This window comes from Planktothrix sp. PLAVEN19ND (genome assembly GCF_057220675.1).
This window is the reverse complement of sequence record NZ_CM170132.1, coordinates 3,250,247-3,365,589: the sequence shown is the minus strand read 5'-3', so window position 1 is coordinate 3,365,589 and position 115,343 is coordinate 3,250,247. Positions and strand designations below refer to the sequence as shown.

Here is a 115,343-nt window from a genome sequence, read left to right as displayed (position 1 = left end):
AAAGGTAGGACTAGAACGACGGCTTTCTAATTTCGAGAGAAAATCACTAAAATAATATTCTACCCGGGCTAAGTTCATTTCATCTAATAATACCAAAACAATCCGATTATTCATCGCTCGATCATGGTTATATTGATAAATTCCTCGAATCAAATCAGTCGGTTTAAATTTCTTCTCCACATAGTTATAAAACCCTTGCAAATCTTGAGGAGAATCCCATCGAGGTTGAACTGCTAAAGTTAACCGTTGGGCACCGATAAAGTCTGCATATCGTTGGGGAAGTTCGCTTTTTCCAGTTCCACTAATTCCAGCTAAAATCACTAAAGCAGAAATATCTTGCACTTTTAAAGAGGTATGAAACGCATAAACAACCCGCCGAGGAAATGCTAATCCTTTGTTTTTTAAATACTGCATAAACCCATCTAAAAAAACCTTTTCTGGTGGATTCCACTCTGATGAATTCGGTGTCCATAGATGCTCTTGTAGCGATCGCAAGGCAAAATCCGCCGTATTTTCCATGCTGTCTATCTGATTTTTCATCAGATTAATTTCTTCTTGAAGTTCCTCTTTCTCAGCTTTGAGACCTTGAATTTTTCCCAATACAACTGATTGCTGTCCTTCTAACTCCTGTACAATTTGTTCAAGTTCTCGTTTTTTAGATTCTTTTTCTCGGAGTTCAAAACTCAAATTTCTATTTTTTTGTTTATCTCTTTCTATTTGTTGATAATCTAATGTATGATTTTGAATCGCTTGCAGAATTCTTTGTTTCTCTGCTTCTAAACGATCAATTTCAGGAACAAGTTGATTAATTCGGGTTTGAGACTGTTGTTTTTCCAGAGATAAACTATCATAGGTTGCTCTGATTAATTCTAATTCTACGGTTCTTTGTTCCAGGGTTTGAGTGTCTTGTCTTTTCTGGTCAATTTCTGCTATTAATTGTTGCAATTCAACATTTTTTACGATATAATTAGCTTGGGTTTCATTCAGCGATCGCTCAACTTCTTTTAAACTTTGATTTTGAGATTGTAAGGCAGTAATCTCACCCTCTAATTGACTTTTTTCTAGCCTTAACTGACTTAATTGAGTATTTAATTGTTCCAATTCTGATAAATTGGGAGGATTTTGATGCAAGCTATTAACACGATTTTCTAAATCTTGTTTTTCTTGATTTAATCGGGTTAATCTCTCCTGAACTTCCTGTAATTCCGATTGTTTTTGCGTTAACTTCCCTTCAACTTCCCCTAAGTTTGTTTGTTTTTGCTCCAGACTTTCTACCTGATCTTTTAGTCTAATCAATTTAGTCTGAAATTCTTGCCAGTTTTGTTGTGTATCGAGTTGTTTTTCCAGTGCTTGTAAACGAAATTGATACTCTTGGTCTTTCTGTTTACTTAAATCCTGTAAACTGAGTTGATAATCTTTATCTTTTTGGGATTGGGAATCTTGTAGACTCCTTTTATATTCCTGTTCTTTCTGTTTACTAGAAACCGCCGTCCCAACCAACGCCCCGGCGGTACTTCCAAGTAATGGAGTCCCGAGACCACCCCCAGGAAAAACCACCGATGCGGCTGTCCCCATCCCCACACTCAGAGCACCGACTAGCAAGATGTCCTTTGGTAGATTCGCCCAAAAATCCTTTCGCATATTGACTCAACTCCCATTTTAATTATTATATTGCCAGCAATGGCAACAATTACGCAACTCTCTAGGATTTTGGCGCAGGTATTGTTTAAGAAGCCGGATTTTTGCGTTGTATCTCACGCGACAACACACCGCTATATAATAGTATTTGACTTAAAAACATTTCCTACTATCGAGGTTAAGCATGGCAATTTTACAGTTAGAAGACGGAACAACTTACACCGAATTAGATGCAATTCAGCGAGAATTATCCAGTCTGAATATTCAGTTAAACCATTGGTCTGTGGGTACAGAGCCAGAATTAATTAAATTGTTGAATCAACCTGGATTAAACGATAACGAAAAAGCCGAAGTTTTGCAAGGATTAGATCAATATTTTGAAGAATTAAAACAAACAGCAGGTTATCAGTCCCGGGATTTAATTGTCCTTAATCCTGATACCCCTAACCTAGAAACATTATTGGCAAAATTTGAACAATGTCATATTCATACGGATAATGAAGTCCGTTATATTATTGATGGAGAAGGAGTATTTGGTTTTGTTCGTCCCGATGGCAGTCAAGTTGAATTAACCGTTGAAGCTGAAGAATATATTAACGTTCCGGCTCATACAGAACATTGGTTTTATTTAACAGAAACTCGACGAATTAAAGCCGTTCGTTATTTCACCACAACGGAAGGTTGGACTCCCGAATATACCAATACAGAAATTAGAATTTTTTCCAGAAGACCGAAAAAAACCTTGGCTTTGAATTAATTGTTAATGCTTTTATAACACACTAGATCCCCCCTAACCCCCCTTAAAAAAGGGGGAATAGAGTCAATATTTCCCTTATTTATGAGTAAACCTGATTCAAAGTCCCCCTTATTAAGGGGGATTTAGGGGGATCAATCTTGAGGTTAAAACTCATATTTTTTGAGTTGTATTGATCATTATTGCCAGAATAAAAAACCATGACCATTGAAGTTGATTATCGTTTTCCTCCTGATATTGATGCCTTGCGTCAGGCGAAAGTCATTGCTATTGGACAAACTGCTGGAACTTGGGACGAAAGATTTAGCCATCGGGAAGATAATTTGCGATCGCATTTAGCCCAAGTTATTAATATCAAAACCGATGAACAAGGTTATAGTATTGCCACGGTTAAATTTCCAGAAATTAACGTTGAAAATGATATTGCTAGTTTACTAACAATGATTTTTGGCAAATATTCTATGGCCGGAGTTGGTAAAATAGTTGCCGTTAGACTCGATAAAAATTATGGTCGGGTTGCAAAATTTGGCATATCAGGAATTCGCCAACAATTGCAAGTTTTTGATCGTCCCCTAATTATGGCAATCTTCAAACCCGCCCTAGGACTATCCGCCCAGGATCATGCTACAATTTTAAAAGAAGTGGCAACGGCCGGATTAGATATTATTAAAGATGATGAAATTATGGGGGATTTAAACACCGCCCCCACCCTAGAAAGATTAAGAGCTAGTCGTCCAATTTTAGACCAAATTAAACAAGAAACCGGGCGCACAGTTTTGTATGCAGTTAATGTTACGGGAAACGCCCAAACCCTATTAGAAAAAGCCCGAATACTGGTTAAAGAAGGGGCAAATGCCCTATTATTAAATGTTCTCACCTACGGTTTTTCGGTCTTAGAAGCCCTAGCCACCGATCCAGAGGTGAATGTTCCAATTTTCGCCCATCCTGCCTTGGCGGGGGCGTTATGTGCCTCTGGGGATACGGGTTTTTCCTATTCCGTGATTTTGGGAACCTTGATGGCCCATGCCGGGGCGGATGCGGTCTTATATCCCGCCCATTATGGTAGTTTACCCTTTGATCCCGTTGAGGAAAAGCGGATTTGTGAGCAGTTGCGATCGCGGAATGTGTTCCCTGTCCCTTCGGCTGGAATTCACCCCGGAATTGTCCCCCAAGCCCTATCGGACTATGGCAAGGACGTAATTCTGAATGCTGGGACGGGGATTATGGAACATCCAAACGGCCCAGGAGCGGGGGTTAATGCCTTCTTCCAAGCCCTCGACTGGTATCAACGGGGTCTACCCTTTGATGTTAAGGAAATGCCCCCTGGTGCTCTTAAACAGGCGATGGAAAAATGGGGTTGACACTCCCGCGCCGTAAAACGGCGGGGATTCTTAAGAGACGTAAATCCTTAAAGGGTTAGCCAAAAACCCGCTAGACACTCGCTCAAAATCAAGTCTGTGCTTACTTTTAACCAAAATATTGGCACTACCATTAATATCAGCCGAAACCAGATGTCTATCCTTTGTTCTATACAATCCTCTGTTAATCCTTCTACCAGAAAACTTCTGTTTACTGGGATTATCGGCATTGTAAATAGGGATCTCATCTTGATCATAAAAACTAGCTTTAGAGGAGTAAGATTCCTCTTGCTCACCATACTCAATTCCGTATCGACAACACAAAGCTTTAAGTTTTTGTCTCAACTGCCAAAAAGGAATCTGGACAAAGTTTTGATTATTAGAACGTCCGATATTAATCTCTTGCTTGATACCCGGATTGTAACCAACTATCAATTTACCAATTTGATAAGTCAAACAATGGTCGATTATTATTCGAGCCGATTTATTCAAATAATCTCGAATAGAGTCATTCCGCTTTTGATTAAGTCGTGCCTGTTTATTTGTGATCCCTTTTATCCCTTGCTTGTCTTTGGCAGATTGAAGCTGGGCGTTACGCTTGTTATACCAGTGATTAATGCTTTTAAGTCTTTTGCCATCAATCAAAAATTGATGCCCATCAGTGTCAAAACAAGCTGCCAGATTATTAACCCCCAAGTCAATAGCTATCGCTTTTTCGGAATCAACAGATGTTTCGATTTTTTCATCTTCATAAATATACTCAATCTCAAACCATCGAGCCGAGTATTTCGGATGTATTCGTACCTCCTTAATCTTCTTGTCTTTCAGTCTTTCTGGGAGTGGGATTTTCACTTCCCCATATTCCTGTTTAAATTGTTGAGACATGGGGATATTAAACACCCCATTTTTAACTTTAATTCTCGGAATAATCAAAGGGAAATAACCATCTTTGGGCAAGTATTTAGGCAGTTGTGGTTTTTGTTCACAACGTCCTATACTGATGGCTTGAAGAAGTCCCAAGAAAGACCGCATACTTCTATCTACCACCTTCATTGTCTGTTGAGCAATATCGGTATTAAGAAGCCGATAGTTCTCATTAGACTTGCAAATATGGTAGTTAGATTCATAGGTCAGTCGCTTTCTTTGAGTAAAGAAATACTGCCTACATTCATACAACGCCATATTAAAAAGATTCTTGCTCAAACGACACAAAACAGTCAGGGCGTTAAATTCCTGCTGGCTAAGTCGTCTAAGTTGGTTTTTTTGAGTGGCGTACATCTTCTCAGGTGTTTCACTATTCCTCTAGTATATAGCGAAAACCTCTAAATGTAAAGCCGTCCTAAAAGGACGGGGTTTCTACCCAAATTTCCGATGAAAACCGATCTCCGTCAATCTTTAATATATGCGTCTTGCCAATTTCATCAACTGGGTTGGATGGCAGGGACGGCTGGAAATCTTTCGGCTAAAATGCCCGATAATAGTTTTTGGATTACCGCTAGTGGCAAACAAAAAGGCAAATTAGTGACAGAGGATTTTGTGAGAATGTCTCTCACTGGAGAGATATTAGAAAATCCCAATCCGAATAATAAACCCTCGGCAGAAACCAGTATTCATCAAGCTATATATTCTTTGTTTCCCGAGGCAAATGCCTGTTATCATGTTCATTCCGTTGAAGCCAAATTAGTCTCAAACTTTATTAATCATGAACAACTGCTTTTACCACCCATTGAGATGTTAAAAGGCTTGGGAATTTGGCAAGAAAACCCTAAAGTTTATCTACCTGTTTTTGAGAATTATTTAGAAGTGCCTCGCATTGCGGAAGCAATTGTTCAACGGTTTAAACAAACTTCTCCTAATGTTCCGGCGTTGTTAATTAGAAATCATGGGGTAACGGTTTGGGCAGATTCTCCAGAAGCCGCAGAAAACCATATTGAATTAGTAGAATATATTTTCCGTTATATTGTGGCGGCTCGTCAAGCGGGATTGAATTTTCAACATTAATAAGGGGAATAGGGAATGGGGAATGGGGAATGGGTAATAGGGAATGGGTAATAGTTTACCTCCTCTGCCTCCCCTGCTCCCCCTGCTCCCCCTGCTCCCCCTGCTCCCCCTGCCTCCCCTGCTCCCCCTGCTCCCCCTGCTCCCCCTGCCTCCCCTGCTCCCCCTGCTCCCCCTGCTCCCCCTGCTCCCCCTGCTCCCCCTGCCTCCCCTGCTCCCCCTGCTCCCCCTGCTCCCCCTGCCTCCCCTGCCTCCCCTGCCTCCCCTGCCTCCCCTGCCTCCCCTGCTCCCCCTGCCTCCCCCAAATTGACCCAAAACAATCAATCAATATTAATAGTTTGTAACCCCTCATTCACCGTAATTGCAATTTTGCCAACGGTGCGGCCCATCTCACTATAGGTATGGGCTTCGGCTAGATCATTTAAGGGATAAGTTCGATCAATCACCGTTTGAATTTTGCCCGCTTCAATTAAATCTCGCAAGGCGTCTAAATCTCGGCGACTCGGTTGAGCTAAGACTAATTTTGATTTTTTACCCGAAAATAATAAAGTTTGTAATGTCGCTCCCATATTATCAATTGTGGGCAAAGTTGAGATATAAATGCCATCGGATTGTAGAATCTTTTCACAATTAAAAAAGGACTGTTTCCCCACCGCATCAAAAATAATATCGTATTGGATGTCCTGTTGGGTAAAATCTTCCTGAGTGTAATCAATCACCGTATGGGCTCCCAAACGTTTAACAATATCAACATTAGACGTCCCGCAAACCCCCGTAACATCGGCATTCAGGGCCACAGCAATTTGCACTGCAAAGGTTCCCACACCGCCGGACGCCCCGTTAATTAAAACCCTCTGTCCGGGTCGCAATTGACCTAAATCTAATAACCCCTGTAACGCCGTCAATCCCGCTATGGGAACCGACGCAGCCTCCGCATAGGTCATATTTTGAGGTTTATAGGTCAAATTCCCGGCAGGCACAGCCACATACTCGGCATAAGCCCCCCCAAATAACGGGTTAACGAAGCCATAAACCTGATCTCCCACCCGGAGGCGCGTCACCTGGGAGCCGATTTCCACCACTTCCCCGGCTAAATCCGAGCCTAAAACCTTGGGGAAATTGTAGCCCGATACTGGTTGTAATAATCCCTGTCTAATCTTCCAGTCCACGGGATTAATACTACTGGCATGAATTTTGACTAAAACTTGATCGGGTTTAATTGTTGGGGTCGGAATATCTTCATAACGAAGAACATCAGGCGACCCATATTGATGAATAACAATAGCTTTCATAATCAATTAATTAGGGATTAACACCCGTTAGTTTAACACAAAATTATAGAATTGGGGATAAATAGAGTCAGTCTCAATCCGTACTAAAAAATAAGGTTTTTGAAAATAGGGAATGGGCAATAGACCCATAATTGATCAGCGATAACTGATTTAGAATAGTCGTTTTTTGAGTTTTAACTTAACAATATAAGGCAAACTCAAGTAAACAAAAAATAGATTTTTTCTGGAATTAAGCGTTGTAAATCGGATAAATTTTAACTATGATAGAATGGTAGAAAAAAACTTTGACAGATCCTATCAATTCAATTTTTATGGATATTCAGTTAATCAATATTGGTTTTGGTAATATTGTCTCTGCTAATCGAGTGATTGCCATTGTCAGCCCTGAATCAGCCCCGATTAAGCGGATTATTAATGATGCTCGGGAGCGAGGACAGTTAGTCGATGCCACCTACGGACGCCGAACCAGGGCGGTAATTATCACGGATTCTAGCCATGTGATTCTCTCAGCCATTCAGCCGGAAACCGTTGCCCATCGCTTTGTGATGACCAAAGACGGCAATTCCCGCGATGATTAGGGGATTTGTGATTGATTCCCCTTGGTTTCCATCGGCATAGCATGAGAAAATAAAAAGATTCCGATTCAATGCCTTGAATCCATCAGCAGGTTCAAGGGAAAATCAGGGATTCCCCATTACTTTGTTTTCAACCCTCTAACCTGATAAAAATACTATGAAAAAAGGCCGATTAATTGTGATGACAGGCCCTAGCGGGGTCGGAAAAGGAACATTGGTTCGTTCCCTACTCAAAGATCATCCTGAACTCCATTTATCCGTTTCTGTGACCACTCGTTCTCCTCGTCCCGGTGAAATCCATGGACAAGATTACTATTTTGTTGATCGGGTTCATTTTCAAAACATGATCGAAGCAGGAGAGTTATTAGAATGGGCTGAATTTGCGGGGAATTATTATGGAACTCCCTTAATTGCTGTTAAAGAAAAAATTGAGGCGGGAATATCGGTTTTATTAGAGATTGAGTTAGAGGGCGCTCGCCAAATTCGTTCCACCTTTCCTTCGGCTTTACGAATTTTTATTATGCCCCCTTCTATTGATGAATTAGAACGTCGTTTACGCGGTAGAGGTCAGGATTCTGAAGATGCTATTCGACGGCGTTTAATGCGAGCAAAAGCGGAGATCGACGCCGCCAGTGAGTTTGATTTTGAAGTGATTAATGATGATTTAGATTTTGCCTTACGGCGTTTAGAATCCGTGTTATATTCTCCCGTTTAAGCCCCAAAATATGCCCCAGGAAGACCCGCTCAAACCCGATTCTTTAAATGTGATGGCAAAGGATGTCAAGTCGGCTGAATCCTATGCAAATTTAGGGCGTTTGCATGATCAGCATGAACAATGGCAAGCGGCGATCTCTAATTATCGTCAGGCGATCCAATTAAATCCCCATTGTTCTTGGTTTTATCACCATTTAGCGGATGTTTTTTTAAAACAGGAACAATGGCAAGATGCCATCATTAATTATCGTCATGCGATTAAACTTAATCCTAATTTTTCCTGGTCGTATCATAATTTAGGGAATGGTTTATTAAAATTAAAACATTGGGAAGAAGCGGTTCATGTTTATCGGAAAGCTATACAATTAAATCCCCATTTTCATTGGTCTTATTGTAATTTAGCCGATGTTTTATTTCATCAAAAAAAATGGAATTTAGCGATTATTAATTATTGGAAAAGTTTGGTGATTTTGCATCAAACCAATCAGGAACAGGATTTTGTATTAATTGCGACTAAATTGGGAGAAACCCTAGAATATCATTTACCTGAAAAGTTTGATTTAGCGATCGCCCATTATCAAAAAGTAATTCAAAATCAGCAACAGTATCCTGAATATCAAAGTATTGTGCAATTTTTAAGTCAAAATCAAAGCGCGTGGCTGAAAATTGCGGATTTTTTCCAGCAAAAACATCTAATTAATGCCGCTTTAATACTATATCAAATGGCGATACAATTCTATCCTGATCAAATTTTTATCTCGGAAAAGTTTAATACTCTATTGCAGAAAAAAAATGACTTAGAAACATCAATTAATTTACAACATCAAAATATTAATAAAACTTCCCAGAAATGGTCTAAATATGATCAAGGTCTGACAACTGATATCAGTACCAATAATTTTGATATTCCCTTAGCAACCTATCAACAACTCGAACCCTTTATTTTTAGTACCGATATTGATTTTGACTTAGACCAACTCGATCAACTGTTTGAAGCCGTGAATTGGATGACTCGGGATCACAAACACATGAAAATCGCCCTAGAACACAGTTTTTTAGTCGTTACCCTGTGGTTTATTACCCCCACCCAAAAACAATTAATTGGGTTTGCCCGGGCTGTTTCCGATCATGTTTATAACGCGACCCTTTGGGATGTAGTCATCCATCCTAACTTCCAAAGTCAAGGATTAGGAAAGTCCTTAATTCAGTATACCTTAGAACAGCTACAATTGCAAAATATTGAAAATATTACGTTATTTGCTGGGAATAAAGCGGTTAATTTCTATCATAATTTAGGGTTTATTACCGATCCTAACGGGATTAAAGGAATGTTTTGGGTTTCATCTTGATCAAGGGATGCAATAGAAGCTAATGGCTTAACCGCCTTGGTGGTTGCTATACTTTTGAATTAATTGCTCGACCTTTTTCAACTGAAATTGATTCGCAAGTTCTAAGAGTTCTTGAATAAAAGGTTGATAACGGGCATCTTTTTGACTAATCTGTTCTGCCATCAAAACCAGATTTTTAATTTTTCCTCGTTTAGTCAGTTCCAATAAGACTTCTAAGTCCTCAGCCGCCGGAGGAATAATTTCTAAAGTGGATACTGGTACTGTATTTCCTACTTCTTCATAGTTCCAAGTTAGTTGTAAATGCTTGGCTAAGGCATTAAATAAATCCTGAGCATCAACTGGTTTAGTCAGGAAATCATCACCTCCGGCATTGAGGCTCATCTGCTGATCTACTTGGGATACCGAGGCTGATGAAACCACAATTTTCAATGCTTTTAACTGCCGATCACTGCGTAATTGTTTGAGCATTTCAAAGCCATCCATGACGGGCATTGCCAAGTCTGTAATTACTATATCGGGTAAAGTTTCTCGCATTTTATCTAAACCCTCTTGTCCATTTTCAGCTTCAATCAGTACAAAACCCAGGGGTTTCTAATAGATTGACAATCACGGCGCGATTTTCCCAGCGATCATCTACAACTAAAATTAAAATTCTTTCTTTCGCTCCCTGATAGCTGATTATATTACCAGCCCTACTTGTTTGTTCCTCTACCCATTCATTATTTATGGGTAATTCCACTTCAAAAAAGAATTTACTGCCTATTCCTAGTTCGCTCTCGACCTGAATTTTCCCTCCCATTAATTGAACAATTTGCTGACTAATCGCTAGTCCTAAACCTGTACCTTCAGCTTGACGGCTACGTTCTCCTACCTGTGCAAAAGCTTGGAATAGTTTCTGTATATCTTCGTTGCTAATACCAATTCCCGTATCTATGATTGAAAAGCGCAAACGAGTCAAAGAAGGCGGTTTTTGAAGATTATCAAAGAGTTGATTACTATTTGATCCTAATTGTTCGACTTTCAAGGTGACGCTGCCTCGATCGGTAAATTTGATCGCATTACCCAAGAGGTTAATTAATACCTGTCGCAAGCGTTTTTCATCAGCGATAATACCACTGGGCAATTTAGGATCGGGTTGGTAGTGGAAATCAATACCTTTCTGTTGAGCGCGGATTTGAGAAATTTCGACAACACCTTGGACTAGGGAAGGCAAATAAATGGCATTCGGGGTGAGTTCGAGTTTACGCGCTTCAATTTTTGAGATATCGAGAATATCATTAATTAAGGTGAGTAGATGGGAACCGCATTGGTAAATGATGTTAATTCCCTGAAGTTCTTTTTCCGGTATAGCTTTGGAGCGTCCGAGAATTTGAGCGTAACCCAGGATGCCATTTAAGGGAGTTCGCAATTCGTGACTCATGTTAGCCAGAAATTCACTTTTAGCTTGGTTAGCACTCTCCGCTTTTTCCCTAGCTTCAATCGCTTCAAAGGCGGCAATCTGAGATTCAAAGGCGGCAATCTGGGGCAGGCTCGTCCAAGAAGCGATCGCTACTCCCACAAACACCACGATCAGCAACAATACTACAATTAAATTCTCTCCTCGACCAATCGTATGAGTATCCAATAAAGCACGAAATCCCCAACCAATTAGGACTGAACCCGATAAGAGAAAAATTAGGGTGGACACCTGAAACATCAGCGATTCCCTAATAATTTGCTGATCTTTGGGTTGATAAAGCTGATGCCACCAACTGGGGCGAAATATTTTGAAAGGAAGTCGTCGAATCACAATATCGGTTGCCATAACCCCTAGGGGAAATATCAAGCCCAAGAGGAAATTACCCCAGCCCCAAGCAATACCACCTACGCATAAAATCACTACTTCCATTAAGAATAAACCCAAAGACAGATGGGGGAACAGAACATCATCTCTCTTGCGGCGCAACCAGATGGCAAGGTGAAGCAAAATATAGGAACTAAACCAACCCACAGTAGCAATAAAAACAATCTGGGTTAAATTTCCCCAGGCTAAATAGACTAAAGAAATTACAAATAGCCAAACTAATGCTGGGCCAAAAACTCCCCGCCGAGAAACCACCCCAAATACAGGAGCCATGTAGCGGTCTTGTGACAATTGATAGAGAATGCGAGAACAGTTACAAACTGCGGTTGTTAATGGTAACAGAGCGATAGTGGTGAGTAAAAATGTTGCCATCATTGAGGCTCCACTGCCCCAGAATGGTTGGGAAGCGGCAATTAGATGGAGGTAGGGATCGTCCCTATGGTTTGGGTCAAAGGCAAGCTGGATCGCCACCCAAGATGCACCCAGAAAGATCCCGCCTTGCAACCAAGCCGCAATCTTCAGAAATTTCAAAGTTTTGATGGGTTTCGCGGCTATCTGCGACAAAGGAGGAGGCGGTTTCTGAAGAATAGGTGGTATAAGTAGCAATTAAGAACCACTTTGCCCAATCAGTAAAGCCCAAGGGTTTCCAGCTTAACGGGACAATTCCTGGACTAGCTGGGGAAAAAATTAACCAACCCAGCCCCTGCAAGGTAAAAATCACTATAGAGCCAGTAGCTGTTACTACCAGAAAAAGATTGAGAATACTGATGGCGCGAGTGCCGCTAAAGGCGACGATGAAGGGAAGCAAGAGGAGACAGATTTTGAGGAAAGTGGGCGGAATGCTCAAACCGACTACTGTTAAATTGTTTTGAATTAAGTCTGCCAGGACTACAGCACTTATAGCAATAACGCTTGCCCAACCATTCAGGTAGCCAATCGCTGCATATCTGCCTAGGAGGGGATAATGTTTGAGTAAGTTTGTAGTGTAGTTGGGAGTTCCACCCGCTATTTCTAACCGATGGAAACCGAGTTGTTTAACTTGATAGGTGATCAGTATTCCCACTAAAGTTGCGGGTATCCATACCCAGATAGCTGATGCGCCAAGAGCATAGTTCATCGCCGCAAATACCCCAATCCACCCTGGCCATCCTGTTAAACCAAAACCATAGGTTTCTAACGCACTTAAAGTTCTAGGCAATTTATGGGGTGAAAGTGAGAGCATATTTTTTATAATCGAATTGTGTCGGTTAAGAAATAAGACCAGTTAAATTTAGGTAATTTTTCTTATCTTAACTTTTAGATTACCTAAAACTATGACTCACCAGTAATAATAGTCTCTGATTTAGGAAAAGTCAAGGATAATTGCCGAGGAAAAAGTTTATCAATCGTATCAATGATGCTCGACAAAATAGGTTAATAGGACTCAACCAAAGTTCAATTTTAACATCTGCAATTACCGTTTGAAGTTGGATTGATAGGCGTCAGTCACCGAGTAAATACCACAAGTATAAAAGTTTCACTCTAAAACCTACCAAGGTTGGGTAATTTGCTCAACGGTTAAATTAAGATCGAGGAATAATTGAGAAATAATCCTTTGTTGACCTATAAAAATAGTATTCTGATAACTTCCATTCATCAGAAAATTAACAATTACTTGTTCTGTTAAAGGATCAATAATCCAATATTCGGAAATCCCAAACTCCGCATATTCAGTCATCTTTTTAATATAATCTCGGTTTTCGTTATCTTCCCCAGGACTCACAACTTCTACTACTAATAAAGCCGGAACTTCCAGAATGGCTGATTTTTTAAACTGTCGTAACCGTCGCCAGTCTTCTCCTTGAATAATCGCAATATCTGGTTGTCGGGAGCGACTTAATCTAGTTCGTATCCCCACATCTCCCTGTTTGACTTTTAAGTCTAACCCTAGTCTTTTTACCTCAGCTTTGAAAGTATCATAGAGGAATTCAACAATATCAGAATGAATCGGACTTGCAGGTGTCATCGGAATTAACACCCCATCTTCAAGTTCATAACGATTATCTGTTCCGTCATCATAAGTTAAATATTCTTCAAACGTTAATTTTACAGGGGTTTGAGTCATGTCTTACCTCAACTTTGTAATATAATATAATTTTTTAAAATTGAATTAATTTTTAGTAAAGAAGCGCTATGCTGATCTTTATGGCTATTATCTTCTAACAAACAACGTCTTTTTAACGATTGTATCGCCTTTAATATATCTGTGGGTTTATCAGGGATTTCTTGTAAAACCTGCATCAAAGCAACCCCATTTTCTTGTTTGGCTAAATAATTGATCACCTGTTGTTCTGACTCAGTTAATCTACTCCATAAACGACTCAATTGAAATGTGATTTCATTACTTAATACTAAGGAAGGATAAGCTAAAAAATCCGTGACTCGACTAGAAAATAGTTCTTGAATCATCGTAGCTGTCATTTCTAACCATAAAGGATGTCCTTGATATTTTTCAATTAAATCATACCAATTGTCTTGATCTAATAATTCTTTATCTCTGAAAATTTTGGTAGCACAATCTCCCAATCCTGAAAGTTTTAATGATCTAAAAAATTTAAGATGATCGACTGTTAAATATTCGGGTTGTTCGCGGGAAATCAATAAAAAACTACTGGTATGAGACAATTCAGCAATTTGTTTAAATAATAAATAATACCCTTCAAATTCTGGTTTATATTGACCCGCATATTGTCCGGTTTCAAAGAGCATTTGCAGATCATCAATAATAATTAAACAGCGATGTTTTCTAATAAATTTCAGCAATAAATCAACTTGACGATCTAGGGTATTCGGAAAAACAGGAGGAGAAACAATACTTTGCAGTAAATCTGTTAGAAAAACATCTATAGTTGGACAATACTGGAGACTGCGGTAAATAATATATTGAAATTCCGTTGGGATTTCTTCAATGAGTTTGACAGCCAGCGTCGTTTTGCCAATTCCGATCATTCCAACTAAGGTAATGACACGGAGATGGTCTTGAATTAACCATGTTTTTAAAGTATTTAGTTCATCCTCCCGCCCATAAAAATCGGTAATTTCTGGAGTTGCATCTAAGTCTAAATGGTTGTTTTCGGATGGTTTGAATAGAGGACAAGATTTAGGCTCTTTCTTTTGTTTTGAACAAATACTGATTTGATGAAAACTAATAAAATTTCCAGAGGAAACACTGTTATAGATAGTAATTTTTTCTAAAATAGACCGTGCATTTGATTTATTAATATCTTCCCCTAAAGTTTTCGATAAAGTTTGCCATAATTCCGATGCAGTATCTCTAACATGACCTTCACTTAAATGATTTTCTGATGCAATCTCGGTGTATTTATTGCCGTGTAATGTACCTTTAAGGATTGTTTCTTGCAGAAGGTCTAAATGTTCGCCTGTATGGGTGAAAAGCAGTTGATCGGCAAGTTTCAATACTTCTGCAATATCCATAGCGAGGTGAGACTGGTAGTTTTATCTGATCTTATCCGATTTTTCCGATCTTTTTCCGACATTTTAGCAATTTTTTAGGAAAAAGTACCGACACGATCCGACTGACAAAGGGATCAGGCTTGAGTTTTAATCAAGAAATAAGACTTGATGAAATAGGAGAAACTTACAATGGCTGGTTTTGAAATTGTGTCTGAAGTATCTACTAGAGCAACTGATTTCGATGGTACTAGACATTCTGATTGGTCTGATTGGACTTCTACCACCGCTCCTGCTGGTCATGTAATTAATCAAAATGAGGTCAAGGTGGAATGGCTTTCTGATAGCGGGTCAGAAAATAGTTACGACATAATTTATGAAAATTTGGTCGTAATCGTACCAGGAACAGTGATTAAATTACCACAAACAATCAAGGTTCGGACTTATGCACGGAGTCCAAAGGGAATAGGTGGTACTGGTCGAGGTTGGTCAAAAATAAAAGTCACGGGAGAATTTACAAAGTATAAATGAATTGCAATTACTACTGAATATTGATGGCTTGGTGATGCCCAGTTTAGTGACAAGATAAGCTGTTACTGCATCTGAATTATCTATTCTTAAATCCTATAACCTTTGTAGTGCAAGCGTTCTCGCTTGCTAGGGTATATAGTTGATATGCCGAACAGCTTAAAACAACGATGATTAATTGAAGATACAAGGGATTTATCCTTTAATATGGAAGATACAACTATGAAATTTAAACTAATTTCTGCCTTAACCTTTTTTAGTGTATTAGGTTTATGTCAGCAGGTAAAAGCATATAACTTAGAAGCTTGTGCAAGAGATCCCATAACATCTGCACCTCAAGTAATTAATTTACTTGAACCCATTGATCAAAAAATGATTAATTGTATTCCCAATTTAGATTCAATTGCAAGCCAGTGGCAATCCAAAGCAAATAGTATTCGTTCCTCAATCAGTCAGGTAAAAATTGGAAATCAAGGTAACGCGGGTATTGAAAAACTTGAATACAATGTAATAGGTAATACTATTTCTCTTATTGTAAGAGTACAGGCTAAACACACTTGGAGTGTAACAATCGCCGAAGTAAGAGAAAGTATTCCTGTTGATAAATGGCGGTGGGTAGATGTTCCTTATCCCGATGTACGATGGGAAAGACAATGTAGATTTGGCGTTTGTGTAAAAGTACCCGAACCTTTTACTAATCATCGCAAAGAAAAAGTCCCTTATGTAGAAATGGAAATGCGGACTATCACACCAGCAACAACTGTATCTCATACCGCATCAACAACTTGCAAGTATGATTACACATTGAATTTGTCTACATTTGAACAAAAGCCGATATTTAATTGCGGTCAGGGCAGTCTCGGTAATTACCAGATAGATGCAAGTGCAATTACCAAAATTATAGATGGGGAAATGCCCACTTTGGGTAGTTTAATAAGGAGTGTAAGTTTTACACCACCTCTATTTAAAGATGCCAATCGTGATACTTACTATGACGAGAAAAATAGAATGATTGCGAATTATTCCAACTCTATTGTTTACTTTTCTTCGCAATCTTTTGTAGAATGGACTTCGGCTGGAGAGCAGGCAGCAAATATAATTGCCGCAGCGTTTTCCGGTGGTGGATATAGTGCAGAGGTTGTACGCCAGATTCAACAAAGATTGGCCACCGAACTTGGTTTCTTAGGAACATGGGCATCGCAAACTGGAATAAATTTAAGTGTTGAACAGATTTTGTCCATGTTGACAAACGGCGAAGTGATGAATTTTGGCAGTTTTAGGGTTTCCGTAAAAACGGTTAATGTGCCTTATATTTATCAAAAATGTGTAGTTAACCGTGGTGATTGTACTCCCGAAATCAAGTCGCCGCGCTTAGGTTTTGCTATCATTGCAACAAGAACAAATTAAAAACATCATGAGAAAAAAGATTAAACCCTATTTTCTTAGATCAGTATCCTTTGCTATTAATTATTAATGTTTGTTCTTATTGAGATAGGTATTGTTGACAAACTTGACCTATCTTTTTCTATTTACTTAGATATATTCTTACTTTCTTTGTCACCCCTTCAATCTTTTATTCTGCAATTAAAATTTGCTCCACTGTCAAATTAAGTTCTGGGAATAGTTGAGAAATAATTCTTTGTTGACCTATAAAAATAGTATTCTGATAACTTCCATTCATCAGAAAATTAACAATAACTTGCTCCGTTAAAGGATCAATAATCCAATATTCGGAAATCCCAAACTCCGCATATTCAGTCATCTTTTTAATATAATCTCGGTTTTCGTTATCTTCCCCAGGACTCACAAATTCTACTACTAATAAAGCCGGAACTTCCAGAATGGCTGATTTTTTAAACTGTCGTAACCGTCGCCAGTCTTCTCCTTGAATAATAGCAATATCTGGTTGTCGGGAGCGACTTAATCTAGTTCGTATCCCCACATCTCCCTGTTTTACTTTTAAGTCTAAATTCCGTCTTTGAATTTCCTGATAAAAACAGATAAACAAAAACCCGATAATATCAGAATGAATCGGACTCGCAGGTGTCATCGGAATTAACACCCCATCTTCAAGTTCATAACGATTATCTGTTCCGTCATCATAAGTTAAATATTCTTCAAAAGTTAATTTTATAGGGGTTTGAGTCATGTTGTTACCTCAACTTTGTAACATCCCTTTGCTATTTTATTAAGTATAACATTGTTGGACTTAGACTCCCGAGTGCCCAGAATACTAAAGCCCAACAATAAACTATCTTCTGATTAATTTTTTATTCTTCTTTCTCCATAACGCAATAACATATTAATACTCGCCAAACGATTCCCCCAACTAGAGACTTGATAAGGACGTTCTAAGGCTTGTAAACGCATAGATATTTGGAATTGTTTTTGGAAGGTTGTTAACTTTTGTTGAGCTATTTCTAAAGTTTGAGGTGAGGGATTATCCTCTAGTTGTTTTAAGGTTTGTGCTAAATCTTCTGCCTGGGTACTCAAGGCTTTTAGTTCCCCATCTCGAATCCAAAGTTGTTCATTTCCTAACAGGAAACTCCATTCTCTTTTTAAGGCTAAATAGCGATCATGCGCCGCAGCAAAGGGTTGTCGATAGGGAATGGGAGGTTGAGTTTTCGAGGAATTATTTTGAGTTCTATGAAAATAGTTTTGGAGATTATTACCAATACTATCAACAGCAAAAATTGAATATCCACCTGTGGGTAAATCCCGTAAGGATTGTAATTGATCAATCGCTACAATTTCAGGAATATTTAATAACTTAATTGCCGGACTAATTAACGCCGACCCTAACTTTTGTTCCTGGGTTAAGGGCTGAGTAATACGTTGTAAACGGTTGGTATCCATTGCATAGGTCATCGGAACAATTAAATCCACATAACCGTTTTTTGCCCAAACTTCCCATTGTTGTTGAATTTTCATAATCCTTTCCTGTTCAGGATTAGAAAACACCGCAACCGATAAAATAACATTGGGTTTTTGTTGCTTCAAAAATTGCGAAACTTCTGCGACAAAGGATGTCACCTGTTGGGTTTTAAATTGTAGCCATTGATTCCACAATTGATTATTCTTGGGTGTAATATTAACCGGATCAACTCCTGTTAATTGTTGGAATTGTTCCCGTCCGGCTTTCCCATATCCATAGGTGTAACTTCCACTGGGATCTTGGAAAGGATAGCGAATATAATCTAACTGCAATCCATCGACATTATAGGCGGTAATTTCATTAATTAAACGCATTAAATACGCCCTAGCTTCCCGGTTAGCGGGATCGAGATAAACTTTGCGATCGCGGGTATTTCTTAACTCCCCATAATTATTAATATTGATCCAATCAGGATGGGCTTGAATTACCGGACTTAAAAAACTACTGGGCTGTCCTAAAAGTTGATTATGGCGGTCATTTCCCACCGCAAAAACCCAGATCCAAGCGTGTAATTCCATACCCCGTTGGTGAGCTAATTTCACCGCCGCTTCTAAGGGGTTCCAACCCTGTGTTAAAGGGTTTTGTGCGGGCGCAATTCGACTGGGATAAATTGGATAACCCGCATTAATTGTTTCAAAATAAACCGTATTAATTCCCGCCGCCGCTAACCGATCAAACACTTGCGCCAGTCCCGCCTCACTTCTGGCTTTAACAATAGTTCCTCGGTCTAACCAAACCGCCCGAATTTCTGCCCCTAATCGTTCTCCTTCTGTGGGATAATTTTGCCATAATTGTTGACGAATTTCTAACCATTGATGGCGAGCTTCTGCCCAATTTTGTTGAGCGACTAATTGTGGAAAATTCTTAATTAATTCTCTGGCTTTGGTAATAATTTGATCGGATTTTTTGAAATTAGCACTGGCTAGACTTCCCCCGGTTCCTGCGATTAATTGAGTGGATGCGACTTGTAAATTAATCGGAATATTACCTGAATTTGAGGCAATTAAAGCATTTTCAAAACGTCCCAATAAATCTATTAATTCCTGACGCATGGCGATCGCCGTTAATTCCTCAATAGGTTGATTTCCGGGCTGCACTTCTAAACCCGCCGGGGCGATTTGTTCGGAAGGGTCAATAAAACCACTGGGAACCGCCGGAGTATTAGGTAATGTCCGAGTCGCTGTTAAGCTGGGGGCGGGGGGTGGTGTGGTTGAACGGGGGGGGGAAACCGGAGTCAGGGGAACTATTGCAGGTGTAACCGGACGTGGAGATGGGATGGTAGCCATTGGCCGTACCCTGGGCGTCGTAGGTTGGGATAGGGCTGTAGGAGCGGGACGAGTGGCTATTGGGGGCGGTGGGGGAACTGGACGGGGTTCTGCTATAGGGACTGTAGGAGCCGGACGGGTAGATGTTGGGGGCGGTGGTGTAACCGGACGGATGACTGTTGCTGGGGCTGTTGGGGGCGGGACGGTGGCGGTGGCGACGGGAGTTGTTGGGTTTCCAGCCAAACCATGACGACTAAGTGCCGCTTGTAACCAAGCAATATCAACCTCCGCCGAAGATTGATTTCCCCAGCGCCAGCCTAAATAGGTGGCTTTTTGAGTCGTAATCACGGCGGGAGAACTCCCACTAGCTTCCCAAATTCCGGCGGTATAACTTTCTAAGGTAGTGGGAATTAAAACCCCCCCGTCAACGGCGTTAGAATTAGCTTGAATTGGCCCCCAAGTTGTTAGGGAAGCACAGATAGGATCTTGAGTGCGACAGCGATTTTTCGCGATTTGGGGTTTAGCGGGAACTGTCAGGGGAAAAGCCCAATAGGAACCTAAAATTGATCGCAATAATTGACGAACTAAAGGGGTAGATTTTTCTGCGATCGGGCCACTGGCAATCACCTGTCCCCCTTGTTTTGCCCATTCTTGCAGAACCTTAGCTTGTTCGGTTTTAATAACAGTTAGATTAGGTAAAAATAAAATTCCAATTCCCTGAAGATCGGCGAGGCTTTTGATATTGTTTAAATCCAGGGTTTGATAAGGTATTCGACTGGCTTTTAAGCGTTGTTCAATGCTATTCCATTCTGTGGTTTGTTCTGAATCACGGATTACCCCTAATGGGGTATTTATTTGACTTAAGCAAGTTAGGGGAATTGATAATTGTAAAATTGTACTGGCAAGAGTTCCCAGGATAATCTGTTGGAAAAACGTTTGTGATCGCCGTTGAACCATTGGTTTATATTGTTTTTTTAATGATAAAATCAATTTAGGTAAAATACCATAAATAGACAGAACTATCAAGCCCTTTTTTGGAGCTAAACCTTTAATTCTGCCGGATTCTCTGTCTTTCCAACTCCACACCCCTAAAATTGGACGAGGATCATACAAATCTTAACCATTCTACCAGGCATCTGTATTGAAGGGAATTAAACGCCGAACTCTAATTAATTAATAGTTGTGAGGAAGAATATCATTAAGACGATCGCTCTTTTACCTCCCAAAAAAGCGATCGCTCCTAAATATCAGAAAATCAACCTAGAATTGTTTCCGTCTTCGCCCTTGGGCATCTGCTGCTAACATGGCTGCGAACACAGCTTCGGGACTGATTTCACAGGGTTCATTATGGATGGTTTCACCCGTACCACAGGCTCGCTCTGCGGCTAAGAATAGGCGATCAGGGCTGACTCCCTCCAGTCCGATATCGGCTAAAGTCGTAGGCAGTCCGATGGATTCACAAAAACTGAACACCCGATCAATCACTTGACTGGGGCGATCAGTTAAAATCAACATCGCCAAAACCCCAAAAGCCACCTTTTCACCGTGCCAGAATTTCTTGGTTTCTTCCAAAACCGTAAACCCATTATGAATCGCATGGGCCGCGGCGAGTCCGCCACTTTCAAAACCCAACCCACTCAGCAAGGTATTCGCTTCGATAATCCGTTCCAAAGCCGGAGTTACTACCCGTTGTTCACAGGCAATTTTCCCATAAACCCCGTATTCGAGCAAGGTTTCATAGCACAAATGGGCTAAACTAAAGGCGGTCATTGGCCCCATCCGTCCGGTCATATTTTTGGCGCGTTTGATCTGACAGTCTTCGGCTTCAAACCAAGTTGCCAGGGCATCTCCCATCCCCGCCACCAAGAACCGCACCGGAGCTTGGGCAATAATATCGGTATCGACCAAAACTAAATCGGGGTTGCGCGGCAAGACTAGATAACGCTCCCACACCCCTTCCGGGGTATAAATCACAGATAGGGCACTACAGGGGGCATCGGTGGAAGCAATGGTCGGAACAATCGCCACGGGAAGTTTGAGTTGATAGGCGGTCGCTTTAGCCGTGTCGATGGTTTTTCCGCCTCCAATTCCCACAATTAAATCTACTTCTTGAGTTGCACCTAAACTGACCATGTGTTCAATTTCAGGATCGCAACATTCACCTCCAAAACGTTCCAGATAAATCTCTATTTTTCCCTGGGTGAATTCTTCAACCATGGGTTGCAATTTCGGAAAAATAACTGGCCCCATTATTACCAGGGCTTTGCGACCTAAACGACTCAATTCTTCACCCAGGAACCGGATGGCATGACTGCCTTGAACATATCGGGCTGGGAAAATCGCTGTAGTAATCACGGTTTGCTCCTTGTTCAAAATGAACACTCTTACTCACCGCAGAAGTCTGAAGTCTGAAGGAATAACTAATTTTTTTTTAGTTCTAATTCACGTCACTATAGTATTGTATACTATCCCTTTTAAATCAACAATAATTGACAATAATTTGTTACAATTATTTTGCTAATCAAACGTCTTGAGATCAAGCTAATTATCCTTGTTCGTTGTTGGGATGAGTGTCCTGTATTTTTTAGGGGTCTTAACAGTAACAAACAAAATCCCCCAGTTGTTGGGCTTGAATTATGTCTTTTTTGGGGACACTCATTCCAACAACAGGGGGTTTATTTGATATTTGTAAAAAAAGGTGCAAAACTTAATTTTAAAATACCCTAATTACATAAAAAACTCACTCCCATTATTAGGGTAAATTGTATTATTCCCGTTACCACTAAACATCATGGTAGACAAGGCTTTGCTATAGAGGATGTCATTATCTTGAAGACTACTGAGCATAACTTCAGGGCGACTGAGTAATGCTTGATTAGGTGTAATCGAATTAGTAATTAAACTTTGAGCTTTTAGACTAATATTATCAAAGTCAACTTCTGTACCTCTGTTTGTATTTAAGTTCATTAAGCGAATCCCCAGGTTTTCACCGGTCAGGGGATCAGCAGCACCAGTTGTAAAGGAAGGTGATTGAGTCGCAGTCCGTAAGCTGGGATTGCTGATAATACCATCAATTAGCGTAATCCCATCGGTGCTCTGGCTCGGTAAAACTATATAGCCTTCACCGGCTAACAGGGTGAGGGTACTGACTTCATCCCCTTCGACTACATTATCAGGTATCCCAGTTAGGATGAGTTTGGCTTCGGTGACACCTGGGGCAATGGTGAGGCCAGCAGGTCTCTTGGTGACCGGATCCATTTGAGTGGTTAGATTTTCACTCTTAGTGTTGCTGACATCTCCCCCGGCATTATCGCTGTCGAGGGCACTGATATTCAGATTCAGCCCGGTGCTGGGTGCAGGCTGACTGAGTTTGATGGTGAAAGTCCCTACCCCACCATTTTCAGCGATCGCATTTGGACTAGCCGTGACACTCACCACGAGTTTCTCAGTCACTGTAATCGCATCGGTGCTAAAGCCGGGTGCAACGGTATAGCCTGTACCGGGTAACAAGCTGAGGGTACTGACTTCATCCCCTTCGACTACATTATCAGGTATGCCTGTCAGGATGAGTCTGGCTTCGGTGGCACCTGGGACAATGGTGAGGGCAGCAGGTTTCTTGGTGACCGGATCCATTTGAATGCTTAGATTTGTACTCTTTTCATTGGTGACATCTGGCCCGGCATTATCGCTGTCGAGGGCACTGATATTCAGCTTCAGCCCGGTGCTGGGTGCAGGCTCACTGAGTCGGATGATGAAAGCCCCTATCCCACCATTTTCAGAGATGATAGTTCGATTGACTTTGACGCTGACTATGGGATTAGTCGAGGTATCGGCGTTAAGTGGCACGGGATGGCTCATTAATTTTTGCTCTCTAATAATATTGGTTAAGAATTGATAGTACAGAATAACTTTATAAATTTATCTTTTTGTAATATGAATATTTTTCATTATGGATATGTACCGCCTGCATTTATCAAAATAAAATCCGAGTACCTATCAATAAAGAGGGAATATATTATGAGACTACAAACATATTTTAAAGGACGTTTTTTAATAGTAGAATGGGCATAACCCATCCTACTAAGCCCTATGGGTTAACAATTATTCCCCGTGTTGACGATACCACTCAATGGTATTTTTTAACCCTTCCTTAAAGCCAACTTCTGCCACGAACCCGAACTTTTCTTTAGCTCTAGTTGTATCTAAACAGCGCCGAGGTTGACCATTAGGTTTATTGGTTTCCCAAACAATTTCCCCCTGAAATCCCATCAATTCACAAATCGTTTCTACTAAGTCTTTTATTGTGACTTCGTGATTTGTGCCTAAATTCACTGGGTCGGGTTCATTATATAATTGAGTCGCCATCACAATACCCCTGGCCGCATCCGTTGAATAGAGAAACTCCCGGGTAGGACTACCATCTCCCCAAACTGGAAGGGTTTTGTCTCCTCGTTTTTGAGCTTCATAAACCTTGCGAACTAATGCGGGAATAACGTGGGAACTTTTCGGATTAAAATTATCTTCTGGGCCGTATAAATTCACGGGTAACAGATAGATACCATTGAAACCATACTGTTGACGATAGGATTGTAACTGCACCAATAGGGCTTTTTTAGCAATTCCATAGGGGGCGTTAGTTTCTTCGGGATAACCTTCCCAAAGATTGTCTTCTTTGAAAGGAACTGGGGTGAATTTGGGATAGGCGCAAATTGTCCCCACACAGACAAACTTTTTCACTCCTGCTCGATAGGCACTTTCAATTAATTGAACTCCCATCATCAAGTTATCATAAAAAAGTTCGGCGGGTTTGACTAAATTCAAACCAATTCCACCCACATGGGCTGCTAAATGAATCACAATATCTTGACCCTGAACGACTTTTTGACAAGCGTCTAAGGTACAAAGATTATACTCCCGAGAACGGGGAATCATGATGTGATTTGGATCGGCACCGGACTGGAGCAATTGAGCGACCACTTGACGCCCTAAAAAACCTGCCCCTCCTGTTACTAGAATCCGTTTATTTGTCAAATCTAAGGGACTCATAAATTTAGCCTCTACTGTATCCGTAATTAATCAAATTGATGGGTTGCTTCTTGAGTTTCTTCTAAGGCTTTGAGATCGGAATCTACCATTAATTTTACCAATTCTTCAAAGGTGACACTGGGTTCCCAGCCTAATTTTTCTTTGGCTTTAGTGGGGTCACCAATTAAAATATCAACTTCCGCCGGACGCAGATAACGTTGATCAAATTTGACGTAATTTTGCCAATCTAAATTAACATGACCAAAGGCAATATCTAGGAATTCCCGAATCGAATGGGTTTCATTGGTAGCAACCACATAATCATCCGGTTCAGAATGTTGGAGCATCAGCCACATGGCTCGAACATAATCTTTAGCATAGCCCCAATCCCGTTTTGAGTCGAGATTTCCTAAATAGATTTCCTTTTGTTTTCCTTTAACAATTCGAGCCACCGCCCGGGTAATTTTTCGAGTTACAAAAGTGGGGCCACGACGGGGACTTTCATGGTTAAATAAAATCCCATTAGAGGCAAATAAACCATAGGATTCTCGATAGTTTACGGTTTGCCAATGTCCGTAAACCTTAGCGCAGGCGTAGGGACTACGGGGATAAAAGGGTGTGGTTTCTTTTTGGGGAATTTCTAACACTTTCCCAAACATTTCCGAGGAGCCCGCTTGATAGAATCGAACTTCAATTCCGGTACGTTGTTGATAGTCTCGAATCGCTTCTAAGAGACGTAATACCCCCATTCCAACGGCATCAACGGTATATTCTGGGGAGTCAAAACTGACTCGAACATGGGATTGAGCACCCAGATTATAAATTTCTATCGGTTTAACTTCTTCGATAATCCGCCGTAAAGTGGTACCATCGGTTAAATCTCCATAGTGTAGAAATAGCCGAGCTTCAGCATTGTGAGGATCTTTATAAATATGGTCAATGCGGTTGGTATTAAAGCTAGAAGATCGGCGGATAATTCCATGAACTTCATAGCCTTTTTCTAGTAACAATTCACTTAGGTATGAGCCATCTTGACCTGTGATTCCAGTAATTAATGCCCGTTTCCGTTCTGTCATTTAAACTATTCCTTAGAGTTTTGTGGGTTAATATTCCCGAGTTTAATTATACCTAATAACTAATCACCGGGAGTGTGTTAATCTGCACCCTGAAACACATTCAGCAATTTGGGAGTCAACGTGATCTTGTAGACCCTTGAGTTTTAGGATCGTAGCTACAACCAAATTAACCTTAGATCAGGTTTAATTCAAGGTTAGGCTCAATTCCTACTTCTACCCGTTGAGTTTAGAAACCGGAGATCTAAACCTAACTTAAATCTTCCAGTCTACTTATATTAGACTCAAAATAAAACCCCTAAACCCGTCGATTAAAAGAGTTAAGGGGAAAGAGAATCATCTCTGTATGTTTCTGTTTGAACTAATAAGCTCCATTATTTTTAGGAAAAATCACAACCCCAATAGTTTTAACGACAATTCCCAGGTCTGTCCAAAAATTCTTGAAAGTGACATAGTATAAATCCATCTGAACTCGCCGAGGATAGGGAATATCATTGCGTCCCGAAACTTGCCACAATCCAGTAATACCGGGTTTAATCGTTAGGATTTTATCCATGTGACGACCATATTTGTGTAGTTCTTCCACAACCAAAGGTCTAGGGCCGACTACACTCATGTCTCCGATTAAAACATTCCAAAATTGGGGAAATTCATCTAAACTGGTCACCCGCAGAAACCGACCTATCCAAGTAATTCTAGGATCATGTTTGAGCTTGAAATTGTTCTGAAATTCTTCTCGTAAATGGGGAGAAGTTTCCATAATTTGCGTTAACATTTCATCGGCATTACTCACCATCGTTCTGAATTTAATACAGCCGAATAACTTGCGGTTTTTTCCGACGCGCTCCTGTACATAAAAAACTGACCCTGGAGAGCTTAAGGCAATCAGCAGAGCCAAAATTAAGTAGACCGGAGCGAATAAAATCAGAACAGACAGAGAGAAGACAATATCAAACAATCGCTTCCAAAATTCCTCATCTACACGCTGTAGAGAGAGGCGTTCAGGTATTGCTCGATAGGCCAAGGGCAGAACCCCTTGCCTTGTGAACCCACGCCGAAGTCCCTTACCAAAGATGAGTTGGCTATTGGCGGTCATCTTACTCCTTCAATTCACACCACACACAGTCCTGATCATAAAGCCTCAAGACACCCAATATAGGTAATTCGGCTTTAGTTCGTCAAAATTCGGATAGAAAATCGTTCCTCTGAGGACGGGAAAACTCAAGTACAGCAGGGGGAAACGGCTAAATTTGTTACCCACAAATCTAAGTATTCCTGGGTTTTCAAGCCTCTGCAATCGGGAAGGGATTTTTATAAGTCCGAAATTAATTGGCATTTTAGCTGATATTGCCCGATTGAAACTGTTGCCAGCAATGCTCCACGAATCCCCAATAATGTTCTTGGAACTGTTTCGGGCTAAATTGAGTGGCATTTAATCTGGCCATATCGGGATTGAACTGGTCTTGAGACTGCTCAAAGGCTTCTATGGTCTCCACTAAGGCCTCCTCAGTTTGGGCTGAAAATAATAAACCCGTTGCAGAATCTGGATATTGTCGCAGATCTCGCACGGTTTCTAAAGCCCCTCCCCCCCCGTAGGCAATTACCGGAGTCCCACAGGCTTGAGCTTCGACTAAGGCGATACCAAAATCCTCACAGGAGGCATAGACAAAGGCTTTGGCATCCCTCATATACTGGTCTACGACGTCATTTGGTTGCCACCCCAAAACCTGAATATTGGGTTTAGCCATTTCTTGAATAGCATTCAATTCGGCTCCTGTCCCAATAACAATTAATGGGTATCCTAGGCGATTGAAGGCTTGGACAATCAAGGCTATTTTTTTATAACTGACCAAACGGCAAACCGTTAAGTAAAAATCCTGTTTTTGGGGTTGAAACTGAAAGCGTTCTACCTGTACCGGGGGATAAATCACCCTAGCCGGGCGACGATAACAGCGCCAAATTCGTCGGGCTGTATGTTTGGAATTCGCCATGAAATAATCAACCCGGTTCGCCGAGACCACATCCCACTGTCGCAAACGATGCAACAGATAGCGGGTAAACACCCCTTGCAGCCCCTTTCCAGCTAAACTGCTGTTCAGGTAGTCAAAGGTTAAATCCCAGGCGTAGCGCATGGGTGTATGGCAGTAACAGAGGTGCAGTTGATGGGGACTGGTGAGAACTCCTTTAGCCACCGCATGGGAGGAGGAGAGAATCACGTCATACCCTCGGACATCGAGTTGTTCAATGGCCAGAGGCAGTAAGGGCAGATATTTCTGCACCCCAGAGCGGGCTTTGGGGAAATGCTGAAGAAAGGTTGTACCAATGGAGCGTTGATATAAATAGCTATCGGGGTTGGTGGATTCAAAATCAATCAGGGAGTAAACATCCGCCTGAATATGGTTGAGAATTTCCTGAACAACGAGTTCTGAACCTCCCGTCGCCAGGGGTGTTAACCATTCATGAACCATTGCATAGGTTAACGACACAGCAAACATCCGTCCGGTGAGAGTGCAAGAATTAATATCCCACAGCTTGGGAATTAGAGGAACATTACTTCTATAGCGCCACGCACTCTTAGAACACCGGAACACCGGAACAGAAACCGTAAGCAGTGAAAGTTTCAGGACTTAAAAGTTTCCTAACTGTAATGCGTAGCGCTATAACAAAATTTGACTATCTTTGCCCAAATCAGACTATCCTGTTCTACACTATTTGGAATCTCCAGGGTGCAGGGAAAATGTAGAAGACAATATAAATTTACTCCGACTTCGCCCGCAAAGTAATGGGTGTCGGCAAAATAGGAATCTGGCTTCTATGAAGCATTAACCAGAGAATATTGGATTGACACGGCTAAGTTGGTTACGGGTCTATTTTCCCTAACTTACAATTGGCAAAAACCAGTTAATAAATCTTTGATTAAACCCTTAAACCCTTGAATGATGCTAGAAAAAAACTTTTTTCAAGAATCTTTTGCAACTCAAAAAAATCCTATTTTTTCAGATGCTGAAAACTGGAAAAATACAACTTTCAGCCTCAAGGTTTGGCATGAAAAACAGAATAATAAACCTCCGGTTTTTACCGATAGTTTTGAATCCATGATTCCACAACGAGAAATTTTTGAAGCGATCGCAGAATTCACACCCATTCCCATCATAATTAGCCGTCTATCCGATGGTTTAATCTTATATGCTAATTCCTTTTCCAGTGATTTATTTGATTTTCCCCTTGATCAGATCAAAACTATCAAAACCCTAGGATTTTATCCTATTGCTTCAGAGCGACAAAAATTAATTGATAAAATTATCGCAGAAGGCTATATTCATAACCATGAACTGCAAGTTCAAAAAAACAATGGGACTCCCTTTTGGGTGATGGGTTCCTTCCAAATTATACCCTTTCAAGGTGAACAAGCTGTTCTTTCTATTTTCCATGATATTACGGAGCGAAAAAAAACCGAAACCACCCTACAATTAAGTACAGAACGCCTCTATCGTCAAAATGTTGCCCTACGCGATTTAAGTCGAGAACAAACCCGCAATTATGATCATATTGATACAGCGATTCGCCAAATTACTGAAACCGCCGCGAATACTTTAGACGTTGACAGAGTGAGTGTTTGGCTCCATAGTGGCCTGGGTGATTCTCTGTCAGATCAAGAGCAAGTTAATGATTTAAACCCAGGTTATGGGGATGAAATTTGGGTTAAACAAAATGCTTTAGAATGGACTTGTTTAGATTTGTATGAACGTCAAACCCATCACCATTCCCCCGATGAATCATCGATTATTAATCACAACTTTTCCCTGTGTTCAAATCCTTTTAATTTGAAAAAATTCTCATTTTATCCTCTCGATTTATTAACTAAATCTTTATCTGAATCATCCGAATTAATTGATAAAAGTCTCGCCTCTTTTTTTAGTCACTGTTTAGATAGACCCATTTGGTTAAACGGAAAAATTATTGGGTTTATTTGTGTTGAATATCCCATCGAGCAACAAGACTGTAGCCTAGAAGATCGGATATTTATTGATTCCTTAGCAAATTTAGTTGCCCTAGCAATTGAACGATTTGAACGGATTAAAGCTGAAAGATCATTGGCTCAAGTCAAGAATGAGCTAGAAATTAGAGTTAAAAAACGCACGGCAGAATTACAAGAAGCCATCCAACAGTTACGAATGGAAATGGTAGAACGGTTGAAGGTAGAAGGGGTTTTACAAACGGCTTTACATCAAGCTCAAGCGGCTTCCCAAGCTAAAAGTACCTTCTTAGCAAACATGAGTCATGAGTTACGCACTCCTTTACACGCCATTATCGGCTTTAGCGATTTGTTACTCGAAGAAGTAGTAGATCAAAAACTCTATAACCTATTACCCGATGTGGAAAAAATCCATCAGTCCGGCCACCATTTGCTTACCTTAATTAATGACATTCTGGATTTATGTAAAGTTGAAGCCAGACAAATGCCTTTATCTTTAGAAACCTTTGAAGTGGCTAGTTTTGTTCATGATGTGGTAACTTCCTTACAGCCCCTCGCCGAGCAAAATCAAAACACAGTACAAATTTGTTGTAAAAACAATTTGGATATCATGGAAGGAGATATCACTAAAATTCGACAGATTCTTTATAATTTAATCAGTAATGCTCTGAAATTTACCCATCAGGGCAAAGTAACCCTCACCCTGAAGCGAGAACAGAATGAAGATTTAGACTGGATTTGTTTTGAAGTCACGGACACCGGAATTGGTATTTCTCGTGAACAACAAAAAAAATTATTTCAAGCCTTTACCCAAGTTGATAATTCTTTAAGTCGTGAGTATGGCGGCACGGGTTTGGGTTTAGCAATTACCCATCACTATTGCAAAATGCTGGGAGGACAAATCAGCGTTTCTAGCCAACTCGGAGTTGGTTCTAAATTTACAGTTTATCTCCCAACAGCCCCGGTTTAATCTAAACGTTACAAAACACAGAAAACCACAGTAATTCGGTAGTTTTGTTATTTATCTTAATAAAAAGTCGTCCCCCATTTTCATGAGGGCAGGCCGAGAAGGACGAGGTTTTAAACCCATTTTTCTGATAATTCCCACGTTTTCTTCATTTAGTGTTAGTTTAGGGAAAGATAGTATGAATCTTGCGTGCGGATATTCACCCAGGAAAGTTGCCCCGGTCTAGGTCGTGACGCAATTCAGTCTATCTTCCCCATTTAGGGAAAAGCCACCAGCAGTTAATTAAAAATTAATTCAATATGTCCAGATATGACTCTCACTTACAATGTTCGTTCTGCGGTAAATCTCAAGAGCAAGTTCGCAAATTAATTGCAGGCCCTGGTGTTTATATCTGTGATGAATGCGTCGAACTCTGTAACGAGATTTTGGAAGAAGAATTTTCAGATCGAAATTCAGCCTCGGTTTCCGTTGGAGGGCAGCCAGCCCGTTCTGCCAAACAGTCTGCCAATAAAGGATTTTCTCTGACTTCCATTCCTAAACCCATCGAAATTAAAAACTATTTAGATGATCATGTCATCGGTCAAGATGGGGCAAAAAAAGTTCTATCCGTTGCAGTTTATAACCACTATAAACGTCTGAGTGTAGAAAAGTTAAAAGCTTCTGATGCCGAGGCTGATGATGCGATAGAATTACAAAAAGCGAATATTCTCTTGATGGGGCCAACGGGTTGTGGTAAAACCTTACTCGCCCAATCTTTAGCAAAATTATTAGATGTTCCCTTTGCCGTTGCCGATGCCACCACTTTAACCGAAGCCGGTTATGTTGGGGATGATGTGGAAAATATTTTATTGCGGTTATTACAGGTTGCCGATTTTGATATTGAAGCCGCACAACAGGGGATTATTTATATTGATGAAATTGATAAAATAGCGCGTAAAAGTGAAAATACCTCCATCACCCGAGATGTGTCTGGAGAAGGGGTACAACAAGCCCTATTAAAAATGTTAGAAGGCACGGTGGTGAATGTTCCTCCCCAGGGCGGACGCAAGCATCCCTATCAGGATTTTATCCAAATTGATACCAGCAAAATTTTATTTGTCTGTGGCGGGGCTTTCGTGGGTTTAGAAAAACTGATTGAACAACGTTTGGGCAAAAAATCCCTGGGTTTTGTGCAGTCAAGAGAAGATCATAAAACTCCGATTGTTCCCCTCCAGTCCGACGAAGTTTTGTATCATGTTCAACCGGAAGATTTAGTTAAATTTGGATTAATTCCTGAATTTATTGGCCGACTTCCAGTTTTAACTAGGGTTTCTCCTTTGGATGAAGGGGCTTTGATGCAAATTTTAACCGAACCAAGTAATGCTTTGGTTAAACAATATAAAAAGCTATTACGCATGGATAATGTCCGGTTAGAATTTGAACCCGAGGCGTTAAAAGCGATTGCCAAGGAAGCCTTCCGTCGGAAAACCGGGGCGCGAGCTCTACGGGGAATTTTGGAGGAATTAATGTTAGAAGTCATGTATGAAATTCCCTCCAGAAAAGATGTTGTTCACTGTCTGATTACCCAAGAAATGGTAGAAAAACGTTCTACCGCCGAGGTATTATGGCATCCCGCTTGGCATCGACAACATGAGTCGGCATAATTAACCCGCCCCACCGCAAACCCAAAATTCAATTAACCATATTCAATTAACCATTAATTATTGTCGGGGTCGGGGCGGGTTTATAAAGTTTTGGGGTGCTTTTTCTTGGTTGACGCGAACCCGCCCCTACGCGGTATGACGAAATTTTTGTTAATATTAACCCGTAGGGGCGGGTTCCGTAACCATCTTGAATACAAAAAAACAACCTAAATAAACCCGCCCAACCCCAAATCAAAAATTAAATTAAACCAATAATTCCTCTAATTTATGTTGATTCCAAAGGGTCTGATATAGTCCTTTTATTCCTACTAATTCGGTATGGGTTCCAGTTTGAATAATACTCCCTTTTTCCATCACTAAAATCCGATCCGCCATGGCAGCCGCCGACATTTGATGGGAGATAAAAACCACGGTTTTCCGTTGGACTCCGATTTTTAAATTTCGTAAAATTTCCGTGGCAGTTTGATTATCTACACTCGAAAGAGCATCATCTAAAATCAAAATTGGTGCATCTACTAATAGTGCTCTGGCTAAAGCAGTTCGTTGTCGTTGTCCACCGGATAAGGTAATTCCCCTTTCACCCACTAGGGTTTCATATTGTTTAGGAAAATTCAAAATTTCTTCATGAATTTTAGCAATTCTAGCCGCCATTTCTATTTCCGATTGTTCCGTTAGGGGATTACCATAGGCAATATTATTCTGAATACTGGTACTAAATAAAAAGCTCTCTTGAGGAACATAGGCGATCGCACTTCTCAAATCCGATAACTTTAACTGCGTAATATCCTGACCATCCACAAATAATTGATCTATCTTAATATCTAATAACCTAGGAATAGCATTAGCCAAAGTCGATTTTCCAGAACCAATCTGACCAACAATGGCAACGGTTTCCCCTGGTTTAATCGTGAAATTAACATCATTTAGAGCCGGAACTTGGCTTCTGGGGTAGGTATAACTCAGATGAAATGCACTTAACCATCCTTGAATGGGAGTGGGTAAAGGTAAAGGTTCTAAGGTATCTTTGATCCGAGGTTCAACACTTAAAATCCCTTCAATTCTATCAATACTCACTTCTCCCCGTTGATAGGCTGTAATCGTAAATCCTAATAAAGCCGTGGGAAATACTAAACGTTCCACATATAAAATTAAGGCTACAAAATCACCAATACTCAGTTCTCCATTGGCAATAAATTCATCCCCAATTCCCAATAAAATTAAAAAACTTAAACTAGCAATTCCCCCTAAAATGGGAAACAAAAGATTTCGGGTTTTAGCTAAATCTAAATTAGCATAAAATAATTGTTGGTTATTTTCGGCAAAAGCTTGGCGTTCGTTTTCTTCTTGAGCGTAAATCTTGATTAAAGAAATGCCACTCATATCCTCTTGAATCAGATCGCTAATATTCGAGAGTTTTTCCTGAACTGTCATTTGTTGATCTCTGAGTTTCCCACTAAAAACCTGCACTAAAATCAACATGAAGGGATAAACAGAAATAGATAATAAAGTCAAGCGGAAGTTAATTGCTAACATTACTGGCAGGGTTAAACCATAGGCAAAGATGGTATTAGCAATACTGAGAACCGCAAAACCTAATAAACGGCGAATATTATCAACATCACTGGTGGCACGGTTAATTAAATCTCCAATGGTACTTTCGGAGAAATAGGAGGATTCTAGGGTTAATAAATGATTAAAAATCTTTTGTTTTAAATCAAATTCAACCTGACGACCTACCCCAAAAATGATAGTCCGTGAGATCATCCGAATCACCCACATAATTGAGGCTAAAATAAAAATCAAGAATACCTGATTTTGTACCGTATCAAAGTTAATCGCTACTTGCAGTTCATTCACAATATCCCGAATCAAAATCGGAATATAAACCCCCAACGCATTAACCAGAAATAACGCCACAATTCCTAATATTGTAGCTTTTTTATGGGGACGCAGATACTCTATCAGTTTTTGGAATCGAGAAGATTTCATATTTAGGCGAATCAGGTTAACAGAGTGAACTACCCACACTGACTTGGAGTACCAAGTACAGTGTCGGCTTCTGTACTCACAGGGGAATGCCTCAAGACGGACTTGCATCCCCCTTTTGGTCTTACCTCCCCTCCTACAGCAGAGACGGCTGCACCATCCGTCTTTAGCATTTCGACTGCGCTCAATGCAAGCATTCTGATGCCCTCTGCTCTAATATTTATAGCTGCGTTTCCATCTCGGTCATGATCAGTACCACAATTAGGACAAGTCCATTCACGAACATCTAATGGCATTTGACTGACTTGATAGAAACAATTAGAACAGAGTTTGGAACTAGGAAACCATCTATCAATCTCCACTAACTTACCGCCTTTTCTTTCTAGTTTGTAAGCTAGAAAATTAGTGAAAGTTCCCCATCCACAATCAGATATTGCTTTTGCCAAATTGTGATTACGAACCATGCCTTTGACATGAAGATTTTCTACTATGACAGCTTGGCTATCGCTGACCAACTTATGACTAAGTTTGTGTAGAAAATCTTGCCGGGAATTACTCACTCGTTCGTATAAGGAGGCAATAACTTGACGATATTTATTTCTGGATTTACTCCCCTTTTCTTTACGCGCTAATTTTTTCTGTTTGCGTTTGAGATTTTTCTCATGTTTAGCAAGATGTTTGGGATTATCGTATTTAGAAACATTTTCGCCATCAGTGACAACGGCAAAGTGTTTGATTCCTAAGTCAATTTCCCCGTATCTTGATAAACCTGAATCGATTTATTTAAAGCATAATTCCACCACCACCGCGAACATCCAAATGTTTGGGCTAGTAGTGCTTCTTGCAATGCAGTTGGATACAGACGGACTTGTACAGCTTTGTGTGGCACTCAATATCACCTCCTGGTCTGAATATCTTACTATAGCAGTTGCCACATCTATTAGGACATTCTTGAAAGCTAAAAGCTACTTATAGTAAGTATTTACCTATTGCCCATTGCCCATTCCCTATTGCCTCTTGCTATACATAATAAAAAAGATTTGGTCAACTCCGTACCTACGTTGACCCGCCTTTCATCCCACCGCTCACCTGGGTTATTGTAGAGCGGGGGACTTCCCGGCGGTGTTAGTTAAATTAGAGACTGAATTGGATTTACAGTTGACTGAATGTTTTAATCCTGTGCTCGATAGGGAAGGTTTGGGTTAATCAAATAAATACTATAGCTGATTTTGGCAAGAAATCACTTCGTAATTCCCCATTCCCCATTCCCTATTCCCCATTCCCCATTCCCTAAACTTTCCAAATATTTAGAAATAGCCTTATTAAAATCTTCGATCATGATCGGTTTACTCAGATAATCATTCATCCCTATCTCCAAACATCTTTGACGATCGCGCTCTAAAACATTAGCCGTCACCGCAATAATCCAGGGTTGGGTTTGGGCGGATTCACGAATTATTTTTGTTGCGGTTAAACCATCCATTTCTGGCATTTGCATATCCATCAAAATGATATCATAGGATTGTTTTTCTAACATTTCTAATACTTCTAATCCATTGTTAGCAATATCCGCATCATAGTCAAATAATTTCAGAAGTAATAATCCAAATTCTTGATTGATCTGATCATCATCGGCGATCAAAACTTTTAATTGCGATTGATCATAAATTTTTTCGACTTGAGGTAAAGCGGGATTTGTTAGTAAATTAATGTCGCTCTCAGCAGCGAGTTTTAATTGCAGGATAAAATAAAAAGTTGAACCTTGGGTCTGAGGTTGTTCGGGATCTAAGAAAAAATCCGGGGGAGGATTTCCCCCAATCTCACCCTGACTTACCACCCAAATTGTTCCTGCCATTAAATTAACTAAACTCTGACTAATCACTAATCCTAAACCCGTACCGCCATATTTACGATTAATGGAAATATCTCCCTGGGTAAAGGGTTGAAAGAGTTGATTAATTTGATCAGAATTAATCCCAATCCCCTGATCTTGAATCGAGATGATTAATTCATATTTCTGACCAGAAATAGGTTGACCCATTACCCGAATAGAAACACTGCCATGACTAGTAAACTTAACCGCATTTCCTATTAGATTTAATAAAATTTGTCTCAAACGAGAACTATCTCCTAAAAAATAATTAGGAATATCAGAATCAATTAAATAGGTGAGGTCAATTTCTCGTTCTACAACTTCTTTGTGTAAGAGATCACATACCGACTGGAATATAGTTCTTAAAACCAAAGGATTTTCTTCTAGTTCCAAATTCCCCGATTCAATTTTTGAGAAGTTAAGAATATCATTAATAATGGTTAAAAGCAGATTCCCGCTATCTTGAATCATATCGACTAATTTTTTTTGTTCCTGGGAAAGATCGGTCATCAACAAAAGTTGAACGATCCCCACCACACCATTCATCGGGGTACGGATTTCGTGACTCATATTAGCTAGAAAATCACCTTTGGCTTTGGTTCCGGCTTCCGCGCCTTCCTTGGCTTCAGATAGGGCGATTTCTGCTTGTTTGCGATCGCTAATATCCATCATTGTGCCATAGATATCGGTAATCTGATGCTGTTGATTATAACCAGCCTTACCTATAGCATTAATATATCGAATTACCCCATCATTATGACGAATAATTCTGAGATCTAGATCATAACTAATCCCTTGGGTTTTGAGTTGTTCTAAAGACTCTAAAAATTTAGGTTGATCCTGAACATGAATGCGAGTAATTAACTGGGATAATGTGGGTTCTCCTAAATTAAAATCAAAGCCAAGAATCTTAAATAATTCCTTTGAACAGCGCATTTTTTGAGTCTGAAGATTCAATTCCCAATTTCCCATCTGGGAAATACTTTGAGCTTCTTCTAGGCGATCTTTTGCTCTTTTTACCTCTTTCTGAGTCTCTTTTTGTTCGGTAATTTCTGTAATGACTCCTCCGACTCCAGACTGTCCATCTTGTAATAAAGCTGGATAAAAACTACTGACCCAATATCGAGTTTGTGAAAAGACAGGGGTTAGGGTTTGAAATTCGACATTTCTCAGGGTTTCACCCGTTTCTAAGACTTGACGCATCAAGGGTTCATAAATACTTGCCCATTCAGGAAATAACTCTTGCCCGGTTTTGCCAATATGTTCTCCTACGGACAAATGATTAATCTTGGCGAAGTTTTCATTAACTTTAACAAATTTTAGATTTTGATCCAGTAAACATAACCCCACAGGACTATTAATATAAATATTCTCTAACCAATTATTACTAGCTTGGAGTTGATTTTGAATTTTTTTCAACTCATTAATATTAACAAAGGTAACAACTAATCCATTATTGTTATTATTTTCCCCTTTATAGGTGTTCACTCGCATCAACAGTTGTTTTTGAGTCCTTTGGTTGATCACTTCTAATTCTAAGGGAATTTGAGTCACGACAAAATTCGATAAAATTTCAACTAAGTTAGGACAGTCTAAATTATGGGTAAAATGGCTGAGGGGGCGGTTAATATCAGTGGGAAGAATATTAATAATATTACTGGTCGTCGGGGTAAATTTTCTAATATTCAGATCATTATCCAGAAAGATCACCCCGATATCGGTACTGCGAAGTAAATTATCAATATCGCTCGTTAGTTCGGTGAGTTGTTGAATTTTAATCTGATATTCTGAATTAACGGTATAAAGTTCTTCATTTACCGACTGTAATTCTTCATTGGTACTTTGCAATTCTTCATTAGAAGCCAGTAATTCTTCATTGGTAGCCTGTTGTTCTTCATTGGTCGTTTCTAATTCTTCAATAGTCGCTTGTAAATTTTCTCGGGTTTGTTGCAGTTCATATTCTAATTCGGTGATTTGTTTGACGGTTTCAATATCAACCTGAAACTCAATCTGATTAGATTTGTTTTCTACTGTGGTTTTTATCTCCAATAAAACCAATAGAAATTCATTTATGATTGGGTATTTATTGGGAAATGCTATTTTTAAACTGAGGATCTCATTCACCCCATTTCTGAACAAATTAATGCCTGTATACAGAACATTTTGTTGTTCCCGTTTGGCTCGATGGATAGCGGTTTTCAAGGGTAATCGTAAAGGGGTGGGAACCAGTTCCGTAATATCCAATTTAGGCTTGCCTGTGGAGAAGGATAGCAAATCTGCACCATTATGAAAGATATGCAGTAATTGGCAGTCTTGATTAATTAATACACAGGTCAAATGTTGTTCTGTAAAACAAAGATTAAAAACTGAATCTAAAATCCGTTCATACTGAAATAAATTTCGATTAGAGGTGGGTGGTATCGTGACTGGAGCTAATAGGGGTAGCTGGGATACGGGCATTAAACTCAGTTGAATTTCTCGGTGTTTGCGGAAGATTTTCCATCTTTGATCGATATTAATAAATTCTGTTTCGATTTCTCCCAAGGTTTCGGCATTTCCCAAAAATAAAATCCCTTGGGAAGCTAAAGAAAAATGCAGCAAGCGTAATACTTGTTGCTGAAGTAGAGGCTGCATATAAATCAGCACATTTCGGCAACTAATCAAATTCATTTTAGAAAAACCCGCATTTTTAGTTAAATTATGGGGGGCAATAATTAACATCTCGCGTAAATGCCGTTTGACTTGATAACAGCCGGCTTTATAGATAAAGTATTTCTCTAAACGTTCAGGAGTAATATTATTTTTAATGCTTTCGTTATAAGTTCCTTGAGAGGCTACTTCCAGGGCTTTACTATCAATATCGGTGGCAAACATTTTGACGGTGATCTCTTTATTAGCCGCCTGAATTGCTTCATCAATTAATATGGCTAAGGAATAGGCTTCTTCTCCGGTCGCACAGGCGGGAACCCAGACTCGCAATTGTTCCTGGGGTGCTAAGGAGTTGATCAACTCCGGTAAAACCTGCTGTTCTATTAATTCCCAGGCGGGAGGATCTCTAAAGAATTGGGTAACACTAATTAATAAATCTTGACGGAGTAATTTTCTTTCCGTTTCCGATTGATTTAATAAGGTAATATACTGAGTTAAATTTGGGGATTGGGTGACACCACAACGATTCAGAATCCGACGACTGAGGGTGCTAATTTTGTATTGACAAAAATCAATCTTTTCATATTTGGATAAAATCCCCAGGATTTGTTCAAATTGTTCTACGGGAATTAAATCTCCGCCTTTGACTTGAGAAATGGGATAGTTCAGGGAATAGCCCACTAAACTATAAACCGCCTGGGCTAAATCTTGCGGGGATAAAATCCCATCCAAGCAATCACAAGGTATCACACTACTCGGCATACTGGTGAATTGGGCGGTTTCTGGGGATTGAACTAGGGTGATTCCGCCTTTTTGACTAATAGCTTGTAATCCTTCTGTGCCATCGTTTCCCGTTCCCGATAGCAGGATTCCGATCACTTTTTCCCCCCATTCGGTGGCGAGGGATTTGAAGAAAATATTGATCGGATAATTTACCCGCTCAGAAAGATGTTGTTCTAATCGTAAGCAATCTTTTTCGACTGTTAAAGTGTGACGCGGTGGCAATACATAGATATGATTTGGATGTAACTGTACCCCATCTTTTATCGGTTCAACTTGCATTGAGGTGCGTCTTTGAATTAATTCGGGCATCAAACTGGGAAAATCGGGAGAAAGATGTTGTAAAACCACAAAAGCGGCACCGGGATTATTCGGTAAATGGGTAAAAAATTCTTCTAAAGGTTGTAAACCTCCGGCTGACGCACCCATGGCTACCACAAAAAATTTTTCTGGCGTTTCAGGGCTATTATTCTGGGTATTTTGTGTCATATTAAGGAAGGTAATTAAAAGGGATTGGTACAGGAATTAAAATTTTATTTATTAGTCAGATAACTTTCTATGAACACATCAACAAATGGTTTTCAAAAAATAAAATAAAATAAAATAAAATAAAATAAAATAAAATAAAATAAAATAAAATAAAATAAAATAAAATAAAATAAAATAAAATTGTAACTCAAATAAACACTTTTGTCAACAAACTTAATTTTTATTTAATTATTTTTGCCAGAATTTTTTATCCTTAAACAGACTCATAATCTATTATCTCGTGTGTTCCTCATAAATTCCTTGACGGCTCACAGCTTCATCTGATAATAACGGGGTATTTTGCCGATGGCTCATACTCCAATTCTGTAGTTTTTCTATCCAATCTTGGGCAGATTGATGATCTACAGTAATATTAGCTGGAGACATTTCGCCATTAATTTTTACTTTTTTTTGTAATAGTTGGCGTTCTTCTACACTCAAAGTATTAATAATTGTTGCCAAAGATTCTACTAATTGAATATTCATGGTAACTGTTCCTTAATGGTACAAGACTTTAGAGAATATTTTTCAAATCTAATACAAATCCTGGTAAGATATTTTCTCCCGATAAAAATTGGGGAGATAGAATAATTTCTACTGTTTGATTCGGACGATAAATTTCTACACGCTGATGGTGTCTATCAATCAACCATCCTAATTTTGTCCCATTTTCTATATATTCTTGCATTTTCGCTTGTAGCTTTTCTAAGGAATCAGTTTTTGAGCGTAATTCGACGACAAAATCTGGAGATAGGGGAGCAAATTTTTCTTTTTCTGCTGTGGTTAAAACCTCCCATCTTTGGTTACTGACCCAAGCGGCATCGGGGGAGCGATTTGCCCCATTGGGAAGTTTGAAACCCGTTGAGGAATCAAAGGCTAATCCTAAATTATTTTGAGAACTCCAGATTTCTAATTGAGCACTAATTTTGATATTCCGGTTGCCCGTTTCGCTACCTGTAGGTGGCATAACAGTTAAATCTCCCGATGCACTGCGTTCAAATCTCAAATCCCGGTTGTTTTGGCATAGCTGAAAAAACTGGTCATCTGTTAGTTCAATAGTTAACTCAAAGGGTGTAGATAGTGTAGTAGTTTCCATGATTTTATCCTAATTGAGTTGGCTACGGTTCAATTATATCAACATTAGACGGACTACCTATGACCTATTCTAAGATTGACTATCGCCCATTCTCGATCGCTCATTGCTCACTACCTATTGACCATCGTCCATTAATATTTAGCTAACAGAAAAGGTAATCATTAGCAAAATAACAACGAACAAAACTGCTCCCGCCCCTAGAAAAATATATCGTTTTTGTTGTCCAGGTGAGGGATATTCCGAGGGGTAGATATCAGGTTCAACAGCGAAGTTATTGATCAGACCTTCATCATCTTTAGTGTAGCCAGTTCCAGGAACTACATCAGGAGATTGAGGATCATTTGTTGCAATTTCGGCAGGAATGAGTTCGCTACCGTCGCTACGATGCTCTGGGTTAGGGTTAAGGGTTTTCCCTGTTGTTTCGGAGTTGGTCATGTTGCCCTCTTATTAAATTTATATTTACTATTATAACCTATTTAAACAATAATAGGAAATAGGGAATAGGGAATAGGCAATAGGCAATAGGGAATAGGGAATAGGCAATAGGCAATAGGGAATAGGGAATAGGGAATAGGGAATAGGGAATTACGAATTACAAATTACAAATTACGAATAGGTAATGGGTAACACTTCTGGCTGTTTCATGTCAGTATTAAAATGTTACAACCTATTGCCTATTGCCTATTGCCTATTCCCTATTGCCTATTGCCTATTGCCTATTGCCTATTGCCTATTGCCTATTTCCTATTTCCTACTGACATAAAGAGCGATCGCTTTCCTCAACCTCAATATTAGTTCTTAAATAATCCCGCACCCAATTACAAGCATAATTAAGTTGATTAAGAGTGCGAATTTTTTTTAAATTCCAGATAATTAGTGTTTGATCATCCGATCCAGAAACTAAGGAATTCCCATCAGCAGTAAACGCTACACTAAAAACCATCCTTTGGTGTCCGGGTAAAGTCGCCAGTAAGTCTCCGGTAGCACTCCATAACTTCACATTTGTATCAACTCCGGCGGTGGCAATGGTTTGACCATCAGGACTAATGGCGAGGCGGTTAAACCCTTTACCTTCACCGGATATACTTCTAATTAATTTTCCATCCAACTGCCAAAATTTGAGGGTATCATCTCGGCTAGAAGTGACGACAAAATCATTTTGAGGACTAAAAGCGACTCCCCAAACTGAACTATTGTGGGGAAGTGTTGCTACTAATTGACCCTCTCGTGTCCAAATTTTAGCCGTGCGATCGGCACTAGCAGAGGCGATAAATTGTCCATCATTACTAAAGGCTAACTTCCAAATAATTTCATTATGGGCTGGAAAACTGTGCAGCAATTTCCCGTCAAAATTCCAAAGTTTGATGCTTTTATTATCTCCAGAAGCAATCGTTTGATCATCGGGACTGATCGCCAGAGCATTAATCGGATTTTTATGTCCGACCAAGGTTTTTAGAAGTTTGATCTCGGAGGTTTCAGGATTACGGATATCCCAAAGTTGCAGCTTCTGATTTAGGCTACCCGTGACTAATATTTGACTGTCTTGACTAAAAACCACACTCCGAAAAACCGGAGATCCTTGGTCTTTGAGGGTTTGCAAAAGTGTACCATCTGAACGCCATAATTTCAGGGTTTGATCTACACTGGTTGAGGCGATTAATTGACCATCCCGGCTAGTCGCCACGTCCCAAACTGTATTCTGATGTCCGGTGAGAGGTTTTAATAAATTGTTATTGAGATGCCAGAGTTTAATCACGCCCTCATTATTAGCAGAAATTTCGATTAAACCATTTGAACTTATTGCCACATATCCAATAAAACTGCGAAACTGGGTTAATTCTTGAATCAATGTGCCGTCAAATTTCCAAGTTTTAATGATGTTTTCTTCGTCAATAGTGACAATCTGTTTATCCTGACAATAAATCCCAAAAAATGGCCGATCATTGGTAATTGTTTTAACTAAAGTTCCGTCCAGTTTCCAGATTTTAGCGGTGAGATCCTGACTGGCAGAAATCAGTAAATTTTTAGAGGGGCAAAAACTTAAATGCCAGACGTTTTTTTGATGTCCTTCTAGGGTTTTGAGTAATCTACCATCAACGCTCCATAATTTAATAGTATTATCGGCTCCGCCGGAAGCAATCATCTGGCCATCTGGACTAAAAGCCACACTTCTCACAAAATTTTGATGACCAATAAATGTTTTTAAAAGTCGCCCATCTAACGTCCATAATTTAACCTTTGCATCTCCACCAGATGAGGCGATGAGTTGACCATCAGGGCTAAAAGCAACGCCCCAAGCTGGCCCTTGATGGGCTTGAAAACTTCGGATTAATGTACCATCAACCCGCCAAAGTTTGACACTGCCATCTAAACTAGCAGAAACGATCAAATTACTATCAGGATTAAATACAACCCGCCAGACTGCTCCGCTATGTTTTAAGATATGCAGAATGCTGCCATCGGGTTTCCAAATTCTCACGGTTTGATCTTCCCCTCCTGTGGCAATTAACTGAAGATCGGGACTAATAGCAACCGCCATCACACTGCCTTTATGTCCGTTTAAACGGTTAAATTCATAACTGCCATAAACCGCTTGATTTAAAACAGTTTCAACATTTTTAGTGGTTTGGTGATCAACATTCCCTAAACTTTCTAATTTGCGTTTGGCTTTAATGGCGACGATCATGGCGTCTAATTGACGATTGGCACCAAGCAAGCTTTCTGAGGAGGAAGTTAAGGCTTTGATTTCGCTAACTCTGGCTTCTCTGTATTGTTTGAAGGCGAATAATCCTAGGCCGGAAGCAATTAGAAAAGCAATACTCATTGCTCCTAAAAATAATCGTTGTAATTTAGCAGTTTTTTGTTCCTGTAATAATCTTTGTTTTTCCTCGGCTAATTTGGCTTCAATGGCTTTAGCACGTTCAGCTTCTAAAATTAGTTGGACTCCTTTTCTATCCGATTCTACTGAAGCTGCTAAAAATTGATAATCTAAATCGCTTAAACTTTTTCCTTGGAACCAAATTTGAGCATCTTTTAAGGCTTGTCCTCTTAATAACCGTGATTCATCTTTTTGATTTGAAGTGATCCAAGCCTCAAAGGTCTGGGAATAGGGACGAATTTTTGCTAATTGCTGTTGTACCCAAACTAAATTAAAGACTTCTTTATAAATTAGGTTTTTGACCTTTAAAAATCCCTGATCTTTGAGTACCAAACCAGATAATAAAAGCTCTACTTGTTCGGGGCTGTCATCGATCTCTATTTTTATTTCTTGTAGAATAGATTGGTAAATTCCTAACAGGCGTCCGGTGTGCTGAGAGTTGTGCAGTAAGCGATCGCGGATGGTTCTTAAATGTTCGGGTTCGTCCTGGGATTCCCATTTTTCAATGATTTGCGATCGCACGATCTTTTTAATCCATAATATCGGACTATTTTGAGCAATCAGATCATTTTTTAGTTGCCGATTTAACACCAATAATCTTAATAGTTTTTGGGTTAAAAATGGCTGCCCATTTGTCCAGGCTAAGATTTCTCGAAGCATGGCTTCCGGTTGTTCAAAAATTCCAGTTAATCCTTGGACTAAAGGGGCAGCTTCTGTTAAGGTAAATCCGCTTAAATTAATTGCTGTGCCAATATTAAAGGGAGTTCGGTTTTTATCAGCTATTAAATCCGAAGGAGTCGCCACACCAAATAAGGCAAAGGTTAGACGTTTATAGGCGGGATTAATCGCCCGTTGATTATAGCAGGCTCGAATTAGGGCAAAAAAGTCATCCGTGGGAAAGTTTAAACTCAGAATACTATCAATTTCATCAATAAAAATACAGAGATTCTGTTCAGGAAATTGCTGGACTAATAAAATTTCTAAAAATTCACTTAATTTTTGTAATAAAGAAATTCCTTCTTGTTCCTGCCACCAGATCTTTAAATTAAGTTTATCAAAACATCCAAATCCCCGTAATAAATCCATTACTATTCCTTTATACCATTGTAACGGAGTGGTATCTTGGCTACCAATTAGGGTCATATCTATCACTGTACAAGCATATCCTTCCGCTTCGAGTTGGTATTTAGTTCTAACCATTAAGGAAGATTTGCCCATTTGTCGGGAATTAAAAACATAGCAGAATTGTCCCGCTTTTAAGGCATGATAAAGGTGCTGGTCACTACTTCGCATCACATAAGTAGGATCATGATTTTCTAAGCTACCACCAACTTTGTATAAGGTCATAGAAATGGGGAATGGGGAATGGGGAATGGGGAATAGGGAATAGGGAATGGGGAATGGGGAATAGGGAATAGGGAATAGGGAATAGGGAATAGGGAATAGGGAATGGGGATAATACTTCTGGCTGCTTCATATCCGATCCGGTATGATAGATTAACTCCATTTTAGGATTTAAAATGAAAGCACAAGCCTATGATCGGATTAAAACATTAGTGGATATTCCCGCAGATTTTGGAAAATCCCTAATTCCCAAAGGAACAATTGGAACAATAATCGAATGTTATGAACGTCCTAAAGAGGGATATGCGGTTGACCTAACTATTCTTAGTGAAACTGGAGAATCGGGTTTTGAATATGAGAATGTAATTTTGTATCCTGATCAGTTCTCTGTCGTCAATGATACCCCGGAAATGGGGAATTTTATTTCGGTGTTTGGCGATATTAGTTATGAAGTTCCCCAAGTTGGTAATGAACAATCCCATTCTCCAGAAACCCCAGTAGAAAAACCGACTCAGGAGTAGAATCACACTCAAATCACCCTCAGTTAAAATTTTAGCTAAAACTGTCTCAGAATTATGCTACATTTCTCTACGGAGTGTTTAAAATTATTCATTCTGTAGAGAAATCTCAATTTTTATTAAACTTATGAAACGAATACTAAAATACAGTTTTATTCTATTTTTTGTCGGGATAATTTTAGCGATCGCTCCCCCCAGTTTAGGATTATTCAATCCTGGATTTGACCTGAGAATTATCCATAGCAATGATCATCACGCCCACCTAGAACCCATCACCGTTAATGAGACAGAACTAGGAGGCATTGTCCGACGTAAAACCCTAATTGATCGCTTAAAAATCCAAAATCCCCGAGAAACTCTCCTCCTAGATGCCGGAGATATTTTTCAAGGCACTTTATATTTTAACCAATATTTAGGTCAAGCGGATTTACCCTTTTATAATCAGATGAATTATCAGGCGGTTACCCTGGGAAACCATGAATTTGACCGAGGACAAACCGTTTTAGCTAATTTTATTAAAAAAGCTAAGTTTCCTATGCTTTCGGCTAATCTGGAAATCGCACCTAATTCTCCCTTGGCTGGGTTAGTAAAACCTTGGGTGATTCTATCGGTTAAAGGGAAAAAAATCGGGGTATTTGGCTTAACCACAGAAGCCACGGCTAATATGTCGAGTCCCGGGGAAGGAGTGGGTTTTACCGATGCTATTCAAGCGGCAAAAAAGGCGGTTTCTGAGTTAAAAAAACAAGGAGTGAATAAAATTATTGGATTAACTCATATTGGCTTAGAATCGGATTTAGAACTGGCTAAAACCGTCAATGATATTGATATTATTATCGGGGGACATAGCCACACGCCGTTAGGTTTCCATGCCCAATGCTAAACAACCCTATCCTATTGTTGAAACCACCCCGAAAGGTCAGAAGGTTTTAGTGGTGACGTCTTGGGAATGGGGGAAATATTTAGGGGATTTACAAGTTAAATTTAATCGCCGAGGGGAAGTAACTTCTTGGACAGGCACACCCCACGCCATTGATGTTCAAATTCAGCCGGATGCCAGCTTTGCCCAACAGTTAGCAAAATTTTCCGCTTCCCTAGAAGTCCTACGCCAAACTATTATTGGAAAAACCCTCACCCCCTTAGAAGGAAGTCGAGATTTAGTTAGAACTCAAGAAACTAATTTAGGGAACTTAATTACCGATGCCATGTTAAATAAATTAAGACCCGATGGTGCTGAAATTGCCTTATTAAATTCTGGAGGAATTCGGTCTAGTATTCCCGCCGGAAATATTAGTGTGAGTCAAGTGATTGAAGTCATGCCTTTTGGGAATACAATTGCTCGCTTAGATTTAACCGGAGAACAACTCAAACAAGCCTTAGAACATGGCGTCAGTCAAGTAGAATTAGGAGAGGGAAGATTCCCCCAAGTTTCAGGATTAAGGTTCATTTATGATCCAAAAGCTCCGGCGGGTTCTCGGGTTATTTCCGTTACCATTATTGATCAATCAGGGCAAGAAAAACCCCTGGATTTAACCGCCACCTATCGAGTGGTTGCCAATAATTTCATGTCCATCGGAGGAGATGGTTATGAAGTGATGAAATCAGGAAAAAATCAAGTTGACACCGGATTTTTATTGGCGGATGTGGTGATTGATTATATTAAAAAGCAATCGGAAATTAATATGAAATCGGGCGATCGGATTAGGGTGAAATAATCATTTTTAAGATATAGCAATCCTAAATATTTTATCGTAGGGGTTTGGTCTCCAAACCCTCTTTACGCCTGGGTTTGGAGACCAAACCCCTACAGGTTTTGATCACAAATCCTATACGGATTGCTATATAATGGAAAAAGCCATCCCCCTAAACCCCAAAATACGGAGTTTCTACCCAAATTTTTTATGATCAAATTATTCAATTTTGTTGTTTTGACTGGAACAATTCTTAGCTTGAGTCCTAATCTTAATAGTTTAACATTGGATTCTGTGATCTCTAATTCTTCAGTCCAATTAGCTCAAAATTCTAATTCTGCTTCCTCAATTCAAGGATATTGTTTTTCTGTTGCTGATGATAATATGGACTCTACTGCCCGGATTTATATTGATGGGAATAAAGTCACGGGTCGAGTTGAAGCCACCATTCATAACAAAAAAGAATCCTATTATACGTCCTATACTCAAATATTAGAAGGGACGAAAAATGGCAATAAATTAAACTTAAATATCACTACAAAAATTGAGTTAGATACTCAAAAAACCAAGGAAACTTGGACATTAAATTCAGACTCTTTAAATACGGGACGAACAGTTTATAAAAAACAACCCTGTTTAGTCTCTCAAGTTCGTTTTGCCCCAGGGAAAAATTCGGCAACTGTGAGTCAGTCGGTGGTAAGAGGAACTCGCAATATCTATTTATTAAAAGCCAACCAGGGTCAAAGAATGGATCTAAAAATTACCGCTTTAGAAAATAATGCTGTTTTTGATGTGATTGCTCCCAATGGGCAGGTTTTGAAAACTGAAGCCACCCAGTCTAGTTTGAAATTACCCGCCACCGGAAATTATGAAATTATCGTTGGTGGAACTCGGGGGAATGCTAGTTATCAATTAACCGTTAAAATTCAATAATTCCCAGAAAAAAACCGGGTTCTAAACAATGGTTTTAAAACTCGGTTTCTTAAAGATTTACAGGATCTAATCAACGGTTTTGTCAGAATTCCAAGCCGATTGATAATAGACTTTTGAACCGTTATCAGGAACAAAATGACAAGACCGATAGGATTTAATAAAACTTTTCCAAATCGGTTCATTAGAAGACCGATAATATTCACCCAGTAGGGGTTTAATCGCCTCCGTTGCTGTTTTTAAATGATAGTGGGGCATACTCAAGAAAATGTGATGGGCAACGTGAGTTCCGATATTATGATGAATGGGATTAATAAAGCCATAATCCCGGTCAATTGTGGATAAAGCTCCTTTGAGGAAATACCAATCTTCCCCCCGATACCAGGGAATATCAGCCTCGGTATGATGTAAGTAGGTGACTAAATCTAGCCACATCACAAACACGAAATAGGGCATGAAATAGTATTTCAGGAAAAACACCCATCCAAACTGATAAGTGATCAACCCTAAAAAGCTAACCATTACAATCATTAAAGATGTACTGGTAATAACATCCCATTTTTCGGACTCTTTAAACATAGGGCTACTCGGCAAAAAGTGAGAGCCTTTACGCAGGGGAGAAGAACTTCGGAACAGATAAACCGGATAGGCGACTAAGGGGATGTAAAAGGGCAACAGCTTTTCATACCAAACCATATTATTGAACGTACTTTCCGTTACCGGATGCCAACTTTCATCGGTATCAATATTTCCGGTATTGGCGTGATGGGTTTCTATGGCTGATGCGCCAACCGTGATAGGGAACTAGAATCGGAATATGGGACAGATGGCCAATTAAGTTATTCAGCCATTTGATTTTGGAGAAAGACCCATGGCCGCAGTCATGGCCCACAACAAATAACGCCCAAAACATCGTTCCTTGCATCACCCAAAAAATGGGGAAAAACAGCCAAGAATCGAGTTTATAGGCGATAAAATACAGACCGGCAATGATCGAAATATCAATGAAGAAGTAACTTAGAGATTTCCCAACTGAGGGTTCAAAACAATGGGCGGGAATGGCCGCTTTGATATCTTGGAGAGTAAAGGGTAACTCTGATTTTCTGGTTGCTGAGGCACTAAGGGTGGCCTGGTTAGACTTATTGGATGATTGCACAGATATTGTAATTGAATCTGAATGAGTAGTCCCGAGTTGTGTTTTCACCCCAAACTGAATCGCAAATATCAGGGTTGGGGATAATAACCTAAACTGCGGGTTCTGAACGGAATTTATTTTACCTTGATTAGACCTTAATTTTCGTAACAAATCTTAAATGAGCAAAATTATTCGGCTAATCTTGGTCAGGGGTGGGGCTTGGGTGTTCAGGGGAGGGCTAAAGCCCAACAACGTTTTATGACCACCGACTTAAAAGATTAGGGTAATTCCCCAAATTGTTCGCGATATTTTGCTAATAGTGTTTCTGCTGCTATTGCTGCTTCTTCGGGAGTGGGGAGGAGTTGACCGTCTGAGGTAAAAAAACGCAATTGGGAGTTATAAAGACCTAAAAATAATTCTAATTGTTGACTCCATAACCATCCTTGAGCATTAGGTTCAAGGGGTTGATATTTACCCTCTACTAAATGAAATCCAGCTAATTCTAAGGTATCAGGATCAAACCAAAAATAATCAAAGGTGCGAAAGTTATCTTGATAGAGTTGTTTTTTTAATCCTTTATCAATTTCTGCGGTGGATGGGGATAAAAGTTCAATAATAATATTAGGATATTTGCCTTCTTCCCAAATCACCCAACTCCGCCGGGGTTTGCGTTCTGTGTCTAAAACCACAAAGAAATCTGGCCCTCTAAAATGCTCTGATTTTTTTTGATTGGGGCTAAAATAAACCGTGAGATTACCTGCGGCAAAATAATCATGGCGATCGCGCCAATACCAATCAAGGCATTTTAATAAAAGTAGCAGTTGTTGTAAATGTAAGTAACTTTCCAAAGTAGGTTCCTCACTCCACAAATTACCCTCTGGAAATATAATATCATCAAATTCTCCCGGTTGTTCTAATCTTTGAAGGTTAGCGGGTTCGTAATCAACAATAGACATAAACAGGTTAACCCAATTAGGATAGATATAGTTTAGCGTAAACTTCAATCATTTGTTGAATAGATTGATATGAAATCAACCGAGATTTTTTACGCCATCAATTACAATTGAGGAGGAGTTGTTCCCGATAAGGATTGAATGGCATTTTTTAAAGTTTCCTTGTTTAACTCAAGTTTGGGTTTGGGAACAGAACTAATATTAGTTAGGGGTAAACGAGCTAATGCTAATTTTGAAGTTGCTGTTTGTTCAGAATCGTTATTAATTAAAATAGCACTATTCAGAATTTCTAACTGAGCATCCACAATATCATCATAGTTTTCATACCAACTGGCGATCGCAATTGATAAAGTTTCAATATCATCGGGTAAAGGTTCAATTAACTCAATCAGATCTTGACGGTGTGAGTTATTAAATAATTGAGGCTGTTCTTCTAATAATTTCAAAAAAGCCTCTAGGTTTTGATAGTAAAAAGACATAGATTAATCCTCTTAATTGATCTAAAATCAATGATATCATGATATGAAATTTAACGTTAATCAAGATATATAGCAAGTCTAAATCAATTGGATCAATAGTTTGACATCCCATTCGTTGTAGGGGCGAGGCGCGCCTCGCCCCTACAGGATAATTTTGATATTTTCTAATGACCCCCAACACTAAAAACAGCCCGTTTGTAGGCTTCGTCAAGCACTTCAGAAAGGGTAGGATGGGTATGAACCGAGAACACTAAATCATGGACAGATTGACGGTGATACATGGCATTTGCCGCTTCCTGAATTAAATCAGAAGCATGAAGACCAAAGATATGAACCCCTAAAAGTTCCCCCGTATCTTTACGATAAATCACTTTAGCCATCCCTTCGGTTTCTCCCTCCGCAATGGCTTTAGAATTCCCCTTAAAATAGGTTTTCACCGTTGCAATTTCAAACCCTTCTGTTTGTCCTAATTCCTTCGCCGCCGGTTCAGTTAAACCCACATAACTAATTTCAGGATGGGTAAAAGCCGCCGCCGGAATACTCCGATAATCCACAGCCCGAGGACGTCCGCAAATAGTCTCCACAACGGCGACCCCCTGGGCGGATGCGGTATGGGCTAACATCATTTTACCCGTCACATCTCCAATCGCCCATAAATGGGGAACAGGTTCACCCCCGGATAATACCTCTAAATGATCATTTGTAGGAATAAAACCGCCCCGAATAGGTTCAACATTAACCGATTCTAACCCTAAATTTTTACTCACCGGAATCCGTCCAGTGGCGACCAAACAAGCATCCACTTCTAGGACTTCTTCTACTTCTTTAGTTTTGGTATCGGCTAACTCAATAATAACCGGAGAACCCGGCGTTACTTTTAAAGCTAATTTTCCGACTTTGGTTTCAATATCCCGGGGATTAATTAAAACCCGTTGAGCTAATTTAGCAATATCAGGATCAAAGGTTGGCATTAATTGATCCAAGGCTTCAATCATGGTAACTTCACAACCTAAAGCCGTATAAATATCAGAAAATTCTAATCCGATATAGCCACTTCCAATAATAGCAATCCATGGGGGTAGGGATTCTAATTTAACCGCATCATCACTGGTAAAAACCGTTTGATGATCAATCGTAATTCCAGGGGGAACAAAGGGCACAGAACCCGGGGCTAAAATAATATCTTTAGCGGTAATAGTTTTTTCCCCATTAGTGGTTTCAATGGTCACTTTATTCGCCCCTGAAACTTTGCCCCAACCTTGGATTACATCAACCCCTAACCGCTTCAAACTATTGGTTAAATCACCCCGAAGTTTAGTTACAATATTATCAGCATGGTTGGCAATTTGTTCGCGATCAAAACTGACTTGTCCTAACTGAATGCCCAAATTTTTTAAGTGATGGGTATTATGTAATTCTCGCACTCGTCCCGATGCGGCTAATAAGGCTTTAGAGGGAATACAGCCTCGGTTAACACAGGTTCCTCCCATGTCCGCCGCTTCAATAATTGCGGTTTTTAAGCCACAACCAACGGCGTGGATAGCAGCACCATGTCCGCCCACTCCCGCACCAATAATCACTAAATCGTAATCCATATTCTGTTACTACTCTATTGGGATTAAAAAATATTACCGTTTTCCCTGTCCCTTGCCAACTCAATCGCCTTTACAAAAGCCAGATTATTTGGTCTGCCCCCGGCTTTTTGCGGTAAGCTAGACTCGATTACTGTGTTTGTCACCCTGATTATCACATGAAAACCAAACTTGCGACTATTACATTAAGTCTGATTTTATCGGTACTTTTCCCCGCACAAAGTTTTGCTGGAACAGTTTTAGAAGAAATTAAAAGAACCGGAGTTTTAAAAGTAGGAGTTCGAGAAGATGCACCCCCATTAGGATTTGTTTCCGCCGATGGCAAATGGGAGGGCTATTGTATTAAATTAATGGATTTATTAGGAGAAAGATTGCAAAAACAGTTAAAACTAAGTAAACCCATAGAAGTACAATTAATTCCCTCAAATTTGCAAAATCGGGAACAACTGGTCAGGGAAGGAAAAGTTCATTTAGAATGTGGCCCTAATACAATTTTGCGGAATCCAGAATCCGGTATTACCTATTCTGATCGGTTTTTAGCCACAGGTGTTCATTTATTAGTTCGACCGGATAATCAATCTTATATTCAACCCTCGGGAGCTTTAGAAGCTATTTCCATTGGGGTCTTACCCGCTTCCTTAACCCAACAGTTTATTAGCAGTCGTTATTCCTTAGCAAAAGTTGTAGAATACCCAGGAGTTGACGGTCGAAAAAATGCCGTGGAAGATGTGGTTCAGGGTCGTTTAAATGCCTTCGCCAGTGACGGATTATTATTAATTGGAGAAGTGCTGAGAAATCCAGCCATCAAACCTCAAGATTATGCTTTAATTCCCAAGGAACCCTTAACCTGTGAATTTTATGGCATGATTCTTCCCGCCGGAGATATATCTTGGATTAATACGGTAAATTCTTTGATCTTAGTCGAAGAAACAGTTAATATTTTAACGGGACTATATGGAAAAGATTCAGATTATGTAAAAACCCTCGAAGCGGCTCATAATAAATGTTTACCATAAACAGGCAAAATTTCTAGCCCAACCCACCCCAAGGTTTAATCTTTAAACGGGTATCCTTGAAAATATCCAGGGATACCTCGATGCTTTTCCCAACTATTGTTTTTTAATCCAAAAAATGCCACACTATTAATACTTCTAAGACTACACCCAGTCTGAGGCAATCGTATGAGCGACATTACTCCCCCCCAAACTGTTCCTGGTAATCCTTCCTCCCCATCTATTCTATTTCTCAATCGCTGTGTTGAGCAGGTGTTTACCGGAATTTTAGATCCCAATACGGAGCTATTCCAAAGCAATGCTACGCTTTTGGGAGACTCCTATGCTGAATTTAAAGTCATTCTTCAGCAAGTTCGACAAAACAACTACCAGCAATTATTACCCACCTTAATCGCCGGATTACAATTTATTTTGGGTCGAGAAGCCTACGATAATCACGACCTAGAAGCGACTCTTTACCATTATCGTCGCAGTTTGGAATATTGGCCATCGGCTTTAGCTAAAGGCAATTTAGAGATGCTTTCTATGGCTAACCGAGAAACCATTTTACCCAATCAATTTATCGAACAAATGGGGGGGGTTTTATTCCATTTGGGGTTATGTTTTGTCACCCTAGGTCAGTCCGATAATCCCTCAAAAAATACTCAAAACTTGCAAGAAGCTAGAAACTATTTTGAGAAAAGCTTAGAAATTTTTGATAAAGTCAATCGCCCTGATTTAATGTCTAAATTTATTGGGGAATTAACCACGGTTTTAAGACAATTAGAGGAATGGGACGCACTGCAAAAAGCAGCCAAAAAAGCCATTGAATTACATATTTCCTATGGTTCAGAAACCCAGTTAGCCAAGGATTATGGTTTCTTGGCCGAAGCTGCGTTACATGAATCTAAATGGGCGCACGCCAATCAATTAGCGGAGTTAGCCTTAGCCATTCAAGGTCAATCTACCTACAGTGACCCGATGAGCACCACCGCCAGTTCTAATAATTCCTATCTTTATTTACTCACGGAATCCAAACAGGAATTAAAACAGTGGGAAACTACGGTTAGTCAACTCGAAGAAGCCTTAAAAAGAACCAGTCTTGAAGATGATCCCAAGGGTTATCTCAGAATTTTGACCGCTTTACACAAACTTTATTTTGATCAAGATTTATATATTCAAGCCTCCCGTTTAAAGGAAGAAAAAATTAAAATAGAATATCAATATGGGTTACGCGCCTTTATTGGGGTTCGCACCTTACAAGCCCAATCTAAACCGAATGAACAACAACAATCTATCGCTGTAGAAATTGAAAATTCCGACCGTTTAAAGGATGTTCAAGCCCTATTTGAACGGATTCAAGACCCGCAACATAAACTGATTATTTTGCATGGAGAGTCCGGGGTAGGAAAAAGTTCATTACTGAATGCAGGAATTATACCCAAGCTCTTAGAAGAACAGGGGCGTAATCCTCAAGTTGCTACACCAATTTTACTCAGAATTTATACCGACTGGTTACGCGAACCCAACCCGAAAACCTGGAACTTAAATTCAGTGATCAATTTACTCAAACGCAATGATCAAAATCAAATTCCCACGATATTAATTTTTGATCAATTTGAAGAATTTTTTGTGGTGTGTAAACAGTTAGAACAACGATTACCCTTTTATGAATTTTTAAAAGAAAGTTTGAGCTTGGATTCAATTAAGATTTTACTCTCATTAAGAGATGATGCTTTACATTATTTGTTAGAATGCGATCGCCGAACTAATTTAGAAGATGTTATTCAGGCTGAAATCCTCTCAAGAAAAGTGCTTTATGGCTTAGATAACTTTACTTTAATTCAAGCAAAAAAATTAATTCAAAATCAAGTTGAGCGAGCTCAATTTAATATAAAACCTGATTTAATGAATCAATTAATTCAAGATTTAACTGTTAATATTGATCAAATTAGACCGATTGAATTACAACTGATTGGAACCCAATTACAATCCAATGATATTCAAACCCTAGAACAATACAGAAAACTGGGAGAATATCCCAGACAAAAAATGTTAGAGCAGTTTTTGGATGAAATCATTCGAGATTGTAGTACCAAAAATGAACGAATAGTAATTAAAATTCTCAATGTTTTGACCAGTGAACAAGAACACCGTCCCCTGAAAACTAGCAAAGAACTCGCCGAAGAATTAAATACAGAATTTAGTAAAATTGAACCTTTGTTAGAAGTATTAGTAGAGGAAGGATTAATTCTACACCTCCCGGATATCCCCGATGATCGGTACCAACTTACCCATGATTATTTGGTGGCTTTAATTCGTGAACAAAAAGGAGAACGATTAATTGCTAAATTAGAATTAGAACGGGATCAAGCTCAACGTAAAATTATTGGGGAGAAACCCAATAGTTTTGTGAACCGGGCGATCGCTTCTGTGTTTCGTTGGATTAATGCGGATTAGTATGGATAATATACCCAAAACCGAACAGGAAAAAATGCTGGCGGGAGAATTATATCTCGGTAACGATCCCGAGTTAGTTTTAGGACGTAAACGCGCTTCTAAACTGACTCGTTTATATAATAGTACCACGGAAGATGAGTTAGAAACTCGTCAACTTATTCTTCTGGAATTGTTCGATAAAATCGGAAATAATCTGTGCATTACTCCCCCATTTTATTGTGATTATGGCTGTTATATTAAACTGGGGAATAATGTTTATATGAACTTTAATTGTATTATCCTAGACTGCAATTATGTTGAAATTGGGGATAATGTTTTATTAGCGCCCAATGTTCAAATTTATGCCGCCTATCATCCAATTGATCCCGAATTACGCCTAACCGGAAAAGAATTAGCAGCACCGATTAAAATAGGTAATAATGTTTGGATTGGCGGCGGTGCGATTATCTGTCCAGGGGTAGAAATTGGCGACAATACCACCATTGGCGCCGGGAGTGTGGTGGTTGATAATATTCCTCCTGGGGTTTTAGCGGCGGGAAATCCTTGTCGGGTGATTCGGAGTTTATAGCAGGGAATAGGGAACAGAGAACAGGGAACACCGGGGGGAAAGATTTTACCCCTGGAGTTCCTAGATTAATGGGCTAATTTCTGAATAGGTTCCCATTGGTGAATGTCCTGTAATAACGCCTCATATCCAGCAACATTCGGGTGTAAACCATCCGAACATAACCGAGATTTCCACCAATGTTCCCCTCGATCTAGCCAAATTTCCAATAAATCTAAATAGGGAATATTGCGCTCTAAACAGGCGAGACGAGTGGCATCTTTGTAGCGAAATTGATCGGCCAAAGTATAATATAAACAGCCTTGAAAGGGCATTTTACTTTCATCAACCGGAACCATTCCCACAAATACAACCTGACACATTTTTTGAGCTTTATCCAATAAACGATGTAGGGTGGTTTCAAAATGATCAAATTCCGTATAATTGCGACCTTGAAACGATTGTACCCGCGCCGAATCATTTAATCCCACAGAAAAAACACTCACGTCAGGTAAACGGTTGCGTAATTCTCCCCGATGGCGCAATTCTTGGTCTAGGCGATCGCAAACTTGAATCACCCGATTTCCCCGTACCCCCAAATTGTAAAGAATCGGGCCAACTGCCTCCGGTGACATCCATTGACGCCGCAGTCGCTCCACCCAGCCACCCCCTTCAGGATCACCAAATCCATAGACGAGACTATCTCCTAATACCACAACTTTCAGAGGCTGACGTTGGGGAACAATGGACAAATTAGCTAGGGTGGGATTGATCGCTGCTTGCATTTTGCTTGAAAATCATGATGGATGGACAGTTTACCCGGTCAGAATCGTAATTTGTTTCCAGAGGGCGTTTATAAAAGTTAACATCTCCAGGGACTTTTCACTAGATTCCCTGCCTATATTTCGCAAATTTTTCATCAAATCACCCTAAGTTACCTCCGAATTACCAGCATCAGACCCTTGCTAGGGAAAAGATACCCAGAAAATCGGAGTTCCCACACCAGAACTATCAATCCCTTTAAGTTGTATTCCAAGCCTCGGACTGGTATGCTCAATGTGAGTTCTACTTTCTTAGAACTTTCTTAGAACCCATAGGCTTTGCGACGGGACAAAGGGGCATCTTGGCTCTATGATTTGAACCTGAAGACAACTTGCTGTGGAATATTGGCTAAAAGCCGTTTGGATGTTCCACCGCGAATGTTCCCTGCTATATATAAACTGAAACTGATTTGCAGGAGGCAACTTGCTAAATGCAAGGCTCTTTAAACGAAATTGATATTCGTAGTATTTTACAACTGATTGAGCTTGGCCAGAGGACAGGGGAACTCATGGTAGAAGCTTACAGTTCATCCCAGACGACGATGGAAATGGAACGCCATCCCATTCGTCTCACGGGACAATGTTGGTTAGTGTTTTCTTGGAATGGTCGAATTATCTATGCCGGCCAAAGCGAAGGAAGCCTCCAGAGATTACGGGATTACTTACGGCGCTATCAGGCCGAAACCGTGCTTTCAGAGTTAGAAGTTCCTTCGATCACGTCGGTCAATGCGCCCGAATACGGATATTTATGGGTGTTGCTAGAAAATCAAGTAATTACCCCAAACATCGCCCGTAATATCATTCATTGTATGGTTCAAGAAACCCTATTTGACTTGCTGAGTTTACATCAAGGTGCTTTTATTTTTGAAATGGGATCGGGATTAGCCCCCCAGTTAACCACCTTAGAAATTAGTCCCTTATTAGCCGATATTTTCAAACAAGTTCAAGAGTGGAAAAAATTCCATCCCCATATTACCTCCCCCAACCAATGTCCCTTGATCACCGATCGGTCAAAATTACAAAAAACAGTCCGACCCAAAGTATTTGAAAGCCTAAATCATTGGGCGGATGGTCAAACCTCAATTCGTCAAATTTCCCGTTACTTACACCGAGATATTGTCGCGGTGGCTAAGGCTATTTATCCCTTTGTCCAACAGGGACTTGTACAATTGTTGGCTCTCCATCCTGAAAACATTTTTAACGAGCCAGAAACCTTTACTGATAGGAATAGAACTCCGAGAATTGTTTGTATTGATGATGATCTAGTAATTCGGGAAAGTGTTGAAATCATTTTAAGAGAACATGGCTATGAAGCCACAGCAATTGGCAACCCTTTAAAAGCATTGAGTTTAGTTTTTCAGCTGAAACCTGATTTAATTCTTTGTGACATTGCCATGCCTGAATTGAATGGGTATGAAATCTGTGCAATGTTAAGAAATTCTACGGCTTTCCGACAAACTCCGATTGTTATGTTAACAGGAATTGATGGATTTATTGACCGACTTAAAGCCCGTATGGTGAGGGCGACAAATTATTTAACAAAACCCTTTGGAGATGCCGAATTATTAACATTAGTTGAAACCTATATTGGGCCAGGAAAAACAATAGATGCTTCTGTTAATACAGATTTAGAAGATGAATTTATGACAGAGTTAGAAACCCTTTGACCTAATATCACCTAGCTGATCTCCGGCAATGGAATCCATTGACCGTTTCTGCGACCGCGACATCCCCTGAAACAGAAAACCCCCAGCCGGATCAATTTCGGCTCTCAAAGATTTGTATAATCGAAATAGAATCACATCTTTTGAGATACTTAGGTTTTCTTACACTCTACGATGAATTTGTAATGCAGCATAAACCTCGTTCCACTTGGACTCAAACCGCCAACCTGACTACAGGTAATTTGGGAGTTTCTAAGGGAGAAGAAAGATGAATACAGTTATGGTTGTGGAAGATAGTGTCACTCAACGGGAGATGATTTGTGGTCTTCTCAAGCAGAATGGGTTAAAAGTCAGTATCGCCACTGACGGTGTGGAAGCACTCGAAGAAGTGCAAAAAAACCGCCCCGATTTAATGGTGCTAGATATTGTCATGCCCAGGATGAACGGCTATGAACTCTGTCGTCGCCTGAAATCCGATCCCAAAACCCGTAATATTGCCATCGTGATGTGTTCCTCTAAAGGGGAAGAATTTGACCGCTATTGGGGAATGAAACAAGGGGCAGATGCTTATATTGCTAAACCCTTTCAACCTGAAGAATTAGTCGGAACCGTTAAACAATTACTTAGAGGATAGGTGAAAAATAACCATGGTTGGGAATCCTGATTTTTTAACCGGGCCAGGAACAGACAGTCCAGGATTTCAAGAACTGGAAACCCCCGAAGGTGAACCCCATCTTCGCTTTTTCGTTCCTTCACGGAGTGAGTTTGCCCTTCCCGCCATCGGGATTCGGGAGGTACTCTTTCAATCGCCAGACCGGATGACCCCAATTCCTAATGTTTCCCCCCTGTTACTGGGAACCTTCAATCTTAGGGGTCGAGTGATTTGGGTCGCCGATTTAGGTCAGTTTTTAGGTGATTCAACTCCCCTGAATACGGATCGAACAGAGATCCATGTGATTGCCGTTGAAGATCAAGACATTATATTAGGATTAGCCGTTGATGAAGTCAATGACATGGCATGGCTTGACCCTGATAAAATGCAAATGCCCACCCAAGTCAGCGATAGTATGACTCCTTTTATCAAAGGAGAGTGGCAAGTTGGAACCGAAGGCAGCGTCCTGCGACTTTTAGACCAAATCGCCATTCTGCGCTCGGCTCGTTGGGCAACGTGACCCATCAGCAGCCGGTTTCGTCCTATAACCGTTGAGGAAACCGACCTATCAATTGATTATAAAACTGCTTAAGCTAAAGCTGTTAACCTGGGAAATCAAAAACCCCCACCAGCGGTTTTTTTACCCTAGGATTAAACTTTCAATCCCCACTCACCCAGCCGAGGGTCGGGATTATTAGAAAATCTACTACAGACCGGGTTACATCCTTATGATCCGTGTTTCTACATTGAAATCTTAACTATTAAGCACGAGCAACACTAAACTTGAAAGTCAAAAGGGGAATCGCTCATGGCAACAAGCACAGACTTCCTACAAGAGTATCAGCAAACCGAGGAAGCATACTGTCAGGGAAATTACGAACAGGCGGCGGCGCTGGTTTATCAACTGTTGGAAGATTATCCAGAAGATCCATCGGCCCGTCTTCTCTGTGGTCACATCTATGGCTATGGGTTGCAGCAGTATGATGTCGCCCGTGAGCAGTATGAGGCAGTGATCAACTTGACCCATGACTCCGAATTACTCGAACAAGCCCATCAAGCCTTAGCCGATACAGATCAATACTTACTCGAATCTCCTGCGGGCAGTTTCGATGATAGTTCCGATTCCCCAGAAATTTTTAATGCTTTAGTAGATGAAGAAATCGAGGATGGGGAAGTTGATTTAACCCAAGATTTAGACTGGCTATCAGAAGAATCCTCCATGCCTGATTTAGACCTAGAATCCGCCGATACCCATGGATTGAATGGGGCAGCCACCGAAGGAACCCGGTCGGATTTTAATGATTTGCCGGATGATAACTTTGATTTCCCAGACTTAGACGATGCTGACTTGGATTTATCCACTTCCAATCTGGATGCTGCCATCGGTTTAGAGTTCGACAATTCAGAGGATGAACCCGATTATATACAGTCCAATGGCAGTCAATCTCCCCTAACCTTCACCGAAGATAATCCTTTTGCTCCAGGGGGAGACTTAGACGAAGGCACAGAAATTTTAAACCCCCTAGACCCAGAAAATTCTTTCACTGAATTAGAAGCCGATCCGTTTACACTAGAAGAAGATGAACCCCTCTTGGGGCAAAACTTTGCCAGTGATGAATCGAACACCAGTGATCTCGAACAGTTAAGTGGGGATTTATTTTCTTCCGAGGATGAGGTCTTAGATTGGCTCGATTCCCCAACCGGAAACCCCCAAGACGAATCGGATTCAGTCCAATCACCGGAAACTCTGAATGGGTCATCCCCAGATTATTTATCTCAACCGACGGAATTCCTAGAATTTGATAGCTTGGATGACGATGAATTGGGGGGGTTAAACGATCCAGAAGCCTATGGATCTCATCCAGCAGATCAAAGAGAACTCAACGGTGCTAGTCATGAGTCCTCTAATGGTAACTCTACAGGGGTGATGGCTTCCTCGAACTTTGAAGCAGAACTTGATGATATTTTTGCCCCTTTAGAAGATGCAGCCGATTCAGATCAGGAGTTTGTTAATCATGAACCCCCATCCCAAAATGGTTTCGTCTCCGTCAAGGAAACTCCACTGTTTGAGGAAGATGAGTTTGACCCTGATTTGGATTCAGCTTTTAGTTTTTCAGATGAACCCTTCGTTGATGATGCCAAGATTGCTGTTCCCCTACCCCCGAACACTCCTAATATGACGGCTAACTATAAGGTTCTGGATGCTGAAGAAAGCAACGAAGAAGAAACACTATTAACCAATAATGCGGTCAATGATCCCTATTTGTCCGATCCCGACGACTCTGGCCCCCTCTCAGGTATAAATGGTGCCGACCGTTCCCATTATGTTGATGCGGAAGAATATGAAGAACCCGATGATCTGGTTTTCGATTCGGCGGACATTCCCAATAGTTTTGATCTCGATACCTTTGATGAAGATACCTTTGGAGATTCCTTTGATGTCACGGTGGAGAGCCATGATACCAATGGCCGTTCTCAAAATGGCCAGGTGGTGGCTCAGACCCCCAATGATTTCTTAGAGGATTTTGAAGAATTTGATGATATTGGGGATTTTGGCATCACCGACAGTGGGGACAATGACCTGTACGTTGATTCAGATTTTAGTAGTGTCGATAGTAAATTTGGTAATACCACCAGCAATAGTACCATCGACAGTGACAGTTCAGCGATTCGGGATGATGAGATTTTTAATACGGCTTACGCTGCATCGGCTGTAACCACCCTAACCCCAGACTTCGGAGAAGGGATAGATACGATGGTCACCACCGAGCAGGGGCCATTCTCTTTCTTGGAAAATGCCTCCTTGAAGCGGAAACCCTTGTATATGGCGATGGGGACGGGACTGGTGACCCTGATTTTAGTGGCAACGGCCACCAATATTGCGACTCGTACCGCTTCCTTGAATAATAAGTCCGAAGTCGTAGACTATCTGCGAGGCACCGGATGGCTGCTGACCACAGTAGCTGGGGCGACTAGTTTTCTGGCGACCTGGGGATTGGGTCGGATCAGTGCCCAACAAATTTCTAAGGCCACAGACGATTTACAAGCTCAGTTTGATGCCATCAGTAAGGGTAATTTAGATGCCCGGGCCACGGTTTTTGCCGAGGATGAGTTTGGGAAAATGTCTTCTAAATTCAACCATGCAGCCCAATTTATCCAAAGTATTACCCGAGAAGCCCAACGCAAGGCTAAGGAACAGGAAGACGCTAGGGATGATTTACACCGTCAGGTGATTCGGCTCTTGGATGACGTGGAAGGGGCGGCCCGAGGAGATTTAACTGTAACCGCAGAAGTGACGGCGAACGTTTTGGGGGCAGTGGCGGATTCCTTTAACTTAACCATTCAAAACCTGCGGGAAATTGTGGTACAGGTGAAACAAGCCGCCCGTCAGGTGAGTAAGGGAGCTACCGATAGTGCGACCTTTGCCAAGGATGTGGCCGGGGATGCTTTCCGCCAGGCGGAGGAACTCGCTGCTACCTTAAACTCGGTGCAGGTACTGACCGATGCCATTCAACGGGTGGCTGAAAGTGCGCGGGAAGCTGAAGAAGTGGCTCGGTCGGCGGCCGCCTTAGCCACCAAAGGCGGGGAAGCGGTACAAATGACCGTGGCCGGGATTCTAAAAATTCGAGAAACCGTAGCAGAAACTAGCCGAGAAGTCAAGCGTTTGGGAGAATCGTCTCAGGAAATTTCTAAAATTGTGGGGCTGATTTCTCAAATTGCCTCCCGGACTAACTTACTGGCTTTAAACGCTAGTATTGAGGCAGCCAGGGCTGGAGAAGCGGGTAAGGGATTTGCGATCGTTGCCGATGAAGTCCGACAGTTGGCAGATAAGTCGGCGAAATCCTTAAAGGATATCGAACAAATTGTGATGCAAATTCAAAGCCAAACCAACACGGTGATGATGGCGATGTCCCAAGGTCATCAACAGGTGATTGAGGGGACTCGCCTCGCGGAACAAGCTAAACGAGCCCTGGATGACATTATTCAGGTGACCAACCGGATTGACGTTCTCGTCCGTTCAATTACGGCGGATACCGTTGAACAAAACGAAACCGCCCGCGCCGTCGCCCAGGTGATGCGAGCGGTGGAACATAGCGCCCAAGAAACTTCTACCGAAGCCCAAAAGGTGTCCAGTGCCTTAACTAAACTCGTGGGTGTGGCGCGAGACCTGCTGACATCGGTGGAACGCTTCCGCGTTGATTCCTCGGAGAAGGGTTAGCCTCGGAAAATTACGAATTACGAATTATGAATTACGAATTAATTAACCATTGACAAACTGATTACTGATAATGCAGATAGGGGAATGGACACTCTTGCAATAGGGAAGAAACAGACCCGGTTATTTGTTGGAAGAAAACTCTTATCCATTGCCCATTCCCTATTCCCCATTGCCCGCCTTTTTTGATAACTGATTACGGATAACTTATATGCAACTTGAACAGCAACAACGGATTATGGGCTATTTTATTGAGGAGGCGAAAGACCACCTCAATACGATTGAACAGGGATTACTCAATCTACAAACGACGATTGAAGATCCAGAACTGCTCAATGAAGTTTTCCGAGCGGCTCATTCGGTCAAGGGTGGGGCGGCGATGTTGGGACTTAATAGTATTCAACAAACGGCTCACAGGTTAGAAGATAGTTTTAAAATCCTGAAAGAAAACCGTCTTCCGACTCAATTTATCGATCAACAATTAGAATCATTATTTTTACAGGTTTTTGATACATTACAGGCCTTAATCGATCAGTTATCAGGGCCCTATGGCTTAACGGAAGAAGCAGCTAGTGCTATTTTGCAGGATGTTGAGCCTGTTTTTGAAGCCTTAAATTACCATATTAAAGTGGTTCAACAACAGGGGACAAAGCGATCATCTGAAGTAGAAACCGGGCCTACGTCCTCTGTATCTAATCGCCCCATTCCTACTCCTGTTATATCTAAAGAACCTCCTAGTAGTGCGAAGGACTTGGTATTTCGCAGTGATGTTCCCGAACGTCTGCGAGAAATGTTGCAACAGTTCAAACAGTCAGAAACCCCAAAAACTCGTCAAGGGTTAATCGAAACCTGTCGGAGTTTAGCCCGGGCGGGGGAACTCTTTGATTTGCCCAATTGGGTTAAGTTTATTGAGATCCTAGAAAAAGTGATTGCCAATCCTGACAATACTTATCGGAGTCTAGCTCCGATTGTGATTAAATCTATTAAAGAAGCCCAAGAACTGGTTTTAGTGAATCGAGAGGGGGAAATTGTTGTAACAGAAGGGATTACAAAACTTTTGCCCAAGACGGTTAGCCCGGCAAAAACAGATAAAAAAACCAAATCGTCGCCTCCATCTACATCATCTCCTGAAACATCTCCAAGTCAATCTAAACCGCCTAAAACTACGACGGAGACAGCCACAAAATCGGGTCAGTTGAAACAGGGAAATAGTAAGAAAAAAAACCCTAAAGTAGCAGCACCCAACAATTCTTTCTCCGATGTGAACTGGTCAGATTCAGTGACCAACCCCAGTAATACCCCAGCCCGTTTACAAAACGGCCCAGAAATTACCCCCGAAGAATATAACAGTCTCAGAGATTTATTTGAAGGTTTGGATCAATGGGAGCAGGAGGTGACGGAAGAAGCCCCCGCGTCAACTTCCCCGTCCTTGGAAACCGAAACAGAATCAATATCGGGGGACTTTTTTGATTTGTTGGGAGACGAAAAACCTGAGTTCAATCAACGGTCAACCTCTGGCTATCCACCCCAAACCCAGAAGGGTAAAACCAAACAAAAACCCGGTTTAGTGACTTCTGGAGCCGATGATGATCTATTGAGTTTCTTTGATCACCTCAGTGATGGGGAGTCAGCCATCCCAGAAACGGGAACAGCAACCAAGCCGATGTCGGTAGAAACCCGACAGCATGACCCGGTAGATGGTTTTGGGGATTTATTTGATGAGTTGTTAGCGATTAATCCCCAAGAGGGGATGCCATCTGCCCGTTCTGTCGATCTTTCCCCGGCTCAAATTACGGAGTTATTGGAAGATGCGGAAAATTTAGATGATCTATTTGACCAGTTTGACCCCAAAATCCAAGCCAGTCGGGAAACCGACAGCAGCACATCGGGTCAGATGAATGTTCAAGAAGATTGGTTTGAAGAACTTTTACAAGGAGAACTCGAAGAAGCCGCGGATGTAACCCTGGATCAGCCAAGTCCCACTCAACTCCCCCGGATGTCCCCAAAATTAGAACCTGTAGCGACGGTGCAGCCCACCCTAGAACTGCCGGAGGATGATTTTGCCAGTTTGGATGCCCTACTCAATTTAGGAGGGGCAGATAGTCAGCCAACGGCTGCTGAAACGACGGTGGAAGATGAGGATTTCTTGGATTTGGATCAACTGCTCCATACCCCCGTGGCTGAACCCTGGACACCCGATCCTCCTAAAAATATTAACTCCCAGACCGCCCGCAAAGCAGTTAACACAGAATCACAACTCTCGGAGGAGGATTCGGAATTTATCGCATTAATTCGATTGATTGAAGATGCTCCTCCCCGATCTCGAACCACCACTCCTCCTAGGGGGACATTTGCTAAACCCATTGCCGAACAAATTGTCAAGGTTCCGGTGAAACAACTGGATGGTCTGAGTAACTTGATGGGGGAACTGGTCGTTAACCGCAACAGTTTGGAACAAGACCAAGAACGGATGCGACAGTTTTTGGATAATTTGCTGCATCAGGTTTCTTTATTGGGAGATGTGGGTCAACGGATGCAGGATTTTTATGAGCGATCGCTCTTGGAAATTTCCCTACTGTCCCACCGTCGCAAACCCTTCTGGTTTTCGGACAGTTCCTCGATTCATGATGATGATTCCAATAATGATTTAGACTCAACGGAACTGGATCGGTTTACGCCCTTCCATACCCTGTCCCAAGAGATTATTGAGTTAATTGTGCGGGTGCGGGAGTCCAGTGCAGATATTGGATTTTTAGTTGAAGAAGCCGACCAAGTAACTCGGGAGTTGCGACGGATTACAACAGCGTTACAAGAAGGGTTAAATCGCGCCCGCATGGAACCCTTTGGCAGTGAGGCAGACGCCCTGAAACGTCCCGTGCGGGATATTTCGATCAAGTGTGGGAAACAGGCGGAGTTATTTGTGGAGGGTCGAGATACCTTAATTGACAAAATGTTACTGGGTAAACTCCACGACCCCTTGATTCATCTAGTGAATAATGCTATTACTCACGGGATTGAACCGGCGGATGTTCGGACGGCGGCGGGGAAATCGGCGGTGGGCCGAATTTCGATTCGGGTATTTCACCAAGGAAACCAAACGATTATTGCGGTTTCCGATGATGGGGGTGGTATTGATGTCAACCGGGTGAAAAATAAGGCGATTCAGAAAGGAATCATTACCGCCGAAGACGCCGAAAGTATGAGTAACCCAGAAATTTATGACCTGTTATTCTTGCCCAACTTTAGTACGAAGGATGTGGCGGATGAATTCGCGGGTCGAGGGGTGGGAATGGATGTGGTGCGTACCAGCTTAACCGATATTCGGGGCGCGATCACGACGGATTCTACCTTGGGACACGGGACGACGTTTACGATTCGTTTGCCCCTGAATATGAGTATTTCCCGGGCCTTGTGTTGCGTGAGCGATCGGGTTCGGATTGCTTTCCCAATGGATGGGGTGGAAGATATGATTGACGTTCCTCGGGAACAAATCCGCACGGAGTCCGATGGCAGTAAGGTGTTGGAATGGCGGGGTACAATTTTGCCCCTACGTCATTTGCGGGAACTGTTGACCTATCATCGCCATTTGGGTCGGGGGAATGTCTATGGTGCAAATGTTGAAGAAGACATGATTTCGGTGATTGTCCTACGGTCTTCTAATAGTTATTTGGCCGTGCAGGTGGATCAGGTGTTGATTGAACAGGAAATTGTGATCAAACCCTTAGAAGGGCCCGTACCAAAACCGATTGGGATTGCTGGGGCGACGGTGTTAGGGGATGGTCAAATTGTGGCGATCGCCGATGTCCTAGAACTGATTGATTTGGCCATGGGTCGGATTCGTCGGGATGCTTCGGGCAAGATTTGGCAGATGGGCAGTGCCACGGCGGAACCTGTGGTTCAGAAGTCGGAGCCGACGGTGTTAATTGTGGATGATTCGATTACGGTGCGATCGCTCCTTTCGATTACGTTTGAAAAATCTGGTTATCGTGTGGAAGAAGCCCGGGATGGTAAGGAAGCCTGGGAAAAACTGAAATCGGGTTTACCCTGCGATATTGTCTTCTGCGATATTGAAATGCCCCGGATGGATGGGTTGGAGTTGTTATCTCGGATGCAAAAAGATCCGGCGTTAACGAATTTACCCATTGCTATGTTGACGTCTCGCGGTGCGGATCGTCACCGTCAAATGGCTTTTAATTTGGGGGCGAAAGGTTACTTTACCAAACCCTATTTGGAGGAGCAATTATTAGAAGCAGCCGGACGAATGTTGCAGGGTGAAGTGGTGGGAAATACGATGGTTGCCGCGGGATAATAGTTACCTGTTAATAGTGAATAGGGGCAGATCATCTCAGCCTCTATCTTAACGTCGTGAGAGGACACCCGCCACAGCGTTAGCTTGGCGGTGAGATGAATCACGACCAAAGAAAACATGAGCGATAGCGAATTCGATTTAATTTTCTGGAGTTGATTGTTGCTCAACATATTTTTTCAACTGTTCAACTGTAATACCACCACAACTAGCGACAAAATAAGAACCTGTCCAAAAATAATGTTTATTGTAAAAATACTTTGATGCCAACAAAGGAAATTCTTTGCGAATCAGCCTACTACTAACAGTTTTAAGATTACCGATCAATACTGACAGAGGCTTATCCGGTTTATAGTGAAAGTTTGGCATTATAGCAGTCGCCACATCTATTAGGACATTCTTAAAAGCTAAAAGCTGCTCACAGTAAGTATTTACCTATTGCCCATTGCCTATTCCCTATTGCCTCTTGCTATATAGCATAGATTTTTTTTGCAAGAGGTCTAATATGAAATCCTGAAATTAGTGCTACAGATGGCAAGGGAATAGGAGATAGGGGATAGAAAAAAAGAGACAGAATGATTGTTTCTTAGATGTCTTGAGTTTGGATTCTGATCAAATCGCGTAGCCACATTTGAAAGGGAACATGATCAGAATTCTTAGACCAAATTTGCATATAGTTATACTGACCCAAATCAATTGGGGGATCAAATATGGTGATCTTAGCTATATTCGCAAATATCAAAGCAATCCGACGGGGTAAAGTCAAAATCATATCGGTTTGACCCACAATTAGAGCCGCAGATAGGAAATGGGGTAACTTTAACCTGACTCGACGTTCGACTCCCAATTCTTCTAAAATGCGATCAACATGACTTTTAGATGATTTCTTAATTGAGTTAATGGGTAAGCCTGTAATCGTAATTAAAGCGTGGGGCGAAGCAATATAGGATTCCAGAGTAATCCCTTTTTTAATAATAGGATGTTCTACCCTGACGATTGAGACAAAATCCTCCGTAAATAGCTTTTCATATCCAAATTCATGAGTTTTATCTAGGTCTACTATTCCTAAAGCGAGATCAATCTCCCCACTTTTGAGCCGATCCAAAGTTTCAGGATGCCAGTCATAACATTCGATATCAAGATAAGGATTCTTCAAAGAAAGTTCTCTCAAAACCGAAGGCAGGATCACAGTGGTGGCGTAATCTGAAGCGGCGATCCGAATCGTCCCCCGAGCTAATTCCGGGATAAAAACTGGTTCTGTAACTAACTTTTCAATATCAAGCAGGATGCTTTCTAGGGATGCTTGCAAAGCTAAAGCCCTAGGCGTAGCACGCATTCCCGAAGAACAGCGCTCTAGCAAGGGATCGTTAAACATTTTTCGGAGTCTTTTTAAAGCATGGCTAGTTGCGGATTGACTTAAATTCAATTTTTGGCTGGCTTTAGTAACATTAACTTCCTCCAGTAGAACTTTTAAAATTGTTAACAAATTTAGGTCTATTTGCTTAATATCTATTTGCTGCATACCTATAATTAAAAATATTCATTTTACAAAAGAATCAAGTTAACTAATAATTAATCTTGTATTTACAAATAGGAATTTTGTTATGACTGAATTTAACAATGGCAGCCTCAAAGGTGGATTCGGATTTCAAGATCAAGGTACTCGCAAAACTACCAATCCTGATGGTACAGTTTCTACTGTATCCTATTCTGCTTTGAGAACAGCTAATTTTGATGGTAATGGAGCTCATACAGGTAAGGGTTTTGTTAGCATTGACGGGCAGGAAGTAGGTTATAGCGTGACCGGGACTTACAAAGTTAACAATGATGGCACATTCTCTCTGGATGCTACCCAGTCTTATGAAGATGGAAGACCATCTCAACCATACAAACAGTTTGGTGTAGTGATTCGCGGTGGTAATGAAATCCTTGTAATCCAAACAACTGATGGTAAAAACCAAAACGGAAAATATCAGAGCCAGACTAATTACTAAGAGAAATAAAGAGAATTTTTAAGTCAAAAGCTTAAATTGATCCTTACCTCCGTCAATCTTAAAGTTGCTTTGACGGAGGTTTCTCAATTCACAGAAACCTGATTTTGTATCCAAACACTAAAAATTTAGATTAACAAATTTTGGTCTATTTGCTCAATATCGATTTGCTGCATATCTATAATTAAAAATATTCATGTTGCTAAAATACAAATTTCTGAATTTTGATGGCATAATGGCGACGGATGGGTAAAAGTTGTTTGAATTCAAACAACAAACAACTTTTTTTGGGAATAAGGAAATCAATGAAACTGATGTTGATCAAGATAGAGAATTTTTGGTTTTCTAAAAACAACATTTTGTAATTTCAGCTACATTTCTATTATGAACCCAAAATACTCCAAAAAAAAACGAAACTTACTTAGTATAGGGTGAATATTAACGAATGTCAGACATAACTAATGTTTTAGCGATCGCTGCTGGGGCAGTTCCTGGGGCACTATCTCGGTATCAAATTACCGAATGGACAAAAGCCAAATTTGGAGCCAAATTTCCCTACGGAACATTTGTGATTAATTTAACTGGATGTTTGGCGATGGGTTTCTTCTTCACCATTTCCAAAGGAATTACAGGCTATCCCAAAGAATTAGATTTACTGATTAGAACCGGATTTTTAGGGTCTTACACCACATTTTCAACCTATGGCTTTGACACCCTAAGTTTATGGCGGAATAAAGAAACCTTTCTCACAGCTTTTTATTGGGCTGGGAGTGCAATTTTAGGTTTAATAGCGGTGATGATAGGCGTTGCGATCGCCAATATTGTCGTAGTCCCAACCTCATAAACAGGTTGAAATTTAGCTAACAAAAAACCGCAAATCCTCAACATTTTAGGCAAAACACAATGGAATTTTTGAAAGGACGTTATTCCCTGGCTATAGCAATCGGGGCAATTTTTGGTGCATTGAGTCGTTTCTATTTCACCGAAACCGCCAAAGCAATTTTTGGTAAAGATTTTGGCTTTTATGGCACATTCTTTATTAACGTCACTGGCTGTTTGTTGATTGCTTATATTTTGACTTTAGCGATCGAGAATATTCGGTTGATCTCCCCTGAATTCCGACTGATGACGACAACGGGTTTCTGCGGAGCCTATACAACCTTTTCAACCTACGGTTTAGAAACTAATGGTTTCTTAACCAAGGGAGATAACCAGACGATGTTCCTTTATTTTTTTGGAAGTGCCGTAGTCGGTATGATTTGTGTCCAAATCGGTGTTTTATTAGCAAGAGCAAGTCTGCAAAAAACTTAAATTGTAGCGGTTTGTAGTCAAATGAGGCAGGCTTACAGTGGCTCTAATCCTAATTAGTAAAGGAGTTGATGGTTGAGGGAAAATATTTCTAAACTTCAGCATTCTGCTGTTAAAGCAGTGATCAATAAATTATATCTAATTAGTTGCTTGCTGACCGTTAGTTTTAGTTGCTGGATCTATCAAATTTTGCCAGTTAGTGCGGAGGATTTAACCCCTCCCAAAACTTGTCAAATTGGAGTTTATTTGACATCATTGCGAGATTTTAACCCAGCAGAGAACTCATTTGCTGCCAATTTCTGGATCTGGAGTGTCTGTCCTTTTGAGAATATGAAACCTTTAGAAACCCTGAAGGTTTTAGATAGTAAGGAAGTTAGCAAAAATTACGACAGGTTTTCGCGGAATGAAAATCTGTCCGATCTATTTGGATCTAGTAAAAATGTCTTCTGGTCTGGACAGGAAATTGGTACAACTCTCTATTACAACTGGGACACAAATAACTATCCATTTGATCGCCATATATTGCAAATTATACTAGAGGAAACCCAGTTAGATGCGTCTAGTTTCGTTCATACCCCAGATTATTCTGGCTCCAGTTATCAGAAAGATATGAATTTGGCGGGTTGGAAAATTACAGATTTTAAGATTTCTCAAGTTAATTTTCCTTATCAAACCAGCTTTGGTAATCCGTCCATTCAAAAAGATCCTAATTACCGTCGTTCCCGCATCGTGGTTTCAGTTACGATTAATCGCGAGAGTAAAGTTAGCTTCTTTAAACTTTCTTTGGGCGTTTATGCCGCGGTAGCACTGTCAATTATCACATTGCTGCTGGATGAAGATTTTGGGGATCGAATGGGTATTTTTGTCGGGACTTTGTTTGCCGTTTTAGTTAATATGCAAACAGCAACATCCGAGTTAGGAAGTAGCAATTCCGTCACCCTGATTGATTTCATTCATATCATGGCAATTATTTACATTTTCATCACAGCCAGTCTGCTAGTTTATACTCGATTTTTAAGTGAATCAGAACAGGAACAATTGTCACGGGATTTAATGCGACGTTTTGCTGTTCCGATCCTGTCCGGTTCATTTGTTGTTCTTAATATTGTTGTTATTGCTCACGCAGCAATCGTGGGTTAAATAAAAATGCTAATTCTACTTTTCTACGCTGGAAAAGACCTGTTTGCGATTAGTAGTTCCTATATTGTTGAGGTGATTCCGCGAGTTAGTTTCAGGAAAGTACATCATGTACCCGAATATGTCGCGGGTTTATTTAATTACCGAGGAGTAATTCTTCCCGTAATTGACCTGTGCCAATTAATCCAAGGAACTCCCGGGCGATCGCACCTCAGTACCCGGATTATTATTGTTAAATATCCTAATCAAAAAGGAGAACCGCAATATTTAGGTCTGATGGCCGAGCGGGTGACGGAAACTCTAAATATATCAACTACAGACATTAAAGATTCCAGTATTCGAGTTGATGAAGCCCCCTATTTAAGTGGCACAATCATTGATGAAAAACGGATTATTCAATGTCTTCAGCTTGAGAAACTTTTCAGCGATGAACAACACGCTTACCTGCTCATGGGTGAAAACACTTAATTAAATAGGAGTCCTAATTAATTCGTAATTCGTAATTCGTAATTCGTAATTCGTAATTCGTAATTCCCAATTCCCAATTCCCAATTCCTAATACCATGTTTAACAATATCACTAACCGCCTGATCCTGGGCTTCTCCGTGCCGATTCTGTTTCTAATTATCCTAGGCTCAATGCTGTTTTCCGGTATCGGAAACCTAGTCCAATTGCAGTTAGACTCAAAGCAAGCAGGTGATCATATCAGCAGTACAGATGCCTATGCTTACGATGTCGCCAGGATTATCGCCAGTATCCGCGGATATGCTCTTTATCCTAAAGATCCTTACTATCGTGGGACTTATGAGAAAGCCCGAGAAAGTATGCTGGCGAACAAGCAGGAATTGACAACAATTGTCGATCCGCAGACGCGAGAAGCTATAAACGCCATGATCCAGATTGGTGATGAGTACGATAGCGTTGCAGCAGGTGTTTATCCCCTCGTTGATGCCGATAAGCTGAATGAAGCCAAACAACAAATTTTAATTCCTCGGATTGCCAGACTCGCCGAAGCCAGCGATCGCGCCCATACCATTCTTGAAGCCAGACTACAGGATAATTTACTCCAAGCCCAAAAAGCCAAGCAGTTTCAGACTTTGCTAATCATTTTGGGAACCCTGGTAACGATTTTGGCAAGTCTGGTGGCAGCATTTATGATTACATTGCCCATCCGACGAGATCTACCCAAGGTAGTGAAAGCCGCAGAACAGATTGCTGAAGGAGATTTACAACAAACCCTTGAGGTCAGCAACGATACTACCGAAATTGGTAAGTTGATGGCCGCGTTTCACTATATGTCCAAAAAGCTGAATGCCCTGATTCTCCAGATGCAAAAGTCAGGAGTTCAGATCAGCACATCTTCAACTCAAATTGCCGCCGCCGGAAAAGAATTAGAAGCCACCGTTGTCGAGCAACTAGCTTCTACCAATGAAGTTAGTGCTACCTCCCAACAGATTGCCGCCACTTCTAAAGAATTGGTCAGAGTCATGGAGCAGGTGACACAGATGGCACAGTCCACAGCAACATCCGCCGGAGCCAGTCACAATGACCTCAACCGGATGGAAACGGTCATGCGCGAACTTTCGGGAGCCACTAACAGTATTACTACCAAACTGGGCGTGATGAATGAAAAGGCAAACAATATTAATAGCGTGGTGACGACTATTAATAAAGTGGCTGACCAGACGAACCTGCTTTCGTTGAATGCGGCGATCGAAGCTGAAAAAGCCGGGGAATATGGGGCCGGGTTTGCTGTTGTAGCACGGGAAATTCGCCGACTGGCTGATCAAACCGCCGTCGCCACCTTAGAAATTGCTCAGATGATTAAAGAGATGCAGTCCGCCGTTTCTACGGGTGTGATGGAAATGGATAAATTTAGTAAATCAGTGGTTGATAGCGTTGCCGATGTGAGCAAAATTAGCGATCGCGTCACTCAAGTCATTGAACAGGTGCAAGGCTTAACCCCCCGCTTTGAGCGTGTGAGTCAGAGCATTGAGGAACAATCCCAAGGAGCACAACAGATTAGTGAAGCGATGGGACAACTTAGTCAAGCCTCCCAGCAGACCGTAGACTCTTTACGAGAGACAAACAGTGCCGTAGATCGGCTTGACGAGGCAGCAAATGGATTGCGAAAAGAAATTGCTAAGTTTAAAACGGCCTAGGGTTAAATATGGTACTACAGAAGATCGCCAAATTGTTGAGCCAAACCATTGGCTTAGATCCCGATATCGCCAGCCCTAACCAGATTGCCAGATCTGCCGAGACTCGTCGAGTCAGATGTAAATTACCGGATCTGGAGAGCTATTGGGCAAAGTTACAAACCTCCGCGACCGAATTAGAAGAACTAATCGAAATTCTGATTGTTCCAGAGACTTGGTTTTTCCGAGATGGTAAACCCTTTGATTACCTCAAAACATACATCACCTCAGAATGGCGACCCTCGCTCAACCGGAATATTCTGCAAGTGCTGAGTGTGCCATCCTCTACAGGGGAAGAACCTTACTCCATAGCGATCGCTTTACTCGAAGCGGGTCTGCATCCCAAACAGTTCCAGATCGATGCCATCGATATTAGCCATCGATCACTGGCCAAAGCAAGGCAGGGAGTCTACACTAAAAATTCCTTTCGGGGCGAGGACTGGAAACCGCGATCGCACTACTTCCAGCAAACGGAGCAGGGTTATGAACTCTCCGAATCTATTCGTAAGTTGGTTAATTTTCAGCAGGGGAATGTGATGAGAGCTTTGGCTCTGACTCAAAAGCAATACAACATTATCTTCTGTCGTAACTTATTAATCTATCTGAAATCCGAAGCTGGCGAACAGGTATTAGCAGCCCTGGATCGCTTGCTGATACCCGGAGGATTACTGTTTGTGGGAGCGTCTGAAACGGGAAAAATTGTCGCAGAACCCTATAAATCCATCCGTCAGCCCTTCACCTTTGCCTATCGCAAGCAAGAGGGAGCAGGGGAGGCAGGGGGAGCAAGGGGAGCAAGGGGAGCAGGGGGAGCAGGGGGAGCAGGGGGAGCAGGGGGAGCAAGGGGAGCAGGGGGAGCAGGGGGAGCAGGGGGAGCAGGGGGAGCAGGGGGAGCAGGGGAGGCAGGGGGAGCAGGGGGAGCAGGGGGAGAGGAGAAGAGAGGGGAAGGAGTGCGAGCGTCCTCGCTCGCTGACTTTGAACAGTCAACCGTCAACACTTCGACAAGCTCAGTGCAAAGCCGTCAACAGTCAACAGTCAACAGTCAACCCTCTATTAATTTACAAGCCGTGAGACAACTGGCGGATGAAGGGCGACTTGTAGAGGCAATGACCCTTTGTCAGAGCTATTTGAGTGATCATCCCACCAGTGCGGATGCTTATGTGCTTTTAGGGGAACTCTATCAGGCTAACCAACAAAATAGGCAAGCAGAACAGTGCTTTCAACGGGCTATTTATCTCGATCCCAATTCCTACCCCGCCTTAGTTCACCTAGCATTGTTGAAAGAAAATCAAGGCGATCCAGTTGGAGCAAACCTCATTCAGCAGCGAATTTCAGCCCTGGGATCACGGTTTCAGAACAGACGTTTAGAAGGGGAAACCTAATATGTTCAAAAATCAATCCATGCAGGCTCGCCTGATCGTCGCTTTCATCTTTATGGGGCTTCTGGTGCTGATAGTCGCCTTGGTCGGTCTGAGTGGCAGTTCTCGCTTGAGTAAGCACATTAATACCTTAGCCAAGAATAATGTTCCTAGTATTTCTGGGCTGTGGAAAATTAATGAAGGAAAAACCCAAATTCAATCATCAGAAAGGGGTTTGCTGGATATCAATTTGACCAAAGAAGGGCGACAAGATGAAATCGGTCGTATGGATAATGCTTGGAAGCAAATTCAAGAGGGATTTCATCAATACGAAGCGGCTCCGAAGTCGAGCGCGGAAGAAAAGAAAGTCTATCAAGAATTTTTGAATCAGTGGGATGTATGGAAGAAAGCCCATGATCAGTTTTTGAGACTTAATCTTCGGTTCGAGAGTCAGGGAACTGTCAATGTATTGAATAATTTTACCGGAGAATTTCAGCCCGTAGACTCTGGATTAAAAGCTCTGGAGAACCAAGTTGAGGCAAACCGTCAACCCTCCCAAGCAGTCACCAATCTGCTATTGACATTGTTAAAAATTAATGAAGACTTAGCATCCCAAACCGAAAAAATCTCAGAACAAGATGTTTCTCAAGTCGGATTTTGGGCTTTTGTCGCCATTATCATTGGGCCAGGAACGGCTATTTTATTTGGAATTTTCTTTAGTAATACCATCGCTAAACCCCTTGGAGCAAAGATTGCTGGGGTCGTTGATATTGCTCACCGGATTTCATCGGGAGACTTAACCAGTGAAATTTCCCTAGCGGAGCAACAAGATGAAGTCGGGCAATTACAGAATGTTTTTTATACCATGAATAAAGACTTGAATGCCCTGGTTAATCGCATTCAACGCTCAGGAAATCAAATCACCAGTTCTACCGACCTAATTACGGCTTCTGGCAAAAACCTAGAAGCAACCGTGGCAGAACAGGTGGCTTCAACCAATGAAGTCTCAGCAACAGCCCATCAAATTGCCACGACCTCAAAGCAATTGGTGAAAACCATGGAACAGGTGGCTGTCATGGCAGAACAGACAACCATAGCCGCAGGTAACAGTAAAGACAATCTGCATCACATTGATTCTGTCATGCGCCAGTTGTTAGAAGGGACTAAGGTAATTTCTTCTAAGCTCGAAGTTATGCACCAACGGGCTAACAATATCAGCCAGGTGGTGACAACGATTACAGTTGTAGCCGATCAAACTAACTTACTGTCCCTGAACGCCGCATTGGAAGCGGAGAGAGCCGGAGAATATGGGGCAGGTTTTGCGGTTGTAGCTAGGGAGATCCGGCGATTAGCTGATCGTACCGCCGTTGCCACTTTAGAAATTGAGCAGATGATTAAGGAGATGCAATTAGCCGTGTCTATTGGTGTGGCTGAGATGGATAAGTTTACAAAATCCGTCGTTAACAGCGTCGAAGACGTAGACCGCATTAGCGACCAAGTAGCCGAAGTAATTCAACAGGTACAGGGATTAACACCCCGCTTTGAGCAGGTGAGTCAGAGCGTTGATGAACAATCTCAAGGAGCGCAGCAAATTAGTGAAGCAATGGAACATCTCAGCCAAGCCTCTCAACAGACGGCCGACTCGTTACGAGAAACCAGTCATGCCTTAGAACAGCTTGATGAAGCCAGTCATAGCTTAAAAACAGAGATTTCACGATTCAAAGTAATAGCATAAAAATAAGGAATTAACTCATGGAAAGCTATATTGATACGGTATCTATCATACCCGCCACTTCTGACCCTCCAACTCTCAATGATTGTTGGAATAAAATTGGGGTGATGGGCGATCGCTCCTGTGACGAACTCAAGACCGTGATCCACTGCCGAAATTGCAAGGTTTACTCGGCCGCTGGACGCAGCTTATTAGAGCGCGAGGCTCCACCCGAATATCTCCAAGAATGGACGGATATCTTATCAGAATCTTCCACCCAGCAAACCGAAGTGGGGGAAGGTACGTTGGTTCGGGCGACAGACACCCTTTCGGTAATCATTTTTCGTCTGGGTAACGAACGATTAGCATTACCCGTTAATATCCTCCAAGAAGTCACTCCTCTCTACACCATTCATACCGTCCCTCACCGTAGAAACTCGGTGTTTTTGGGATTGATCAATATTCGCGGCGAAACCCTGCTCTGTATTTCGATCAGAGACTTGCTGGGCTTAGAACCCGTCACCGAATCCGTAGATTTCTCGAATCCGATTAATCCTCAACGGATGATTGTAGCGGGGAAAAATGAGAATAAGTGGGTTTTTCCGGTAGATGAAGTTCATGGAACCTATCGCTTCCATATTAATGAGTTTAAAGACGCTCCCGTTGTCATTTCCAAGGCATCGGAAGCTTACACCAAAGGAGTCGTGACCTGGCAAGGCAAGAAGATCAACTTTTTGGACTCCGAACTCTTGTTCTACACCCTAAGTCATAAGGTTTTTTAATCATGAGTGATGATTCGATGATCGAGCTATTTCGCCAAGAAGCTCAGACGCAGGTTGCGATCTTGACTCAGGGACTCCTGATCTTGGAAACCAATTCCCAGTCGGAGGAAATCTTGCAAGCCTTAATGCGAGTCGCCCATTCCATTAAAGGTGCGGCTCGGATTATTTCTCTGGATGCGGTGATTAACTTGGCTCACTGTATGGAAGATTGTTTTGTAGCCGCACAGAACAAGATTATTATCTTGGGCCCAGAACAAATTGATGTCTTATTGCAGGCCGTTGACCTATTTCAAGCCATCAGTCAAGTCCCCGAAACCGATATGCTCTCTTGGCTAACTGAAAACATTGGAGAGTTTGAGGCTTGCTGTGCTGCAATTAGAGCATTGCTACCTCTAGATTTCAACGCTCGATCATCCTTAGTCAACGTTGAGCAGAGTTCGGAGATTACTCCAACTCCTCGTCAAGAAAATGTCGCTTTAGAAGCAATCACTATCCCCAATGATCGGGTTGTGCGGGTGAGCGCCGAGAATTTGAATCGAATTATGGGGCTTGCGGGTGAATCTCTGGTTGAGGCCAATTGGTTACAACCCTTTGCCGATTCCTTTACGGTACTCAGATACCGCCAATTAGAGCTTTCCCGACTTCTGGAAACCCTCCATACTGCCTTAGCGAACACTGCGATTAGTCCCGAAAATCAACAAGTTGTGGATACGGCTCGACAGAAAGCCCAAGAATGCCGGGAAATTCTCACCGATCGTTTGGGTGAACTGGAACTCTATGCCCGTCGCACCACTAACTTGAGCGATCGCCTTTACCGAGAAGTGATTGCTTCCCATATGCGTCCCTTTGTGGATGGTGTACAGGGACTTCCGCGCATGGTTCGTGACCTCTCCCGACGATTAGAGAAACAGGTGAAGTTCCAGATTGTCGGTCAGTCTACCCTGGTTGATCGAGATATTCTCAAAAAACTAGAAGCTCCCCTGACGCACATGATCCGCAATGCTGTTGATCATGGGATTGAACCCCCAGAAGCTCGTGAGGCATCAGGAAAGCCAGTTGAGGGGACAATTCGCCTAGAAGCGTTTCATCGCGGTGGAATGCTGGCGATCAGTGTTTCTGATGATGGTAAAGGCATTGATCCTAATTTTATTCGTCAACATATTGTCGATCGCAATTTAGCTTCATCGGAAACGGCGGCGCAACTGACGGAAGCTGAAATCATTGAATTTCTATTTCTCTCTGGATTTTCGACTACTGACCAAGTGACGGAAATTTCCGGGCGAGGGGTGGGATTAGATATTGCTAAGAGCATGGTGCAAGAGGTGGGCGGCACTATCCGTGCTGTATCTCAATTGGGAAATGGAACCAGTTTTCACTTTCAGCTTCCCCTGACACTCTCGGTGGTGAGGACGCTGATTGTTACTATTTCTGATGAACCTTATGCCTTTCCCTTGGCACGGGTGGATCGAATTGTTAAACTCGACAAGTCTGAGATTTATGTTGTTGAAGGTCGCCAATATTTTACGAAGGATGGTCAAAATATTGGGTTAATTGCTGCCCACGATATTTTAGATTTGCCCGAAACACTCCCTGATTCTGATGCCCTTTGCGTCGTTGTAATTAGTGACCAATCTAACGCTTATGGTCTTTTTGTAGATGAGTTTCTCGGTGAGCGAGATTTGGTGGTGCGTCCCCTTGACCCCCGTTTGGGTAAGGTTCGGGATATTAGTGCTTCTGCTTTGATGGATGATGGCTCCCCGGTTTTGATTTTAGATGTTTCTGATTTAGTCCGATCAATTGACAATATGCTCAACAGTGGTCAATTAAGACCTGTTGATGTTAATAAAGTCAAAGCTAAAGCTAAAAAGGGCGACGACCATAAACGAATTTTAGTGGTAGATGATTCGATTACGGTGCGAGAAATGACTCGGAAATTGTTACAAAATCAAGGTTATGATGTTGATGTTGCTGTGAATGGTATGGATGCTTGGACAGCAATTCGCAGCAATTCTTATGATTTGATTGTTAGCGATATTGATATGCCTCGGATGAACGGAATTGAATTAGTGAAGCAAATTAAACAACATCCTAAGTTTCACGTTATTCCTGTAATTATTGTGTCCTATCGGGATCGGGAGGATGACCGCATTCAAGGCATGGAAGCTGGGGCAAATTATTATCTGACCAAAAGCAGCTTTCACGATGATACATTAATCAATGCCATCATTGATCTGATTGGAAGATAGGTTACTAAATTCCCCATTCGTAATTCGTAATTCGTAATTCGTAATTCGTAATTCCCTATTCCTTCTTATGAAAATTGCGATTGTTAATGATACGGCTATGGCAGTAGAAGCACTCAAACGAGTGGTTTTAACTGTTCCCAATTACCAAGTTGTATGGATTGCACGAGATGGTCAAGAAGCCGTTGACCGTTGTGCAAAAGATACTCCTGACTTGATTTTGATGGATTTGTTTATGCCGATTATGGACGGTGTGGAAGCGACTCGGCAGATTATGCAACAGAGTCCCTGCGCCATCTTGATCGTGACGGCAAGTGTGGGAAACAATGCCGGAAAAGTGTTTGAGGCGATGGGATATGGTGCCCGTGATGCGGTGGACACTCCAATTTTAGGAACTCAAGGAAGCTCAAGTTCTCACCAACCCTTACTGGCAAAAATTGTTACTCTCAGTAAGCTGATGGGCAAATCATCAACCCTCTCAACGCCTGCACTCCAAACTTCAAAACTGACTTCATTCTCTAAACCCTCTACCCTACTTCCTCGGCTTGTGACCATTGGCTCCTCAACGGGTGGGCCAAAAGCTTTAGCCACGATTCTCTCCCGACTTCCAGCTAATTTTGGTGCGGCAATTGCCATTGTGCAGCACGTCGATCAGCAGTTTTCTGCGGGTCTGGTAGATTGGCTGAATCAACAAACCCCTCTAACGGTGCGATTAGCTAATATTGGCGATCGCTTAGAAAAAGGTATTGTCCATATTGCCGGGACTAACGATCATCTGAGTATTCGTTCTGATCTCACATTATATTACACAAAAGAACCTATTAACTATCCCTATCGACCCTCAGTGGATGTTTTTTTTAAGAGCCTTGCCCAACACTGGCATCATAAAGAAATTGCTGTATTACTGACGGGGATGGGACAAGATGGTGCTGATGGACTCAGGGTTTTGCGTGAGACTGGATGGCATACGATCGCTCAGGATGAAAAGAGTTCGATTGTCTATGGAATGCCTAAAGCAGCAGTTCAGTTAAATGCAGCCGTTGAAGTTTTGCCTCCCGAAGCGATCGCTAATACTTTAATTCAGCGAATCAATCATGGTAGTTAGGCTAAAGTTTATTCGATAATATTCCTCTAGTCAACCTTTTTTTCTGTTCTAAAATTTTTCAATAAAATTCGGTATTTCTACTTAATTTTACCTTGCCAATTTAACCGATATAAAAGTTAAGATTGGGGTCAAATAAAATTAATAATTAGTAAAGATTTAAAGGGCGATCACATGGTATTCTATAAAGATAGATTTGATTCTGATATCACCTAAGAATACTCCCCTCTATTATGAACAAGAAAAAATTAATTGATGCCGTAGAGAATCTGTCAAAGGAAGCCCATCGCAGTCAAGAAGAACAGTTTTTTATTAGAATGCTAAAACAGGTTTGGCAAATTGACTGGTCTGTTCCTCCATCAGAGGTCTGGCGTAATTTGATAGCCCGAAATCAAGACTATTTCTTTGGTTTTATGGAACTCGATGATGGAGATGAAAGAGAAGAAAACTGGTTACTCGCTTCTTTAGACGCGATCGTTGAGTCGTTGATTGAGAAAAATAGCGATAGTCAATGGAAAATTCAAATTGTAAACACCATTGATGAGTTAAATCAATTGCGTTTAAAGATTCAAAAGTAAAGGGCGATAGTAATTTTGATTATGTCGTATGAATAGATTTTTTAAAAGTTTAGAGAATTTTGTAGAACAATGTCTTTGGTTACTCCGATTTATCACACTGGTTCCAGTTGTCTTTAGTATCCTGAGTGTGTTCATATTGTTTATCTTGGGAAGTATCGAGATTTTAGGAAGTTTACGACTCCTTCTACATATCAATGAAGATCCAGAAAAAATGCTCCCTGAGATCATGACAGGTATTATCGGGGGAATAGATATTTACTTGATTGGTATTGTGATGATCTTGTTTGCTTACGGAATTTATGAGCTATTTATCTCTAAAATTGATGTAGGAAGACAAGAAGAAACAGAGGTTCAACTTCTAACAATTACTTCCCTAGATCAACTCAAAGATAAAATTCTGAAAGTGATCGTCATGGTCATGGTTGTAGGATTTTTCAAGCGATTAATCGAGTTAGAAGTTAAAACCTCCCTAGATATCCTGCTTCTGGCTATATCAATCTTGCTGATTGCCACTAGTGCCTACTTGATGAAATCGAGTTCAAACCATCATTAGTAAGGACGATTCTGGAACTTAAGGATTGTTTCTTTACAGTAGATCATTCCGATTAAAATAGATACCCAACAACTCAGGAAAATTATGACTTTAGATTGGCGACTCAAACCCGGATATTTAAACGAAGGTTGCTCTGATTTTGAATCTGTACACATTTTGCTAGGATATTTTATCGCAAATCGTCATTCAGCAACCCCCTTACCGAATAAGTCTCTGCTCACGGAAAATGAAGCCTTTGAGTGGGGAAAGGGCAAACCTTTAGAAAAGGTAATTAACTGTCAGTCGGATTTTGAATTTCTGATGCAGCACCCTCGGCTTTTTCGGAATGCGATCGCGATTATTGAACCTTGGGAACACGTTGGGTATAATCCATTAGGGGAACACGTTAGAGCCTCCCTTAATGTTGCTTATATTGCTCAAACTATTGCAGACTGTGACTCAATTTTGTTTCCTTTATGGTCATCAGGATTACTCGATCCTGAAACAATTATTCCGGTAATTTCTTCCGGGTTAGCTGTTGTTGTGGAAGGAGGAGATCCATCGGTACGCGATGCTTCTACCTTTGCAGGGAGCCAATCTTCTCTCGCAGATTTGCATTTATTTGTGGAAAAGTTACTGTTATCTCGAACACCAACCAGTGCGCCTGCAATTTTTATTTGTTTAGGACATCAATTAGCTGCCCAAGGACACATTAATCTGATTCAAAAGGCGGTGCAGCAGGTACTTAATTTAAACCAATTAGAGAACGATTCATCAGGAAAAACCCTCAAAGCCTTGCAAAATGTTTGTCAAGAAATTGAAAGGATTGGGAATTCTCTTTCTGTTCAGAAAAAGAATGGTAATATCGTGGCTCAAAACTGGCATGATCCTGAATTTGCTGTGGGGCCAAACGAATTTAAAGAAGTGGGCGATCGCCAGTTACATCATTATGAATCTCCTGATAGTGAAAGTTCAGGAATTCCCCAAGAATTAATTACCGCCCATGAAGTAACCGCCGATGAATTTGAAGGGGTGATTGATACTTCTATCGAATATGAACACGAACTAAATATTGCCATGTTTCATTCAGATGAAGTGAATGAAGAAGCAATTCTATTTGCAAATTGGGCCTATCGATTACTGCACGATACAATTATTTCCCATCGTCATATTCTCGCAGGAAGTCCCCTATCTTGGCTGATGCAAATGCCCTATGCCATAGAAATTCTGTGTTCAACAGCCCATGAAGATGAAATCGTCACCGAATGTTCTGCTACCTGTATCAACTATAAAGATTTTGAAAGTAAGTTGATTCGGCGCTCCTTTACTTGTCAATTTCACCCGGAATTATTATCGGATTTGAGGTCGGTGGGTTTTCGTAAACATCCCGAATATTCTGAACTCAAAAAAGATGATGGAGCCCGATTATTTGCTCGATTACTCTATGCCGGGATGCAAGAGTAAGGACAAATTTAGATCCGGTAAAACTTAAATTTTCCCGCCCACTAACTGAGGTGGGTAGGAAAATATTGTTAGTATCTAATTGTTACCGACCAGCATCTTCTGATGTGATCAAAACTCGCTGACCGAATTCTCCAATCTTAACAGACAGACCATTAGAATCACGGAATTCATAACGATCAACAACACCACTGGTTTCAGATTTATTGACCGCAGCAATTTGAAATGTAGGTACATATTTCTTCAGTGCTGTCATTACCACAGAAGGAACTTCACTTTCAGAAATATCACGTTCTACTTCTTCAATACCACCATCAGTATAAACATCAACCTCAACTTTCTTCCCGTTTAGAGTGCCTTCAATTTCAATGACGGGTAAGCCATTATCACCCAAATCCCAGTTAGCAATTGTCCATTTGGCATCAGGAAGTACCCGTTTAGCGGAAAGCAAAACTTGAGGAGGAACATCTTTGATCTGAATATCAACATTTTGTGCTGACACAGAAAATGTTCCAGTTGTGAATAGTAGAAAACCCGCTAAAACAATTGTCAAACAAAACTCTTTGAATACTTTAAACATGAATTTGAGTTATCTAAAAATCAGGAATGTAAGTAATCTACCATGCTTGTATTGGATTTTTTTTGAGATGTATATGCTTAAAAAGCATAGAGCTATAATTATAAAACATACGGATTTTTTTTGGGGTGTTCATGGAATTACGTCATCTTAAATATTTTGTTGCTGTTGCAGAAGATCTTAACTTCAGCCGTGCTGCTGTCCGGTTGTATATCTCACAACCTGCGTTAAGCCGCCAAATCAAAGATCTGGAAAAGGAACTGAGCGTTATGCTTTTTTTAAGACAATCGGATGGATTAAAACTCACAGAAGCCGGGAAATTTTTTCTCGAACAAGCTAAAGATATTTTGAATCGTAGTTATGTCTCTGTGCAAACCATCAAGGCTCATTACGCCAAGCAAGATCAACCTTTAGTGATTGGCTATATCCCAACTATCCTCCAGAGTTTTCTAGGTCAAACCCTACAGAACTTTGGACTTGCCTATCCTCAAGTTGCTGTAAGTTTTCGGGAGATGTCGCCAAGTGAGCAAGTTAAAGCGTTGCGAGATGGCGGAATTAATATTGCCTTTATGGGCAATCCACCCGATAATTTAGAAGAAGAATTTATGGTCAAATGTATTAAGAAAGTGCCTATTGTTGCGCTGCTACCCAATAAACATCGGCTTGCAGATCAATCCTCAATTAATCTAGCTGAACTTGCATCGGAAAAATTTATTGGGATGTCTGAAGAAACGTTTCCAGGGCGAAATGATCGGATTCACGATGTTTGCCGTTGCGCTGGCTTCGTCCCCAATTTACATCTATTTGCTGATAGTCATGCCTCAATGATTGCTTTGGTTGCCACAGGGCAAGGGGTCGCAATTATGCCGAGCGAGGCAGAAGCATTGCCCCATCCTCAAACGGTATTTGTAAAGCTCAACCATCCCCTATACTACTCCCGCTCAACTGCGGTCTGGAGGAAAGAAACACCCGCTAAATATTTAGATAAATTTTTAACAATTCTGTTGAATTATGTTGAATAGTTGTATATAATTATGGTCTACTTATCTTCTGAATATTAATCAAACTTCATGATCAAATTAATTAAAAACTCAACTTGGTTAGACTTAGCAATTGATTTAAGAAACTCGGTTATTCTGGCTATTTGGCGACGAGTAATAGCGACGATGATCTTTGCTTTACTGATCACCATTGCCTATCACCAAGGATATGCTGTAAATCAACCGATTCTCTCCACTTTAATTCCTGGAATCGTTCTGGGACTATTATTAGTTTTTAGAACCAATACAGCTTATGACAGATTTTGGGAAGGGTGTAAACTTTGGTATGACTTGATTAATGCCGGTCGAATTTTGTGTCGGAATATTTGGACAATTGTTCCCACGAATCATACTGAAGACTTAGAAAAAAAAATAGCCCATATTAGATTAGTGAGTATATTAATAATCGCTATTAAATTGCATTTGAGAGATGAAAGTATCGATGATAGTATAGCATTATTAATGAGTCCAGAAGATTATTTAGAACTTCAAAAAGCCAACAATGTCCCCCTGAGAATTATTAATTGGTTTGCCGAATATTTTCGCCAGCTTTATTATGACAAAAAAGTCATTCCCTATAGATTTTTTATTGAACTCAATCGCTCTTTAGACCAAATAATCATGCTATTGAGTGGTTGTGAACGAATTTTAAACACCCCCCTTCCTAGACCTTATTCTATTCATCTCAAACATTTATTATTGTTATATTGTTTTGCTTTACCTTTTCAACTTGTAAAAGAACTAGATTGGTTTACGATTCCGGTTGTGGGAATTATTAGTTTTGCTTTATTAGGAATAGAAGACATTGGTGTAGAAATTGAAAATCCTTTCGGTTATGATCGCAATGACTTACCTTTAGATCGATTTTGCCAACAACTACAAGCTGAAATCGAAACAGAATGGGTAGATTTTGATATTTCTACACCTAAAAATCGTGGGATTTTGGAATCAAATAGTCAACTAATTTAAAGCAATTGCTTAACTGAAACCAAGGTTTTTATTTTCCAAGCATTTAGCAGAAAGGAGTCATCAAATCGAATAAGGATAATCCTAATCATGAACATGAAATCATCTTATTCAAATTTACCCATTGAACTCGTTGAAACGAGCTTTGAAAAAATTAAGCCCAGGGCAGTCGAATTTGTCTCTAGTTTTTATGAAAATCTGTTTGCAGCTTATCCAGAAACTCAACGTTTATTTGGAAAAACAGATATGGATAAACAAGGGAAAAAACTACTTAACTCTCTAATTCTATTAGTCGAAGGTTTACGCACACCTGAAGCACTGATTCCAGTCCTCAAAGATTTAGGGGCTAGACATAAAAGCTATGGCATAGTTACAGAATATTATCCCCTTGTCGGTGAAGTTTTATTACAAACTTTTGCCGATTATTTGCAAGAAGATTGGACTCCCGAAGTCGCACAAGCTTGGCTTGAGATTTACACAACAACCTCTCAATTAATGTTAGAAGGTGCCGTGGTAGACATTTCTCAGTTAAGCCCACAGCCAGAGATAGAAAAACCTCCATCACCGCCTCAAGTATCCGTTTCCTCAGCTAAAGAAACAACCCCGCAATTATCGACAACTGCACAAATAGAACTCGTTGAAACGAGCTTTGAGAAAATTAAGCCGCGCGCAGTCGAATTTGTCTCTAGTTTTTATGAAAATCTGTTTGAAGTTTATCCAGAAACTCAACATTTGTTTGGAAAAACCGATATGGATAAGCAAGGGAAAAAACTACTTAACTCTCTAATTCTATTAGTCGAAGGTTTACGCACACCTGAAGCACTGATTCCAGTCCTCAAAGATTTAGGGGCTAGACATAAAAGCTATGGTATAGTTACAGAATATTATCCCCTTGTCGGTGAAGTTTTATTACAAACTTTTGCCGATTATTTGCAAGAAGATTGGACTCCCGAAGTCGCACAAGCTTGGCTTGAAATTTACACAACAACCTCTCAATTAATGTTAGAAGGTGCCGGGGTAGATGTTGTTGTAAAATCAGAAAAATCTGAAATCAAAGCTATACCCTCTCCCCCATCAACTGGGGAAACTGTCTTACCCCAATATGGAAGAAAAGGCAGGGAGAAAACTGCACCACAGCAACGGAATTTAAGTCAAGTTATTAGACTAATATTAAAACCCCTAAAACCAATTCAAAATAGTGTCAAATATATTTTTAAAAAAATTCTGGATTGGTTCTGGGAATCCCCCACTTGGGTCGTAGCCATTACCATTGCTTTTATGTTGGTGGTCTTAGTTATTTTTACGCCTGATGATTCGGTACTATCAAGAATTTTATCAGACGTTGAACCGATTAGTATTATCGTGGCTATTATTCTATATGTCAAAGAAATTCCTGACCGAAAAAAAGAATTTCGATATCAAGCTTGGAGTGTGATTGATGCGGCTCATGGTGTCACTGTTAGCCCCGCCAGAATTATTGCTTTACAAGATTTGAATGAAGATGGAGTAGCTTTAAATAATTTAGATTTGCCGAGCGCAAAATTAGTCAGAATTAATCTTCCTAAAGCAGATTTAAGCGAAGTTAATTTAACTAAATCCGATCTGAATCATGCTGATCTGAATCATGCTAATCTGGGAAATGCTTTACTGGCTCGCGTCAACCTGACGGGGGCTAATTTGAGTTATGCTAACTTGGGTTTTGCTAAACTAAGTTACGCGAATCTGAGTAGTGCTAATTTGAATTATGCCAACCTAATTTGTGCTGATTTAAGGGATATAAATTTGAGTGGGGCAAATCTCAGCAACGCGAATCTGAGTGGTGCAGATCTGAAAAATGCTTATTTAACAGGTGCGAACCTCAGAGGTGCGAATATCAGTGAGTACGACTTGCGAGGAGCGTATCTCAAAGGTGCTATAATGCCTGACGGATCAAAACATCCTTAATCCTAATGATATTTGATCAGTTCTTTTAGCATAAACCTGTAAAAAAAGGAATAAAAATTCATGGAATTTAACAAAAATACCCTGGCTCAAACAATGGCTTTTTTACTCTCAATTCCTCCTGAAAGTAATTTAGCTAAGTTATTAAAATTATGCTTGGTGACTCAATACAATGGGGAAAATTTAGGTCAAAATGCTTTAGAAAAAAGCTATGAATTAATTGGTAACCCAGGTGATTTACCCTATTGGATACAAGAAGTGATTCAAAGTAATGATAAAATTACACCGGAAGAATGGCAAGCTTTTGGACAAATGAATCTAACACAGACTCAAGATTTTATTAATACTTTATTGGAAGAATTAAATAATTTGAAATTGTAATATTACTACAATTGGATGATATTCAGAAAAGCATTTAGCTAAAATTAAACCAGCGATCGCCTCAACAAAATAAACCGAAAGTTTTTTAAAAAACTCGGTTTAAAAAAAGTTGCATAGATTGTTAAAAATACTGAAAAAATACGATAAAAACAAAAATTGATCAAAAAAAATTTTACAAGCTGTTCAAGTTATGAGATATATAAGGATTAAGCTAATCTTAACCGAGAACTGAGGTTAATTGTATGAATGAATTCCAAGCCCACCGTATTCGAGAAAATAATAGCACAAATATTGTATTTAATCTGTTAAACTCTAGTCCTTCCTTTTATAATCAACCTGAAGTTGCCATCAGCTTTAACCCAAAGGTCGAAATTCTCTCTCCCATTCCCCAAGGTAGGGACGTCACTGGTGATATTCTTGAACCTCCTACCCCTGTTATTCCTCAACCTCAGCCCCCCGTAACTCCCCCGATTCCTACCCTTCCCCCTTCACCTCCCCCCACACCCACGACACCACCAACTCCCACCCCGACAACTCCCACACCGACAACTCCCACACCGACAACTCCCACACCGACAACTCCCACACCGACAACTCCGACTCCCACGGGCCCCATAACACCAACAACCCCAACTCCAACAACCCCAACCCCGACAACTCCCACCCCGACCACTCCTACTCCCACCCCAATCACAACATCTTTAGTTCAGGGAAGTGAGGGAAATGATACCTTATTAGGAACCGAGAGACAGGATTTAGTCGCTGGTTTAGGGGGAGATGACCTGATTTCAGGATTTCAAGGAGATGACTCCCTGAATGGGAATGCGGGGAATGACATTCTCTATGGCGGTCAAAACAACGATACCCTGGTTGGAGAAGGGGGAAATGACCTGCTACAAGGAAATAAAGGGGATGATTTACTCAATGGAGGGGCGGATAACGATACCCTCTATGGGGGAATTAATAATGATACCCTCTTAGGTGAGGATGGTCGAGATCTGATTATCGGTGATAAAGGTGATGATAGCATTAATGGGGGACTGCGTAGCGATACCCTTTATGGCGGAGAAGATAATGACACCATACTCGGAGCAGAGGATGATGATTTTATCTATGGTGGTCAGGGGGAAGATTCCCTTGTCGGAGGTCTAGGGAATGACTTTCTGCGGGGGGATAAGCAAAATGATCAGGTCAATGGTGGTAAAGGTGATGATAGCCTTTATGGAGGTCAAGGGGATGATACCCTGATTGGCGGTGCTGGCAATGATTTCGTGAGTGGTGATAAAGGAAATGATGTTCTGATTGGTGTTGACCCCAATTCTCAACCGGCTGGATTTGTGGAAATTGATACTTTAAGCGGAGGAGTGGGTAATGATACCTTTGCTTTGGGAGATGGAACTCAAACCTATTATGTTAATGGGGCAGGAAGTATTATTGGACTTGTGGATTATGGCCTGATTCTTAATTTTATCCCCACCGAAGATGTGATTCTTTTAGGCCCTGGTAATTATTTAGCCGCCGCCGCCCCGGAAAATTTACCCCAGGGAACAGCGATCTATTTATTAACTGGAGAACAGACAGAATTGATTGCCATTCTTGATGGTATCACTGACTTTAAATTTGATGCCAATATTGGTCAACCAGGTAGTCCGATTCAATTTGCAGGAGGAAGTTAATCAGTCATCAGTTATCAAAAAAGGCGGGCAATGGGGAATAGGGAATGGGCAATGGATAAGAGTTTTCTTCCAACAAATAACCGGGTCTGTTTCTTCCCTATTGCAAGAGTGCCCATTCCCCTATCTGCATTATCAGTAATCAGTTTGTCAATGGTTAATTAATTCGTAATTCGTAATTCCCCATTCCCGATTTCCTATATCTAAAACCATGAAATCTAGGCTCGTTGCGATCGCATTGGGGAGTAATTTGGGAGACTCTAAAACAACAGTTAAAACCGCATTAGATCTCCTAAATCAGCATCCCCAGATCGAAGTAAAATCCTGTTCGAGTTGGTATCAAACTGCTCCTGTTGGCCCTCCACAGCCGGATTATATTAATGGTTGTGCTATTCTGGAAGTTCAACTACAACCGGAGCATCTATTAGAAATACTATTGGCTATTGAAAGCCAACTGGGACGAGTAAGACGAGAACCTTGGGGGCCAAGAACCCTTGACCTAGATTTACTTTTGTTTGATAATTTAATCAGGGAAACACCAACGTTACAAATTCCCCATCCTCGGATGAGAGAACGGGCGTTTGTATTAATTCCTCTGGCGGAAATCGCCCCGAATTGGGTTGATCCGGTGACACAAAAAACTGTCTTTCAACTTTTAGAAACCGTTGATTGTTCAGGGATTCAAAAACTTTAATTTTTTTAATCCTAATTACCCTTAAAATATTATGACCAAACCCGGATCGGAACCCCCAACTATTTTACAAAATCGTCTATTTTATCAAGGACGAAAGTTCAGTTTTGATGTCAATACTTTACGTCTTCCCAATGGAGTAGAAGGGGACTGGGAATGTATTCGTCATCCGGGAGGGGCGTTAGTGATTCCCGTGACTTCAGAGGGTGAATTAGTCTTAGTCAAACAATATCGGTTTGCAGTCGCAGGACGAACTTTAGAGTTTCCCGCCGGAACAATTGAACCTAATGAAGATCCCGCCGAAACTGTTAAGCGAGAAATCGAAGAAGAAACCGGATATCGCGCCCATCGCTGGCAAAAATTAGGACAATTTATATTAGCCCCGGGTTATTGTGATGAAATTATTTATGCGTTTTTAGCCCAAGATTTAGAAAAATTAGAAACACCCCCACAACAGGATGAGGATGAAGATATTGAGACGGTTTTAATGACTCCTAAAGAACTAGAACAAGCCATTTTAGATGGAGAACCAGTAGATGCTAAAACGATTTCTAGTTTTCTCTTAGCCAAACCCTATCTGCAATTTTAATCTGTAATTTCAAGAGAGGAAATTACAGAGGATCTAAAAATCCGTCTGATAATATTTGTAGGGGTTTGGTCTCCAAACCCTCTTATGAGTTGTAGGGGTTTGGTCTCCAAACCCTCTTATGAGTTGAGTTTTTTATACCAATAAAGGATCAGAATATAATAGGGCGAGATTCTTCTATGAGGGCGAGGAGACCTCGCCCCTACCCCCTACGGTTTTTGAATTATTGATACAACTGATTTGACTGGTTATATTGTGATAGAATAGACAGTAAAATTATTTTTTTGATAAACACAGTTTCTACAGCTAAATCCAATCCTATGTCTGAAGATTTAATTTTATTTTGGCATCGACGAGATCTAAGAATTGATGATAATTTAGGACTGTTCAATGCTTGTGAATGTAGTTCTAAAGTGGTCGGTTTGTTTTGCTTAGATCCCAATATTTTAAACCGAGATGATATTGCTCCAGTGCGAGTTCACTATATGATCGGTTGTTTGGAATCACTACAGAAACAATATCAAAAACTAGGCAGTCAATTATTAATATTAGAGGGAAAACCTCAAGAAATGATTCCTAAATTAGCCAGGGAATTAAAGGCGAAAGTGGTTTATTTTAATTTAGATATTGAACCCTTTGCTAGAGAACGCGATCGCCTCGTTTCAGAAGCATTAAATTCCATGGGAATTATCACAAAAACCACTTGGGATCAGTTATTCCATTCTCCTGATCAAATCTCAACCCAATCTCAAGAACCCTATAAAGTCTATACTCCCTTTTGGCGTAATTTTAATCTTAAACCCAAAGCTAAACCTAAACCTCCCCTCTCTCCCACCTTAATCGGTTTAACTGAATCTGAACAGAAATTAGCCGAAAAAATTGGAGTTATTCCCTTACCTTCAGCCCAAAAATTAGGCTTTATTTGGGAAAATTCCTTAATCTTAGAACCTGGGGAAATAGCCGCCCAAGAACGCCTAGAGGAATTTTGCGATCGCGCTTTATATGAATACGACGAACAGCGAAACTTTCCCGCAACTGATGGCACTTCTCAACTGAGTGCAGCCTTGAAATTTGGGGTAATTAGTATTAGAAAAGTCTGGGAAAAAACCCTCGAAGCCATGAAAACTTGCCGCAGCGATGAAGGAAGAAAGCAAATTCAATCTTGGCAACAAGAACTGGCTTGGCGGGAATTTTATCAACACGCTTTATATCATTTTCCCGAATTAGAATTAGGGGCATATCGAGAACCCTTTAAAACCTTTCCTTGGCAGAATAATGAACGACATTTTCAAGCCTGGTGTCAAGGAAAAACCGGTTATCCAATTGTTGATGCCGCCATGCGACAATTAAATGAAAGTGGCTGGATGCACAACCGATGTCGGATGATTGTGGCTAGTTTTTTAACCAAGGATTTAATTATTAATTGGCAATGGGGAGAAAAATACTTTATGCAAACCCTCATAGATGGCGATTTAGCCGCTAATAATGGGGGATGGCAATGGAGTGCATCCAGTGGTATGGATACTAAACCGTTAAGAATTTTTAACCCCGCCAGTCAAGCCCAAAAATTCGATTCAGAAGCCGAATATATTCGCCAATGGTTGCCAGAATTAAGAAGTTTAGATCCAGAATTATTAGTGACTGGAAAAATATCAACTAGCGATCGCAAATCCTGCGGTTATCCCGAACCTATTGTCGATCATAATCAACAGCAACGTCTGTTTAAACAACTCTATCAAGCCCAAAAAATTGAGCCGAGTTAGGCGCTATAGACTATTAATGGGTAAGAGAGGGTATGGGCAGATCATTACCCTTTCCAAACAAAAACTTTAGCTTCATATTCAGGTAAATCAATCAGAATATTATCATCTCCCGATTGAATATCATAATTACTTGTCCACTCATGCCAAGTCCCATTAGCTGGGAAGTGAGAAACTTGATAACCCGCAAAATAATTGTCAGAGAAATTCACCACCACTACGATCCGAGAACCTTGATCATTCCATCGGGTATAAGCTAAAACTTTATTATCAGGATCTTCATGGAAAAAATCAATATTGCCACTATATAAAGCATGATTAGTTTCCCGCAGAAAAATCAAGCCTTTATAATGTTGAAATAAACTCTGATTACTGTCGTTTTTCAAGAGTTTCCAATCCAGTTTCGCAGATTCAATGGTTTTGGGTTTATACTCTCCAAATTCTTCCCCCATCCAAATCATCGGAATACCTACGGCTGTAATTAATAATGCCACCCCTAATTTCACCCGTTTAAAGACTTCATCATCAAAAATTCCGCGATTTCCTAATTCCACAATTAAGCGATTATGATCATGGTTGCCCAAATAATTCACAATATTATTCGGCCCCATAAACCCTTGACGTTTACCATCTAAAATATCTTTGAGTTGTTCTAAATCAAAGGTATCGCCACATAAATGATCCGTGAGAATATGATAAAAACTATCATGCCAACAGCCATCCATCGGCCCATCACTGTTGGTAATACTGGGGCTTTCCGGCACATATTCAGCCACATTATAAAAGGGTTTTACCCCAGCTTCCTGTTTAGCTTCGTTCACCACCCAACTCATAAAATCATAGTTGCCAATTTGCTTGGCTGCATCATAACGAATCCCATCAATGTGATATTCTTTTACCCAAAATCTGATCGTGTCACCGATAAATTTGCGGGCTGGATAAGTGCCTAATTGTTCATCATACTGTTCATAATTAAATTCTGGCCCCCAGTTAAATTCCGTATCTTGCTGGCTATGGTGATACCAATAATCATGATCAATTTGAGTTAAAGGACAGGAGGCTTCGGAATGGTTATAAACCCCATCAATTAATACTCGAATTCCTCGCCCGTGACATTCATCAATGAGTTTTTTTAATTGTTCGGTTGTGCCGTAACTGGACTCGGATGCGAAGAAATAGCGAGGATTATATCCCCAACTATGATCCCCTGGATGTTCTTTGACGGGCATTAATTCAATCGCATTTATCCCCAATTCACACAAATAATCTAACTTTTCCATAACGTGCTGATATTTACCCCGGGAATAGATGTCATCTTCTCCCCCCGAAAAATCCCCGACGTGCATTTCATAAATCACTAATTTATGATCCGGGGGTAAGGGTTTGTCATCATTTTTCCAAACATAAGTATCAACAATTTTTTCCCCGTCTTTAATCCTAATGATGCCGTTTTGAGTCTCATCATCAATATCAGTGGCGTAGGGGTCAACAACTTCTATCCACTCGTCAGGTTCTAAAAACCAACTTTTTGAACGGACTCGAAATTTGTATTGATAGATTTCATCTTCTAACTCAACTTGAGTCCGAAAATAACCCTCGTCATCCTTTTGCATCGGAATATCTTTCCATTTAGAAAAGTTTCCGATTAAAGTGGCTTCTTTGTTATAAGGAGCGAAAAGAGAAAATTCAATTAAATTAGACATTTTTTTATTGATAAAGTTATGTGTGTCCCTAATTGTATAGAAAAGTATTTCATAAATCATCTATCAAAAGAATGAGACATAATTTCTGAGTTATTCATATTTTGATATGAGTCTTCAAGCTCAACCCTAGTCAAGATTGATCTAATTGAGTAAACTAGAAATTAATCTAATAATTAATTCAGGGATAAACTAATGTCAGAAGGTTTTTTACTCAGTCGTCTACTTTTACGTTTTGATACGGCCCAGAATCTGCTATTAAATAACTTATCTGCGGTGGCGTTAACACCCGATGGAAATTTATGGTTAGGGGCCGATGAAGGCACAGGAGTTGAGCGATTTTCTCCCCTTGAACCCTCGGTTTTTGGTCAGCATCAACATTTTGAATTAGGAAATTTTATTCCCTTAAAGAATCAAGGCGAAGAAATTGATATTGAAGGCTTAGATTATGATAATTCCTATCTTTGGTTGGTCGGTTCCCATAGTCTCAAACGCAAAAAACCAAATGGCAAAGATTCTGGTTTAGATATTGAGCGTTTGAGCCAAATTAAAGCAGAACAGAATCGTTATCTTTTAGCCCGTATCCCGATTAAAAATGGAGAGTTGGTTCAGTCTTTTTCATCTCCTGAGTTGAGCAGTCAAACCTTCAAAGCCGCTGTTCTGCAAACAACTGAAAATGGCAATCAACTGATGGAGGCTTTAAAAACCGATGAACATTTAGGTTTATTTATATCAACATCTCTCCCCTCCAAGGAAAATGGATTGGATATCGAAGGATTAGCGGTTGATAAAAACAAAATTTTCTTAGGACTACGGGGGCCTGTTTTACGCGGATTTGCGATTATTTTAGAATTAGAAGTTGAAGAAAAAAAACCTGGGGTTTTAACCCTCAAAGAAATCGGAGAAAAGGGAAAACTTTATCGAAAGCACTTTTTTGAATTAAAGGGTTTAGGAATTCGAGATTTATGTTTACAGGGGGAAAATTTAATTATTTTAGCTGGGCCGACCATGGATTTATCAGGAACCTCGAAAGTCTATCGTTGGAAAAATGCTTTGACTCAATCTGGTAATACGATTACTGATGTTAATTCTGATCAGTTAGAGATTTTATTCGATATCCCTGCTGATGTGGATGGGGATAAAGCAGAGGGATTAGAACTTTTTAATAGTTTAGGACAACCCGGTTTATTAGTGGTGTATGATTCACCCGATCCTAGGCGAATTTTATCTGAATGGGAAGTGTTTGCAGATATTTTCCATTTGTCCCACTAGACTCAGACAAAATAACCCCCCAAAAAATAATAGAGAGTCACAACCGATAACTCGATTGACTTGACTCTCCGTTTCCACCAGACTAACCAGAGGGAATAAAGGATTGCACCCAGTACGCTTATCAATATATGGGAATCTCCTCTAATCGTGCCTCTATCTATAGATAGAGATTAGCAGAAAAATCTTTAACAATCAAACGGTGTTGGGTTAAACCCGACTCTTGAGTGGAGTGTTGGGTCTGATACCCCATGGGTTTCTCCCCTGATCTTCTAACCATAGAATTCGGGTTTTAAATCCCTTTCCATTAAGGCTTCTACTGCTTTTTCTGGGGTGATTTGATGATTTAAAAGCTGATAAACCTGCCAGGAAATTGGTATAGGAATCCGTTCTCGGTGGGCAATTTCAATTAAAACATTAGTGGTATTTACGCCTTCGGCTGTACTACCTAATTCTGTTAATACTTGTTCTAAGGTTTTGCCTGCTGCTAATCCATAACCCACCCGATAATTACGGCTTAAAGCACTATTACAAGTGGTTAACATATCCCCTAAACCAGATAATCCAAAAAACGTTTCTGTTTTCCCCCCTAAATGGGTTCCAATTCTAATAATTTCGGTTAAGGCACGGGTTAATAATGCGGATTTAGCATTGGTTCCTAACTGTAACCCATCGCAAACCCCCGCCGCGATCGCAATTACATTTTTTAGGGTTCCTCCTAATTCTGTTCCCATCGGATCGGAACTGGTATAAACGCGAAATCGATTAGAAGCAAATACCCGTTGTACAATCTTTGCCGCCTCTAAATCTTCACTCGCTACCACCGTAGCCGCGGGCAAACCCTGTTCAATTTCTGCGGATAAATTCGGCCCGGATAAAACCACAATTGGATGGTCAGAAAACCCCATTCCCCAAAGTTGGGAAGGAGTACGGGTACTATGGGGATCTAAACCTTTAGTGGCGGTGACAATTGGGATTTTATCGGGTAATTTTAGGGTTTGCAGTTGCTCAATAGTGGCGGCAACTCCTGTCATCGAAATCGCAGAAACTAAAACATCGATGGAGTTGATACTTTCGGCTAAGGAATTGCCCAAATGCCGTGACCATATCTGGACAGTATGACCATTATAATGGGCTAATTTGGCTAGGGCAGAACCCCAAGCACCCGCACCTAAAATGGCTAAGGTTAAGGGGTGATCGGACACAGGAACGTGAACCATAATGGTAGAATCTTAAATTATAATCTCAATCGGAGCTTAGAAGGTTTTATCATAATATTTAATTCCGTCCCAAATTCCAGTAACTCCCGGAAACTGACTATAATAAACATTTTTTAATGATTTAATTTTTTCAAATAATTTTAATTCTGAGTTGGCAACTGCGATACTTTTAAGTCCGGTTTCAAATAAAGATAAATCATTTAAGGAATCCCCGGATGTAATCACTTGATGGGGAGATATTGTTAGAAAATCCATTAATTTGAGCAAGGTTGAACCTTTAGCAACACCTTTAGGTAAAATATCCAAATATTTATCGGCAGAGGTAATACAATCAAATCCGGCATCTTGAATTTTTTTAACAATTCGATCTTGATTTTGATCGGGTTTATAATAATAGGAAACTCGATACTCAGGGGATAGGGGTTGTAAGGTTAATCCCGGTTCATCGACTAATATTTTGGTAGCAAATTCGCTGGAATTTCCCCAAATATCAGCAATCCAATTTTGCACTTGAGCCACGGGTTTTAAGGTTTTTCCCTCATAAACGGTTGTTCCTACGTCTCCAATAATATAATCCGGTCGGGGAATGATCAGGTTTTTTTCTTCATATAAACGCAGGGTCAATTCTAAACTACGACCTGTGACAAAAATTAATAATAGGCGATCGCGTTTTGACTGCAAATAGTTATAAAATTCCTGTTTTTCCTGTGGAGAACCCCCTAAAAATGTCCCATCTAAATCCGTTGCTAAAACCAAAGTATTATTAGTGATCATGGTTGCGTTTTGAGTTATTATTATTCTGCCTATTGATCATCATAAGACAAACAGACACACAGTAGTAAGCCCTTTAGGGCTATCTAAGTTTTTTGTTTAAATTGATTATGGATATCAGTTTTTTAGCTAAAGGTTTAATCATTGGTTTTTCCATTGCCGCCCCCGTTGGGCCAATCGGGATTTTGTGTATTCGTCGTTGTTTGTCTCAAGGGTATTGGGCCGGATTTTTCACCGGGCTAGGAGCTGCTACTGCTGATGCCTTATATGGCTTTATTGCTGGATTTGGATTGACCATCATTTCTAATTATTTGGTGAGTCAACAAATGGGATTAAAACTAATGGGCGGATTATTTTTATGTTATTTAGGATTTAAAATAGCCTCAGAAAAACCCACACAAGCAGTGGCAAACCCATCAAAAAAAATGATCAGTGCTTATGCTTCAACCTTTTTTCTAACGATTACTAATCCCATTACTATTTTATCATTTATTGCTATTTTTGCTGGATTGGGTTTAGGCATAAAAAACAATTATTGGGATGCGGGAACCCTGGTTTTAGGAGTCTTTTTAGGATCGGCATTATGGTGGTTTATCTTAGTCAGTGGGGTTAGTTTATTTCAGGATAGAATTAACACTCATACTTTACAATGGATTAACCGGATTTCAGGAGTTATAATTATTGGGTTTGGTTTAGCTGCATTATTCAGTTTGATGACAGAAGGTTAAATGATACAGGCATAATAAAAAACTATTCAACTTTTAACTCTAAACTAGGCAAAAACTTCTTTAAATTCTGTAAAGATTTATCTTGCCAAGCTACTTCTTTAGATCCTAAAATAATTAATTGAATATTGGGTTTTTTGCGTAATCCCATAACAAACTTTGACAATAAACTAATCCCAGAACTATTGAGAAATAATAGACTTCTCAAATTCAGCGTCATGATTGTGGGTTCCGTGGCGGTTACTTCTTCGAGTAAGTCTTTAATCGGTTTATATTCAATTGGCCCCCCTAAACTGAGTTCTCCTTGAAAACAAATGGTTACGGATTCAGGATCGTATTGAACGATATGGTCTTCACCTTTAATTTCCTGGATTACCATTTTTTCTACCTCTATCTGATTCTGCAAATACATTAATTCTACACGGTTACTTGAGCCATTGTGGTCACTAAAACCAGAGTCACTTGATTGGAGATCGATTCAAATTTCCAACCCAGTTGCGCTTGATAATCATTAATCATCGTCAGTAAACCCAAACCGGAAGCGTTATCACTGTCATCTTCTACACTCCGTTCAACTTGATGAAAATACAATTCATTTGGATCTTGATGCAATAATTCTTGAATAAAATCCTGAAACTTTTTTGCTCCTTCTAAGCTAATTGAATTCGTGGCAAAAATAGCGGCGGTGACCGTCTGTTCATCTTCAATAAAGTGAATGCCAAATCTGATTTTAGATTTCACACTTTCATCATTAAATTTCATGGCATTTTCTAATAACTCATTGGCGACATAACTCACCGCTCCTTTTCCCTGTTGAATCCGTTTTTCCCTGGTAGGATTATCGGCATCCAAGGGTAAAAAGGATGAGAAGTAATCGGCGACAAAATGGGCCGATAATCGATTATTGCGCCAGCGCTGTTTAATCGGTCGGGATGTGGGAGTAAAGGTCAACTCTAAGGAATCATGATCGGGAGGAAATTGGTGCAAAAATTCTCCAAAAATTTGGATCATAACGATTTAACCTTTAGTAGAACAAATCAGATTATGAAATAACACCTTCTCTAGTCTAGCATGATTTTGCTTGATAAAAACTAAAATTTGTGTTATCTTAATAATGTCCGTTAGCGTTGCTTTAAAATCAGTAGGGTAATATCATCAAGCTGTTTTTGTTCTCCCATAAATAGTTTAACATCCGCAATCACATCCTGCTTAACTTTCTCCGCCGAATTATCCCAACTTTTACCGACAACTGCACAAAGTCTTTCCAAACCATATTGAGCTTTTTTGATATTTCTAGCTTCGGTGATGCCATCGGTATAAAGAACAATAATATCTCCGACTTTTAATTCAACCATAACTTGACCAATAAATTCCGAAATATCCTCATCTAAACCGATGGGTAAACCTAAATCTGCGGTATTAATTCGTTCAACCTTTCCTCCATGACGCACCACTAATATTTCCTCATGCTGACCACTAATACTCAGATGACCATTTTTATAATTTAAAATTGATAAAGTTAAATTTTTATCAGAATTCATGCGTTGAACATTGCGATAAATTGCTCGGTTCAAAATATTTAAAAACTTTACTGGGTCACGTTCTTGAATTTCCTTAAGCACTCGAACTGCCGCCTGGGTCATTACCATTAAAATTCCGCTTTCTAATCCATGACCCGTAACATCTCCAATCCCAATAGTAACTACATCATTCATATATAAAACATCATAATAATCTCCTCCCACTTCATAGGCAGGTTCCATGTAAACCGCAATTTCTAATCCTTCAATTAAAGCTAATTCCTCAGCCTTGGGTAGAATTAACTGTTGCATTCTTTTGAGTAAATCTAGTTCGCCACTCATCCGATAGTTGTCCGCTTTTAACCGTTGATTCAAGACTAAAATCTGAGCATGGGCAGAGGCTAATTCCGCCGTTCTTTCTATAACTTTTTGTTCTAAATTTTCAAAGGAATCTTGAAGTTGATCCGCCATTTTATTAAAAGAATTAGCCAGTTCTCTCAGTTCAATAATTCGTTTAACTTTAACGACTTGATTTAAGTCCCCAGTTGTGATTTTTTGAGAAGCTCGATTTAATCTCAAAATCGGTTCAGTAATCCAATGGGCAATTAAAATTCCCATCCCGGTTGCGATCGCTAATGCTACTAAACATAACAGAATAGTTCTGTGGGTATTCCTATCAATTTCTTTCATAAAATCTGACTCAGGAACGGCAACCACAATCAACCAATTTAAGCCAAATTGATCTTGCCAAGGATGCACCCGAACAAAAATATTTTCCCCATTTAATTGAAAATTGATACTCTGTTTTGTTTGAATTTTACTCAGATCGCTAAATCGGTTTAGGAGATATTGACTCGATGCTTTAATTAAGGGATCACGGCTCTGAAAAGCACTCAACCGTTTAGATTCTCCGTTGACTTCTAAATAGGGTTTTTCATCACTGGAACTCGCAACAATTAAACCATTGCGTTCTACAATAAAAATTTTACTCGAAGGAGTCACTTCTAACTGTTTTAAGAAATTACTAATTTGGGTCAAAATCAGATCAATTCCGATCACTCCGACTAAGTTTTTTTGTTGATCATAAATAGGATAACTAGAAGCAATAGAAATCACTTCCGGGCGATCGCCCCACTGATAAATTTTGCTCCAAATTGGTTTTCCCGCCGCGACTGCATCACTATACCATTTATCTTCTTTGTAAAGATATTCCTCCCTGATAATCCGGGTTGTCGGATCACCTTGATCATTTAATAAATAACGGTTATAATAAAAATTATCCGTTGGTTTCATTAATTCTACATAGAGGGTTCCATCATCTTCTCGACCGACTCCAAGAAACAGATTATCTACAGTACCTAAGTTAAAATAACCCAGGGAAGGATAGACTTTCATCTGCTTCCAAAAATGGCGTCGAATACTGTCCAAATCCTGTAAATTCAAGACTCCTAAATTGAGCAAATTAACATTAACTTCATTCACCTGAATGGGCAATGCTAAATAATGATCTAACTTTTGACTAATGCGATAGCTAACCTCATTTTGGAGTTGATTCGCTAAATCATTAACCGCCTGTTGTCCATTTTGAAATGATAACCAACCGACTAATCCAACGGCGATAAAAATTTGGAAAACAAAGGGAAAAATCAGCAGATTTCTCAGAGAAACTTTTTTTAACAATGGTTTAACCCAAGGATAGAGAAATTGATTGGACATAGGCTTTATTTGCAAAGGGGAATAAATCATCCATTGTTGTTGCGCCGTTGTTGCGCCGTTGTTGCGCCGTTGTTGCGCTTTAGCGCACTCTTAAACAGGTTTTTAACAAATATCCCATTTTTGACCATAATCTCGCACAGGATATTCAACCCAACAATTTCTTAACCAGTCTCTCCCTTTTTCTTCTAAATATCTATGAACACTACTATTTTCCCAATAATAAGGGGAATCTGTAAAGCCATGTTTAACCGGGTTATAATGAATATAATTGATCACTTGATAATAGTGTTGGTTATTTCTAATAGCGCGATCGCTATAACAACACCATAATTTACCTTTGACCTGATCTTCTAAATTCCATTGATGGGCCGTTCTCCCATGAATTAATCTTAACTGTTTACCTAACCATTGAAAATCAACAGTTGATGTTAAAATATGATAATGATTGGGCAAAATTACCCAAGCTATAATTTCAATTTCTTCCTGAATTAATACTTCTGATAACTCCTGAAAAAGTTGTTGACGACGGGCGACCGTATGCAAACGATGTTGATGTTCATAGCAAGCGGCTGTTAACAGATAAAAAGGTTGATTTTCAATTAAATGGGGGGGACTATGACGTGGATATCCCTTTTGTAAGCGTTCTTCTATTAATTTTTGCCGTTGTTCAGGGTTGAGTTTACGATACTCGTACATTTTTTTTCTGTGATTATCTATAGTAAAATTGTTGTTAGGCTTTAACCCCCAAAATTCAGTGCTTCACAACAATAGTTGGGTCATTCTATTATAAACTATGTTGTAAGAGTGCGCTGAAGCGCAACAACAGCGCAACAACGGCGCAACAACGGGGTTATTTCTTTTTGATGACTAATAAAGTAATATCATCCAATTGCTTTTGTTTACCCATAAATGATTTTACATCCTCAATCACAGCATTTTTAATTGCTTCTGCTTTCTGATGCCAATTTTTACTAATAATAATACAAAGTTTTTCCAGTCCATAGAATTTTTTCTGGCTATTTTGGGCTTCAGTAATACCATCGGTATATAAAACCACTCCATCCCCGGAATTTAAGGTAATTACAGTATGACTAATAAACTCAGCAATATCTTCATCTAAGCCGATGGGTAGCCCTAAATCCATTGTACTAATTCGTTCAATATTTCCTCCTTGACGTACAATTAATATTTCCTCATGTTGTCCACTAATACTCAATATATTTTCAGAGTAATTTAAAATTGCCAAGGTTAAATTTTTATCAGAATTCATTCGTTGAATATTATAATAAATCATGCGATTTAAAGTATTCAAGAATTTGACAGGATCATGTTCTTGTACTTCTTTTAATGTCCGAACTGCGGCTTGAATCATCACCATTAAAATTCCGCTTTCTAGTCCATGACCTGTGACATCTCCAATTCCAATTGTCACAACTCCATGGGTAGTCAAAACATCATAATAATCGCCCCCGACTTCATCAGCAGGTTTCATATATCCGACAATATCTAAATCTTGAATTTCCGCTAATTCCTGGGGTTTAGGAAGAATTAATTGCTGCATTTCTTGTAAAATATCGAGTTCTGCACCCATGCGTAAATTTTCAGCTTTGAGTCGAGTATTTAAAGTACCAATTTCTTGATTGGCGTCCGCCAATTGTCCGGTACGTTCCTTCACTTTTTCTTCCAAGGTATCAAAAGAATCTTTCAATTGTCTCGCCATTCCATTAAAAGAATTTGCTAAGATTTCTAACTCTTTAATCTCTCCTACTGTGACTTGCTGGTCTAGTTCTCCTTCTGCTAGTTTATGGGAGGCTTCATTCAGTCGAAAAATTGGTTTTGTAATCCAACGGGCGGTTAAAATTCCTATTCCCGTAGCCCATCCCAAGGCAATTAAACACAACCCAATAGTAATTTGAGTATTGCGTTTAATTTCCGTCATAAAATCTGATTCAGGAACCACAACCACCACTAACCAATTAATTCCCCATCCGTCTTGAATCGGCAAAATTTGAACATAATACCATTGGCGATTTTGCTGAAATTTAACTTGTTCACTATTGTGAATTGCCACAAAACTACCAAACTTTTTTAGCAAGGCATTGGCCGTATTCCGAATCGTAATATCTTCACTTTGATTAGCGGGAAAACGTTCGATTTTTGCGTTTTCTCCTTTTCCCTGAATTTTAAAGGGTTTTTTAATCTTAGAACTAACAACCAAATCGCCAGAACGTTCAATAATAAAACTTTGTCCATGGGGACTAATATAAAGATTTTTTAAAAAATCTGTAATTCTTAATAAAGTAATATTAATACACAGAACTCCTTGCAAATTTCTATCCCGATCAAATACTGGCCAAACCGCCGACATTCCCAATGCCGTATCTGTATTTTGACGAGAAAAGAAGGGATAAATGGAACTCCAGGTTGGTTTTTGAGCCTGTTTTGCTGTTTGATACCAAGGACGTTTACGGGGATCATATTCGGCTTGTTTTAATAATTCCGCCCGATTTCCCCATTGATCTAAGAGGTAAACTTCACGGATCGGTTCAGTCTCCCAGGTACGAATTTTCAATTGAACTTGATTATTTTCTAAATGTTCAACGCCAATAAATTCCCCCTGTTCGTTTCCGTAGGAAAGATAACTTTCTAAATCTCCCTCGGCTACCACATTCCAAAAATACTGTTTTAACCCTTCAAAATCATTCAGATCTAATGTTCCGGCTTCGACGCTATCTTGTGTTAATCGGAGAACTTGAAAAGATTTATTAAAATATTCTAAAACATGATTTTCAATCCGCACACTAACACTTTGAATTAGCTGCTGGGCTAAATTTTCCACCGCTTGTTGACCATTTCTAAAGGAAAAATAACCAACTAATCCTACGGCGACTGTAATCTGCAAAATAAACGGAAATACCAAAGCTGTTTTTAATCGGATTTTGCCAGCAGGCTGAAACCTAAAGGGAGTTTTGCTAGAAAAATTCATAGACCTATTTTGTATCGGGTATAACGTCGCCAAACCAACAAATTCCGAGGGGAGAACCGGAGTATACTAGAACAGTGAAACATTTTTGAATGATTTCTGCGTGGAACTCTCTTGTAAAAGTCAGTATGCCCTTCTCGCCCTGATGGAGTTGGCAACTCACTATGATAACCCTGAACCTAGGCAAGTGCGGCAAATTTCAGCCCAGCATAACATTCCCGATCGCTATCTGGAACAATTGCTGGCGACCTTGCGGCGCAGTGGTATTGTTCGCAGTCAACGAGGCTCTAAAGGTGGATATTATCTGGGGAAGGAACCCGGGAAAATTACTCTGTTTGATGTGGTGAACTGCTTAGAAGGATCAGATCCTGAAGCGTCTCCTCAGAATTCCTGCCCTCATACCGTTGAAGGTACAGTGATCTGGGAATTTTGGCAAGAAGCAGAGCAAATGGCGAATTCTGTATTACAAAAATACAGCTTGAAAGACCTTTGTGAACAAAGGGATGCCCGACAGCAGAAGGATATCATGTACTACATCTGAAGGCTTAGGGATGAGTTCCTCAAACAATTTGTATCAATGTTCTTTATCTTCGAGTCAATATGCGTATCGCCCATAACATTACGGAATTAGTCGGTCACACTCCCCTAGTCCAACTCAACCGGATTCCCAAGGCGGAAGGGTGTGTGGCTCAAATTGTGGTCAAATTAGAAGGCATGAACCCCGCGGCTTCGGTCAAGGATCGGATTGGGGTCAATATGATTAATGTCGCCGAAAAAGAAGGACTGATCACCCCGGGTAAGACCGTATTAGTTGAACCAACATCGGGTAATACGGGAATTGCCTTGGCCATGGTGGCCGCCGCTAGGGGCTATCGTTTAATTTTAACCATGCCCGAAACCATGAGTTCAGAACGGCGGGCGATGTTAAAGGCCTATGGAGCCGAACTGGAACTTACCCCGGGAATTGAAGGGATGAGTGGCTGTATCCGCCGGGCACAGGAAATTGTCGATACCCTGCCCGATGCCTATATGTTGCAACAATTTCAGAATCCGGCTAACCCCCAAATTCACCGCAAAACCACCGCCGAGGAAATCTGGGCCGATACCGATGGCTCTGTAGATATTTTAATCTCCGGGGTGGGAACCGGAGGCACCTTAACCGGGGTGGCGGAAGTCCTGAAACAACGCAAACCGGATTTTCAGGCGATCGCAGTCGAACCCGCCAATAGTCCGATTTTATCAGGGGGTAAACCGGGCCCCCATAAAATTCAAGGGATTGGAGCCGGGTTCATTCCTCCGGTTTTGAATGTAGATATCATTGATGAAGTGATTCAAGTTACTGATGAAAATGCCATGATTTTCGGCCGTCGGATTGCCCGGGAAGAAGGGATTTTATCAGGAATTTCCACCGGGGCGGCCTTATATGCGGCGATTCAAGTGGGTAAACGTCCTGAAAATCAAGGCAAACTAATTGTTTTGATTCAACCGAGTTTTGGGGAACGTTATTTGAGTACACCCTTATTCCAAGAGGGTTGACGGTTAACAGTCAAGAAATATTAACGAAAATCGTTAGAATTGATCTAGTGACAGAATCAAGTCCCGAACTTTGGGGCTGATTCTGTCACTAGATCAACCCGCACCCGCATCTGTTATGTTAACTGGCCCAAAAGAGGAAATTGCTCAACGCAATGGGGAGATAAAACATCCCGTTCAGTTCTCGGAAGTTCCCCGAAGGCGATGGAAACCTTGGATGGTTGCAATTTTGGTTACGGGACTCCTAACCCTGACCGCTACCTTTTATTTAGCCCGCAGTCGTACCCAAAACAAACCAGACCCGATCGCTGCCCTCACAGTTCCGGTGGAAGCCAAGGATTTGACGGTGAAAATTACCGCCAGTGGAGTAATTCAGCCCGTGCGCCGGGTTAACCTCAGCCCCAAAACCCAAGGGCGGTTAGCGCAATTGTATGTGGAACAGGGGGATATTGTCCAAGCTGGTGATATTGTGGCGCGGATGGAAAGTGGGGAAATTGAGGCTCAACTGTTGCAAGCTCAAGCCCGTTTAGATCGGGTTAAAGCTAATTTAGACAAGCTGCAAACCGGAACCCGGCCGGAGGAAATTGATCAAGCTCAAGCTCGTTTAAATCAGGTGAAAGCCAATTTAGCCCAACTGCGATCGGGGAGTCGTCCCGAAGAAATAGCTCAAGCGAATGCTCGATTAAAAGAATCGGAATCTCGGTTAAAAGATGCTAAATCAGGAAGTTTAAATGATGAAATTGCTCAAGCCAGAGCGAGAATTGATGCCAACAAAGCCGAATTACAATTAGCGACGGAACGGGTACAACGCTATCAAAATTTGAAAGGCGAAGGGGCAATTTCTCAGGATCGATTAGATGAATATTTGCGCGATCAACGACGGTTAGAAGCCTTACAAAATGAAGCGGAACAACGCTTAGAACAATTACAACAAGTTCAGCGATCGCAAATTCAACAACGACAAGCCAATGTCGAACAGGAACGTCAAGCCTTAAATCAACTCAAAAATGGCACTCGTTCAGAAGAAATTGCTCGTTCAGAAGCGGAAGTTGCGGAAGCCGAAAGTAAATTAAATCAGTTAAAAAATGGCACTCGTTCAGAAGAAATTACCGCGGCAAAAGCGGAAGTTTCCGAAGCCGAAGGACAGGTAAAATTCTATCAAGTGCAACTCGAAGATACCAAAGTTCGCGCTCCCTTTTCAGGAATTATTACCCAACGTTATGCCGTGGAAGGCGCCTTTGTAACTCCAGCGACTTCGGCTTCCGATGCCACTTCTGCCACTTCCACATCAATTGTAGCCTTAGCCAAAGATTTAGAAGTTTTAGCGAAAATTCCCGAGGCGGATATTTCTCAAATTAAACCCAATCAACCCGTGGAAATTATTGCCGACTCCTATCCCGATCAGGTGTTTGAAGGTCGAGTTAATATTGTTGCACCCGAAGCGGTAAAAGAACGGGATGTAACGTTATTTCAAGCTCGAATTATCATCGAAACCGGAAAAGATCAACTTCAGTCAGGAATGAATGTGGATTTACGTTTTCTTGGGGAGAAACTCAAACAGGCGTTAGTGGTTCCCACCGTGGCCATTGTTACCAATAAAGGTCAAGCGGGGGTTTTACTTCCTGATGCCAATAATAAACCCCAATTCCACCCGGTTACCGTGGGTTCCCAAATCGGGAATCAAATTCAGGTTTTAAAAGGTTTACAAACCGGAGATCGGGTGTTTATTGAGTTACCCAAAGGACAAAAATTAGACGCTATTTTTAAGGAGAAAATAGATAAATAATCCCTAGGGGCGGGATGGACATAACATTCTATCCTCGGAACTCAATTGTGTATTGTTTTTTAAATAATCCTTTATCCAGTTACAAGCATAGGCGAATTCATTCAAGTTTAAAACTTGATCTAAATCCCATAACAGCACCGTTTTATCTTCACTCACGGAAGCCAGAGTTTGACCATCGGGACTAAATTTAACATTATAAACTTCACCATTATGACCATTCAAACTTTTAATTAAAGTACCATCGAGTTTCCAAAGTTTAATCGTTTTATCTTGACTCACAGATGCTAATAATTTTTGGTCAGGACTGAAGGCGACGGCCATCACGTTGGCGGTGTGTCCCTTGAGGGTATTTTCATAAATAAAAGATTTAATCCTAGGACTCCAACGCCATAATTTTATGGTTTCGTCTCGACTGGCGGAGGCCAAAATCTGTCCATCGGGACTCAAAGCCAGTCCCCAAATCCCATCTTGATGACCAGTTAAGGTTTGTAACAGTTGACCGTTGAATTTCCAGAGTTTAATTGTATTATCATCGGAACTTGAAGCAACCCATTTACCCTCTGACTGAATGACAATGCTCCAAACCTGACCTCGATGACCGCTAAAGGTATAGCGAAGTTTGCCATCGATGCCCCAAATTCTAGCGGTTTTATCCCAACTTCCAGAAACAATTGATTGATTGTCGGGAGTAAACTTTACGCCCCAAACCCCCCAAATATGTCCCAATAGGGTTTTATCGGGCTGGGGGGCAAACAGTCCCTGAGCAGTTTTTTTCCACAGTTTAATCGTGCCATCATCGGAGGTTGAAGCTAACCAATGACCATCGGAACTAAATTCTACCTGATTCACCCGCAACTCATGTCCAGTTAGAGTTTGTAATAATCGCCCTTTCTTTGTCCAGAGTTTAATGGTTTTATCCAGGGAAGATGAAGCAATAGTTTGACCATCGGGACTAAAGGCAATGCCCCAAACCGTATCTTGATGTCCTATCAAGGGCATCACCAAAGAATATCCGGTTTTCGCGAGTTTAACGCTTTTATCCCAACTGGCGGAAGCAATGGTTTGACCATCGGGACTGAAGGCAACATCACTCACTTCTGCCTGATGTTGCCATAATGTTTTATAGGGGTTATACGAGGAAGTTGTGGGATCTTTACGCCAGATTTGGATTTGTTGATTACGAATTGCCGCTGCTAATAATTTGCCCTCTTGACTAAAGGTCACACCCCATACTTCATCCTCAAAGGGGCCGAAGGTATGGATTAACTCCCCCTCCCAACTCCACAATTTAACCGTTTTATCTCGACTGGCGGAGGCTAGGGTTTGACCATCGGGACTCCAAGCCACCGACATAATTTCAGCCTGATGTCCGGTGAGGGTTTTCAATAGTGTGCCATCGGATGTCCAAATTTTAACCGTATTATCGGCACTTCCCGAGGCAAATTCCTGACCATTGGGACTAAAGACAACGGTTTTAATTTTATTGGTATGGGCGGCGATGGTTTTTAAGAGTTTCCCCTCTGTTGTCCATAATTTCAGGGTTTGATCAAAACTCGCAGAAATCAGTTTATCCTCAGTCGGACTGAAACTTACCGCCACGACCCCATCCCGATGTCCGGTCAGGGTTCTTAAGTAGGTACCATTGGTGTTCCAGAGTTTAATAGTTTTGTCGTAACTAGCTGAGGCGAGAAGGGGTTGACGGGGACTGAAGGCGACACCGACAATTCCATCCTGGTGTCTGGCCAGGGTTTTCCAAAGTGTGCCATCTGGTTTCCACAGTTTAATGGTTTTATCCTGACTCCCAGAGGCAATTAAATCTCCTTTGGGGCTAAATTTTACCGTATGAATAATACTGGTGTGCCCCAACAGTTGATTATATTCTTGAATCCCATAAACAGCTTTTTGTAAGGTCAATTTTACATTCTGGCGAATTTTTGTATCCACATCCGATAGGGTTTGCAATTGTCGATAGGATTTCATGGATTGAATTAAGGCTTCAAATCTTTGATTTAGGGCAAATAAGGATTCAGCAGATTGATTAAGAGCCTTAACTTCGTTGGTTTTTGACTGGTGTTCATTCACCCTAGCTTGATGATATTGAAACCAACTAATTCCACCTAATACTATTGCAATTACTAAGGCACTACTAACCGATATAAGTAAAAACCTTTGCAATTTTGCTGTTCGTTTTTCTTGGGTGAGTCGGGCTTCTACTTCCCGCATTCTGGCAGCTTCTAATGCTTGTTGAACTTCTTGCCGATCTAATTCTTCACTTTTAGCCAAAAATTGATAATCTAAATCACTAATACTGCGACCACTTGACCAGTTTTGGGCTTCTTTTAATGCCTGTCCTCGTAATAGTCGAGAACTATCTTTTTGTTGAGATTCTACCCAGGCATCAAAGGCTTGAGAATAGGGCCGCAGGTTACTCAATTGTTGGTTAACCCAATCTAAATCAAAGACTTCTTGATAAATTCGATTTTTCACCCGCAGAAACCCGGTCTGTTTAATGACTAAACCGGATAATATGAGTTCTGATTGTTCGTTACTATCATCGGTTAAAACTTCTAATTTTTGCAAAATATCTTGATAGATTCCCAGAATTCTGCCAATGTGATCGGGGTTATTTTGAATGCGGTTACGGATAGTTCTTAAATGTTCTGGTTCATCTTGGGATTCCCATTTATAAATAATATGCGATCGCACTAAGGATTCTACCCAAAATCCTTCGGTTCCGGGGGGAATAGTTAATATTTCATGAATTGTTTCTTTCGTGGAATTGATCACTAATTGACATAATTTTTGCGTTAAAAAAGGTTGTCCCCCTGTCCAAGCAATAATTTCTCCCATGATGGCTTTAGGATTAGTAATTTTTGCTTCTAATCCTTCAATTAAAGGTTGAACTTCATTCAGGGTAAATCCTGATAATTCAATGGCTTTTCCGATATTAAAGGGGGTGCGAGTGCGATCGGAAATTAAAGCTGAAGGTGTGGCAACTCCAAATAAGGCAAAGCTAATGCGGTTATATTCAGGATTAATTGCCCGTTGATTATAGCAAAACCGAACCAAGGCAAAAAAATCATCTACTTTAAAATTTAAACTTAAAATACTATCAATTTCATCAACAAATATAATTAATTTTTGATCGGGAAACTCCACCAATAAAATATCTTCTATAAAATTACTCAGACGTTGAATCACAGAAACATCTTCTTCATCTTTCCACCAATTTTTTAAATTAAATTTACCTAAAAGATTAAATCCGCGCCATAACTCAGTAACTATTCCTTTATACCATTGTTGTTCCGTCACCATTTCGCTACCAATGCGAGTCATATCCAAAGTCGCACATTGAAACCCTTCTTGTTGTAAACGATAACGAGTTTTAACCAGTAGGGAAGATTTTCCCATTTGCCGAGAATTTAAAACATAACAAAAATGCCCCTGTTGCAACTTCTCATACAAATCAGAATCCGCCTTTCTCACCACATAAGTCAGAGCGTCTTGAGCTAAACTTCCCCCAATTTGATAGACAGAATCAATCATGTAGTTTTACAAGTTTTACAAGTATTCGGCGAATATAATTCGCTACTACACAAACGAAGTCCGCCTTCGCGGACTAATGGTTTTGTCTGTGAAAATTCAGGTTTTTAACCCACGAAGGTGGGTTTTGTCTGTGTAGCTGCGATTTCCAATCGCCGGGGATATTCTATTCCTATTCTATTCCTATTCCCCATTCCCTGCCTTCTATATACTAAAAAAAGATTTGGTCAACTCCGTACCTACGTTGACCCGCCTTTGATCCCACCGCTCACCTGGGTACAGGTAGAGCGGGGGACTTCCCGGCGGTGTAAGTTAAAAGTATTCTACAGAAACCAAGTCCTAAGAGAAAACTCAGGTTTCTAACCCACGAAGGTGGGTTTCGTCTGTATAGCCGCGATTTCTAATCGCCGAGGATAGGTTTCTTATTACATCATACCCATGCCACCCATGCCACCCATACCGCCCATACCGCCCATACCGCCCATACCGCCCATGCCGCCCATAGCATCCATATCGGCGGATTTCTTCTCGGGTTTTTCTACCACTAAGGCTTCAGTTGTTAATACTAACCCTGAAATCGAGGAAGCATTTTGTAGGGCAGAACGTACCACTTTTGCCGGGTCAATAATCCCAGAAGCAATTAAATCTTCATAGGTTCCAGTTAAGGCATTATAACCAATATTAAACTCGGTATTGCGGACATTTTCCACCACCACAGCGCCTTCGGCTCCAGCATTACTGGCAATATAATATAAAGGAGCTTCCAGGGCTTTGGCAATAATTCCCGCCCCAATTTTTTCCTCATCACTGAGTTGAGCTTTCATTTCATCGACTTTTTTCGCCAGATGAATTAAAGTTGTCCCGCCCCCAGGAACAATCCCTTCTTCTACGGCGGCTTTAGTGGCATTTAAGGCATCTTCAATCCGCAGTTTCCGAGATTTCATTTCCGTTTCCGTGGCGGCTCCCACTTTGATCACAGCCACCCCTCCGGCTAATTTCGCAATTCGCTCTTGGAGTTTTTCCGCATCATATTCAGAGTCGGTTTCTTCCAGTTGACGGCGAATTTGTTCAACCCGTTTTTTCACATCCGATTGAGTGGTGCTATCGGCAACAATAATCGTATTATCTTTTTCAATGGTAATTTTGCTGGCCGTTCCTAACATCTCTAAAGAAACGGTATCTAAGCTTAATCCCACTTCTTCAGAAATTAATTGTCCGCCCGTCAAAACCGCAATATCCTGTAATAAAGCTTTGCGACGTTCGCCAAAACTGGGGGCTTTAATAGCCGCCACATTTAACACGCCTCTGGCTTTATTCACCACCAAAGTTGCTAAGGCTTCCCCATCAATATCTTCAGCAATAATTAACAGAGGTTGACCCGAACGGGCAATTTTTTCTAAGACCGCCACTAGGTCTTGAATGGAACTAATTTTTTTATCAGTAATCAGAATTCTGGCGTTAGAAAACTCTACCACCATCCGTTCATTATCGGTGATAAAATAGGGGGAAATATAGCCCCGGTCGAGTTGCATTCCTTCGACCACATCTAATTCTGTGGTGATGGATTTGGATTCTTCAACGGTAATTACCCCGTCCTTCGTCACCTTTTCCATCGCCAAAGAGATCATTTGACCGATTTCAGGGTCGTTTCCGGCCGAAATCGTTGCGACTTGAGCGATCGCATCCCCTTCTACGGGTTTAGCAATAGCCTGAATTTCCTCGACCAAAATTTGAGTAATTTTGTCCATTCCCCGTCTGAGGGCGACAGGGTTGGCGCCTGCTGCGACGTTTTTCAACCCTTCACGAATCATCGCTTGGGCTAAAATGGCGGCGGTGGTTGTCCCATCTCCGGCGACTTCATTGGTTTTGGAGGCGACTTCCTGCATCAGTCGGGCGCCGGTATTTTCCAGGGGGTCGGACAGTTGAATTTCTTTAGCGACGGTAATCCCATCGTTGACGATTTCGGGGGCGCCAAATTTCTTCTCTAATAAGACATTCCGACCTTTGGGGCCAAGGGTGACTCGCACCGCATCGGCTAGGGCATTCACACCTTTTTCTAAGGCTCTACGGGATTCTTCACCAAACGAAACAATTTTA

The 115,343-nt window shown here is 40.7% G+C and carries 91 protein-coding genes and 1 pseudogene (2 of these 92 running past the window's edge); 49 read left to right on the top strand and 43 right to left on the bottom strand.

What is annotated here, in order from left to right:
- Positions 1 to 1,641, bottom strand: partial view of an McrB family protein gene (locus tag AC2D3N_RS14860; protein WP_484691317.1) — the 5' portion only. 627 nt of this gene lie to the left of the window's left edge; 1,641 of the gene's 2,268 nt are visible here — the first part of the coding sequence; its start codon is at positions 1,639 to 1,641; its stop codon lies off the left edge, out of view.
- A gap of 181 nt (positions 1,642 to 1,822) precedes the next feature.
- Between AC2D3N_RS14860 and AC2D3N_RS14855 the strand changes: the two genes are divergently transcribed.
- A complete protein-coding gene (locus AC2D3N_RS14855; protein WP_484691316.1) occupies positions 1,823 to 2,395 on the top strand; it encodes a 1,2-dihydroxy-3-keto-5-methylthiopentene dioxygenase in 573 nt (190 codons plus the stop codon).
- Positions 2,396 to 2,592: 197 nt separating this feature from the next.
- Positions 2,593 to 3,753 (top strand): RuBisCO large subunit C-terminal-like domain-containing protein, encoded by a 1,161-nt coding sequence (locus AC2D3N_RS14850; protein ID WP_484691315.1) that lies wholly within the window; start codon positions 2,593 to 2,595, stop codon positions 3,751 to 3,753.
- A 30-nt stretch (positions 3,754 to 3,783) separates the two neighbouring features.
- On the opposite strand, the gene AC2D3N_RS14845 is transcribed toward AC2D3N_RS14850, so the two are convergent.
- Positions 3,784 to 5,028 (bottom strand): RNA-guided endonuclease InsQ/TnpB family protein, encoded by a 1,245-nt coding sequence (locus tag AC2D3N_RS14845; RefSeq protein WP_484691314.1) that lies wholly within the window; start codon positions 5,026 to 5,028, stop codon positions 3,784 to 3,786.
- A gap of 93 nt (positions 5,029 to 5,121) precedes the next feature.
- Between AC2D3N_RS14845 and mtnB the strand changes: the two genes are divergently transcribed.
- Entirely contained in the window at positions 5,122 to 5,751 is a 630-nt protein-coding gene (mtnB, locus tag AC2D3N_RS14840; RefSeq protein ID WP_079681432.1) for a methylthioribulose 1-phosphate dehydratase, read from the top strand.
- Between the two features lie 317 nt (positions 5,752 to 6,068).
- Here the strand turns inward: mtnB and AC2D3N_RS14835 are convergent, their stop codons facing one another.
- Positions 6,069 to 7,040 (bottom strand): NAD(P)-dependent alcohol dehydrogenase, encoded by a 972-nt coding sequence (locus AC2D3N_RS14835; protein WP_484691313.1) that lies wholly within the window; start codon positions 7,038 to 7,040, stop codon positions 6,069 to 6,071.
- A gap of 311 nt (positions 7,041 to 7,351) precedes the next feature.
- On the opposite strand from AC2D3N_RS14835, the gene remA reads away from it, so the two are divergent.
- The 3 genes from remA (at position 7,352) to AC2D3N_RS14820 (ending at position 9,678) form a co-directional block, all read left to right on the top strand.
- Positions 7,352 to 7,618, top strand: coding sequence for an extracellular matrix/biofilm regulator RemA (gene remA, locus AC2D3N_RS14830; RefSeq protein WP_042155623.1), 267 nt, complete (start codon positions 7,352 to 7,354; stop codon positions 7,616 to 7,618).
- A 154-nt stretch (positions 7,619 to 7,772) separates the two neighbouring features.
- Positions 7,773 to 8,330: a guanylate kinase gene (gene gmk / locus AC2D3N_RS14825; RefSeq protein ID WP_079681429.1), complete on the top strand. Its 558-nt coding sequence runs from the start codon at positions 7,773 to 7,775 to the stop codon at positions 8,328 to 8,330.
- A gap of 10 nt (positions 8,331 to 8,340) precedes the next feature.
- A complete protein-coding gene (locus AC2D3N_RS14820; RefSeq protein ID WP_484691312.1) occupies positions 8,341 to 9,678 on the top strand; it encodes a GNAT family N-acetyltransferase in 1,338 nt (445 codons plus the stop codon).
- 27 nt (positions 9,679 to 9,705) lie between these two features.
- Here AC2D3N_RS14820 and AC2D3N_RS14815 read toward each other — a convergent pair whose 3' ends face one another.
- From AC2D3N_RS14815 to AC2D3N_RS14795, 5 genes are all read right to left on the bottom strand, one after another.
- Positions 9,706 to 10,212 (bottom strand): response regulator, encoded by a 507-nt coding sequence (locus AC2D3N_RS14815; protein WP_484691311.1) that lies wholly within the window; start codon positions 10,210 to 10,212, stop codon positions 9,706 to 9,708.
- 31 nt (positions 10,213 to 10,243) lie between these two features.
- On the bottom strand, positions 10,244 to 12,052 hold the full coding sequence (locus AC2D3N_RS14810) for an ATP-binding protein (protein ID WP_484691310.1): 1,809 nt from the start codon (positions 12,050 to 12,052) through the stop codon (positions 10,244 to 10,246).
- Positions 11,970 to 12,743 (bottom strand): APC family permease, encoded by a 774-nt coding sequence (locus AC2D3N_RS14805; protein ID WP_484691309.1) that lies wholly within the window; start codon positions 12,741 to 12,743, stop codon positions 11,970 to 11,972. Before AC2D3N_RS14805 ends, AC2D3N_RS14810 begins: the two co-directional genes overlap by 83 nt.
- Positions 12,744 to 13,049: 306 nt before the next feature.
- Complete coding sequence (locus AC2D3N_RS14800; RefSeq protein WP_079681426.1) at positions 13,050 to 13,625, bottom strand: Uma2 family endonuclease; 576 nt, start codon at positions 13,623 to 13,625, stop codon at positions 13,050 to 13,052.
- Between the two features lie 8 nt (positions 13,626 to 13,633).
- Entirely contained in the window at positions 13,634 to 14,995 is a 1,362-nt protein-coding gene (locus tag AC2D3N_RS14795) for a helix-turn-helix domain-containing protein (RefSeq protein WP_484691308.1), read from the bottom strand.
- 168 nt (positions 14,996 to 15,163) lie between these two features.
- On the opposite strand from AC2D3N_RS14795, the gene AC2D3N_RS14790 reads away from it, so the two are divergent.
- Positions 15,164 to 15,502, top strand: coding sequence for a hypothetical protein (locus tag AC2D3N_RS14790; RefSeq protein ID WP_484691307.1), 339 nt, complete (start codon positions 15,164 to 15,166; stop codon positions 15,500 to 15,502).
- 204 nt (positions 15,503 to 15,706) lie between these two features.
- A complete protein-coding gene (locus tag AC2D3N_RS14785; RefSeq protein ID WP_484691306.1) occupies positions 15,707 to 16,906 on the top strand; it encodes a hypothetical protein in 1,200 nt (399 codons plus the stop codon).
- Positions 16,907 to 17,072: 166 nt separating this feature from the next.
- Here AC2D3N_RS14785 and AC2D3N_RS14780 read toward each other — a convergent pair whose 3' ends face one another.
- The 8 genes from AC2D3N_RS14780 to AC2D3N_RS14745 form a co-directional block, all read right to left on the bottom strand.
- A complete protein-coding gene (locus tag AC2D3N_RS14780) occupies positions 17,073 to 17,648 on the bottom strand; it encodes a Uma2 family endonuclease (RefSeq protein ID WP_484691305.1) in 576 nt (191 codons plus the stop codon).
- Between the two features lie 113 nt (positions 17,649 to 17,761).
- Complete coding sequence (locus AC2D3N_RS14775; protein ID WP_484691304.1) at positions 17,762 to 20,656, bottom strand: glycoside hydrolase family 10-like protein; 2,895 nt, start codon at positions 20,654 to 20,656, stop codon at positions 17,762 to 17,764.
- Positions 20,657 to 20,959: 303 nt separating this feature from the next.
- Complete coding sequence (locus AC2D3N_RS14770; RefSeq protein WP_484691303.1) at positions 20,960 to 22,072, bottom strand: glycerol dehydrogenase; 1,113 nt, start codon at positions 22,070 to 22,072, stop codon at positions 20,960 to 20,962.
- Between the two features lie 354 nt (positions 22,073 to 22,426).
- Complete coding sequence (locus AC2D3N_RS14765; RefSeq protein ID WP_484691302.1) at positions 22,427 to 23,557, bottom strand: hypothetical protein; 1,131 nt, start codon at positions 23,555 to 23,557, stop codon at positions 22,427 to 22,429.
- A 243-nt stretch (positions 23,558 to 23,800) separates the two neighbouring features.
- On the bottom strand, positions 23,801 to 24,745 hold the full coding sequence (locus tag AC2D3N_RS14760; RefSeq protein ID WP_484691301.1) for a GDP-L-fucose synthase family protein: 945 nt from the start codon (positions 24,743 to 24,745) through the stop codon (positions 23,801 to 23,803).
- A 26-nt stretch (positions 24,746 to 24,771) separates the two neighbouring features.
- The gene (gene gmd / locus AC2D3N_RS14755; protein WP_484691300.1) at positions 24,772 to 25,800 is read right to left on the bottom strand and encodes a GDP-mannose 4,6-dehydratase; all 1,029 of its coding nucleotides are present in this window, start codon (positions 25,798 to 25,800) and stop codon (positions 24,772 to 24,774) included.
- A 358-nt stretch (positions 25,801 to 26,158) separates the two neighbouring features.
- Positions 26,159 to 26,893 (bottom strand): undecaprenyl-phosphate galactose phosphotransferase family protein, encoded by a 735-nt coding sequence (locus AC2D3N_RS14750; protein ID WP_079681417.1) that lies wholly within the window; start codon positions 26,891 to 26,893, stop codon positions 26,159 to 26,161.
- Between the two features lie 241 nt (positions 26,894 to 27,134).
- A complete protein-coding gene (locus AC2D3N_RS14745) occupies positions 27,135 to 28,292 on the bottom strand; it encodes a glycosyltransferase (protein WP_484693762.1) in 1,158 nt (385 codons plus the stop codon).
- Positions 28,293 to 28,733: 441 nt separating this feature from the next.
- On the opposite strand from AC2D3N_RS14745, the gene AC2D3N_RS14740 reads away from it, so the two are divergent.
- Entirely contained in the window at positions 28,734 to 30,743 is a 2,010-nt protein-coding gene (locus AC2D3N_RS14740) for an ATP-binding protein (protein ID WP_484691299.1), read from the top strand.
- A 296-nt stretch (positions 30,744 to 31,039) separates the two neighbouring features.
- Positions 31,040 to 32,383, top strand: coding sequence for an ATP-dependent protease ATP-binding subunit ClpX (gene clpX, locus AC2D3N_RS14735; RefSeq protein ID WP_484691298.1), 1,344 nt, complete (start codon positions 31,040 to 31,042; stop codon positions 32,381 to 32,383).
- Between the two features lie 243 nt (positions 32,384 to 32,626).
- On the opposite strand, the gene AC2D3N_RS14730 is transcribed toward clpX, so the two are convergent.
- The 8 genes from AC2D3N_RS14730 to AC2D3N_RS14695 all read right to left on the bottom strand — a co-directional run bounded on the left by AC2D3N_RS14730 (position 32,627) and on the right by AC2D3N_RS14695 (position 45,520).
- Positions 32,627 to 34,372, bottom strand: coding sequence for an ABC transporter ATP-binding protein (locus AC2D3N_RS14730; protein ID WP_079681412.1), 1,746 nt, complete (start codon positions 34,370 to 34,372; stop codon positions 32,627 to 32,629).
- Between the two features lie 29 nt (positions 34,373 to 34,401).
- Positions 34,402 to 35,106 (bottom strand): RNA-guided endonuclease InsQ/TnpB family protein, encoded by a 705-nt coding sequence (locus AC2D3N_RS14725; RefSeq protein WP_484693761.1) that lies wholly within the window; start codon positions 35,104 to 35,106, stop codon positions 34,402 to 34,404.
- A 2-nt stretch (positions 35,107 to 35,108) separates the two neighbouring features.
- A complete protein-coding gene (locus AC2D3N_RS14720; protein ID WP_484691297.1) occupies positions 35,109 to 35,258 on the bottom strand; it encodes a helix-turn-helix domain-containing protein in 150 nt (49 codons plus the stop codon).
- Between the two features lie 351 nt (positions 35,259 to 35,609).
- Positions 35,610 to 40,160 carry a chemotaxis protein CheB gene (locus AC2D3N_RS14715; RefSeq protein WP_484691296.1) on the bottom strand — a complete coding sequence of 1,517 codons (4,551 nt, stop codon included), beginning with the start codon at positions 40,158 to 40,160 and terminating at the stop codon, positions 35,610 to 35,612.
- A gap of 273 nt (positions 40,161 to 40,433) precedes the next feature.
- Entirely contained in the window at positions 40,434 to 40,685 is a 252-nt protein-coding gene (locus tag AC2D3N_RS14710) for a hypothetical protein (protein ID WP_079681409.1), read from the bottom strand.
- Between the two features lie 28 nt (positions 40,686 to 40,713).
- The gene (locus tag AC2D3N_RS14705) at positions 40,714 to 41,295 is read right to left on the bottom strand and encodes a Uma2 family endonuclease (RefSeq protein WP_484691295.1); all 582 of its coding nucleotides are present in this window, start codon (positions 41,293 to 41,295) and stop codon (positions 40,714 to 40,716) included.
- A gap of 138 nt (positions 41,296 to 41,433) precedes the next feature.
- Positions 41,434 to 41,730 (bottom strand): photosystem II assembly protein Psb34, encoded by a 297-nt coding sequence (psb34, locus tag AC2D3N_RS14700; RefSeq protein WP_079681407.1) that lies wholly within the window; start codon positions 41,728 to 41,730, stop codon positions 41,434 to 41,436.
- 316 nt (positions 41,731 to 42,046) lie between these two features.
- Positions 42,047 to 45,520 (bottom strand): AAA-like domain-containing protein, encoded by a 3,474-nt coding sequence (locus AC2D3N_RS14695; protein WP_484691294.1) that lies wholly within the window; start codon positions 45,518 to 45,520, stop codon positions 42,047 to 42,049.
- Between the two features lie 173 nt (positions 45,521 to 45,693).
- Between AC2D3N_RS14695 and AC2D3N_RS14690 the strand changes: the two genes are divergently transcribed.
- The 4 genes from AC2D3N_RS14690 (at position 45,694) to AC2D3N_RS14675 (ending at position 48,656) form a co-directional block, all read left to right on the top strand.
- Positions 45,694 to 46,038, top strand: coding sequence for a DUF4926 domain-containing protein (locus AC2D3N_RS14690; protein WP_079681406.1), 345 nt, complete (start codon positions 45,694 to 45,696; stop codon positions 46,036 to 46,038).
- A gap of 124 nt (positions 46,039 to 46,162) precedes the next feature.
- Entirely contained in the window at positions 46,163 to 46,915 is a 753-nt protein-coding gene (locus AC2D3N_RS14685; RefSeq protein ID WP_484691293.1) for a metallophosphoesterase, read from the top strand.
- On the top strand, positions 46,902 to 47,747 hold the full coding sequence (locus AC2D3N_RS14680; protein WP_484691292.1) for a bifunctional metallophosphatase/5'-nucleotidase: 846 nt from the start codon (positions 46,902 to 46,904) through the stop codon (positions 47,745 to 47,747). The genes AC2D3N_RS14685 and AC2D3N_RS14680 overlap by 14 nt, the downstream gene beginning before the upstream one ends.
- Positions 47,748 to 47,933: 186 nt before the next feature.
- Positions 47,934 to 48,656 (top strand): hypothetical protein, encoded by a 723-nt coding sequence (locus tag AC2D3N_RS14675; RefSeq protein WP_079681620.1) that lies wholly within the window; start codon positions 47,934 to 47,936, stop codon positions 48,654 to 48,656.
- 66 nt (positions 48,657 to 48,722) lie between these two features.
- Here AC2D3N_RS14675 and AC2D3N_RS14670 read toward each other — a convergent pair whose 3' ends face one another.
- The 5 genes from AC2D3N_RS14670 to lpdA form a co-directional block, all read right to left on the bottom strand.
- Positions 48,723 to 49,400 (bottom strand): fatty acid desaturase, encoded by a 678-nt coding sequence (locus AC2D3N_RS14670; protein WP_484693760.1) that lies wholly within the window; start codon positions 49,398 to 49,400, stop codon positions 48,723 to 48,725.
- Positions 49,396 to 49,809: a DUF3474 domain-containing protein gene (locus AC2D3N_RS14665; RefSeq protein WP_484691291.1), complete on the bottom strand. Its 414-nt coding sequence runs from the start codon at positions 49,807 to 49,809 to the stop codon at positions 49,396 to 49,398. The genes AC2D3N_RS14670 and AC2D3N_RS14665 overlap by 5 nt, the downstream gene beginning before the upstream one ends.
- A 257-nt stretch (positions 49,810 to 50,066) precedes the next feature.
- Positions 50,067 to 50,744: a Uma2 family endonuclease gene (locus AC2D3N_RS14660; RefSeq protein WP_484691290.1), complete on the bottom strand. Its 678-nt coding sequence runs from the start codon at positions 50,742 to 50,744 to the stop codon at positions 50,067 to 50,069.
- A 101-nt stretch (positions 50,745 to 50,845) separates the two neighbouring features.
- On the bottom strand, positions 50,846 to 51,220 hold the full coding sequence (locus AC2D3N_RS14655; protein WP_484691289.1) for a hypothetical protein: 375 nt from the start codon (positions 51,218 to 51,220) through the stop codon (positions 50,846 to 50,848).
- 164 nt (positions 51,221 to 51,384) lie between these two features.
- A complete protein-coding gene (gene lpdA, locus AC2D3N_RS14650; RefSeq protein ID WP_484691288.1) occupies positions 51,385 to 52,815 on the bottom strand; it encodes a dihydrolipoyl dehydrogenase in 1,431 nt (476 codons plus the stop codon).
- 155 nt (positions 52,816 to 52,970) lie between these two features.
- On the opposite strand from lpdA, the gene AC2D3N_RS14645 reads away from it, so the two are divergent.
- The 3 genes from AC2D3N_RS14645 (at position 52,971) to AC2D3N_RS14635 (ending at position 56,832) form a co-directional block, all read left to right on the top strand.
- Positions 52,971 to 53,828 (top strand): amino acid ABC transporter substrate-binding protein, encoded by an 858-nt coding sequence (locus AC2D3N_RS14645; RefSeq protein WP_079681401.1) that lies wholly within the window; start codon positions 52,971 to 52,973, stop codon positions 53,826 to 53,828.
- A 165-nt stretch (positions 53,829 to 53,993) separates the two neighbouring features.
- Complete coding sequence (locus AC2D3N_RS14640; RefSeq protein ID WP_484691287.1) at positions 53,994 to 56,264, top strand: ATP-binding protein; 2,271 nt, start codon at positions 53,994 to 53,996, stop codon at positions 56,262 to 56,264.
- 1 nt (position 56,265) lies between these two features.
- Positions 56,266 to 56,832, top strand: a complete 567-nt coding sequence (locus AC2D3N_RS14635) for a sugar O-acetyltransferase (RefSeq protein ID WP_484691286.1) — start codon at positions 56,266 to 56,268, stop codon at positions 56,830 to 56,832.
- A 65-nt stretch (positions 56,833 to 56,897) separates the two neighbouring features.
- Here the strand turns inward: AC2D3N_RS14635 and AC2D3N_RS14630 are convergent, their stop codons facing one another.
- On the bottom strand, positions 56,898 to 57,593 hold the full coding sequence (locus AC2D3N_RS14630; protein WP_079681398.1) for a GDSL-type esterase/lipase family protein: 696 nt from the start codon (positions 57,591 to 57,593) through the stop codon (positions 56,898 to 56,900).
- A 467-nt stretch (positions 57,594 to 58,060) separates the two neighbouring features.
- Here AC2D3N_RS14630 and AC2D3N_RS14625 point away from each other — a divergent pair, with 467 nt between their 5' ends.
- The 5 genes from AC2D3N_RS14625 to AC2D3N_RS14605 all read left to right on the top strand — a co-directional run bounded on the left by AC2D3N_RS14625 (position 58,061) and on the right by AC2D3N_RS14605 (position 68,470).
- Complete coding sequence (locus AC2D3N_RS14625; RefSeq protein WP_484691285.1) at positions 58,061 to 59,296, top strand: response regulator; 1,236 nt, start codon at positions 58,061 to 58,063, stop codon at positions 59,294 to 59,296.
- Between the two features lie 265 nt (positions 59,297 to 59,561).
- Complete coding sequence (locus AC2D3N_RS14620; RefSeq protein WP_079681396.1) at positions 59,562 to 59,927, top strand: response regulator transcription factor; 366 nt, start codon at positions 59,562 to 59,564, stop codon at positions 59,925 to 59,927.
- Positions 59,928 to 59,940: 13 nt separating this feature from the next.
- Positions 59,941 to 60,465, top strand: a complete 525-nt coding sequence (locus AC2D3N_RS14615; protein ID WP_079681395.1) for a chemotaxis protein CheW — start codon at positions 59,941 to 59,943, stop codon at positions 60,463 to 60,465.
- A 288-nt stretch (positions 60,466 to 60,753) separates the two neighbouring features.
- Positions 60,754 to 64,164 carry a methyl-accepting chemotaxis protein gene (locus AC2D3N_RS14610; RefSeq protein WP_484691284.1) on the top strand — a complete coding sequence of 1,137 codons (3,411 nt, stop codon included), beginning with the start codon at positions 60,754 to 60,756 and terminating at the stop codon, positions 64,162 to 64,164.
- 208 nt (positions 64,165 to 64,372) lie between these two features.
- Positions 64,373 to 68,470 carry a hybrid sensor histidine kinase/response regulator gene (locus AC2D3N_RS14605; protein ID WP_079681393.1) on the top strand — a complete coding sequence of 1,366 codons (4,098 nt, stop codon included), beginning with the start codon at positions 64,373 to 64,375 and terminating at the stop codon, positions 68,468 to 68,470.
- 138 nt (positions 68,471 to 68,608) lie between these two features.
- On the opposite strand, the pseudogene AC2D3N_RS14600 reads toward AC2D3N_RS14605, so the two are convergent.
- Positions 68,609 to 68,821: pseudogene (locus AC2D3N_RS14600) on the bottom strand (IS200/IS605 family transposase); the annotation flags it as partial.
- Positions 68,822 to 69,053: 232 nt separating this feature from the next.
- On the bottom strand, positions 69,054 to 69,989 hold the full coding sequence (locus AC2D3N_RS14595; protein ID WP_484691283.1) for a LysR family transcriptional regulator: 936 nt from the start codon (positions 69,987 to 69,989) through the stop codon (positions 69,054 to 69,056).
- An 82-nt stretch (positions 69,990 to 70,071) separates the two neighbouring features.
- Here AC2D3N_RS14595 and AC2D3N_RS14590 point away from each other — a divergent pair, with 82 nt between their 5' ends.
- The 14 genes from AC2D3N_RS14590 to AC2D3N_RS14525 all read left to right on the top strand — a co-directional run bounded on the left by AC2D3N_RS14590 (position 70,072) and on the right by AC2D3N_RS14525 (position 84,868).
- Positions 70,072 to 70,461 (top strand): hypothetical protein, encoded by a 390-nt coding sequence (locus AC2D3N_RS14590; protein ID WP_079681391.1) that lies wholly within the window; start codon positions 70,072 to 70,074, stop codon positions 70,459 to 70,461.
- Positions 70,462 to 70,903: 442 nt separating this feature from the next.
- Positions 70,904 to 71,302, top strand: a complete 399-nt coding sequence (gene crcB, locus AC2D3N_RS14585; protein WP_484691282.1) for a fluoride efflux transporter CrcB — start codon at positions 70,904 to 70,906, stop codon at positions 71,300 to 71,302.
- Positions 71,303 to 71,361: 59 nt separating this feature from the next.
- The gene (crcB, locus tag AC2D3N_RS14580) at positions 71,362 to 71,769 is read left to right on the top strand and encodes a fluoride efflux transporter CrcB (protein ID WP_079681389.1); all 408 of its coding nucleotides are present in this window, start codon (positions 71,362 to 71,364) and stop codon (positions 71,767 to 71,769) included.
- Positions 71,770 to 72,096: 327 nt separating this feature from the next.
- Positions 72,097 to 72,906 (top strand): ligand-gated ion channel, encoded by an 810-nt coding sequence (locus tag AC2D3N_RS14575; protein ID WP_234996827.1) that lies wholly within the window; start codon positions 72,097 to 72,099, stop codon positions 72,904 to 72,906.
- A 6-nt stretch (positions 72,907 to 72,912) separates the two neighbouring features.
- Positions 72,913 to 73,371 carry a chemotaxis protein CheW gene (locus AC2D3N_RS14570; RefSeq protein ID WP_484691281.1) on the top strand — a complete coding sequence of 153 codons (459 nt, stop codon included), beginning with the start codon at positions 72,913 to 72,915 and terminating at the stop codon, positions 73,369 to 73,371.
- A gap of 95 nt (positions 73,372 to 73,466) precedes the next feature.
- On the top strand, positions 73,467 to 75,065 hold the full coding sequence (locus AC2D3N_RS14565) for a methyl-accepting chemotaxis protein (RefSeq protein WP_484691280.1): 1,599 nt from the start codon (positions 73,467 to 73,469) through the stop codon (positions 75,063 to 75,065).
- Between the two features lie 8 nt (positions 75,066 to 75,073).
- Positions 75,074 to 76,480: a CheR family methyltransferase gene (locus tag AC2D3N_RS14560; RefSeq protein ID WP_484691279.1), complete on the top strand. Its 1,407-nt coding sequence runs from the start codon at positions 75,074 to 75,076 to the stop codon at positions 76,478 to 76,480.
- A gap of 1 nt (position 76,481) precedes the next feature.
- The gene (locus AC2D3N_RS14555; RefSeq protein WP_484691278.1) at positions 76,482 to 78,191 is read left to right on the top strand and encodes a HAMP domain-containing methyl-accepting chemotaxis protein; all 1,710 of its coding nucleotides are present in this window, start codon (positions 76,482 to 76,484) and stop codon (positions 78,189 to 78,191) included.
- A 17-nt stretch (positions 78,192 to 78,208) separates the two neighbouring features.
- Complete coding sequence (locus tag AC2D3N_RS14550; RefSeq protein ID WP_079681384.1) at positions 78,209 to 78,949, top strand: chemotaxis protein CheW; 741 nt, start codon at positions 78,209 to 78,211, stop codon at positions 78,947 to 78,949.
- Between the two features lie 2 nt (positions 78,950 to 78,951).
- Positions 78,952 to 81,195 carry a hybrid sensor histidine kinase/response regulator gene (locus AC2D3N_RS14545; RefSeq protein WP_484691277.1) on the top strand — a complete coding sequence of 748 codons (2,244 nt, stop codon included), beginning with the start codon at positions 78,952 to 78,954 and terminating at the stop codon, positions 81,193 to 81,195.
- A gap of 67 nt (positions 81,196 to 81,262) precedes the next feature.
- Positions 81,263 to 82,297 carry a chemotaxis-specific protein-glutamate methyltransferase CheB gene (gene cheB, locus AC2D3N_RS14540; RefSeq protein ID WP_484691276.1) on the top strand — a complete coding sequence of 345 codons (1,035 nt, stop codon included), beginning with the start codon at positions 81,263 to 81,265 and terminating at the stop codon, positions 82,295 to 82,297.
- 230 nt (positions 82,298 to 82,527) lie between these two features.
- On the top strand, positions 82,528 to 82,872 hold the full coding sequence (locus tag AC2D3N_RS14535; RefSeq protein WP_484691275.1) for a hypothetical protein: 345 nt from the start codon (positions 82,528 to 82,530) through the stop codon (positions 82,870 to 82,872).
- A gap of 28 nt (positions 82,873 to 82,900) precedes the next feature.
- A complete protein-coding gene (locus AC2D3N_RS14530) occupies positions 82,901 to 83,425 on the top strand; it encodes a YqhA family protein (RefSeq protein WP_079681380.1) in 525 nt (174 codons plus the stop codon).
- Between the two features lie 84 nt (positions 83,426 to 83,509).
- Positions 83,510 to 84,868, top strand: coding sequence for a hypothetical protein (locus tag AC2D3N_RS14525; RefSeq protein WP_484691274.1), 1,359 nt, complete (start codon positions 83,510 to 83,512; stop codon positions 84,866 to 84,868).
- An 82-nt stretch (positions 84,869 to 84,950) separates the two neighbouring features.
- Here AC2D3N_RS14525 and AC2D3N_RS14520 read toward each other — a convergent pair whose 3' ends face one another.
- Complete coding sequence (locus tag AC2D3N_RS14520) at positions 84,951 to 85,445, bottom strand: hypothetical protein (RefSeq protein ID WP_484691273.1); 495 nt, start codon at positions 85,443 to 85,445, stop codon at positions 84,951 to 84,953.
- A gap of 131 nt (positions 85,446 to 85,576) precedes the next feature.
- Between AC2D3N_RS14520 and AC2D3N_RS14515 the strand changes: the two genes are divergently transcribed.
- The 8 genes from AC2D3N_RS14515 to AC2D3N_RS14480 all read left to right on the top strand — a co-directional run bounded on the left by AC2D3N_RS14515 (position 85,577) and on the right by AC2D3N_RS14480 (position 94,483).
- Entirely contained in the window at positions 85,577 to 86,464 is an 888-nt protein-coding gene (locus AC2D3N_RS14515; RefSeq protein WP_484691272.1) for a LysR family transcriptional regulator, read from the top strand.
- A 48-nt stretch (positions 86,465 to 86,512) separates the two neighbouring features.
- Entirely contained in the window at positions 86,513 to 87,451 is a 939-nt protein-coding gene (locus tag AC2D3N_RS14510; RefSeq protein WP_079681376.1) for a bestrophin family protein, read from the top strand.
- A 93-nt stretch (positions 87,452 to 87,544) separates the two neighbouring features.
- Positions 87,545 to 89,392 (top strand): globin domain-containing protein, encoded by a 1,848-nt coding sequence (locus AC2D3N_RS14505; RefSeq protein ID WP_484691271.1) that lies wholly within the window; start codon positions 87,545 to 87,547, stop codon positions 89,390 to 89,392.
- Positions 89,393 to 89,452: 60 nt separating this feature from the next.
- Positions 89,453 to 89,770, top strand: a complete 318-nt coding sequence (locus AC2D3N_RS14500) for a hypothetical protein (protein WP_079681374.1) — start codon at positions 89,453 to 89,455, stop codon at positions 89,768 to 89,770.
- A 242-nt stretch (positions 89,771 to 90,012) separates the two neighbouring features.
- The gene (locus AC2D3N_RS14495; RefSeq protein WP_079681373.1) at positions 90,013 to 91,446 is read left to right on the top strand and encodes a calcium-binding protein; all 1,434 of its coding nucleotides are present in this window, start codon (positions 90,013 to 90,015) and stop codon (positions 91,444 to 91,446) included.
- Positions 91,447 to 91,654: 208 nt separating this feature from the next.
- Positions 91,655 to 92,137 carry a 2-amino-4-hydroxy-6-hydroxymethyldihydropteridine diphosphokinase gene (folK, locus tag AC2D3N_RS14490; RefSeq protein ID WP_079681372.1) on the top strand — a complete coding sequence of 161 codons (483 nt, stop codon included), beginning with the start codon at positions 91,655 to 91,657 and terminating at the stop codon, positions 92,135 to 92,137.
- 31 nt (positions 92,138 to 92,168) lie between these two features.
- Complete coding sequence (locus tag AC2D3N_RS14485; protein WP_484691270.1) at positions 92,169 to 92,723, top strand: NUDIX hydrolase; 555 nt, start codon at positions 92,169 to 92,171, stop codon at positions 92,721 to 92,723.
- 317 nt (positions 92,724 to 93,040) lie between these two features.
- A complete protein-coding gene (locus AC2D3N_RS14480) occupies positions 93,041 to 94,483 on the top strand; it encodes an FAD-binding domain-containing protein (RefSeq protein ID WP_484691269.1) in 1,443 nt (480 codons plus the stop codon).
- Between the two features lie 44 nt (positions 94,484 to 94,527).
- Here AC2D3N_RS14480 and AC2D3N_RS14475 read toward each other — a convergent pair whose 3' ends face one another.
- Complete coding sequence (locus AC2D3N_RS14475) at positions 94,528 to 96,183, bottom strand: alpha-amylase family glycosyl hydrolase (RefSeq protein WP_484691268.1); 1,656 nt, start codon at positions 96,181 to 96,183, stop codon at positions 94,528 to 94,530.
- 192 nt (positions 96,184 to 96,375) lie between these two features.
- Between AC2D3N_RS14475 and AC2D3N_RS14470 the strand changes: the two genes are divergently transcribed.
- The gene (locus AC2D3N_RS14470) at positions 96,376 to 97,452 is read left to right on the top strand and encodes a DUF3616 domain-containing protein (RefSeq protein WP_484691267.1); all 1,077 of its coding nucleotides are present in this window, start codon (positions 96,376 to 96,378) and stop codon (positions 97,450 to 97,452) included.
- Between the two features lie 269 nt (positions 97,453 to 97,721).
- Here the strand turns inward: AC2D3N_RS14470 and AC2D3N_RS14465 are convergent, their stop codons facing one another.
- On the bottom strand, positions 97,722 to 98,669 hold the full coding sequence (locus tag AC2D3N_RS14465) for an NAD(P)H-dependent glycerol-3-phosphate dehydrogenase (protein WP_079681367.1): 948 nt from the start codon (positions 98,667 to 98,669) through the stop codon (positions 97,722 to 97,724).
- 36 nt (positions 98,670 to 98,705) lie between these two features.
- Positions 98,706 to 99,443 (bottom strand): HAD-IIB family hydrolase, encoded by a 738-nt coding sequence (locus AC2D3N_RS14460; protein WP_079681366.1) that lies wholly within the window; start codon positions 99,441 to 99,443, stop codon positions 98,706 to 98,708.
- A 107-nt stretch (positions 99,444 to 99,550) separates the two neighbouring features.
- On the opposite strand from AC2D3N_RS14460, the gene AC2D3N_RS14455 reads away from it, so the two are divergent.
- A complete protein-coding gene (locus tag AC2D3N_RS14455; protein ID WP_484691266.1) occupies positions 99,551 to 100,168 on the top strand; it encodes a LysE family translocator in 618 nt (205 codons plus the stop codon).
- Positions 100,169 to 100,190: 22 nt separating this feature from the next.
- Here the strand turns inward: AC2D3N_RS14455 and AC2D3N_RS14450 are convergent, their stop codons facing one another.
- The 5 genes from AC2D3N_RS14450 to AC2D3N_RS14430 form a co-directional block, all read right to left on the bottom strand.
- Positions 100,191 to 100,544, bottom strand: a complete 354-nt coding sequence (locus AC2D3N_RS14450) for a slr1659 superfamily regulator (RefSeq protein ID WP_079681617.1) — start codon at positions 100,542 to 100,544, stop codon at positions 100,191 to 100,193.
- A gap of 38 nt (positions 100,545 to 100,582) precedes the next feature.
- The gene (locus AC2D3N_RS14445; RefSeq protein ID WP_079681364.1) at positions 100,583 to 101,176 is read right to left on the bottom strand and encodes a slr1658 family protein; all 594 of its coding nucleotides are present in this window, start codon (positions 101,174 to 101,176) and stop codon (positions 100,583 to 100,585) included.
- 110 nt (positions 101,177 to 101,286) lie between these two features.
- A complete protein-coding gene (locus tag AC2D3N_RS14440) occupies positions 101,287 to 103,401 on the bottom strand; it encodes a SpoIIE family protein phosphatase (protein ID WP_484691265.1) in 2,115 nt (704 codons plus the stop codon).
- A gap of 102 nt (positions 103,402 to 103,503) precedes the next feature.
- The gene (locus AC2D3N_RS14435; RefSeq protein WP_484691264.1) at positions 103,504 to 104,097 is read right to left on the bottom strand and encodes an REP-associated tyrosine transposase; all 594 of its coding nucleotides are present in this window, start codon (positions 104,095 to 104,097) and stop codon (positions 103,504 to 103,506) included.
- A 154-nt stretch (positions 104,098 to 104,251) separates the two neighbouring features.
- Positions 104,252 to 106,387 (bottom strand): SpoIIE family protein phosphatase, encoded by a 2,136-nt coding sequence (locus AC2D3N_RS14430; protein ID WP_484691263.1) that lies wholly within the window; start codon positions 106,385 to 106,387, stop codon positions 104,252 to 104,254.
- Between the two features lie 100 nt (positions 106,388 to 106,487).
- Here AC2D3N_RS14430 and AC2D3N_RS14425 point away from each other — a divergent pair, with 100 nt between their 5' ends.
- The 3 genes from AC2D3N_RS14425 (at position 106,488) to AC2D3N_RS14415 (ending at position 109,703) form a co-directional block, all read left to right on the top strand.
- Positions 106,488 to 106,925 carry an RrF2 family transcriptional regulator gene (locus tag AC2D3N_RS14425; protein ID WP_079681361.1) on the top strand — a complete coding sequence of 146 codons (438 nt, stop codon included), beginning with the start codon at positions 106,488 to 106,490 and terminating at the stop codon, positions 106,923 to 106,925.
- A gap of 59 nt (positions 106,926 to 106,984) precedes the next feature.
- Positions 106,985 to 107,920, top strand: a complete 936-nt coding sequence (gene cysK, locus AC2D3N_RS14420; RefSeq protein ID WP_079681360.1) for a cysteine synthase A — start codon at positions 106,985 to 106,987, stop codon at positions 107,918 to 107,920.
- Positions 107,921 to 108,035: 115 nt separating this feature from the next.
- Complete coding sequence (locus AC2D3N_RS14415) at positions 108,036 to 109,703, top strand: efflux RND transporter periplasmic adaptor subunit (RefSeq protein ID WP_484691262.1); 1,668 nt, start codon at positions 108,036 to 108,038, stop codon at positions 109,701 to 109,703.
- A 3-nt stretch (positions 109,704 to 109,706) separates the two neighbouring features.
- Here AC2D3N_RS14415 and AC2D3N_RS14410 read toward each other — a convergent pair whose 3' ends face one another.
- The gene (locus tag AC2D3N_RS14410) at positions 109,707 to 113,249 is read right to left on the bottom strand and encodes a WD40 domain-containing protein (protein WP_484691261.1); all 3,543 of its coding nucleotides are present in this window, start codon (positions 113,247 to 113,249) and stop codon (positions 109,707 to 109,709) included.
- Between the two features lie 422 nt (positions 113,250 to 113,671).
- On the bottom strand, positions 113,672 to 115,343 hold the 3' portion of the coding sequence (groL, locus tag AC2D3N_RS14405) for a chaperonin GroEL (protein ID WP_484691260.1). The gene runs 5 nt beyond the window's last position; only the last 1,672 of its 1,677 coding nucleotides appear in the window; its start codon lies off the right edge, out of view; the stop codon is at positions 113,672 to 113,674.

Coding starts and splice junctions, on each gene's coding strand:
- AC2D3N_RS14480 (WP_484691269.1), top strand. CDS start 93,041: ATGTCTGAAGATTTAATTTTATTTTGGCATCGACGAGATCTAAGAATT.
- AC2D3N_RS14435 (WP_484691264.1), bottom strand. CDS start 104,097: ATGTACGAGTATCGTAAACTCAACCCTGAACAACGGCAAAAATTAATA.
- AC2D3N_RS14635 (WP_484691286.1), top strand. CDS start 56,266: ATGGATAATATACCCAAAACCGAACAGGAAAAAATGCTGGCGGGAGAA.
- AC2D3N_RS14590 (WP_079681391.1), top strand. CDS start 70,072: ATGACTGAATTTAACAATGGCAGCCTCAAAGGTGGATTCGGATTTCAA.
- AC2D3N_RS14645 (WP_079681401.1), top strand. CDS start 52,971: ATGAAAACCAAACTTGCGACTATTACATTAAGTCTGATTTTATCGGTA.
- AC2D3N_RS14470 (WP_484691267.1), top strand. CDS start 96,376: ATGTCAGAAGGTTTTTTACTCAGTCGTCTACTTTTACGTTTTGATACG.
- AC2D3N_RS14455 (WP_484691266.1), top strand. CDS start 99,551: ATGGATATCAGTTTTTTAGCTAAAGGTTTAATCATTGGTTTTTCCATT.
- AC2D3N_RS14615 (WP_079681395.1), top strand. CDS start 59,941: ATGGTTGGGAATCCTGATTTTTTAACCGGGCCAGGAACAGACAGTCCA.
- AC2D3N_RS14790 (WP_484691307.1), top strand. CDS start 15,164: ATGGCTGGTTTTGAAATTGTGTCTGAAGTATCTACTAGAGCAACTGAT.
- AC2D3N_RS14845 (WP_484691314.1), bottom strand. CDS start 5,028: ATGTACGCCACTCAAAAAAACCAACTTAGACGACTTAGCCAGCAGGAA.
- crcB (WP_484691282.1), top strand. CDS start 70,904: ATGTCAGACATAACTAATGTTTTAGCGATCGCTGCTGGGGCAGTTCCT.
- AC2D3N_RS14495 (WP_079681373.1), top strand. CDS start 90,013: ATGAATGAATTCCAAGCCCACCGTATTCGAGAAAATAATAGCACAAAT.
- AC2D3N_RS14510 (WP_079681376.1), top strand. CDS start 86,513: ATGATCAAATTAATTAAAAACTCAACTTGGTTAGACTTAGCAATTGAT.
- AC2D3N_RS14630 (WP_079681398.1), bottom strand. CDS start 57,593: ATGCAAGCAGCGATCAATCCCACCCTAGCTAATTTGTCCATTGTTCCC.
- AC2D3N_RS14530 (WP_079681380.1), top strand. CDS start 82,901: ATGAATAGATTTTTTAAAAGTTTAGAGAATTTTGTAGAACAATGTCTT.
- AC2D3N_RS14675 (WP_079681620.1), top strand. CDS start 47,934: ATGATCAAATTATTCAATTTTGTTGTTTTGACTGGAACAATTCTTAGC.
- AC2D3N_RS14610 (WP_484691284.1), top strand. CDS start 60,754: ATGGCAACAAGCACAGACTTCCTACAAGAGTATCAGCAAACCGAGGAA.
- crcB (WP_079681389.1), top strand. CDS start 71,362: ATGGAATTTTTGAAAGGACGTTATTCCCTGGCTATAGCAATCGGGGCA.
- cysK (WP_079681360.1), top strand. CDS start 106,985: ATGCGTATCGCCCATAACATTACGGAATTAGTCGGTCACACTCCCCTA.
- AC2D3N_RS14620 (WP_079681396.1), top strand. CDS start 59,562: ATGAATACAGTTATGGTTGTGGAAGATAGTGTCACTCAACGGGAGATG.
- AC2D3N_RS14760 (WP_484691301.1), bottom strand. CDS start 24,745: ATGAGTCCCTTAGATTTGACAAATAAACGGATTCTAGTAACAGGAGGG.
- AC2D3N_RS14855 (WP_484691316.1), top strand. CDS start 1,823: ATGGCAATTTTACAGTTAGAAGACGGAACAACTTACACCGAATTAGAT.
- AC2D3N_RS14740 (WP_484691299.1), top strand. CDS start 28,734: ATGATGCTAGAAAAAAACTTTTTTCAAGAATCTTTTGCAACTCAAAAA.
- AC2D3N_RS14625 (WP_484691285.1), top strand. CDS start 58,061: ATGCAAGGCTCTTTAAACGAAATTGATATTCGTAGTATTTTACAACTG.
- AC2D3N_RS14505 (WP_484691271.1), top strand. CDS start 87,545: ATGAAATCATCTTATTCAAATTTACCCATTGAACTCGTTGAAACGAGC.
- AC2D3N_RS14410 (WP_484691261.1), bottom strand. CDS start 113,249: ATGATTGATTCTGTCTATCAAATTGGGGGAAGTTTAGCTCAAGACGCT.
- gmd (WP_484691300.1), bottom strand. CDS start 25,800: ATGACAGAACGGAAACGGGCATTAATTACTGGAATCACAGGTCAAGAT.
- AC2D3N_RS14445 (WP_079681364.1), bottom strand. CDS start 101,176: ATGATCCAAATTTTTGGAGAATTTTTGCACCAATTTCCTCCCGATCAT.
- AC2D3N_RS14805 (WP_484691309.1), bottom strand. CDS start 12,743: ATGCTCTCACTTTCACCCCATAAATTGCCTAGAACTTTAAGTGCGTTA.
- AC2D3N_RS14680 (WP_484691292.1), top strand. CDS start 46,902: ATGCCCAATGCTAAACAACCCTATCCTATTGTTGAAACCACCCCGAAA.
- lpdA (WP_484691288.1), bottom strand. CDS start 52,815: ATGGATTACGATTTAGTGATTATTGGTGCGGGAGTGGGCGGACATGGT.
- AC2D3N_RS14765 (WP_484691302.1), bottom strand. CDS start 23,557: ATGAGCCATCCCGTGCCACTTAACGCCGATACCTCGACTAATCCCATA.
- folK (WP_079681372.1), top strand. CDS start 91,655: ATGAAATCTAGGCTCGTTGCGATCGCATTGGGGAGTAATTTGGGAGAC.
- psb34 (WP_079681407.1), bottom strand. CDS start 41,730: ATGACCAACTCCGAAACAACAGGGAAAACCCTTAACCCTAACCCAGAG.
- AC2D3N_RS14800 (WP_079681426.1), bottom strand. CDS start 13,625: ATGACTCAAACCCCTGTAAAATTAACGTTTGAAGAATATTTAACTTAT.
- AC2D3N_RS14465 (WP_079681367.1), bottom strand. CDS start 98,669: ATGGTTCACGTTCCTGTGTCCGATCACCCCTTAACCTTAGCCATTTTA.
- AC2D3N_RS14795 (WP_484691308.1), bottom strand. CDS start 14,995: ATGGATATTGCAGAAGTATTGAAACTTGCCGATCAACTGCTTTTCACC.
- AC2D3N_RS14850 (WP_484691315.1), top strand. CDS start 2,593: ATGACCATTGAAGTTGATTATCGTTTTCCTCCTGATATTGATGCCTTG.
- AC2D3N_RS14690 (WP_079681406.1), top strand. CDS start 45,694: ATGAAAGCACAAGCCTATGATCGGATTAAAACATTAGTGGATATTCCC.
- AC2D3N_RS14835 (WP_484691313.1), bottom strand. CDS start 7,040: ATGAAAGCTATTGTTATTCATCAATATGGGTCGCCTGATGTTCTTCGT.
- AC2D3N_RS14660 (WP_484691290.1), bottom strand. CDS start 50,744: ATGTCTATTGTTGATTACGAACCCGCTAACCTTCAAAGATTAGAACAA.
- AC2D3N_RS14745 (WP_484693762.1), bottom strand. CDS start 28,292: ATGTTTGCTGTGTCGTTAACCTATGCAATGGTTCATGAATGGTTAACA.
- AC2D3N_RS14475 (WP_484691268.1), bottom strand. CDS start 96,183: ATGTCTAATTTAATTGAATTTTCTCTTTTCGCTCCTTATAACAAAGAA.
- AC2D3N_RS14685 (WP_484691293.1), top strand. CDS start 46,163: ATGAAACGAATACTAAAATACAGTTTTATTCTATTTTTTGTCGGGATA.
- AC2D3N_RS14520 (WP_484691273.1), bottom strand. CDS start 85,445: ATGTTTAAAGTATTCAAAGAGTTTTGTTTGACAATTGTTTTAGCGGGT.
- gmk (WP_079681429.1), top strand. CDS start 7,773: ATGAAAAAAGGCCGATTAATTGTGATGACAGGCCCTAGCGGGGTCGGA.
- AC2D3N_RS14430 (WP_484691263.1), bottom strand. CDS start 106,387: ATGAATTTTTCTAGCAAAACTCCCTTTAGGTTTCAGCCTGCTGGCAAA.
- AC2D3N_RS14785 (WP_484691306.1), top strand. CDS start 15,707: ATGGAAGATACAACTATGAAATTTAAACTAATTTCTGCCTTAACCTTT.
- AC2D3N_RS14460 (WP_079681366.1), bottom strand. CDS start 99,443: ATGATCACTAATAATACTTTGGTTTTAGCAACGGATTTAGATGGGACA.
- remA (WP_042155623.1), top strand. CDS start 7,352: ATGGATATTCAGTTAATCAATATTGGTTTTGGTAATATTGTCTCTGCT.
- AC2D3N_RS14705 (WP_484691295.1), bottom strand. CDS start 41,295: ATGGAAACTACTACACTATCTACACCCTTTGAGTTAACTATTGAACTA.
- mtnB (WP_079681432.1), top strand. CDS start 5,122: ATGAAAACCGATCTCCGTCAATCTTTAATATATGCGTCTTGCCAATTT.
- AC2D3N_RS14820 (WP_484691312.1), top strand. CDS start 8,341: ATGCCCCAGGAAGACCCGCTCAAACCCGATTCTTTAAATGTGATGGCA.
- AC2D3N_RS14715 (WP_484691296.1), bottom strand. CDS start 40,160: ATGACACAAAATACCCAGAATAATAGCCCTGAAACGCCAGAAAAATTT.
- AC2D3N_RS14545 (WP_484691277.1), top strand. CDS start 78,952: ATGAGTGATGATTCGATGATCGAGCTATTTCGCCAAGAAGCTCAGACG.
- AC2D3N_RS14730 (WP_079681412.1), bottom strand. CDS start 34,372: ATGAAATCTTCTCGATTCCAAAAACTGATAGAGTATCTGCGTCCCCAT.
- AC2D3N_RS14555 (WP_484691278.1), top strand. CDS start 76,482: ATGTTCAAAAATCAATCCATGCAGGCTCGCCTGATCGTCGCTTTCATC.
- AC2D3N_RS14440 (WP_484691265.1), bottom strand. CDS start 103,401: ATGTCCAATCAATTTCTCTATCCTTGGGTTAAACCATTGTTAAAAAAA.
- AC2D3N_RS14750 (WP_079681417.1), bottom strand. CDS start 26,893: ATGACCGCCAATAGCCAACTCATCTTTGGTAAGGGACTTCGGCGTGGG.
- AC2D3N_RS14450 (WP_079681617.1), bottom strand. CDS start 100,544: ATGGTAATCCAGGAAATTAAAGGTGAAGACCATATCGTTCAATACGAT.
- AC2D3N_RS14775 (WP_484691304.1), bottom strand. CDS start 20,656: ATGGTTCAACGGCGATCACAAACGTTTTTCCAACAGATTATCCTGGGA.
- AC2D3N_RS14525 (WP_484691274.1), top strand. CDS start 83,510: ATGACTTTAGATTGGCGACTCAAACCCGGATATTTAAACGAAGGTTGC.
- AC2D3N_RS14485 (WP_484691270.1), top strand. CDS start 92,169: ATGACCAAACCCGGATCGGAACCCCCAACTATTTTACAAAATCGTCTA.
- AC2D3N_RS14560 (WP_484691279.1), top strand. CDS start 75,074: ATGGTACTACAGAAGATCGCCAAATTGTTGAGCCAAACCATTGGCTTA.
- AC2D3N_RS14575 (WP_234996827.1), top strand. CDS start 72,097: ATGAAACCTTTAGAAACCCTGAAGGTTTTAGATAGTAAGGAAGTTAGC.
- AC2D3N_RS14695 (WP_484691294.1), bottom strand. CDS start 45,520: ATGACCTTATACAAAGTTGGTGGTAGCTTAGAAAATCATGATCCTACT.
- AC2D3N_RS14565 (WP_484691280.1), top strand. CDS start 73,467: ATGTTTAACAATATCACTAACCGCCTGATCCTGGGCTTCTCCGTGCCG.
- AC2D3N_RS14595 (WP_484691283.1), bottom strand. CDS start 69,989: ATGCAGCAAATAGATATTAAGCAAATAGACCTAAATTTGTTAACAATT.
- AC2D3N_RS14710 (WP_079681409.1), bottom strand. CDS start 40,685: ATGAATATTCAATTAGTAGAATCTTTGGCAACAATTATTAATACTTTG.
- AC2D3N_RS14605 (WP_079681393.1), top strand. CDS start 64,373: ATGCAACTTGAACAGCAACAACGGATTATGGGCTATTTTATTGAGGAG.
- AC2D3N_RS14570 (WP_484691281.1), top strand. CDS start 72,913: ATGCTAATTCTACTTTTCTACGCTGGAAAAGACCTGTTTGCGATTAGT.
- AC2D3N_RS14815 (WP_484691311.1), bottom strand. CDS start 10,212: ATGCGAGAAACTTTACCCGATATAGTAATTACAGACTTGGCAATGCCC.
- AC2D3N_RS14535 (WP_484691275.1), top strand. CDS start 82,528: ATGAACAAGAAAAAATTAATTGATGCCGTAGAGAATCTGTCAAAGGAA.
- AC2D3N_RS14655 (WP_484691289.1), bottom strand. CDS start 51,220: ATGTCTTTTTACTATCAAAACCTAGAGGCTTTTTTGAAATTATTAGAA.
- AC2D3N_RS14780 (WP_484691305.1), bottom strand. CDS start 17,648: ATGACTCAAACCCCTATAAAATTAACTTTTGAAGAATATTTAACTTAT.
- AC2D3N_RS14500 (WP_079681374.1), top strand. CDS start 89,453: ATGGAATTTAACAAAAATACCCTGGCTCAAACAATGGCTTTTTTACTC.
- clpX (WP_484691298.1), top strand. CDS start 31,040: ATGTCCAGATATGACTCTCACTTACAATGTTCGTTCTGCGGTAAATCT.
- AC2D3N_RS14515 (WP_484691272.1), top strand. CDS start 85,577: ATGGAATTACGTCATCTTAAATATTTTGTTGCTGTTGCAGAAGATCTT.
- AC2D3N_RS14415 (WP_484691262.1), top strand. CDS start 108,036: ATGTTAACTGGCCCAAAAGAGGAAATTGCTCAACGCAATGGGGAGATA.
- cheB (WP_484691276.1), top strand. CDS start 81,263: ATGAAAATTGCGATTGTTAATGATACGGCTATGGCAGTAGAAGCACTC.
- AC2D3N_RS14640 (WP_484691287.1), top strand. CDS start 53,994: ATGAGCGACATTACTCCCCCCCAAACTGTTCCTGGTAATCCTTCCTCC.
- AC2D3N_RS14550 (WP_079681384.1), top strand. CDS start 78,209: ATGGAAAGCTATATTGATACGGTATCTATCATACCCGCCACTTCTGAC.